General features: G+C 70.1%; 109 protein-coding genes and 1 pseudogene (1 of these 110 running past the window's edge). 57 read left to right on the forward strand and 53 right to left on the reverse strand.

What is annotated here, in order from left to right; all coding sequences use genetic code 11:
• Window positions 1-48 precede the first annotated feature (48 nt).
• Genes ACTOWL_RS00260 through ACTOWL_RS00270 form a run of 3 tightly spaced genes read right to left on the reverse strand, consistent with a single transcriptional unit; the run spans window position 49 to window position 3,051 of the window.
• Window positions 49-939, reverse strand: coding sequence for an Hsp33 family molecular chaperone HslO (locus ACTOWL_RS00260; protein WP_441319176.1), 891 nt, complete (start codon window positions 937-939; stop codon window positions 49-51).
• A gap of 2 nt (window positions 940-941) precedes the next feature.
• Window positions 942-1,868, reverse strand: coding sequence for an ornithine carbamoyltransferase (gene argF / locus ACTOWL_RS00265; protein ID WP_441319177.1), 927 nt, complete (start codon window positions 1,866-1,868; stop codon window positions 942-944).
• The gene (locus ACTOWL_RS00270) at window positions 1,861-3,051 is read right to left on the reverse strand and encodes an aspartate aminotransferase family protein (protein WP_441319178.1); all 1,191 of its coding nucleotides are present in this window, start codon (window positions 3,049-3,051) and stop codon (window positions 1,861-1,863) included. Before ACTOWL_RS00270 ends, argF begins: the two co-directional genes overlap by 8 nt.
• A gap of 199 nt (window positions 3,052-3,250) precedes the next feature.
• On the opposite strand from ACTOWL_RS00270, the gene rpmI reads away from it, so the two are divergent.
• The 4 genes from rpmI (at window position 3,251) to pheT (ending at window position 7,473) form a co-directional block, all read left to right on the forward strand.
• A complete protein-coding gene (rpmI, locus tag ACTOWL_RS00275) occupies window positions 3,251-3,451 on the forward strand; it encodes a 50S ribosomal protein L35 (RefSeq protein ID WP_342241424.1) in 201 nt (66 codons plus the stop codon).
• A gap of 18 nt (window positions 3,452-3,469) precedes the next feature.
• A complete protein-coding gene (gene rplT / locus ACTOWL_RS00280; RefSeq protein WP_309797710.1) occupies window positions 3,470-3,835 on the forward strand; it encodes a 50S ribosomal protein L20 in 366 nt (121 codons plus the stop codon).
• A 117-nt stretch (window positions 3,836-3,952) separates the two neighbouring features.
• The gene (pheS, locus tag ACTOWL_RS00285) at window positions 3,953-5,029 is read left to right on the forward strand and encodes a phenylalanine--tRNA ligase subunit alpha (RefSeq protein WP_441319179.1); all 1,077 of its coding nucleotides are present in this window, start codon (window positions 3,953-3,955) and stop codon (window positions 5,027-5,029) included.
• A 41-nt stretch (window positions 5,030-5,070) separates the two neighbouring features.
• Window positions 5,071-7,473: a phenylalanine--tRNA ligase subunit beta gene (pheT, locus tag ACTOWL_RS00290; protein WP_441319180.1), complete on the forward strand. Its 2,403-nt coding sequence runs from the start codon at window positions 5,071-5,073 to the stop codon at window positions 7,471-7,473.
• A gap of 82 nt (window positions 7,474-7,555) precedes the next feature.
• Here the strand turns inward: pheT and ACTOWL_RS00295 are convergent, their stop codons facing one another.
• Window positions 7,556-8,665 carry a D-alanyl-D-alanine carboxypeptidase family protein gene (locus tag ACTOWL_RS00295; protein WP_441319181.1) on the reverse strand — a complete coding sequence of 370 codons (1,110 nt, stop codon included), beginning with the start codon at window positions 8,663-8,665 and terminating at the stop codon, window positions 7,556-7,558.
• Between the two features lie 339 nt (window positions 8,666-9,004).
• On the opposite strand from ACTOWL_RS00295, the gene ACTOWL_RS00300 reads away from it, so the two are divergent.
• From ACTOWL_RS00300 to ACTOWL_RS00325, 6 genes are all read left to right on the forward strand, one after another.
• The gene (locus ACTOWL_RS00300) at window positions 9,005-9,538 is read left to right on the forward strand and encodes a phasin family protein (protein WP_441319182.1); all 534 of its coding nucleotides are present in this window, start codon (window positions 9,005-9,007) and stop codon (window positions 9,536-9,538) included.
• Window positions 9,539-9,698: 160 nt separating this feature from the next.
• Complete coding sequence (gene clpS, locus ACTOWL_RS00305; RefSeq protein ID WP_186002603.1) at window positions 9,699-10,037, forward strand: ATP-dependent Clp protease adapter ClpS; 339 nt, start codon at window positions 9,699-9,701, stop codon at window positions 10,035-10,037.
• A 39-nt stretch (window positions 10,038-10,076) separates the two neighbouring features.
• Window positions 10,077-12,419, forward strand: a complete 2,343-nt coding sequence (gene clpA / locus ACTOWL_RS00310) for an ATP-dependent Clp protease ATP-binding subunit ClpA (RefSeq protein ID WP_441319183.1) — start codon at window positions 10,077-10,079, stop codon at window positions 12,417-12,419.
• Window positions 12,420-12,801: 382 nt separating this feature from the next.
• Window positions 12,802-13,590 (forward strand): ABC transporter permease, encoded by a 789-nt coding sequence (locus ACTOWL_RS00315; protein ID WP_441319184.1) that lies wholly within the window; start codon window positions 12,802-12,804, stop codon window positions 13,588-13,590.
• Window positions 13,587-14,459: an ABC transporter permease gene (locus ACTOWL_RS00320; protein WP_441319185.1), complete on the forward strand. Its 873-nt coding sequence runs from the start codon at window positions 13,587-13,589 to the stop codon at window positions 14,457-14,459. Before ACTOWL_RS00315 ends, ACTOWL_RS00320 begins: the two co-directional genes overlap by 4 nt.
• A gap of 238 nt (window positions 14,460-14,697) precedes the next feature.
• Window positions 14,698-14,892, forward strand: coding sequence for a hypothetical protein (locus ACTOWL_RS00325; RefSeq protein ID WP_441319186.1), 195 nt, complete (start codon window positions 14,698-14,700; stop codon window positions 14,890-14,892).
• Between the two features lie 37 nt (window positions 14,893-14,929).
• Here ACTOWL_RS00325 and ACTOWL_RS00330 read toward each other — a convergent pair whose 3' ends face one another.
• Together ACTOWL_RS00330 and ACTOWL_RS00335 are read right to left on the reverse strand one after the other, a co-directional pair.
• Window positions 14,930-15,715 (reverse strand): polysaccharide deacetylase family protein, encoded by a 786-nt coding sequence (locus ACTOWL_RS00330; protein ID WP_441319187.1) that lies wholly within the window; start codon window positions 15,713-15,715, stop codon window positions 14,930-14,932.
• The gene (locus tag ACTOWL_RS00335; RefSeq protein WP_441319188.1) at window positions 15,712-16,533 is read right to left on the reverse strand and encodes a polysaccharide deacetylase family protein; all 822 of its coding nucleotides are present in this window, start codon (window positions 16,531-16,533) and stop codon (window positions 15,712-15,714) included. Before ACTOWL_RS00335 ends, ACTOWL_RS00330 begins: the two co-directional genes overlap by 4 nt.
• A gap of 247 nt (window positions 16,534-16,780) precedes the next feature.
• On the opposite strand from ACTOWL_RS00335, the gene ACTOWL_RS00340 reads away from it, so the two are divergent.
• The gene (locus ACTOWL_RS00340) at window positions 16,781-18,004 is read left to right on the forward strand and encodes an aminoglycoside phosphotransferase family protein (RefSeq protein WP_441319189.1); all 1,224 of its coding nucleotides are present in this window, start codon (window positions 16,781-16,783) and stop codon (window positions 18,002-18,004) included.
• A gap of 187 nt (window positions 18,005-18,191) precedes the next feature.
• Here ACTOWL_RS00340 and ACTOWL_RS00345 read toward each other — a convergent pair whose 3' ends face one another.
• Both ACTOWL_RS00345 and ACTOWL_RS00350 read right to left on the reverse strand, forming a co-directional pair.
• A complete protein-coding gene (locus ACTOWL_RS00345) occupies window positions 18,192-18,779 on the reverse strand; it encodes an ActR/PrrA/RegA family redox response regulator transcription factor (RefSeq protein WP_441319190.1) in 588 nt (195 codons plus the stop codon).
• Complete coding sequence (locus tag ACTOWL_RS00350; protein WP_441319191.1) at window positions 18,776-20,155, reverse strand: ActS/PrrB/RegB family redox-sensitive histidine kinase; 1,380 nt, start codon at window positions 20,153-20,155, stop codon at window positions 18,776-18,778. Before ACTOWL_RS00350 ends, ACTOWL_RS00345 begins: the two co-directional genes overlap by 4 nt.
• 9 nt (window positions 20,156-20,164) lie before the next feature.
• On the opposite strand from ACTOWL_RS00350, the gene ACTOWL_RS00355 reads away from it, so the two are divergent.
• Genes ACTOWL_RS00355 through ACTOWL_RS00365 form a run of 3 tightly spaced genes read left to right on the forward strand, consistent with a single transcriptional unit; the run spans window position 20,165 to window position 21,955 of the window.
• Window positions 20,165-20,926 carry an ABC transporter ATP-binding protein gene (locus tag ACTOWL_RS00355; RefSeq protein ID WP_441319192.1) on the forward strand — a complete coding sequence of 254 codons (762 nt, stop codon included), beginning with the start codon at window positions 20,165-20,167 and terminating at the stop codon, window positions 20,924-20,926.
• A gap of 10 nt (window positions 20,927-20,936) precedes the next feature.
• Entirely contained in the window at window positions 20,937-21,767 is an 831-nt protein-coding gene (locus ACTOWL_RS00360) for an ABC transporter permease (protein ID WP_441319193.1), read from the forward strand.
• A gap of 2 nt (window positions 21,768-21,769) precedes the next feature.
• Entirely contained in the window at window positions 21,770-21,955 is a 186-nt protein-coding gene (locus tag ACTOWL_RS00365) for a hypothetical protein (RefSeq protein WP_441319194.1), read from the forward strand.
• A 26-nt stretch (window positions 21,956-21,981) separates the two neighbouring features.
• Here ACTOWL_RS00365 and ACTOWL_RS00370 read toward each other — a convergent pair whose 3' ends face one another.
• The 4 genes from ACTOWL_RS00370 to ACTOWL_RS00385 are packed head-to-tail and all read right to left on the reverse strand — an operon-like array spanning window position 21,982 to window position 23,637.
• Complete coding sequence (locus tag ACTOWL_RS00370; RefSeq protein WP_441319195.1) at window positions 21,982-22,575, reverse strand: exopolysaccharide biosynthesis protein; 594 nt, start codon at window positions 22,573-22,575, stop codon at window positions 21,982-21,984.
• Window positions 22,576-22,625: 50 nt separating this feature from the next.
• A complete protein-coding gene (locus ACTOWL_RS00375; RefSeq protein ID WP_441319196.1) occupies window positions 22,626-23,075 on the reverse strand; it encodes a hypothetical protein in 450 nt (149 codons plus the stop codon).
• On the reverse strand, window positions 23,072-23,371 hold the full coding sequence (locus ACTOWL_RS00380; protein ID WP_441319197.1) for a YkgJ family cysteine cluster protein: 300 nt from the start codon (window positions 23,369-23,371) through the stop codon (window positions 23,072-23,074). Before ACTOWL_RS00380 ends, ACTOWL_RS00375 begins: the two co-directional genes overlap by 4 nt.
• Window positions 23,372-23,391: 20 nt before the next feature.
• Window positions 23,392-23,637: a hypothetical protein gene (locus ACTOWL_RS00385; RefSeq protein ID WP_441319198.1), complete on the reverse strand. Its 246-nt coding sequence runs from the start codon at window positions 23,635-23,637 to the stop codon at window positions 23,392-23,394.
• Window positions 23,638-23,978: 341 nt separating this feature from the next.
• Here ACTOWL_RS00385 and ACTOWL_RS00390 point away from each other — a divergent pair, with 341 nt between their 5' ends.
• Window positions 23,979-24,224 (forward strand): hypothetical protein, encoded by a 246-nt coding sequence (locus ACTOWL_RS00390; protein WP_441319199.1) that lies wholly within the window; start codon window positions 23,979-23,981, stop codon window positions 24,222-24,224.
• Between the two features lie 35 nt (window positions 24,225-24,259).
• Window positions 24,260-24,517, forward strand: a complete 258-nt coding sequence (locus ACTOWL_RS00395; protein ID WP_138887070.1) for a hypothetical protein — start codon at window positions 24,260-24,262, stop codon at window positions 24,515-24,517.
• A 10-nt stretch (window positions 24,518-24,527) separates the two neighbouring features.
• Here ACTOWL_RS00395 and ACTOWL_RS00400 read toward each other — a convergent pair whose 3' ends face one another.
• A complete protein-coding gene (locus ACTOWL_RS00400) occupies window positions 24,528-25,490 on the reverse strand; it encodes a threonine dehydratase (RefSeq protein ID WP_441319200.1) in 963 nt (320 codons plus the stop codon).
• Between the two features lie 86 nt (window positions 25,491-25,576).
• On the opposite strand from ACTOWL_RS00400, the gene ACTOWL_RS00405 reads away from it, so the two are divergent.
• Window positions 25,577-26,986: an aminotransferase-like domain-containing protein gene (locus tag ACTOWL_RS00405; RefSeq protein ID WP_441319201.1), complete on the forward strand. Its 1,410-nt coding sequence runs from the start codon at window positions 25,577-25,579 to the stop codon at window positions 26,984-26,986.
• Here ACTOWL_RS00405 and ACTOWL_RS00410 read toward each other — a convergent pair.
• The gene (locus ACTOWL_RS00410; RefSeq protein WP_441319202.1) at window positions 26,923-27,420 is read right to left on the reverse strand and encodes an LEA type 2 family protein; all 498 of its coding nucleotides are present in this window, start codon (window positions 27,418-27,420) and stop codon (window positions 26,923-26,925) included. The two genes, ACTOWL_RS00405 and ACTOWL_RS00410, sit on opposite strands and share 64 nt — an antisense overlap.
• Window positions 27,421-27,518: 98 nt before the next feature.
• Here ACTOWL_RS00410 and ACTOWL_RS00415 point away from each other — a divergent pair, with 98 nt between their 5' ends.
• Window positions 27,519-28,049, forward strand: coding sequence for a cupin domain-containing protein (locus ACTOWL_RS00415; protein WP_441319203.1), 531 nt, complete (start codon window positions 27,519-27,521; stop codon window positions 28,047-28,049).
• A gap of 361 nt (window positions 28,050-28,410) precedes the next feature.
• Entirely contained in the window at window positions 28,411-29,586 is a 1,176-nt protein-coding gene (locus tag ACTOWL_RS00420) for a calcium-binding protein (protein ID WP_441319204.1), read from the forward strand.
• Between the two features lie 41 nt (window positions 29,587-29,627).
• Here ACTOWL_RS00420 and ACTOWL_RS00425 read toward each other — a convergent pair whose 3' ends face one another.
• The gene (locus ACTOWL_RS00425; protein WP_441319205.1) at window positions 29,628-29,978 is read right to left on the reverse strand and encodes a YciI family protein; all 351 of its coding nucleotides are present in this window, start codon (window positions 29,976-29,978) and stop codon (window positions 29,628-29,630) included.
• A gap of 191 nt (window positions 29,979-30,169) precedes the next feature.
• Between ACTOWL_RS00425 and ACTOWL_RS00430 the strand changes: the two genes are divergently transcribed.
• Window positions 30,170-31,441, forward strand: a complete 1,272-nt coding sequence (locus ACTOWL_RS00430) for an efflux RND transporter periplasmic adaptor subunit (protein ID WP_441319206.1) — start codon at window positions 30,170-30,172, stop codon at window positions 31,439-31,441.
• 8 nt (window positions 31,442-31,449) lie between these two features.
• On the forward strand, window positions 31,450-33,420 hold the full coding sequence (locus ACTOWL_RS00435) for a MacB family efflux pump subunit (RefSeq protein ID WP_441319207.1): 1,971 nt from the start codon (window positions 31,450-31,452) through the stop codon (window positions 33,418-33,420).
• A 7-nt stretch (window positions 33,421-33,427) separates the two neighbouring features.
• Here ACTOWL_RS00435 and ACTOWL_RS00440 read toward each other — a convergent pair whose 3' ends face one another.
• From ACTOWL_RS00440 to ACTOWL_RS00455, 4 genes are all read right to left on the reverse strand, one after another.
• Window positions 33,428-35,176: an adenylate/guanylate cyclase domain-containing protein gene (locus ACTOWL_RS00440; RefSeq protein ID WP_441319208.1), complete on the reverse strand. Its 1,749-nt coding sequence runs from the start codon at window positions 35,174-35,176 to the stop codon at window positions 33,428-33,430.
• A 55-nt stretch (window positions 35,177-35,231) separates the two neighbouring features.
• A complete protein-coding gene (locus ACTOWL_RS00445; RefSeq protein WP_441319209.1) occupies window positions 35,232-35,684 on the reverse strand; it encodes a PaaI family thioesterase in 453 nt (150 codons plus the stop codon).
• 2 nt (window positions 35,685-35,686) lie between these two features.
• Entirely contained in the window at window positions 35,687-36,715 is a 1,029-nt protein-coding gene (gene cobT, locus ACTOWL_RS00450; RefSeq protein WP_441319210.1) for a nicotinate-nucleotide--dimethylbenzimidazole phosphoribosyltransferase, read from the reverse strand.
• An 86-nt stretch (window positions 36,716-36,801) separates the two neighbouring features.
• Complete coding sequence (locus ACTOWL_RS00455; RefSeq protein ID WP_441319211.1) at window positions 36,802-37,254, reverse strand: NUDIX hydrolase; 453 nt, start codon at window positions 37,252-37,254, stop codon at window positions 36,802-36,804.
• A 146-nt stretch (window positions 37,255-37,400) separates the two neighbouring features.
• Between ACTOWL_RS00455 and ACTOWL_RS00460 the strand changes: the two genes are divergently transcribed.
• Together ACTOWL_RS00460 and ACTOWL_RS00465 are read left to right on the forward strand one after the other, a co-directional pair.
• Entirely contained in the window at window positions 37,401-39,065 is a 1,665-nt protein-coding gene (locus tag ACTOWL_RS00460; protein WP_441319212.1) for a Na/Pi cotransporter family protein, read from the forward strand.
• Entirely contained in the window at window positions 39,065-39,904 is an 840-nt protein-coding gene (locus tag ACTOWL_RS00465) for a carbon-nitrogen hydrolase family protein (RefSeq protein ID WP_441319213.1), read from the forward strand. The genes ACTOWL_RS00460 and ACTOWL_RS00465 overlap by 1 nt, the downstream gene beginning before the upstream one ends.
• Here the strand turns inward: ACTOWL_RS00465 and ACTOWL_RS00470 are convergent.
• The 3 genes from ACTOWL_RS00470 to ACTOWL_RS00480 all read right to left on the reverse strand — a co-directional run bounded on the left by ACTOWL_RS00470 (window position 39,850) and on the right by ACTOWL_RS00480 (window position 43,692).
• Window positions 39,850-40,470: a TetR/AcrR family transcriptional regulator gene (locus ACTOWL_RS00470; protein ID WP_441319214.1), complete on the reverse strand. Its 621-nt coding sequence runs from the start codon at window positions 40,468-40,470 to the stop codon at window positions 39,850-39,852. The genes ACTOWL_RS00465 and ACTOWL_RS00470 overlap by 55 nt on opposite strands.
• Before the next feature lie 81 nt (window positions 40,471-40,551).
• On the reverse strand, window positions 40,552-41,268 hold the full coding sequence (locus ACTOWL_RS00475; protein ID WP_441319215.1) for a response regulator transcription factor: 717 nt from the start codon (window positions 41,266-41,268) through the stop codon (window positions 40,552-40,554).
• Between the two features lie 201 nt (window positions 41,269-41,469).
• Window positions 41,470-43,692 (reverse strand): calcium-binding protein, encoded by a 2,223-nt coding sequence (locus ACTOWL_RS00480; RefSeq protein WP_441319216.1) that lies wholly within the window; start codon window positions 43,690-43,692, stop codon window positions 41,470-41,472.
• Between the two features lie 549 nt (window positions 43,693-44,241).
• Here ACTOWL_RS00480 and ACTOWL_RS00485 point away from each other — a divergent pair.
• Genes ACTOWL_RS00485 through ACTOWL_RS00505 form a run of 5 tightly spaced genes read left to right on the forward strand, consistent with a single transcriptional unit; the run spans window position 44,242 to window position 47,950 of the window.
• Window positions 44,242-44,835 (forward strand): DUF2239 family protein, encoded by a 594-nt coding sequence (locus ACTOWL_RS00485; protein WP_441319217.1) that lies wholly within the window; start codon window positions 44,242-44,244, stop codon window positions 44,833-44,835.
• A gap of 12 nt (window positions 44,836-44,847) precedes the next feature.
• Window positions 44,848-46,236 (forward strand): MATE family efflux transporter, encoded by a 1,389-nt coding sequence (locus ACTOWL_RS00490; protein WP_441319218.1) that lies wholly within the window; start codon window positions 44,848-44,850, stop codon window positions 46,234-46,236.
• A 41-nt stretch (window positions 46,237-46,277) separates the two neighbouring features.
• On the forward strand, window positions 46,278-46,574 hold the full coding sequence (locus ACTOWL_RS00495; RefSeq protein ID WP_441319219.1) for an adenosylcobinamide-GDP ribazoletransferase: 297 nt from the start codon (window positions 46,278-46,280) through the stop codon (window positions 46,572-46,574).
• Window positions 46,571-47,200 carry a histidine phosphatase family protein gene (locus ACTOWL_RS00500; protein ID WP_441319220.1) on the forward strand — a complete coding sequence of 210 codons (630 nt, stop codon included), beginning with the start codon at window positions 46,571-46,573 and terminating at the stop codon, window positions 47,198-47,200. Before ACTOWL_RS00495 ends, ACTOWL_RS00500 begins: the two co-directional genes overlap by 4 nt.
• Before the next feature lie 54 nt (window positions 47,201-47,254).
• A complete protein-coding gene (locus ACTOWL_RS00505) occupies window positions 47,255-47,950 on the forward strand; it encodes a lipid-binding SYLF domain-containing protein (RefSeq protein ID WP_441319221.1) in 696 nt (231 codons plus the stop codon).
• A gap of 24 nt (window positions 47,951-47,974) precedes the next feature.
• Here the strand turns inward: ACTOWL_RS00505 and ACTOWL_RS00510 are convergent, their stop codons facing one another.
• Window positions 47,975-48,637: a sulfite oxidase-like oxidoreductase gene (locus ACTOWL_RS00510; protein WP_441319222.1), complete on the reverse strand. Its 663-nt coding sequence runs from the start codon at window positions 48,635-48,637 to the stop codon at window positions 47,975-47,977.
• A 204-nt stretch (window positions 48,638-48,841) separates the two neighbouring features.
• Between ACTOWL_RS00510 and ACTOWL_RS00515 the strand changes: the two genes are divergently transcribed.
• From ACTOWL_RS00515 to ACTOWL_RS00525, 3 genes are all read left to right on the forward strand, one after another.
• Window positions 48,842-49,018 carry a hypothetical protein gene (locus ACTOWL_RS00515; RefSeq protein ID WP_441319223.1) on the forward strand — a complete coding sequence of 59 codons (177 nt, stop codon included), beginning with the start codon at window positions 48,842-48,844 and terminating at the stop codon, window positions 49,016-49,018.
• Between the two features lie 80 nt (window positions 49,019-49,098).
• Window positions 49,099-49,743: a hypothetical protein gene (locus ACTOWL_RS00520; protein WP_441319224.1), complete on the forward strand. Its 645-nt coding sequence runs from the start codon at window positions 49,099-49,101 to the stop codon at window positions 49,741-49,743.
• A 28-nt stretch (window positions 49,744-49,771) separates the two neighbouring features.
• Window positions 49,772-52,006, forward strand: coding sequence for a mechanosensitive ion channel domain-containing protein (locus ACTOWL_RS00525; protein ID WP_441319225.1), 2,235 nt, complete (start codon window positions 49,772-49,774; stop codon window positions 52,004-52,006).
• Here ACTOWL_RS00525 and ACTOWL_RS00530 read toward each other — a convergent pair.
• Window positions 51,982-52,131 carry a hypothetical protein gene (locus ACTOWL_RS00530; protein WP_441319226.1) on the reverse strand — a complete coding sequence of 50 codons (150 nt, stop codon included), beginning with the start codon at window positions 52,129-52,131 and terminating at the stop codon, window positions 51,982-51,984. The genes ACTOWL_RS00525 and ACTOWL_RS00530 overlap by 25 nt on opposite strands.
• Window positions 52,132-52,242: 111 nt before the next feature.
• On the opposite strand from ACTOWL_RS00530, the gene ACTOWL_RS00535 reads away from it, so the two are divergent.
• The 3 genes from ACTOWL_RS00535 (at window position 52,243) to ACTOWL_RS00545 (ending at window position 54,561) form a co-directional block, all read left to right on the forward strand.
• Window positions 52,243-52,644: a Fur family transcriptional regulator gene (locus ACTOWL_RS00535; RefSeq protein WP_138887091.1), complete on the forward strand. Its 402-nt coding sequence runs from the start codon at window positions 52,243-52,245 to the stop codon at window positions 52,642-52,644.
• A gap of 64 nt (window positions 52,645-52,708) precedes the next feature.
• On the forward strand, window positions 52,709-52,867 hold the full coding sequence (locus ACTOWL_RS00540; RefSeq protein ID WP_395674849.1) for a hypothetical protein: 159 nt from the start codon (window positions 52,709-52,711) through the stop codon (window positions 52,865-52,867).
• A 56-nt stretch (window positions 52,868-52,923) separates the two neighbouring features.
• On the forward strand, window positions 52,924-54,561 hold the full coding sequence (locus ACTOWL_RS00545) for an adenylate/guanylate cyclase domain-containing protein (RefSeq protein WP_441319227.1): 1,638 nt from the start codon (window positions 52,924-52,926) through the stop codon (window positions 54,559-54,561).
• Between the two features lie 183 nt (window positions 54,562-54,744).
• Here ACTOWL_RS00545 and ACTOWL_RS00550 read toward each other — a convergent pair whose 3' ends face one another.
• The 4 genes from ACTOWL_RS00550 to ACTOWL_RS00565 all read right to left on the reverse strand — a co-directional run bounded on the left by ACTOWL_RS00550 (window position 54,745) and on the right by ACTOWL_RS00565 (window position 58,522).
• On the reverse strand, window positions 54,745-55,425 hold the full coding sequence (locus ACTOWL_RS00550) for an exopolysaccharide biosynthesis protein (protein ID WP_441319228.1): 681 nt from the start codon (window positions 55,423-55,425) through the stop codon (window positions 54,745-54,747).
• Window positions 55,426-55,513: 88 nt separating this feature from the next.
• The gene (locus ACTOWL_RS00555) at window positions 55,514-56,164 is read right to left on the reverse strand and encodes a ThuA domain-containing protein (RefSeq protein ID WP_441319229.1); all 651 of its coding nucleotides are present in this window, start codon (window positions 56,162-56,164) and stop codon (window positions 55,514-55,516) included.
• 22 nt (window positions 56,165-56,186) lie between these two features.
• Entirely contained in the window at window positions 56,187-57,290 is a 1,104-nt protein-coding gene (locus ACTOWL_RS00560; protein WP_441319230.1) for a Gfo/Idh/MocA family protein, read from the reverse strand.
• 11 nt (window positions 57,291-57,301) lie between these two features.
• Window positions 57,302-58,522, reverse strand: coding sequence for an ROK family protein (locus tag ACTOWL_RS00565; protein WP_441319231.1), 1,221 nt, complete (start codon window positions 58,520-58,522; stop codon window positions 57,302-57,304).
• 230 nt (window positions 58,523-58,752) lie between these two features.
• Between ACTOWL_RS00565 and ACTOWL_RS00570 the strand changes: the two genes are divergently transcribed.
• The 7 genes from ACTOWL_RS00570 to ACTOWL_RS00600 all read left to right on the forward strand — a co-directional run bounded on the left by ACTOWL_RS00570 (window position 58,753) and on the right by ACTOWL_RS00600 (window position 67,039).
• On the forward strand, window positions 58,753-60,024 hold the full coding sequence (locus tag ACTOWL_RS00570) for an ABC transporter substrate-binding protein (RefSeq protein ID WP_441319232.1): 1,272 nt from the start codon (window positions 58,753-58,755) through the stop codon (window positions 60,022-60,024).
• Complete coding sequence (locus ACTOWL_RS00575; protein ID WP_441319233.1) at window positions 60,021-60,953, forward strand: carbohydrate ABC transporter permease; 933 nt, start codon at window positions 60,021-60,023, stop codon at window positions 60,951-60,953. The genes ACTOWL_RS00570 and ACTOWL_RS00575 overlap by 4 nt, the downstream gene beginning before the upstream one ends.
• Complete coding sequence (locus ACTOWL_RS00580; RefSeq protein WP_441319234.1) at window positions 60,953-61,804, forward strand: carbohydrate ABC transporter permease; 852 nt, start codon at window positions 60,953-60,955, stop codon at window positions 61,802-61,804. Before ACTOWL_RS00575 ends, ACTOWL_RS00580 begins: the two co-directional genes overlap by 1 nt.
• Before the next feature lie 29 nt (window positions 61,805-61,833).
• The gene (locus ACTOWL_RS00585) at window positions 61,834-63,822 is read left to right on the forward strand and encodes an aldo/keto reductase (protein WP_441319235.1); all 1,989 of its coding nucleotides are present in this window, start codon (window positions 61,834-61,836) and stop codon (window positions 63,820-63,822) included.
• A gap of 37 nt (window positions 63,823-63,859) precedes the next feature.
• Window positions 63,860-65,119 (forward strand): ABC transporter substrate-binding protein, encoded by a 1,260-nt coding sequence (locus ACTOWL_RS00590; RefSeq protein ID WP_441319236.1) that lies wholly within the window; start codon window positions 63,860-63,862, stop codon window positions 65,117-65,119.
• Between the two features lie 157 nt (window positions 65,120-65,276).
• On the forward strand, window positions 65,277-66,197 hold the full coding sequence (locus tag ACTOWL_RS00595; RefSeq protein ID WP_441319237.1) for a carbohydrate ABC transporter permease: 921 nt from the start codon (window positions 65,277-65,279) through the stop codon (window positions 66,195-66,197).
• Between the two features lie 8 nt (window positions 66,198-66,205).
• Complete coding sequence (locus tag ACTOWL_RS00600) at window positions 66,206-67,039, forward strand: carbohydrate ABC transporter permease (protein ID WP_441319238.1); 834 nt, start codon at window positions 66,206-66,208, stop codon at window positions 67,037-67,039.
• Between the two features lie 33 nt (window positions 67,040-67,072).
• On the opposite strand, the gene tauD is transcribed toward ACTOWL_RS00600, so the two are convergent.
• Genes tauD through tauA form a run of 4 tightly spaced genes read right to left on the reverse strand, consistent with a single transcriptional unit; the run spans window position 67,073 to window position 70,632 of the window.
• Window positions 67,073-67,921, reverse strand: coding sequence for a taurine dioxygenase (gene tauD / locus ACTOWL_RS00605; protein ID WP_441319239.1), 849 nt, complete (start codon window positions 67,919-67,921; stop codon window positions 67,073-67,075).
• A gap of 41 nt (window positions 67,922-67,962) precedes the next feature.
• Window positions 67,963-68,799 carry a taurine ABC transporter permease TauC gene (gene tauC, locus ACTOWL_RS00610; RefSeq protein WP_441319240.1) on the reverse strand — a complete coding sequence of 279 codons (837 nt, stop codon included), beginning with the start codon at window positions 68,797-68,799 and terminating at the stop codon, window positions 67,963-67,965.
• A 13-nt stretch (window positions 68,800-68,812) separates the two neighbouring features.
• Complete coding sequence (gene tauB / locus ACTOWL_RS00615) at window positions 68,813-69,592, reverse strand: taurine ABC transporter ATP-binding subunit (RefSeq protein WP_441319241.1); 780 nt, start codon at window positions 69,590-69,592, stop codon at window positions 68,813-68,815.
• Between the two features lie 20 nt (window positions 69,593-69,612).
• Window positions 69,613-70,632, reverse strand: coding sequence for a taurine ABC transporter substrate-binding protein (tauA, locus tag ACTOWL_RS00620; RefSeq protein ID WP_441319242.1), 1,020 nt, complete (start codon window positions 70,630-70,632; stop codon window positions 69,613-69,615).
• A 573-nt stretch (window positions 70,633-71,205) separates the two neighbouring features.
• Between tauA and ACTOWL_RS00625 the strand changes: the two genes are divergently transcribed.
• The 3 genes from ACTOWL_RS00625 (at window position 71,206) to ACTOWL_RS00635 (ending at window position 75,429) form a co-directional block, all read left to right on the forward strand.
• Window positions 71,206-73,398, forward strand: coding sequence for a beta strand repeat-containing protein (locus ACTOWL_RS00625; protein ID WP_441319243.1), 2,193 nt, complete (start codon window positions 71,206-71,208; stop codon window positions 73,396-73,398).
• A 92-nt stretch (window positions 73,399-73,490) separates the two neighbouring features.
• On the forward strand, window positions 73,491-74,207 hold the full coding sequence (locus ACTOWL_RS00630) for a M48 family metallopeptidase (protein WP_441319244.1): 717 nt from the start codon (window positions 73,491-73,493) through the stop codon (window positions 74,205-74,207).
• Window positions 74,200-75,429: a multidrug effflux MFS transporter gene (locus ACTOWL_RS00635; protein ID WP_441319245.1), complete on the forward strand. Its 1,230-nt coding sequence runs from the start codon at window positions 74,200-74,202 to the stop codon at window positions 75,427-75,429. Before ACTOWL_RS00630 ends, ACTOWL_RS00635 begins: the two co-directional genes overlap by 8 nt.
• Here ACTOWL_RS00635 and ACTOWL_RS00640 read toward each other — a convergent pair.
• Window positions 75,392-75,688 (reverse strand): YciI family protein, encoded by a 297-nt coding sequence (locus tag ACTOWL_RS00640; protein WP_441319246.1) that lies wholly within the window; start codon window positions 75,686-75,688, stop codon window positions 75,392-75,394. The two genes, ACTOWL_RS00635 and ACTOWL_RS00640, sit on opposite strands and share 38 nt — an antisense overlap.
• A gap of 120 nt (window positions 75,689-75,808) precedes the next feature.
• On the opposite strand from ACTOWL_RS00640, the gene ACTOWL_RS00645 reads away from it, so the two are divergent.
• Window positions 75,809-76,585: an SDR family NAD(P)-dependent oxidoreductase gene (locus ACTOWL_RS00645; protein WP_441319247.1), complete on the forward strand. Its 777-nt coding sequence runs from the start codon at window positions 75,809-75,811 to the stop codon at window positions 76,583-76,585.
• Window positions 76,582-77,004: a metallopeptidase family protein gene (locus tag ACTOWL_RS00650; RefSeq protein ID WP_441319248.1), complete on the forward strand. Its 423-nt coding sequence runs from the start codon at window positions 76,582-76,584 to the stop codon at window positions 77,002-77,004. Before ACTOWL_RS00645 ends, ACTOWL_RS00650 begins: the two co-directional genes overlap by 4 nt.
• 16 nt (window positions 77,005-77,020) lie before the next feature.
• Here ACTOWL_RS00650 and ACTOWL_RS00655 read toward each other — a convergent pair.
• The 9 genes and pseudogenes from ACTOWL_RS00655 to ACTOWL_RS00695 all read right to left on the reverse strand — a co-directional run.
• Window positions 77,021-77,326 (reverse strand): annotated as a pseudogene (locus ACTOWL_RS00655) (winged helix-turn-helix domain-containing protein); the annotation flags it as partial.
• Between the two features lie 56 nt (window positions 77,327-77,382).
• Window positions 77,383-78,213, reverse strand: a complete 831-nt coding sequence (gene pstB, locus ACTOWL_RS00660) for a phosphate ABC transporter ATP-binding protein PstB (RefSeq protein ID WP_441319249.1) — start codon at window positions 78,211-78,213, stop codon at window positions 77,383-77,385.
• Window positions 78,210-79,070 (reverse strand): phosphate ABC transporter permease PstA, encoded by an 861-nt coding sequence (gene pstA / locus ACTOWL_RS00665; RefSeq protein ID WP_441319250.1) that lies wholly within the window; start codon window positions 79,068-79,070, stop codon window positions 78,210-78,212. The genes pstB and pstA overlap by 4 nt, the downstream gene beginning before the upstream one ends.
• 5 nt (window positions 79,071-79,075) lie before the next feature.
• Complete coding sequence (gene pstC / locus ACTOWL_RS00670) at window positions 79,076-80,053, reverse strand: phosphate ABC transporter permease subunit PstC (protein WP_441319251.1); 978 nt, start codon at window positions 80,051-80,053, stop codon at window positions 79,076-79,078.
• Window positions 80,054-80,099: 46 nt separating this feature from the next.
• Window positions 80,100-81,125: a phosphate ABC transporter substrate-binding protein PstS gene (gene pstS / locus ACTOWL_RS00675; RefSeq protein ID WP_441319252.1), complete on the reverse strand. Its 1,026-nt coding sequence runs from the start codon at window positions 81,123-81,125 to the stop codon at window positions 80,100-80,102.
• A 430-nt stretch (window positions 81,126-81,555) separates the two neighbouring features.
• Window positions 81,556-82,641 (reverse strand): AI-2E family transporter, encoded by a 1,086-nt coding sequence (locus tag ACTOWL_RS00680; RefSeq protein WP_441319253.1) that lies wholly within the window; start codon window positions 82,639-82,641, stop codon window positions 81,556-81,558.
• Window positions 82,642-82,673: 32 nt separating this feature from the next.
• Window positions 82,674-83,285: a uracil-DNA glycosylase family protein gene (locus ACTOWL_RS00685; protein ID WP_441319254.1), complete on the reverse strand. Its 612-nt coding sequence runs from the start codon at window positions 83,283-83,285 to the stop codon at window positions 82,674-82,676.
• 84 nt (window positions 83,286-83,369) lie between these two features.
• On the reverse strand, window positions 83,370-85,337 hold the full coding sequence (locus tag ACTOWL_RS00690; protein WP_441319255.1) for a PhoX family protein: 1,968 nt from the start codon (window positions 85,335-85,337) through the stop codon (window positions 83,370-83,372).
• Between the two features lie 95 nt (window positions 85,338-85,432).
• Window positions 85,433-86,167, reverse strand: coding sequence for an NAD-dependent deacylase (locus ACTOWL_RS00695; protein WP_441319256.1), 735 nt, complete (start codon window positions 86,165-86,167; stop codon window positions 85,433-85,435).
• 75 nt (window positions 86,168-86,242) lie between these two features.
• Between ACTOWL_RS00695 and ACTOWL_RS00700 the strand changes: the two genes are divergently transcribed.
• Window positions 86,243-87,073 (forward strand): EcsC family protein, encoded by an 831-nt coding sequence (locus ACTOWL_RS00700; RefSeq protein WP_441319257.1) that lies wholly within the window; start codon window positions 86,243-86,245, stop codon window positions 87,071-87,073.
• A 112-nt stretch (window positions 87,074-87,185) separates the two neighbouring features.
• Window positions 87,186-88,217: an isopenicillin N synthase family dioxygenase gene (locus tag ACTOWL_RS00705; protein ID WP_441319258.1), complete on the forward strand. Its 1,032-nt coding sequence runs from the start codon at window positions 87,186-87,188 to the stop codon at window positions 88,215-88,217.
• A gap of 27 nt (window positions 88,218-88,244) precedes the next feature.
• On the opposite strand, the gene ACTOWL_RS00710 is transcribed toward ACTOWL_RS00705, so the two are convergent.
• A complete protein-coding gene (locus ACTOWL_RS00710) occupies window positions 88,245-89,153 on the reverse strand; it encodes a LysR family transcriptional regulator (RefSeq protein ID WP_441319259.1) in 909 nt (302 codons plus the stop codon).
• A 128-nt stretch (window positions 89,154-89,281) separates the two neighbouring features.
• Between ACTOWL_RS00710 and ACTOWL_RS00715 the strand changes: the two genes are divergently transcribed.
• Both ACTOWL_RS00715 and ACTOWL_RS00720 read left to right on the forward strand, forming a co-directional pair.
• Window positions 89,282-90,271, forward strand: a complete 990-nt coding sequence (locus ACTOWL_RS00715) for an aldo/keto reductase (RefSeq protein ID WP_441319260.1) — start codon at window positions 89,282-89,284, stop codon at window positions 90,269-90,271.
• Between the two features lie 47 nt (window positions 90,272-90,318).
• Complete coding sequence (locus tag ACTOWL_RS00720; protein ID WP_441319261.1) at window positions 90,319-90,783, forward strand: low molecular weight protein-tyrosine-phosphatase; 465 nt, start codon at window positions 90,319-90,321, stop codon at window positions 90,781-90,783.
• 9 nt (window positions 90,784-90,792) lie between these two features.
• Here the strand turns inward: ACTOWL_RS00720 and ACTOWL_RS00725 are convergent, their stop codons facing one another.
• Window positions 90,793-91,218: a VOC family protein gene (locus ACTOWL_RS00725; RefSeq protein WP_441319262.1), complete on the reverse strand. Its 426-nt coding sequence runs from the start codon at window positions 91,216-91,218 to the stop codon at window positions 90,793-90,795.
• 69 nt (window positions 91,219-91,287) lie between these two features.
• Here ACTOWL_RS00725 and ACTOWL_RS00730 point away from each other — a divergent pair, with 69 nt between their 5' ends.
• Window positions 91,288-91,923 (forward strand): TetR/AcrR family transcriptional regulator, encoded by a 636-nt coding sequence (locus ACTOWL_RS00730; protein WP_441319263.1) that lies wholly within the window; start codon window positions 91,288-91,290, stop codon window positions 91,921-91,923.
• Here the strand turns inward: ACTOWL_RS00730 and ACTOWL_RS00735 are convergent.
• Entirely contained in the window at window positions 91,865-93,403 is a 1,539-nt protein-coding gene (locus ACTOWL_RS00735) for an MFS transporter (RefSeq protein WP_441319264.1), read from the reverse strand. The two genes, ACTOWL_RS00730 and ACTOWL_RS00735, sit on opposite strands and share 59 nt — an antisense overlap.
• A 180-nt stretch (window positions 93,404-93,583) precedes the next feature.
• Between ACTOWL_RS00735 and ACTOWL_RS00740 the strand changes: the two genes are divergently transcribed.
• Window positions 93,584-94,459, forward strand: coding sequence for a LysR family transcriptional regulator (locus ACTOWL_RS00740; RefSeq protein ID WP_441319265.1), 876 nt, complete (start codon window positions 93,584-93,586; stop codon window positions 94,457-94,459).
• Here ACTOWL_RS00740 and ACTOWL_RS00745 read toward each other — a convergent pair.
• A complete protein-coding gene (locus tag ACTOWL_RS00745) occupies window positions 94,456-95,394 on the reverse strand; it encodes a LysR family transcriptional regulator (RefSeq protein WP_441319266.1) in 939 nt (312 codons plus the stop codon). The two genes, ACTOWL_RS00740 and ACTOWL_RS00745, sit on opposite strands and share 4 nt — an antisense overlap.
• Window positions 95,395-95,497: 103 nt before the next feature.
• Between ACTOWL_RS00745 and ACTOWL_RS00750 the strand changes: the two genes are divergently transcribed.
• A complete protein-coding gene (locus ACTOWL_RS00750; protein WP_441319267.1) occupies window positions 95,498-96,361 on the forward strand; it encodes an NmrA family NAD(P)-binding protein in 864 nt (287 codons plus the stop codon).
• Between the two features lie 88 nt (window positions 96,362-96,449).
• Window positions 96,450-96,791, forward strand: a complete 342-nt coding sequence (locus ACTOWL_RS00755; protein ID WP_441319268.1) for a hypothetical protein — start codon at window positions 96,450-96,452, stop codon at window positions 96,789-96,791.
• A 15-nt stretch (window positions 96,792-96,806) separates the two neighbouring features.
• On the opposite strand, the gene ACTOWL_RS00760 is transcribed toward ACTOWL_RS00755, so the two are convergent.
• The 5 genes from ACTOWL_RS00760 to ACTOWL_RS00780 all read right to left on the reverse strand — a co-directional run bounded on the left by ACTOWL_RS00760 (window position 96,807) and on the right by ACTOWL_RS00780 (window position 102,409).
• On the reverse strand, window positions 96,807-97,682 hold the full coding sequence (locus ACTOWL_RS00760) for a carbohydrate ABC transporter permease (protein WP_441319269.1): 876 nt from the start codon (window positions 97,680-97,682) through the stop codon (window positions 96,807-96,809).
• Window positions 97,679-98,569: a carbohydrate ABC transporter permease gene (locus tag ACTOWL_RS00765; protein WP_441319270.1), complete on the reverse strand. Its 891-nt coding sequence runs from the start codon at window positions 98,567-98,569 to the stop codon at window positions 97,679-97,681. The genes ACTOWL_RS00760 and ACTOWL_RS00765 overlap by 4 nt, the downstream gene beginning before the upstream one ends.
• A gap of 163 nt (window positions 98,570-98,732) precedes the next feature.
• A complete protein-coding gene (locus tag ACTOWL_RS00770) occupies window positions 98,733-99,995 on the reverse strand; it encodes an ABC transporter substrate-binding protein (RefSeq protein ID WP_441319271.1) in 1,263 nt (420 codons plus the stop codon).
• A gap of 96 nt (window positions 99,996-100,091) precedes the next feature.
• Window positions 100,092-101,027: a carbohydrate kinase family protein gene (locus tag ACTOWL_RS00775; protein WP_441319272.1), complete on the reverse strand. Its 936-nt coding sequence runs from the start codon at window positions 101,025-101,027 to the stop codon at window positions 100,092-100,094.
• Window positions 101,024-102,409 carry a family 4 glycosyl hydrolase gene (locus ACTOWL_RS00780; RefSeq protein ID WP_441319273.1) on the reverse strand — a complete coding sequence of 462 codons (1,386 nt, stop codon included), beginning with the start codon at window positions 102,407-102,409 and terminating at the stop codon, window positions 101,024-101,026. The genes ACTOWL_RS00775 and ACTOWL_RS00780 overlap by 4 nt, the downstream gene beginning before the upstream one ends.
• 127 nt (window positions 102,410-102,536) lie before the next feature.
• Here ACTOWL_RS00780 and ACTOWL_RS00785 point away from each other — a divergent pair, with 127 nt between their 5' ends.
• The 3 genes from ACTOWL_RS00785 to ACTOWL_RS00795 all read left to right on the forward strand — a co-directional run bounded on the left by ACTOWL_RS00785 (window position 102,537) and on the right by ACTOWL_RS00795 (window position 105,733).
• Window positions 102,537-103,322: a GntR family transcriptional regulator gene (locus tag ACTOWL_RS00785; protein ID WP_441319274.1), complete on the forward strand. Its 786-nt coding sequence runs from the start codon at window positions 102,537-102,539 to the stop codon at window positions 103,320-103,322.
• A gap of 121 nt (window positions 103,323-103,443) precedes the next feature.
• The gene (locus ACTOWL_RS00790; RefSeq protein ID WP_441319275.1) at window positions 103,444-105,213 is read left to right on the forward strand and encodes a peroxidase family protein; all 1,770 of its coding nucleotides are present in this window, start codon (window positions 103,444-103,446) and stop codon (window positions 105,211-105,213) included.
• Window positions 105,214-105,331: 118 nt separating this feature from the next.
• Window positions 105,332-105,733, forward strand: coding sequence for a hypothetical protein (locus tag ACTOWL_RS00795; RefSeq protein WP_441319276.1), 402 nt, complete (start codon window positions 105,332-105,334; stop codon window positions 105,731-105,733).
• Here ACTOWL_RS00795 and ACTOWL_RS00800 read toward each other — a convergent pair.
• Together ACTOWL_RS00800 and ACTOWL_RS00805 are read right to left on the reverse strand one after the other, a co-directional pair.
• Window positions 105,721-107,790, reverse strand: coding sequence for a BTAD domain-containing putative transcriptional regulator (locus ACTOWL_RS00800; protein WP_441319277.1), 2,070 nt, complete (start codon window positions 107,788-107,790; stop codon window positions 105,721-105,723). The genes ACTOWL_RS00795 and ACTOWL_RS00800 overlap by 13 nt on opposite strands.
• Window positions 107,791-107,837: 47 nt before the next feature.
• Window positions 107,838-109,109, reverse strand: the 3' portion of a protein-coding gene (locus ACTOWL_RS00805; protein WP_441319278.1) for a YcaO-like family protein. It continues 42 nt past the right edge of the window; the window shows 1,272 of its 1,314 coding nt (coding positions 43-1,314); the start codon falls outside the window, past its right edge — the gene reads right to left on this strand; its stop codon occupies window positions 107,838-107,840.

Consider the following 109,109-nt stretch of genomic DNA (forward strand, 5'->3'; position numbering starts at 1 on the left):
ACCGCGAAGACCCTTAACCGGAATCGTTGGCCGAAGTTGGGCAGGGCCTCAGGCGGTGTAGAGCGCCGCGAGCTGGTCCCGGTCGAAATCGTAGCGGGTGTTGCAGAACTCGCAGGCGACCTCGACCCGGCCGTCGACGGCCAGGCTCTCGATCTCCGCCTTCGGCATCGACTTCAGCATCGACGCCACCCGCTCGCGCGAGCAGCGGCAGGAGAAGCGCATCGGCTGGGACGGGAAGACCCGGACGCCGTCCTCATTGTAGAGGCGGAACAGCAGCGCCTCGCCGGACAGCGCCGGCTGCGTCAACTCGTCATCGGTGGCGGAGCCGAGCAGCACCATGGCGCGGCGCCAGTCGTCCTCACGGTCGGTCGGCACCTGCTTGTCGGGATCGGGCAGGCGCTGCAGCATGATGCCGCCGCCGCGCCAGCCGGTCTCACCGTGCCGGACGGCAGAGCGCAGCCCGGCCTGCAACTGCTCGGACTGGCGGAAGTAATGCTGCGCGCATTCCCAAAGCGTCTCGCCGGACAGGTCGACGATGCCCTGGTAGCGCTCGGTGTCCTGGCCCTGGTCGACGGTGAAGGCCAGGTGGCCCTTGCCCAGCAGCGCCGGCACCGTGGTGGCGGTGCCGGTCAGACGGGACTCGTCGAACATGGCATTGGCGCGGACCGCGCCGTCGGCGGTGACGTCCGCCACCACCAGCCGCACCGGCCCGTCGCCCTTGGCCTGCAGGGTGAACACGCCCTCGTATTTCAGGGCGCTGGCCAGCAGCGCCGTCAGCACCACCGTCTCGGCCAGCAGATGGGCGACCGGCTCGGGATAGGCGTGGCGGGCGAGGATGTCGTCGAGCAGCGAGCCGAACCGGACCAGCCGGCCGCGCAGCCCCGACGCCTCGATCTGGAAGGGGAGGACGAGATCGTCCCCCCCAGTCGTCATCGCCATCGTCACTTGGCCTCCAGCGCCCCCAGGCACCACAGCAGGATGCCCTTCTGGGCGTGCAGGCGGTTCTCCGCCTCGTCCCAGACCACCGATTGCGGGCCGTCGATCACCCCGTCCGTCACCTCCTCGCCGCGATGGGCCGGCAGGCAATGCATGAACAGGGCGTCCGGCTTGGCCTGCGCCATCAGCCGCTCATCGACCTGGTAGGGCCGCAGCAGGTTGTGGCGCGACGGCGCGTCCTTGTCGCCCATCGACACCCAGGTGTCGGTGACCACCAGGTCGGCGCCGCGCACCGTGGTCTCCGGATCGGTGCCGACCGAGATGCGGGCGCCTTCGCGATGCGCCCACTGGATCAGGTCGGCCGGCGGCGACAGCTCGTCCGGGCAGGCCAGGCGCAGCTCGAAGTCGAACATGCCGGCGGCGCGGATCCAGGACCGGGCGACGTTGTTGCCGTCGCCGGTCCAGGCGGCGACGCGCCCGGCGATCGGCCCGCGCTTCTCCTCGAAGGTCATCACGTCGGCCATCAGCTGGCACGGATGGGTCTCGTCGGTCAGCCCGTTGATCACCGGCACGGTGGCGTTCTCGGCCATCTCGCGCAGCCGGTCCTCGTCCGAGGTCCGCAGCATGATGATGTCGACATAGCGCGACAGCACCCGGGCGGTGTCGCCGATGGTCTCGCCGCGGCCGAGCTGGATCTCGGTGCCGGTCAGCATCACCACCTCGCCGCCGAGCTGGCGCATGCCGACCTCGAACGAGACGCGGGTGCGGGTCGACGGCTTCTCGAAGATCAGCGCCAGGGTGCGGCCGGCCAGCGGCTTCGACGCGGCGCCGCGCGGATCGGTCTGCTTCAGTTCGATCGACCGGTCGATGATCCGGCGCAGATCGGACTTCGGCAGGTGGTGCAGGTCGGTGAAGTGCCGGATGTCAGCCATTCGCCACCGCCTTCGCCGCCCGCGCGGTGCACACCTTGTCGAAGATGGCGATGGCCTCGGCGATCTCCGCCGCGCCGATGGTCAGCGGCGGCAGGATGCGGACGACGTTCTCGCCGGCGCCGACGGTCAGCAGGCCGGCGGCGCGCAGATCGACGACGATCTCGTCGCTCGGCTGCACGCATTTCAGGCCCAGGATCAGGCCGGTGCCGCGCACCTCCTGCAGCACCGTCGGGTGGCGCTTCACCAGGGCCTCCAGCTCGGCCTTGAAGTGCTGGCCGGTGCGCTCGACCCCGGCGATGAAGCCGTCGGCCAGCACCACGTCCAGCACGGCGTTGCCGACCGCCATGGCCAGCGGGTTGCCGGCATAGGTCGAGCCATGGGTGCCCGGGGTCATGCCGCAGGCCGCCTCCTCGGTCGCCATGAAGGCGCCGAGCGGGAAGCCGCCGCCGATGCCCTTGGCGATGCACATCACATCCGGCGTGATCCCCGCCCATTCATGGGCGAAGAACTTGCCGGTGCGGCCGTAGCCGCACTGGATCTCGTCGAAGAACAGCAGCAGGCCGAACTCGTCGCAGACCCGGCGCAGCTCGCGCAGATATTCCGGGCTGGACACCTTGATGCCGCCCTCGCCGATGATCGGCTCGATGCAGATCGCGGCGGTCTCGTCGGTGATCACCGCGCGCAGCTCGTTCATGTTGCCCCAGGCGACCTGGTCGAAGCCGTCGACCAGCGGGCCGAAGCCCTTGATCAGCTTCTCGCCCTTGGCGGCGGAGATCGCGGCCAGAGTGCGGCCATGGAAGCTGGAGGTGACGGTGATGATCCGCCAGCGCTTCGGGTTGCCGCGGGTGTAGTGGTACTTGCGCACCAGCTTGGTGGCGCCTTCCCAGGCCTCGGCGCCGGAATTGGTGAAGAACACCGTGTCGGCGAAGGTGGCGTCGACCAGCCGCTGGGCCAGGCGCTCGCCGCCCGGAATCCGGTACAGGTTCGAGGTGTGCCACAGCTTGGCCGCCTGGTCCTGCAGCGTTTGCACCAGATGGGGATGGGAATGGCCCAGGGCGCAGACCCCGATCCCGGCGATCAGGTCCATGTATCGTCGCCCGTCGGTCCCGAACAGATACGCCCCTTCGCCCCGCTCGAAGGCGAGGTCGGCACGCGCATAGGTCGGCATCACGGCGGGAATCATGGACAGGCTCGCTGCGAGTGAGTCTCGGTCAGAGTCTCGTGGTTGCGGGAAGGAGGCGACTAAGCCCAGCTTATGCGGCGCTTGTCAACGCGCGCCCGTGCCGTTATAACGCGCGCTTCGCTCGGGTGGCGAGGCCGGGGTCCGATCCCCGGGGCATGCCCAACCACCCATCCATCGTCTTCCTTCGGAAGGACCGAAAATGCCCAAGATGAAGACCCATTCCAGCGCCAAGAAGCGCTTCCGGCTGACCGCCTCCGGCAAGGTCCGCTACAACTCGGCCTATCGCCGCCACCGCCTGCTGACCAAGACCAAGGCGGCCAAGGAGCGGAACCAGGGCACCAAGATCATGTGCGACGCCGACGCGACGAAGGTGAAGCGCTATCTCCTGGTCAACGGCTGAGCAGAGGAGCGCTGAGCAATGGCAAGAGTTTCCCGCGGCGTCACCAGCCACGCCCGCCACAAGAAGATCCTCAAGCTCGCCAAGGGCTATCGGGGCCGCGCTTCGACCAACTATCGCGTCGCGATCGAGAAGGTCGAGAAGGCGCTGCAATACGCCTACCGCGATCGCCGCAACAAGAAGCGCGATTTCCGCGGCCTGTGGATCCAGCGCATCAACGCCGGCGTGCGCGAGCACGGCCTGACCTATTCGAAGTTCATGCACGGCATCAAGCTGGCCGGCATCGACATCGACCGGAAGGTCATGTCCGACATCGCCACGCGCGAGCCGGAGTCGTTTAAGGCCTTGGTCGATCAGGCCCAGGCCGCGCTCAAGAACGCCGCTTGATCCCCTCCCGCCCCGGCGGGACAGGATAAAGCGAAAGGAAGCGGGGGTCGGGCCTGAGGGCTCGGCCCCTTTTTTCATGGCCGGTTGCCGGCCAAAGCCATCGAGGATTGCCAGGCGATGGAACAGGTAGAGACGCTGAAGCGCGACGTGGCCGCGGCGCTGGCCCAGGCCCCGGATCTCGCAGCCCTGGACGCCGTGCGGGTCGCGGCCTTGGGCAAGAAGGGCAGCCTGACCGGCCTGATGGCGGGTCTGCGTGACCTCGACCCCGAGGCGCGCAAGGCCTTCGGTGCCGCGCTGAACGTGGCCAAGAACGAGATCACCGCCCTGCTCGACGCCCGCAAGGCCGAGCTGGAGCGGGCGGCGCTGAACGCCCGGCTGGCGTGCGAGACGGTCGACGTCACCCAACCGGTGCGGCCGGAGCGGACCGGCCGGATCCACCCGATCAGCCAGACCCGCGACGAGATGATCGCGATCTTCGCCGAGATGGGCTTCACCGTCGCCGAAGGCCCGGACATCGAGGATGACTGGCACAACTTCACCGCGCTGAACATCCCGCCGGAGCATCCGGCGCGGCAGATGCACGACACCTTCTATCTGCCGGACCGGCCGGACGGGAAGGCGGCGGTGCTGCGCACCCACACCTCGCCGGTGCAGATCCGCACCATGCTGTCGCAGCAGCCGCCGATCCGCATCGTCGCGCCGGGCCGGACCTTCCGCTCGGACTACGACCAGACCCACACCCCGATGTTCCATCAGATCGAGGGGCTGGTGATCGACGAGGCCATCCATATGGGCCATCTGCGCGGCTGCCTGATCGAGTTCTGCCGCGCCTTCTTCGACGTGCCCGACCTGCCGCTCCGCTTCCGCCCCAGCTTCTTCCCGTTCACCGAGCCGTCGGCCGAGGTCGATATCGGCTGTTCGCGCAAGGGCGGCGAGCTGAAGCTGGGCAATTACGGCGACTGGCTCGAGATCCTCGGCTGCGGCATGGTCCATCCGAAGGTGCTGGAGGCGTGCGGCATCGACTCGACCCGGTATCAGGGCTTCGCCTTCGGCATGGGGATCGAGCGGCCGGCGATGCTGAAATACGGCATCCCCGACCTGCGCACCTTCTTCGAGGCCGATCTGCGCTGGCTGAAGCACTACGGCTTCGTGCCGCTCGACGTGCCTTCGCTGGCCACCGGCCTGACCCGCTAGACCGGCCCCCCTAGACCGCCTGCCGCAGCGAGACCGCGACCATGAAGCTGACCCTGTCCTGGCTCAAGGACCATCTCGACACCACGGCGTCTCTCGGCGAGATCACCGACGCGCTGACCAGCCTCGGCCTCGAGGTCGACGGCGTCGAGGACCCGGCCGCCGCCTTGACCCCCTTCACCATCGCCTATGTCAAATCGGCGGTGCAGCACCCGAACGCCGACCGGCTGCGGGTCTGCATCGTCGACACCGGCCGCGGCGAAGTGCAGGTGGTGTGCGGCGCGCCCAATGCCCGGACCGGCATGAAGGGCGTGTTCGCGCCGGCCGGCTCCTACATCCCCGGCACCAAGGTCGACCTCAAGGCCGGGATGATCCGCGGCGAGGCCTCGAACGGCATGCTGGTGTCGGAGCGCGAGCTCGGCCTGTCGGACGAGCATGACGGCATCATCGACCTGCCGGAGGACGCGCCGCTCGGCGCCGCCTTCGCCGCCTGGCGCGGCCTCGACGACCCTGTGATCGAGATCGGGCTGACCCCGGACCGGGCCGATTGCGCCGGCATCCGCGGCATCGCCCGCGACCTCGCCGCCGCCGGGCTCGGCACGCTGAAGCCGCTGGACGAGACGCCGGTGGCCGGCCGCTTCAGGACCGACCTGACCGTCGGCCTCGACTTCCCGGCCGACGCCGCCTCGGCCTGCCCGATATTCGCCGCCCGGGTATTCCGCGGCGTGAAGAACGGCCCCAGCCCGGCCTGGCTGCAGGCGCGGCTGAAGGCGATCGCGCTGCGGCCGATCTCGCTGCTGGTCGACATCACCAACTACTTCACCTTCGACCGCAACCGGCCGCTGCACGTCTTCGACCAGGGCAAGGTCCGCGGGGGCTTGCGGCTGCGCCTGTCGCAGGGCGGCGAGACGCTGGCGGCGCTGAACGACAAGACCTACACGCTCGGCGCCGGCATCACCGTGATCGAGGACGACAGCGGCCCGCTCAGCCTCGGCGGCATCATGGGCGGGGCGTCGACCGGCGTCTCCGAGCACACCACGGACGTGATCCTCGAGGCGGCGCTGTTCGACCCGTTGCGCACGGCGATGAGCGGCCGGGCGCTCGGCATCAGCAGCGATGCGCGCTACCGCTTCGAGCGCGGCGTCGACCCGGCGGCGGTGGTCGTCGGCATCGAGCAGGCGACCCGGATGATCCTGGAGCTGTGCGGCGGCGAGGCCTCGCAGCTGGTGGTCGCCGGGCGCGAGCCGGATTGGCGCCGGACCCTGACGCTGCGCCCGGCCCGGGTCGAGAGCCTGGGCGGCGTGGTGGTGCCGCGCGACCGGCAGACGGCGATCCTGTCGGCGCTCGGCTTCGGCGTGTCGGACGGTCCGGACGGGCTGATCCAGGCGGCGGTGCCGTCCTGGCGCGGCGACGTCCATGGCGAGGCCGACCTGGTCGAGGAGGTGCTGCGGGTCAACGGCTTCGACGCCATCCCGGCGGTGCCGCTGCCGAAGCTGACGACGCTGACCCAGCCGGCGCTGACCCCGGCGCAGAAGGCGCGCGAGCTGGTGCGCCGGACCCTCGCCGTCCGTGGCCTGGACGAGGCGGTGACCTGGTCCTTCATGGACGGGCGCGACGCCGGCTGGTTCGGCTTCCAGAACAGCGGGCTGAAGCTGCTCAACCCGATCGCGTCGGACCTCGACACGATGCGGCCCTCGGTGCTGCCGAACCTGATCCGGGCGGCCGGTCGCAATGCCGCGCGCGGGTTGCCGGACGCGGCGCTGTTCGAGATCGGCCCGTCCTATCGCGACGCCACCGAGACCGGCCAGGCCATGGTCGCCGCGGCGGTCCGCGCCGGATCGAGCGGCCCGCGCCATTGGGCGGAGCCGCCGCGGCCGGCCGACGTGTTCGACGCCAAGGCCGACGCGATCGCGGCACTGGAGGCGGCGGGCGCGCCGGTCGCCAACCTCGCGGTCTCGACCGACGCGCCGGACTGGTACCACCCGGGCCGCTCCGGCTGCCTGCGGCTGGGGCCGACGGTGCTGGCCCATTTCGGCGAGCTGCACCCGGCGGTGCTGGCGGGGTTGGCGGTCGACGGGCCGATGGTCGGCTGCGAGGTCTTCCTCGACGCCGTGCCGCAGCCGAAGAAGAAGGCCGGCACGGCCAAGCCGCTCTTGAAGCTGGCGGCGTTCCAGCCGGTGCTGCGCGACTTCGCCTTCGTGGTCGACGAGGCGGTGCCGGCCGACCGCATCCTCAAGGCGGCGAAGGGCGCCGACAAGGCGCTGGTCGCCGATGTCGCCCTGTTCGACGTCTATCGCGGCCCGGGCGTGCCGGAAGGCCGCAAGTCGCTGGCGCTGGCGGTGACGCTGCAGCCGGTCGAGGCCACCCTGACCGACGAGGCGATCGAGGCCGTCGGCAAGAAGATCGTCGCCGCGGTCGAGAAGCAGGGCGGCACCCTGCGGGGGTAGGGGCGGCCCGGCTGCCGTTGACAGTCTCTGGATCACCGGGTCAAGCCCGGTGATGACATTGGGGTGGGTGGCTAGGTCAGCCTCAGCGGCGGCGCAGGGGCCGGGGCTTGGGCAGGGGGATGTCGGCCAGGGCGCTCGGCACCGGGTCGTAGGCCACGCGCTGCGCCTTGGGCCGGGCCGCGGCGTGCATCGCGATCATCGCACCGATGCCGTCGGTGCCAGCCGAGTCGTCAGCCTCGGCGTCGCCCTCGCCCTCGGCCGCGGCCAGCAGCGGCTCGTCCAACGTGTCCGGCCGGCGGTCCGGCAGCGGCGGCTGGAACGCCGGGGAAGCGACGCGTGGCGTGGCCGCGGCCGGGGCCTCGGCGACATAGGTGCCGGTGCCCTCATGCGACTCGAAGGCCTCGTCCAGCAGCTCCGCCATCCCGGCGTTGCGGGCGATCGGGCTGGTGCCGCCGAAGATCACACCGATCAGCCGGGTGCGGCCGCGCACGGCCGACGCCACCAGATTGTAGCCCGCGGCCCGGATGTAGCCGGTCTTCATCCCGTCCATGCCGGCATAGGATTGCATCAGCCGGTTGTGGTTCGGGAAATTGCGGCCGCGATAGCGGAAGTTCTTGGTCGCGAAATAGGGGTAGTACTGCGGATAGTCGTTGATCAGCGCCCGGGCCAGCACCGCCATGTCGTGCGCGGTCGAGACGTTGTCCGGGTCCGGCAGGCCGTTGGTCGAGGTGAAGTTGGTGCGGCTCATGCCCAGCGCCCGCGCCTGCTGCGTCATCATCCGCGTGAAGCGGGTCTCGTTGCCGCCGATGGTCTCGGCCAGCACCACCGATGCGTCATTGGCCGACTGGGTCACCAGGCCCAGGACCGCGTCCTCGACCCGGATGCGGGACCCGGTCGTCAGGCCCAGCTTGGTCGGCGACTGGGAGGCGGCGTAGCTCGACACCGGCAGCCGCGTATCCAGCGTCAGCTCGCCCCGGTCCAGGCTGCGGAACGTCAGGTACAGCGTCATCAGCTTGGTCAGCGACGCCGGATACAGCCGCTGATTGGCGTTCTCCTCGTGCAGCACCTCGCCGGTGCGCGCATCGATGACATAGGCGGCATAGCGCGACGCCGCCTCCGCCCGGGCGGGCAGAAGCGCCAGGGCAAGGCAGGCGCACAGAACTGCCGCCGATCGCGCAACGAAACCGACCATGCCGACCCCCCGCTCCACGCCACTTGCGGACCTTGGTTCAGGCGTGATTTCAGAAGTCTAAATTAAGTCGTTGATTTTTGTCCATAAACCAATTGCTGGACTCGACAAAAAGAATGCCGGCCCCCGACGTCCGCCCGGTTGCAGACATCCTGCCAGCATCGCCTGTCGCGAGGCAACGCCCTTGGCGGCATGCTTCCAATTGTCCGGCATGTTGCACTGCACAAAAAACGTTGACAGATCGAATCGATCTGCTCATATATGCGGCATGTTGCAGTGCAACATGACTGGACGGCGCCCGAGCGACGACAGTCGGTTGCGAAGCATGAGGAGCCGTTCGTCATGACCACCGCCAAGAGCCGTGCCGGCGCGAGCAAGCTCGTCGCCGTCGACACCAACACCGACATTGTGAGGGACACCGTGGCAGACACCGTCAAGGCCAGCCAGGCCGCCGTCGAGAAGAATGTTGCCCAGGGCCTCGCCCTGTCCAAGGACCAGTTCGAGAAGGCCGCCCAGGCCGCGACCAAGAACGTCGACGAGCTGGTCGCGTTCGCCAAGGGCAATGTCGACGCCGTGTTCGCGTCGGCCGCCATCTTCGCCCAGGGCACCGAGCAGCTGACCCGCGCCTGGTTCGCCTTGCATCACGGCGCCGCCGAGCAGGCCGCCGAGGCGACCCGCTCGCTGTTCGCCGCCAAGACCCTGCGTGAGGTCGTCGACCTGCAGTCGGCCTTCACCAAGACCGCCTTCGACGGCTTCGTCGCCGAGAGCAGCAAGCTGTCGGAGCTGGGCCTGAAGGTGACCAACGACGCCGTGGCGCCGATCGCCGCCCGCGTCAACGTCGCGGTCGAGACCCTGTCCAAGCCGCTGGCCGCCTGATCCGACCTCCTCCCCCGGATCAGCGACCCCACGGCCCCGGCGACATCTGTCGCCGGGGCCGTTCGCATTTCAGCTTTCCGCATTGCAGGCCTACAACTCCGAGCCCGGCGGCACTATCATCATGGTCGGGTTCAAAACCGGCAGCACGCATCCCATATCCATGAGCGACACCGAACGGAAGGATGATCGAGGAGGCGGCAACGACGCCGGCACGGGGGTTGTCGTTCAGACCAGGACGCGGACGAAGAAGCCGTCCATGTACAAGGTCCTGATGCTGAACGACGATTACACGCCGATGGAGTTCGTCGTCCATGTCCTGGAACGCTTTTTCGCGAAGAGCCGCGAGGAAGCCACCACCATCATGCTCCATGTTCACCGTCGGGGTGTGGGCGTCTGCGGCGTTTTCACCTACGAGGTGGCGGAGACGAAGGTGGCACAGGTGATGGACTTCGCGCGCCGCAATCAGCATCCTCTACAATGTATTCTTGAGAAGGCCTGACCAGAGGTCTGGCAGGCCCTCCCGGCATGGGGACGACCGATGCTCTCGCGGAATCTGGAGCAGACGCTGCACAGGGCCCTCGCTTTCGCCAATGAGCGACGGCACGAATACGCCACGCTCGAGCACCTGCTGCTGGCGCTGTCCGAGGACCAGGATGCCGTCGCAGTGATGCGCGCCTGCGGCGTCAATCTCGAAAAGCTGCGCCGCGACCTCGTCGGCTATATCGACACCGAGCTCGCGACCCTGAAGATCGACGGGATCGAGGACGCGAAGCCGACCGCCGGCTTCCAGCGCGTGCTGCAGCGCGCCGCGATCCACGTCCAGTCCTCGGGGCGGGAGGAGGTGACCGGCGCCAACGTGCTGGTCGCCCTGTTCTCCGAGCGCGAGAGCCATGCGGTGTACTTCCTGCAGGAGCAGGACATGTCCCGCTTCGACGCGGTCAACTACATCAGCCACGGCATCGCCAAGGCCGGCGCCTCGGGCGCGGCGCGGACGGGATCCGGGTCGGGTGAATCAGCGCGTCCGGTCTCGGGCGCCGACGAGGATGCGCAGGCGGAGAAGGTCGTGAAGAAGGGCTCGGAGGCGCTCAGGACCTATTGCGTCAACCTCAACGAGAAGGCGTCGAAGGGCAAGATCGACCCGCTGATCGGCCGCGAGGCCGAGATCGAGCGGACGATCCAGATCCTCTGCCGCCGCTCGAAGAACAACCCGCTCTATGTCGGCGACCCCGGGGTCGGCAAGACCGCGATCGCCGAGGGCCTGGCCCGCCGCATCGTCGACGGCGAGGTGCCGCCGGTCCTGGCCGACGCCACCATCTTCGCCCTCGACATGGGCGCGCTGCTGGCCGGCACCCGCTACCGCGGCGATTTCGAGGAGCGACTGAAGGCGGTGATGTCGGAGCTGGAGAACCTGCCCGGCGCGGTGCTGTTCATCGACGAGATCCACACCGTGATCGGTGCCGGCGCCACCTCCGGCGGGGCGATGGACGCCTCCAACCTCTTGAAGCCGGCCCTGGCCTCGGGCGCGATGAAATGCATCGGCTCGACCACCTACAAGGAATACCGCAACTACTTCGAGAAGGACCGCGCCCTGGTGCGCCGGTTCCAGAAGATCGACGTCAACGAGCCGTCGGTCGAGGACACGGTCAAGATCCTGCAGGGGCTGAAGACCTATTACGAGAAGCACCACCAGGTGCGCTACACCGCGGATGCGATCCGCACCGCGGTGGAACTGTCGGCCCGCTACATCAACGACCGCAAGCTGCCCGACAAGGCGATCGACGTGATCGACGAGGCCGGCGCCGCGCAGATGCTGCTGCCGCCGTCGCGCCGGAAGAAGACCATCGGCATGCGCGACGTCGAGGCGGTGGTGGCGAAGATCGCCCGGATCCCGCCGAAGAGCGTCAGCCGCGACGACAAGACGCTGCTGCAGACCCTGGACCGCGACCTGAAGACCCTGGTGTTCGGCCAGGACCCGGCGATCGACGCCCTGTCGGCGGCGATCAAGCTGGCTCGCGCCGGGCTGCGGGAGCCGGAGAAGCCGATCGGCAACTACCTGTTCTCCGGCCCGACCGGCGTCGGCAAGACCGAGGTGGCGCGGCAGCTGTCGAAGCTGCTCGGCATCGAGCTGGTGCGCTTCGACATGTCGGAATATATGGAGCGGCACTCGATCAGCCGGTTGATCGGCGCCCCGCCGGGCTATGTCGGCTTCGACCAGGGCGGGCTGATGACCGATTCGGTCGACCAGCACCCGCACTGCGTGCTGCTGCTGGACGAGATCGAGAAGGCGCATCCGGACGTCTTCAACATCCTGCTGCAGATCATGGATCACGGGAAGCTGACCGACCACAACGGCAAGTCGGTCGATTTCCGCAACGTCATCCTGATCATGACCACCAATGCCGGCGCCACCGAGCTGACCAAGCAGTCGATCGGCTTCGGCGCCAGCCGCAAGGACGATGCGGGCACGGAGGCGATCAACCGGATGTTCACGCCGGAGTTCCGCAACCGGCTGGACGCCACCATCGCCTTCGGCCATCTGACGCCGGAGATCGTGGCCCAGGTGGTCGACAAGTTCGTGATCCAGCTCGAGATCCAGCTGGCCGACCGGCATGTCACCATCGAGTTGTCCTCGGCGGCCCGGCATTGGCTGGTCAAGCGCGGCTATGACGAGCTCTACGGCGCCCGGCCGATGGCCCGGGTGATCCAGGAGCACATCAAGAAGCCGCTGGCCAACGAGCTCCTGTTCGGCAAGCTGGTCAAGGGCGGCCAGGTCCGGGTCGACGTGGCGGCGGACGGCGAGACTCTGGCGTTCGAGTACATCGAGAACCCGACCGCCCCGGTCTCCTCCGACGACGCGACCAAGGAACCCGAGCTGGCCTGATTGGCGGCTTGGCTCTGACAAAGGGGCGTCCCGATTGGGGCGCCCTTTTTGCTTGGGGGACAGGCGCCGCTCTTTCGCCTTGCCTCTCCCGCTTGCCATGTCGAGCTCGACCGCCTGGCGCAGCGTGTGCAGCGCCCAGCCCGTCCAGTTCATGTCGGGATCGGTCGGCCGGACCTCGTCGGAGTCGGATTGCACCATGTCCATAGAACGTATCATGAACAAAGACGGCCGGTAATACTACTGCGATCGTGTTTTCCGTGGTGGAACAGCGGATTACCGCTCCGACAGGCGGGAAAGGCGACGCGCTTCTGCTCCCCATCGGTCGTTTGCCGGCCGCGGCGGGGCGGGCTATGGTCGCGCGCCCGCCGCCACAAGAACGAACATGCCGCAGCCCCGCCCGATCGGCCGTGTCAACTGGATCGGCCTGTGGACCCTGACCGCCAAGGAGGTCCACCGCTTCCTCAAGGTCGCGACCCAGACCATCGCCGCCCCGGTCGTCACCACGCTGCTGTTCTACGCCATCTTCGCCCTGGCCCTCGGCGGGGCGGACCGGCAGGCCGCGGGGGTGCCGTTCCTGCAGTTCCTGGCGCCGGGGCTGATCATGATGGCGATGGCGCAGAACGCCTTTGCCAACACCTCCTCCTCGCTGATGATCGCCAAGATCCAGGGCAACATCGTCGATGTGCTGATGCCGCCCTTGGCCCCGGCCGAGCTGGCGGCCGGCTACATCGCCGGCGGCGTCGTCCGCGGCATCCTGGTCGGGACGGTGACCTGGGCCGCGATCCGGATCTTCGTGCCGATCGACCCGGTCCATCCGGGCTTCGTGCTGTTCCACGGCCTTGCCGCGTCGATGATGCTGGCGCTGCTCGGCGCCATCGGCGGCATCTGGTCGGAGAAGTTCGACCACATCGCCGCCGTGACCAACTTTGTGGTCACGCCGCTGGCCTTCCTGTCCGGCACCTTCTACTCGCTCGACCGGCTGCCGCCGGCCTGGCACTTCGTGGCCCATCTCAACCCGTTCTTCTACATGATCGACGGCTTCCGCTACGGCTTCATCGGCGTCAGCGACGGCACCCTGGCGATCGGAATCCTGGTCCTGCTCGGCGTCAACGCCGCGCTGCTGGCGCTGCTGCTGCGCATGCTCGCCACCGGCTACAAGCTGAAGGCATGACGGTGCAGCTTCCGGCGGGGGCGGCGCGCTCCGCGGGGCCGGCTCGGCCTGCGGGGGCGGCTCGCCCGGTCCGGCGCTTCGGCGCGGTGCACTGGCTGGGCCTGGCCACGCTGTTCCGGCGCGAGTTCCGGGCCTATCTGAAGGACTGGCCGGAGACGATGGTCGCCCCGACCTTCTCCACCCTGCTCTATGTCGCGGTGTTCGCCGTCGCCTCGGGCGAGGCGACGGGGGACGCGGCCGGAGCGCCCGCCTGGGCCGGACCCGGCGGGTTGCTGCCGTTCCTGGCGCCCGGGCTCGCCGTCTATGTCGTGATCCTGCGGGCGGCCGAGGCCACGGTCTACAGCCTCACCTTCCTCAAGGTCGAACGGCTGGTCGGCGACATCCTGATGCCGCCCCTGGCGCCCTGGGAGGTGGCGGCCGGCTATGCCCTGGCCGGCACCGCCTCGGGCCTCGTCACCGGCCTGCCCTGCCTGGCCGCGCTGCTGCTGGCCGCCGGCACCGGCGTCGCCGACCCGGCGCTGCTGGCCCTGGTGCTGCTGCTCGGCGCCTTCCTGCTGGCGGCCGCCGGCACGCTGGTCGGGCTGTGGGCGGAGAAATGGGACCAGGCCGCCGCCTTCTTCGGCTTCCTGCTGATCCCGGTGACATTCCTGTCCGGCGTCTTCGCGCCGGTCGCGCTGCTGCCCGAGCCGCTCGCCGTCGTGGTGGCGCTGAACCCGGTCTATTACGCGATCGACGCCGCCCGCATCGCCTTCGGCGGCTCAGGCGCCGAGCCGGTCGGCCGCAGCCTCGCGGTGCTGGCCGTGACCGGCGCGGCGCTGTGGGCCTGCGCCGCCCTGCTGATCGCCCGCGGCTGGCGTCTCAAACCATAGCCGGGTAGGCACAGGCCGGACACGATCTTGTCCTGATCTGGCCCCAGTCGTTACGGATATTGTCGTGAATTGTCTGACGACTGGGCTTTGCTCAAAATTGAATCGATTTCAACAAGGCTCTGCGCGGTTTTCCGTTGAAGATTCAACTGGACAGGGAACTTTTTGTGCAGTGCAATGTTGACAGCTTCACCCGCCGGATCGCCAGTTCGGCGTCGGTCTTGCGCAAGGGAGAGGTTCAGTGGGCCAGGCCATACCTTCCACCAGCGACATTGTGATCACCGCCTATGAGGCGCGCCGCGCCGCCGGCGCCGATGAATGGACGGCCTGCGACGCCGCGCTCGAGGCGTTCCGCAGACGTCACCCCGAAGCGTCATCCGACCTGGCCAACACCTTTATCGCCGACGTGCTGCGGGACCATACCGCCCGGCATTAAGGCGGCATTACATCCGACATTTCGCATTGCAGCGAAATCAGGCGGCGCCGGATGCCGCGCCTGATGCGGATCGCCGGCCGGCTGTCGCCGCCACCTCGCGGCACAGCCGGAACTCGCTGCCGCGTTGCCGCGCCCGCTCGAACAGCCGCTCGATCATCGTGATCCGCGCCGCCCGGCCGACGCCGAGATCGGCGCGCGGATGCAGGGTCATGCAGGCGTAGCCGTCGGTGGCGAGCAGCGCGTCCCACGCCTCGATCATGAAGGCCTCGGCCCGCGACTGGGTCAGGCGCTGGCCGAAATGGGTGGCGTCGGTCAGGCCCTGGCTGACCGGCAGCTCGACCATCCCGTCACCGCCGTCCCCATCCAGCGGATAGGGCGCGTCGTCGTCGATGAAGCTGCTGTCATAGCGGTAGCCGAGGCGCCGCAGGATCGGGAGGGTGCGGGTCGACAGCGTCCCGGTGGGGGCGCGGAAGCCGATCGGCGCCGTGCCGCACAGCGCGGTCAGGCGGGCATGCGCCTGCTCCAGCACCGCGTTCTCGCGGTCGCCCAGGCCGATATGGTCCTCGAAGGCCAGGCCGTTCGAGGCCACCTCGTGGCCGTCGGCCAGGCAGCGTTCCAGCAGGGCGCGGCAGCGCTCGGCCTCGAACGCCGGCCAGAAGAAGGTGGCCTTGATCTCCGACCGGTGAAGCGACTCCAGCACCCGGGCCAGGCCGATGCGGTAGGTGTAGCGGCCGAGGCCAAGGCGGCCGAACAGCTCCTCCTCCGGCGCCGTCGCGGCCTCCGGGCCGACGCCGTGGACATTGACCGTGACCAGGGTGTTCATGGGCGCGGGTTCCTCCAGGCGTCGGGATCGGCCAGGCAGTGCTCGGCCAGCGACTTCATGCGCAGGGCCGCGACGCCCGGCCGGGCCAGGGCGTGGCGCAGGAACGCCTCGACCGCCGCGGCGCGGGCCGGCAATCCGGAGCCGCCATTGGCCTCCGGATGGATGATCAGCTGGACATAGCCGTCGCCGGCCTCGATCGCCGCCAGCTCCTGGATCCAGTTCTCCAGCACCTCCGACGCCAGCGCCCGGCCGATGGCGTACATCGGGTGGTCGTCCAGCGAGACGATGTTGTTCGGCAGGATGGCGAAATCCGGCTGCCCGGCCTCGGCCGGCAGCAGATAGGGCAGGTCGTCGTCCTTCTCGCTGGCGTCGTAGCGATAGCCCAGGCGGCGCAGCGTCGGCAGGGTCAGGCGGCTCTTGCGGCCGGAGGGCGAGCACCAGCCGACCGGGGCCTCGCCGACCGTGTCGGCGATGATGCGGTGGGTCTTCTCCAGCAGGGCCGGCTCGGCGTCGCCCAGGTCCCAGCCCTCGTGCTGGTAGCCATGCGCCGCCAGCTCGTGGCCGGCGCGGTGGATGTCGCGGTACAGCTCGGGCCAGGTCTCGACGTCCTGGCCGCAGACGAAGAAGGTGGCGGGGATGCCCAGCCGGTCGAACATGTCGAGATAGCGCCGCACGCCGCGCCGGATGGCGTAGCGGCCGCGGCTGTGGATGCCGAGCGCGTTGAGGCCGCGCCCGGCCTCCTCCGACGGGCCGTCGACATGGACCGTGACGCACAGCGCGGTCCGGGCGCCGCCCGGCCAGCGCGTTGGCGCTGCCATCACTCGTCTCCGATTCTGCTTCCAGTGTGGGACGAGATTGGCATGCCGGCGGGACCAGGATCAACATTATACCGGGACAAAATGCAATCCGGAGCGCCGGATCGGCGGTGTTCCCGGCGGAACAGCCGGCCGGCGGAGTCTGTGGCAAGGAGAGAGGCTGATCGATCGAATGTCGGACCGAGCCGTGTATGTTCGGCCGCTGGCCCGGCCGTGATCGGGTTCGCCACAGGCTGTGCCGGAACGACCGATGCCTTCAGACCTTTCCGAGATCCCGCAGCGGATGGCCCGGCTGGTCCTGGTGACGCCGGACGGCCGCGTCCTCGGCATCCTGCCGCCGGTCGCCGCGGCGACGCCGTGGTGGCAGGAGGCCGGGCCGGTGGTCCGGGCGGTCCGCGACCGCTTCGGCATCGAGGCCACCATCCTGCGGCTGCTGGAGACCGAGCGCGACCGGCCGCATTGCGGCGGGGTGACCTATCTGGCCGAGGCCGCGGGCCTCGCCGAGGATGCACAGCCCGTGCCGGCCGAACCCTGGGCCGGCACGCTCGACGAGCAACCGCTGCGCCTTCCCTATGCCCGGCCCGGCGGCCCGGCCGCGGACCTGGCCTGGGCCCGGCGGGTGCTGGACCGGCACGGCCTGCGGCCCGCGGGCGCGCCGGTGCAGGTCCGCAGCTGGAACCTGTCCAGCATCTGGCGCATTCCGGTCGAGGGGCAGGTGGCCTGGCTGAAGGCGGTGCCGCCCTTCTTCGCGCATGAGGGGCGCCTGCTGGCGCGCCTGGCCGGCGGGCCGGTGCCGCGGCTGCTCGGGCAGGAGGGCGGCCGCGTGCTGCTGGCCGAGATCCCGGGCGAGGACCTGTACGAGGCCGGGCCGGCGCAGCTGCGCGCCATGGTGGCGCTGCTGGTCGGCCTGCAGCGCGCCTGGCAGGGGCGGGCGGAGGAGCTGCTGGCGTTCGGCCTGCCGGACTGGCGCGCGCCGGCGCTGGAAGCGGCGATCGCCGCGGTGGTGGAGCGGACGGCGGATGAGCTCGCGGCGGCCGACCGGGCGGTCCTGGCCGGCTTCCTGCGCAGCCTGCCGTGCCGCTTCGCCGATATCGCCGCCTGCGGCCTCGACGACACGCTGGTGCATGGCGACTTCCACCCCGGCAATTGCCGCGGCGAGGGCACGGCGATCACCCTGCTCGACTGGGGCGACAGCGGCGTCGGCCATCCGCTGCTCGACCAGCCGGCCTTCCTGACCCGGATCCCGGGCGACGCGGTCGGGCCGGTCCGAACCCATTGGCACGAACGCTGGCGCGACGCGGCGCCGGGCGCCGATCCCGACCGGGCCGCGGCACTGCTCGCCCCGATCGCCGCCGCCCGGCAGGCGGTGATCTACCGCCGCTTCCTCGACGGCATCGAGCCGGCGGAGCGGGTCTACCACCGCACCGACCCCGCCGACTGGCTGGGCCGGACCGCGGCGATCCTGCGCGGGTAGATCGATCGGCGAGGGAGGCGGCGGGCGCAGGAGTGCGTAGCCTCTCCCGCTTGCGAGACCCTTCCGGAACTCTGCTGTTTGCGCGGATCATCGTCTTCCACTCTCCCCCTCCCGCAAGGGGAAGGGAGAGATCACAAATTCATTGTGGAAGAGGCTCCGGGGCCTGGTACCAACCGCCCGGCGCCGGTCAGCCGCGCGGGGCGTGCTTGTTCAGGATGCGCTGCAGGGTGCGGCGGTGCATCTTCAGCCGGCGCGCCGTCTCCGACACGTTGCGGTCGCACTGCTCGAACACGCGCTGGATGTGCTCCCACCGCACCCGGTCGGCCGACATCGGGTTCTCCGGCGGCGGCGGCAGCTTCTCGTCCGGGTTCAGCAGCGCCGCCTCGATCTGGTCGGCATCGGTCGGCTTGGCCAGATAGTCGACCGCGCCGGCCTTCACCGCGGCCACCGCCGTGGCGATGTTGCCGTAGCCGGTCAGCATGATCACCCGGCTGTCCGGCCGCGCCTCATGCAGCACCGGCACGATGTCCAGGCCGTTGCCGTCGCCCAGCCGCAGGTCCAGCACGGCGAAGGCGGGGGCGACGCGGCGGGCCAGGTCGATGCCGGTGGCGAGGCCGTCGGCGGTCACCACCTCGAAGCCCCGTTTCTCCATGGCGCGGGCCAGGCGGGTGCGGAAGGCGACGTCGTCGTCGACGATCAGGAGACTCTTGGCGGCGTCGCGCGCCGGCAGCGGCGCCGGCTGTTCGGGGGTCAGGATGGCAGGAGAGATGGTCATACCCAGGTCCTTTCTTTCCTCTCAAATTTGTGTCGCGGCCACGCAACTGCAATGACCGCGCCCCCTTGCAGGCCATTTGAGAAGGATAATTGGGCCCCGCTGTGCTCGAGCAGCGTGGCCGCGATGAAGATGCCGAGACCCATATGGTCGCTGTCCTCGCCGCGGCCAGAGACATAGGGCTCGCCCAGCCGGCCGAGCAGCGCCAGCGGGAAGCCCGGGCCGTCGTCGATGATCTTCAGCACCACGGTCTTCGGTCCATATTCGGCGCCGATCTCGACCCGGTTTCGCGCGAATTGCAGCGCGTTCTGGATCAAATTGCCCAAACCATGGATCAATTCCGGCGTCCGCCGCAGCAGCAGCGCCTGGCCCGGCGGGCCGTCGGCGGCGGTGATGAACAGGCGGCGATTCTCGGCATGCAGGTAGCTTTCGGCCGCCGCCCCGGCCAGCGCCGGCAGGGTCATCAGCCGGAACGGGTCGCCGTCATCCGGCTCCGGCCGCCGCGCCAGCTCGGTCAGAATGTCGCGGCAGCGGCCGACCTCCTGCTCCAGCAGGGCGATGTCCTCGGCCATCGGGTGGTCGGCCGGCACGTCGCGCCGCATCTCCCGCGCGATCAGGGTGATGGTGCCGAGCGGCGTGCCCAGCTGATGCGCCGCCGCCGCGGCCAGGCCGCCCAAGAGCGAGATCCGCTGCTCGCGCTCCAGCGCCATCTGGGTGGCGGCCAGGGCATCCGACACCTGCCGGGCGTCGGCCGCGACCTGCCAGACATAATGCGAGACGAAGATGATCGAGATGCCCATCGCCAGCCCGACGCCGAGATGGTAGGGCGACCCGCTGGAGGGCATGCCGCCCGGCAGCGGATAGTGCCAGAAGGCCAGCAGCACGACGCCGGCGATGGCCAGGCCGGTCAGCGTCATCGTGCTGCGGTAGCTGAGCAGCGTGGCCGACACCGTCAGCGGCGCCAGCATCAGCACCACGAAGGGGTTCAGCAAGCCGCCGGTGAGGAACAGCAGCGCCACCAACTGGCACATGTCGTAGCCGAGATACAGCGCCGCGTCCCGCTCCACCAGGCGCAGCCGCCACTTACCCTGGACGAAGGCGGCGACGTTCAGCGCCACCGAGATGGCGACGATCGCCAGCGCCGGCCACAGCGGCAGGCCGTAGTCCAGCCAGTAATGCACGAACAGGAGGGTGGCGGCCTGGCCGGCGACGGCGACCCAGCGGATCTTGATCAGGGTGATCTGGCTGATCCGCGCCCGCATCCGCCGGCCCGGACTCACCTCGGGCGCCTCGGCCAGCGGCCGCAGCGCGGGGTCGCGCCCGGCCTCCGCCGCCGGATCCATCCCGGCCCCCTGGTCATTTTCGACCTGTCCGTCCATTCTCGCTCCATGCTCTCCGACGGCGTCATCATAGCGGAGCGCCTGTCCAAGCGCTTCCATCCCGGCGCCGCGCCCGCGGTCGACGGCATTTCCTTCGTGGTGCCGCGCGGGTCCACCGTCGCGCTGCTGGGCGGCAACGGGGCCGGCAAGACCACCACGATCTCGATGCTGCTCGGCCTGCTGCTGCCGTCGGACGGCCGCATCACCGTGCTCGGCCATGACATGGCGCGGGACCGCTTTGCCGTCCTGCCCCGGATGAACTTCTCGAGTCCCTATGTCGATCTGCCGCACCGGCTGACGGTGCGCGAGAACCTGGCGGTCTATGCCCGGCTGTACGGCGTGCGCGACCGCCGCAGCCGCATCGCCGAGCTGGCCGAGCTGCTGGACCTGACCGGATTCCTCGACCGGCCGTCCGGTAAATTGTCGGCCGGCCAGAAGACCCGGGTGGCGCTGGCCAAGGCGCTGGTCAACGCGCCGGAGCTGCTGCTGCTCGACGAGCCGACCGCCTCGCTCGACCCCGACACCGGCGACTGGGTGCGCGGCATGCTGGAGCGCTATCGGGCCGAGCGCGGCGCCACCATTCTGCTGGCCAGCCACAACATGGACGAGGTCGAGCGGCTGAGCGACCAGGTGCTGATGCTGAAGGCCGGCAAGATCGTCGACCAGGGCTCGCCGGACCAGCTGATCGCCAACTACGGCCGCACCGACCTGGAGGAGGTGTTCCTCGACATCGCCCGCAGCCGCGGCGCGCTGGGGCAAGCGGCGCAATGAGGCCGGCGCCATGAGCGGGACCCTCGCCTCGCCGACCGCCCTGCGCGGCTCGTCCTCGGGCCGCATCCTGGCGGTGATGCTGCGCCACCTCTACATCCTGCGCGGCTCGATGCCGCGGCTGGTCGAGCTGATGTACTGGCCGACGGTGCAGATGGTGGTCTGGGGCCTGATCACCGAAAGCCTGGCGCCGGCGATGAACTGGCAGGCCCAGGCGGCCGGCGTGCTGATCTCGGCGGTGCTGCTGTGGGACCTGCTGTTCCGGGCCCAGCTCGGCATGTCGATCTCCTTCCTCGAGGAGATGTGGAGCCGCAATCTCGGCCACCTCTTCGTCAGCCCGTTGCGGCCCTGGGAATGGGTGGCGTCGCTGATGGCGATGAGCCTGATCCGCACCCTGGTCGGGGTGGTGCCGGCGGCCGTGCTGGCGATCCTGCTGTACCATTGGAACATCTTCTCGCTCGGCCTGCCGCTGCTGGCCTTCTTCGTCAACCTGATCGTCACCGGCTGGGCCGTGGCGCTGGTGGTGCTGGCGCTGATCCTGCGCTACGGCATGGGGGCGGAGGGGCTGGCCTGGGCGATTGTCTTCGCCATCTCGCCGATCAGCGCGATCTACTACCCGGTCTCGGTGCTGCCCGGCTGGCTGCAGGGCGTGGCCCTGGCGCTGCCGCCGGCCCATGTGTTCGAGGGCATGCGCGGCCTCTTGCACGGCCAGGACTTCGACACCGGCCATTTCTTCGCCGCGGTCGGCCTGAACGTGATCTGGCTCGGCCTCGGCAGCGCCGCCTTCCTCAGGGGCTTCCATACCGCCCGCAACCGCGGCTCGCTGCTGCAGCAGGGGGAGTAGGCATGTCGCGCGACTTCATTCGGCAAAGGCGAGATGCCGCCGAGCAGGACGCTCGGTTTCGTCGCGAGGTGCAAATCGGCCTCGATGCCGCCGCTGCCGGTGATCTGGTATCCGCCGAGGACGTCGAAGCCGAAGCAATGGCATGGAGGGCTGAAATCCGGCGAAAGCTGACTGACCCAGCATCGTGAGATTGGTCGCCGGATTCCTCGATACCTCAGAAGAACCCCCGCACCCAGCCCAGCTCGCCCATCGTCTGCCAGACGGCGCCGGCGGCGATGGCGAGCAGCAGGGCCGAGGCAGAGAGGGCGATGCAGAGCAGGATGCCGTCCTCCTCCAGATAGGCGATGGCGAGTAGGGCGATCGCCAAGGCCGGCGGGACGTTGCTCAAGGGGATCGGCGCCAGCAGCAGCAGGCCGAGCAGCAGCACCACCGGGCCGACCACCCGCTTGGTCACCGCGAACGGCATCGGCCAGCGCGGATGGATGAAGCCCTCGATGGCGCGCAGCACCGGCACGGCGCGGCCGAGGGTGCGCGCCAGCCCCTCGGTCCGCACGCTGCGCTCGGCGACGCGGCGGGGGAAGGCCGGGCCGGCATGGCCCAGCATCATCTGCACCGCCAGGATGGCCAGCAGCGGGGCGACGATGGCGGACGCGCCCGGCATCGCCCCGAGCAGCGCCAGCAGCAGCATCACCAGGCCGAAGGAGCGGTCGCCCAGCCTGTCGACCAGCCAGCGCAAGGTCACGCGCTCGGCATCGGCGTTGCGCAGCAGGCCGTCGAGCAGGGCGGAGGTCGGAATCCGGGTCGTCATTTCGCCGGCAGGATACCCGAAGGCTCTCTCGCCGGGAGTCAATCCTGGCGTCAGGGGCGGGATCCCAGCGTCGCCGCCAGGCGGTTCGCCAGGCCGCAGGCCTTGGTCCGGCGGCCGGGGCTGAGCCGGGCGGCCAGGGTGCGGTAACCGGCCTGGGCCGCGGCGCGCTCGGCGCCGGTCGCCCGCGCCGCGGCCACCAGGAACCAGGCGCCGGCCCGGACCTGGTCGCCCGACAGCGGTGGGCTGTCGGCGTAGAGCTCGGCCAGCCGCAGCTGGGCGCGCGGCAGGCCGTTGCCGGCGGCCAGCAGCAGCCAGCGCAGCGCCTCGGCCCGGTCGCCGGGGATGGTGTAGCCGTTGTCGTCGAGGCGGCTGTCGCTGATCACGCCGAGATTGTATTGCGCCGCCGCGTCGCCGGCCTCCGCGGCGCGCCGCAGTGCCCTCTGATCGGAGGTCGCCGGGGCCAGGCGGGGCAGTGCTGCCGGATCGGCCGGGGCGCTCACGCCGCCAGCCCCCGTGCGGCCCGCGCGATCCGGCAGGCATCGTCGCCCGGCACGCAGTCGCGGCAGACCACCGGCCGGTCGGCATAGACCACGCAGCGGGTGGACCGGCCGATCTCGCCTTCCAGGGCGGAGCAGCGGTCGCCGTCGCAGCGCATCCGCGCATCGTCCCGATAGCGGCTGGGAACGCGCTCGATCTCCGCGTCGCTCTCGGTCCAGAACCGCGGCCAGTCGCGGGAGAAGGCGCAGCAGGCGCCGCAGGCCTGGCAGTCGAGCGCCGCGGCCTCGGCGCGGGACATCTCGCCCATCTCAGCCCCGGTCAGGCGCTGCGCTGCTTGCGCGGGGTGCGCTCCACGGCGTCGGCGCTGCGCGGCACCTCGGAGAGATCGGCCTCAGGCACCATGCGCTCCTCCATCCCGACGACGGCGCGGACCCGGTAGAGCCGGCCGGAGGATTCGCTCGGGTAATGCGCCACCACCTTATAGGCGCCGGCGATCGCGGAGCTGGGGCTGGGCCGCCGCCAGATGTAGACGGTGCTGCCCACGGCATATCGGATGTTGGTCATTCCTGCATTTCTGCGCCCGGCGGAGAGCGCGGTGTAAGGGAACGGCCCGTCCATCGCGTCGCGGTCATGGACCGGCGGGGCGTGTGTGACCGCAGGTGCATCCCGTCGCCACGGGCACTCTGCGCATCGGGCCCTCAATAAATCCTGAGATAATATAGCCTAGAACGAATCCAGAAGCGTGTCTGCAAAAATCGTCTGATCCGGTGTCTTCAGGTATATCTCAAGACACCGTTAGTGGTTGTCGTGATTTGATTTTTCGCCACGCCCTGGAAATTTGCAACCTGTGGGACCATGGCTGGTCATTTCGAAATATTATCTGGCCAAGTTGGAGCGAGAGGGCCATGCTGACGGGCAAACAACAAGGATATCTCGACATGACGGCAGGTGAAATCCGCCTCCCGGCGTATGGCAAGGATCCGGGAACCGCGAAGGCGGCGGAGCGCCAGGCCCGCGAGGCGCGCCAGGATGCCGAGCGCTATGCCCGACGCGGCAACATGACCATGCATGCGATCTCGCTGCAGGCGGCCCGTGAGCTCGAGGAGGCGGCTGCCGCCCATCGCGGCCCGGCGCCGAAGGAACGCCGTTGACGGACAGCAAGGGATTGCCGAGCCGGAAGCGACCGATGGCGTTCTACAAGCTGTATCCGCGCGACTGGAACGACGAGAGCTGGCGCGGCGAGACCCGGTCGGTGCTGATCGTCCGGGCCGGGAGCGAGATGGAGGCGCGGGCCACGGCCAGCGCCTGGGACATGCCCTCCGACCACGCCGAGCAGGCCCGGTGGTCGCAGCGCTGGACCTCGCCCGAGGTGACCCGCTGCCGGGAATTGGCCGGCGATGGCGAGCCGGAGGTCCTCCTGGCCGGGCGGCGACGCCGGCCGTAGCCTCGCGTCCCTAACCCTCCGCCAGCACCCTTCGCGCCACCGCCAGATCGATGTTGCCGCCGGTCAGGATCAGGCCGACGCGCTTGCCCTGCATCCGCCCGCGCTCCTGCAGCAGCGCCGCCAGGGCCGCCGCGCCGGCGCCCTCGGCCAGGTTGTGGGTGTCGGTCCAATAGGCGCGCAAGGCCACGGCGACCTCGCCGTCGGTCACCCGCACAATCCGCTCGGCGCCGGCCCGGATGATGGCGAAGGCCTCCGGGTCCGGCACCCGGCAGGCCATGCCGTCGGCGAAGGTCTGCGCGGTCTCGGTCGTCACCACCCGCCCGGCCTCGAGCGACAGCGCCATTGCCGGCGCCTCGGTCGAGACCACGCCGACGATCCGGGTCTTCAGGCCCAAGAGGTCGCGGGTGCGGATCAGGCCGGAGATGCCCGACCCCATGCCGATCGGCACATAGACGGCGTCGAGATCGGCCACCGCCCGGAACAGCTCCAGCGCATAGGTGGCGGCGCCGCGCATCAGGTCGGGATGGAAGGCCGGCGCCATCTCCAGCCCGCGCTCCCCGGCCAGGTGCCGGGCATGGGCATAGGCCTCGTCGAAGTCGCGGCCGTGCTCCACCAGCTCCGCCCCGAAGGCGCGCATGGCGGCGTTCTTCTCGATCGAATTGCCGTGCGGCACCACCACGGTGACGGCCAGAGCCTGCCCTTCGCCGCGCGCGGCGAAGGGCAGGCTCTGGCCGTGATTGCCGCGCGTCGCCGTGACGATGCCGCGGATCTCCGGCCGGCGGCGGCGCAGCGCATCGATGAAGACCAGGCCGTTGCGCGCCTTGTAGGCGCCGATCGGGGTGTGGTTCTCGTGCTTGACCCAGACCTCGCAGCCGGTGCGCGCGGCCAGCTGCGGCCAGGCGAATTGCGGCGTCGGCGGCATGGTCGCGTGCACCAGCCGGGCGGCATCCTCGAGGGCGGTCAGGTCGAACATGGGTCGGCGCTCCGATGTCGGGATTGACCCCAGCATCGGCGGAGCGGATTGTGTGGGTCAACGAAGACATTGTCTGGCAGACAAGAATGTGGGTCCCGAGCCTGGAGGGGCGCAGCCCGGTCCGCTACCTGGCCATCGTCGAAGCGCTGGCCGACGCCATCGCCGCGGGCGACCTGCGGCCCGGCGAACGGCTGCCGACCCATCGCGACCTGGCCTGGAAGCTCGGGCTGAACGTCAGCACCGTGACCCAGGCCTATCGCGAGGCGGCGCGGCGGCACCTGGTCTCGGGCGAGGTCGGGCGCGGCACCTATGTCCTGGCAGCCAGCCGCGAGGCGGCGCTGTTCGGCCTCAAGGCAGCGGTGTCAAACGGTGCCGCCGCGCCGATCGACCTGTCGACCACTGTCCCGGCGGTCGACCCGGACAGCGCCGACCTCGCCGCCGCCTTGGCCGCGGTCGCCGCCGAGGGGCGGATCGACGCCGCCCTGGCCTACCATTCGCCGGCGCTGCTGCGGCGGGCCGGGATCGCCGGCGCCGCCTGGCTGGCCACGCGGGGCCTGCACCTCAGGCCGGCCGATGTGGTGCCCTGCGCCGGGGCGCAGGCGGCGCTGACCGCGGTGCTGCTGCAGCTCTGCGCCCCCGGCGACCCGGTGCTGGTCGAAGACCTCGCCTTCCCCGGCCTGAAGGCGGCGGCGCGCTGGCTGCGGCTGCCGCTGCACGGCGTCGCCATGGATGGCGAGGGCGTGCTGCCCGAGGCGCTGGACCGTGCCGCCCGCGCCACCGGCGCCAAAGTCGCGGTGCTGGTGCCGAACCTGCAGAACCCGACCGGCGCGGTGATGGGCCCGGCGCGGCAGGCCGAGATCGCCGCGGTCGCCCGCCGCCACGGGCTGTGGCTGGTCGAGGACGACGCCTATGGCGCGCTGACCGACCGGCCGCCGCTGGTGGCGCTGGCGCCGGAGCGCGGCGTGCTGGTCACCAGCCTGTCCAAGACCGTGGCGGCCGGGCTGCGCTTCGGCCTGGTCGCCGGCGCCTGCGCCCCGGTGCGCGACCTGGCCGGGCAGATCCACGCCACCAGCTGGCCGCTGGCGCCGCTGCTGGGCGAGGTCGCCTGCCGCTGGATCGAGGACGGCACCGCCGCCCGGCGCCTGGCCTGGCAGCGGGCGGAGATCGCGGCCCGGCACGCCCAGGCCCGCCGCGCGCTGCCCGGGCTGGCCGCGCCCGACCTCGTGCCCGGCCCGCATCTCTGGCTGCCTTTGGCCGCCGATGCCGGCGCCGCCGCGGCCCGCTGCCTCGCCGCCGGTGTCGAGGTGGTGGCCGCCGATGTCTTCGCGGTGACGCGCGAGGCGCCGCAGGGCCTGCGCCTCAGCCTCGCCGCCGCCAGCAGCCGGGCCGAGTTGGCCGAGGCGCTGGCCCGGCTGCGCGGGGTATTGGGCGTTCAGAACGGCAGCAGCGAGTCCCTCAGCGTATCCCGCAGCGAGAACACCGTGCCCTCGTCCTGATACGGGATCTGGCGGCCGGCGCTGACGAACACGCCCTCGATCCGCCATTTCAGCTCGCCGCGGCGGCCGATCGTGGCCAGCTGGTCGACCAGGCCGAGGCCGGAGCCGCGCATCGGCACCGACACCTGGCGCTCGCCGCGGGCCGGCAGCAGGAAGGGCCGGTCGGTCCGGCCGCTGCCGAACTCGCGCCCGTTCATCTCGATCGCCGCGGTCATGGCGTCGACCGAGAGGCCGGTGCCGGCCTGCTCCTCGACCCGCAGCAGCGCCTCCCAGCGCTGCTCGAACATGGTGGCGTCCAGGGGTCGCAGGTCGATGATGCCGACCCGGGGTGGCGGCGGCCCGGCGAAGGGCGCGGCGCAGGCGGCGAGGGCGCCGGCGGGCAAGAAGGCGAGAAGGCGGCGGCGGTCGATCGGTCGGCGTGTCGGTCGGTTCATGGTCCCCGAGGCTCGGTGGCGAATCTGTCAGCGACATGGCATCGGCGGCGGCGCTCGGCTAGCCTCGGCCATCGCCGCGGCACCCGGGGGAATTTCGCATGGCACCGACCGACCGTCCGTCCTGCATCGCGCATTGGACCGAGATCGAGGGGCCGGACGACCACCATTACCGCGGCGACGACGAGCTGATGAGCATCGGCGCGCCCCTCGCCCGGCATTTCGGCCTGACCCGGATCGGCATCCATCACGAGCGGTTGCCGCCCGGCCGCCGCACCTCCTACCCCCATGCCGAGAGCCATGAGGAGGAGTTCGTCACCGTCCTCGAAGGCACGCCCGACGCCTGGCTCGACGGCGTGCTGCACCGGCTCAAGCCCGGCGACGCGGTGGGCTTCCCGGCCGGCACCGGCCAGTGCCACACCTTCATCAACAACACCGAGGCCGAGGTCCGGCTGCTGGTCGTCGGCGAGACGCCGAAGCCGGAGAACCGGATCAACTACCCGCGCAACCCCGAGCAGAAGCCGAAACGCCCCGACTGGTGGCACGACGCGCCGCAGCGCCCGATGGGCGACCATGACGGCCTGCCCGACAAGGTCCGGGCGGCGCGCGGTCGAGTCAAAGACTCGAAATAATATTAGCATCTTGTCTCCAAAGCATTCGCATGGTATTATAATGCTGCAATAATACTATATGCACAGTTCTGTCATTCCGCTGCGCAGCCTGAAACCTGCGCCTTGCCGAAGCAGATCTGATGCGGCCGCGAAGCGCGATCCTCCAGACTTGCGGGTCTGTTGCCGATACAGTTGCTGCGCGGGACTGAGGCGGGCTGACCGCCGCTGTGGAGCAATCACGACTGCTGGAGGGCGCGCTTTGCCCTTGCGTCTGCGCGGATGCGTCCGCGCGGGACCGTTTCGCCCGGCCGGCGAAGCGGGCGGTCGGGGGTCTGTCCGGTATCCGCGTTCGACGCTCAGACACTTCATCAAGGAGGAAACCATGGTCGCGATTTTCGGGACGCTCTTGAACGACGTCCTGTTCGGGTCGGCGGTCGCCGACATCATCTGGGGACGCGGCGGCAACGACTCGCTCTTCGGCCTCGCGGGCAACGATGTGCTGATCGGCGGGGCCGGCAACGACGTCCTGAATGGAGGGCTCGGCGCCGACACGCTGATCGGCGGCGACGGCAACGACATTTATGTCGTCGACAACGGCGCCGACAATGTCAACGAGGGCGGGACCGGGATCGACACGGTCAGCGCCTCGGTCTCGTTCAGCATCGCGGCCGACGCCCTGGTCGAGAACCTGACCCTGACCGGCGCCGCGGTGGTGGGCATCGGCAACGCCCTCAACAACCTGATCCAGGGCAATGGCGTGGCCAATGGGCTGAGCGGCCTGGACGGCAACGACACACTCCTCGGCTTCGGCGGCAATGACAGCCTGAGCGGTGGCGAGGGCGCCGACCGGCTCGACGGCGGCATCGGCGCCGATCTGATGAGCGGCGGCAACGGCAACGACACCTATGTCGTCGACAACGCCGGCGACAATGTCAACGAGGCCGGCACCGGCATCGACCTGGTCCTGAGCTCGGTGACCTGGAGCCTGCTTCCGGACCCGCTGGTCGAGAATCTGACCCTGACCGGCGCCGGCGCGATCAGCGGCTTCGGCAACAATCTGAACAACACCATCATCGGCAACCTCGCCGACAACGTGCTCTCGGGCGGCTTCGGCAACGACGTCCTGTCGGGAAGCGGCGGCGACGACGACCTGCTGGGCGGGGCCGGGAATGACAGCCTGTTCGGTGGGACCGGGGTCGACGTGCTCACCGGCGGCCTCGGGGTCGATCTCCTGATCGGCGGGGGGGACCCCGACAACTTCGTGTTCACCAGCGTGGCGGACTCGCCGGCCGCCACACCCGACGTGATCGGTGATTTCGTCGAGGCCGGCAACACCGACTTCATCGACCTGTCGGCGATCGACGCCAACACCCTCGTCGCCGGCATCCAGGACTTCACCTTCGTCGGCCTGGCCTTCCCGAATGATCCGGGCGAGCTCGGCTTCATCCAGGTGGCCGGCAACACCTTCGTGCGCGCCAACGTGAATGGCGGCGCCGTGGATCTGCTGATCCAGTTGAACGGCCTGCACGCCCTGACGGCTGCGGATTTCATCCTGTAGCCGTTGCGCTTCGGGGAGGCCGGCCGGCCTCCCCGAAGTCGTCACCCCATCGGCGGCTGCTCGCGCACCTCGATGCTGCCCATCGCCGTCATCGGCGATTTCGCGGCGATCGCGACCGCCTCGTCCATGTCGCGGGCCTCGATCAGGATGAAGCCGCCGAGATGCTCCTTGGTCTCGGCATAGGGGCCGTCGGTGACCGCGGTCCTGTCGCCGCGGCGCCGCACGATCCGGCCGGTCTCCGGCTCGGCCAGCGGGCCGCAGGCGATGATATGGCCGCTGCGGCGGTGCTCGTCGTCATAGGTCCTGCAGCGGCGCGTCAGGTCGCGACCCTCCTCGGGCGACAGCCGGCCGGTCAGGGCGGGGTCGACATGGACGATCAGCAGATAGCGCATCCCTGGCCTCCTTTGGTTCCGTCCCTGGTCGCCCGGCCGGCACGGTTATCGACATCGCCGGACTGGAAGCCGAAGCAGGATATGCTCGGCCACAAGAATTCTCACTGCGGCAACGCTGGGACATACGCCGGCATATAATCCCGGCTATAAGGGCCCGCCCACCGCCCGGCCTGCACGGGCCTTTCATCCGGATGCGGAGCGGACCCATCGTCACCAGCACCACCACGTCCCCGGCCCGTCCCCGCCGCAGACGAGGGCGGTTCGTCGCCATCGCCGCGGTCCTGGCCCTGCTCGCCGCCGGCGGCTTGGCGGCGTGGCACTGGCTGTCGCCGCCCGCCGCCGCGCCGCAGATGACCGCGGCGGCGGCGATCGGCGATGTCGAGGAATCGGTCCTGGCCACCGGCACGCTGAAGCCGGCGCGGCTGGTCGCGGTCGGCGCCCAGGCGTCCGGCCGCATCACCTCGGTCAAGGTCGCGCTGGGCCAGACGGTGGCGAAGGGCGACCTGGTGGCCGAGATCGACAGCGTGACCCAGCAGAACGCGCTGCGCACCGCCCAGGCGTCGCTGGCCAACCTGCGGGCGCAGCGGACCGAGAGGGAGGCGACGCTGACGCTGAACCGGCTGACCCTGGCCCGGCAGAAGGCGATGACGGCGCAGCGCGCCTCGTCGCAGGCCGAACTGGAATCGGCGCAGGCCGGCGTCGATGTCACCGAGGCCCAGATCGAGCAGCTCGATGCCCAAATCGTCGAAGGCCAGGTGGCGATCGAGACGGCGCAGGTCGACCTCGGATACACCCGCATCACCGCCCCGTCGGACGGCACCGTGCTGGCGATCGTCAGCCAGGAAGGGCAGACGGTGAACGCCAGCCAGTCGACCCCGACCATCGTCGTCCTCGGCGACCTCGACACCATGATCGTGCGGGCGGAGATCTCGGAGGCCGACGTCGTCGCCGTGCGGCCCGGCCAGCCGGTCTACTTCACCATCCTGGGCGACCGGGAGCAACGCTACGAGGCGGCGCTGATGTCGATCGAGCCGGCGCCCGAATCGATCCGCAACGATTCCAGCTTCAGCACCACCACCTCCTCCTCCAGCTCCAGCAGCTCGTCGTCCTCGACCTCCTCGGCGATCTACTACATCGGCACCTTCGACGTGCCGAATGCCGACGGCCATCTGCGGACGTACATGACCGCCGAGGTGCACATCGTGCTGGGCCAGGCCCGCGGCGTGGTGACCATTCCCTCCGCCGCCCTGGGGGCCCGCGCGGCTGACGGCAGCCACACCGTCCAGGTCGTCGGCGCCGACGGCACCGCGCAGCCGCGCCGGGTCCGGATCGGCCTGAACGACAAGACCGTCGCCGAGGTGCGGTCGGGGCTGAGCGCCGGCGAGCGGGTGGTGACCGGCGGGCTGGCGGAGCAGGCCGCCGCCGCCGGCTCGTCCGGTCCTCCCGGCCCACCGCCGCCGTGACCGCGGCCATGACGACCGGGGGCGAACCTCTGCTCGTGCTGCGCGGCCTGCGGCGCGAATTCCCGTCGGGCGAAGGCACGATCGCGGCGCTGCACGACATCGACCTGACCATCGAGGCGGGCGAGATGGTGGCGATCGTCGGCGCCTCGGGCTCCGGCAAGTCCACCCTGATGAACATCCTCGGCTGCCTCGACCGGCCCACTGCCGGCAGCTACCGCATCCGCGGGCGGGAGACTGCGGCGCTGGAGCCGGACGAGCTGGCGGCGCTGCGGCGCGAGCATTTCGGCTTCATCTTCCAGCGCTACCACCTGCTGGGCGAGCTGACCGCGCTGGGCAATGTCGAGATCCCCGCGGTCTATGCCGGCAGCCGGGCGGAGGAGCGCCACACGCGGGCGGCCGCCCTGCTGGGCCGGCTGGGCATGGCGGACCGCATCGGCCACCGGCCGGGCCAGCTGTCGGGCGGGCAGCAGCAGCGCGTGTCGATCGCCCGGGCGCTGATGAACGGCGCCGACGTGGTGCTGGCGGACGAGCCTACGGGCGCGCTGGACCGGCACAGCGGCGAGGAGGTGCTGCGCATCCTGGCCGAGCTGCAGGCCGAGGGGCGGACGGTGATCATCGTCACCCACGACATGGCGGTGGCCAGCCGGGCCCAGCGCATCATCGAGATCAGCGACGGGGCCATCGTCGCCGACCGCCGGACGCCGCCGGCCGGGGACGGCGCCGCCGCGGCGCCCCGGCTGCGGCCGCAGGGCGCGCCGCTGCGCCCGTGGCTGGCCTTCCTGAACCGCCTGCGCGAGGCCTTCCGCATGGCGCTGCTGGCGATGAACGCGCATCGCCTGCGCACGGTGCTGACCATGCTCGGCATCATCATCGGCATCGCCTCGGTGGTCTGCATGGTGGCGCTGGGCCAGGGCACGCAGCAGCGGGTGCTGGCCGAGATCGCCGGTCTCGGCACCAACACGCTGGAGGTCTTCGCCGGCAAGGATTTCGGCGACGTCCGGTCGGCCAAGGTGACGACGCTGGTGGTGGCCGATGCCGACCAGTTGGCCCGCCAGCCCTATGTCGCCGGGGTGACGCCGACGGTGTCGACCACCAGCACCGTGCGCTACGGCGCGCGGGAGTCCAGCGCCCTGGTCAACGGCGTCGGCGGCCAGTACTTCACGGTGCGGGGCACCAAGCTGCTGCGCGGCCGGCTGTTCGACGCCGACGGCGCGCGGTCGCTGTCGCAGGACGTCGTGATCGACGAGGAGACGGCCAAGACGATGTTCCCGGACCCGGGCGAGGACCCGATCGGCCAGGTCCTGCTGGTCGGCAAGGTGCCGTGCCGGGTGGTCGGCGTGGTCGAGACCCAGCAGGGCGGCTTCGGCGGCGCCCAGAACCTGTCGCTGTACCTGCCCTACACCACGGTCCAGGCCCGCTTCATGGGCAACACCTCGCTGCGCAGCATCACGGTGCGCGTCGCCGACGACACCAGCACCGACCTGGCGGAGGCGGCGGTGACCCGGTTCCTGACCCAGCGGCACGGCACACGGGACTTCTTCATCCTCAACACCGACGACATCCGCCGGACCATCAGCAACGCCACCCAGCTGCTGACGCTGCTGATCGCCGGCATCGCCGTGATCTCGCTGATGGTCGGCGGCATCGGGGTGATGAACATCATGCTGGTGTCGGTGTCGGAGCGGGTGTCCGAGATCGGCGTGCGCATGGCGGTGGGCGCCCGGCAGGGGGACATCCTGCAGCAGTTCCTGATCGAGGCCGTGCTGGTGTGCCTGATCGGCGGCGTGCTGGGCATCGGCCTCGCCCTGGGCCTGGGCGCGCTGGTCGGCGCCGTCGTCCCGGTGATCGGGCTGATCTACTCTCCCGCCTCGATCGTCGCCGCCTTCCTGTGCTCCAGCCTGATCGGCGTCGTCTTCGGCTACCTGCCGGCCCGCAACGCCTCGCGCCTCGATCCGGTGGTGGCGCTGTCGCGCGACTAGCGGCCGCCTATTCCGGCAGGCCTGCCCGGCGCAGGGCGTCGAGGTAGCGGTCCATCGTCGCCGGGTCCTTCCACGGCACGCCGGCGCGGGTGTTGGCGATGGTGGCGCCGGGCGCCACGGCCAGCAGGCCGGCCAGCGCCGTCTTTGCCTTGTCGGCCCGGCCCGCCGCCGACAGGGCGGCGGTCAGCAGCCGGTGGGCCACCGGGAAGGCCGGGTACAGATGGATGGCCCGGCGCGCCGCCTCTGCCGCCGCCGCGTCGTCGCCCTCGGCGAAGGCGGCGAGGCCGAGGAAGGCGTGGCACCAGTGGTTGGCGGGGTCGCGCGGGCTCAGCCGCAGCGCCGTGCCCAGCGACTGCCGCGCCTGCTCGGCCTGGCCCGACAGGGCGTAGTGGCCGCCGCCCAGCATATGGGCGAAGGCCAGGTTGGGGTTGATCGCCAGCGCCGTCTCCAGCCGCCGCTCGGCCTCGTCGAAGCGGCGCAGGAACAGGGCGACCATGCCCAGCACGGTCTGCGCCTCGGCGTCGCGCGGGTCGAGGTCGACCGCCTGGCGCGCCATCATGTCGGCCGCCATCAGCGACCGGCCGGGGTCGGGGCTGCGCCCGAACAGCACGTCCCAGACGTCGCACATGGCGTGGACGACGCGGGCGCGGGCCAGGCCGGGATCGAGGGCGATCGCCTGGGCGGCGAAGGTGCGGGCCTGGGCGCCGTCTTCCGGCGTCAGGCGCCAGGCGTGCCAGCCGGCGCGCATGACGCAGTCCCAGGCGTCCATGCCGGCCGGGTCCAGCCGCCGGGCGCGGCGCATCTCGGCGCCGATCAGCTCGGGCGCCACCACGCCGACGATGCTGTCGGTGATCTCGTCCTGCACCGCGAAGATGTCGTCCATCTCGCGATCGTAGCGCTCGGCCCAGACATGGGCGCCGGTGGCGGCGTCGATCAGCTGGGCGGTGATGCGCATGCGGCTGCCGCCCTTGCGCACGCTGCCCTCCAGCACGTAGCGGACGCCAAGCTCGCCTGCCACCAGCTTCACGTCGACCGGCCCGCCCTTGTAGGTGAAGGAGGAGTTGCGGGCGATCACCAGGAAGCCGGCATGGCGCGACAGGCCGGTGATGATGTCCTCGGCGATGCCGTCGGCGAAGTATTCGTGGTCGCGGCCGGCGCTCATGTCCTGGAACGCCAGCACCGCGATCGACGGCTTGGCCGGGGCGCCGCCGCCCGGCGAAGCGCCGTCCATGGGGGCCGCCAGCTCCAGCCGCACCCGGTACACCCGCACCGGCTTCTGGATGTTCTTGAGCTGCTGCTGGCCGAGATCGTCGAAGGCCAGATCCAGCTTGCCGATCACCTGGTCGAACACGCTGGCGGTGACCGAGATGCCGCCCGGCTCGGCCATGCCCTCGAGGCGGGCGGCGATGTTGACGCCGTCGCCCAGGATGTCGTCGCCGTCGATGACGATGTCGCCCAGGTTGATCCCGGCGCGGTACTGGATGCGTCGGTCGGGCGACTGCCCGGCCTCGGCCTCGGCCACCGCGCGCTGGATCCGCACCGCGGCGTCCAGCGCGTCGACCACGCTGCCGAACTCGACCAGCATGCCGTCGCCGGTGGTCTTGACCACGCGGCCGCCATGGCCGTGCAGCGCCGGCTCGACCAGCTCGCGCCGATGCGCCCTGTGCCGGGCGATGGTGCCGGCCTCGTCGGCCTCGACATGCCGGGAATACCCGACCATGTCGATCGCCAGGATCGCGGCAAGCCTGCGGGTCACGCGGTCGGTGCTCAAAGGGGATCCAGCCTGATGCGCGTCGCCGACACTTTATACCTTAATCCGTCACCCCTCGGCCTTCGATCGTCATCAGCGTGGCGGTCAGCAGCGCGACCAGCCGCTCCTTCCCGTCAGCCTCGGCGAAGACCTCCGTCTGCGCCAGGGTCAGGGTGCGCCCCGCCTTGACGACGCGCCCCCGCGCCAGGATGCGCTCGCCGATGGCGGGGGCCAGGAGGTTGATCTTGAACTCGGTGGTCAGTACCCCGGCCCCGGCAGGCATCAGGCTGAGCGCGGCATAGCCGGCGGCGGTGTCGGCGATCGCAGATACGGCGCCGGCATGGACGAAGCCGTGCTGCTGCGACACCGCCGGGCCTGGCGCCAGCGCGATCTCGACTGCCCCCGGCTCGATTCGCAGGATCGAGGCGCCGAGCGTGCGCATCAGCCCCTGCTTGTCGAAGCTGGCCTGGACGCGGTCCCGGTAGGCCGGGTCTTTCGGGGTCGGAGGGGTCACGGTCAGTCCTTGTCGCTGACCCCGGCCTGGCCGAAGGTGGCCATGCCCTCATGGCAGGCCAGGGCGCCGCGCACCAGGCCGATCGCCAGGGCCGCGCCGGAGCCCTCGCCGAGCCGCATGCCGAGATCCAGCAGCGCGCTGCGGCCCAGCTTCTCCAGCAGCCGGCGGTGCCCCGGCTCGGCCGAGACATGGGCGACCTGGCAATGGTCCAGCGCGTGGCGGTCCACAGCCCACAGCACCGCGGCGGCGGTGGTGCAGGTGTAGCCGTCCAGCAGCACCGGGATGCGGGCCATCCGCGCCGCCAGCACCGCGCCGGCGATCGCCGCCAGCTCCAGCCCGCCGAGATGGCGCAGCACCTCGAGCGGGTCGGTCAGCGCGGCCCGATGGGCGGCGATGCCCTTGGCCACCACCTCGGCCTTGTGCCGGACCCCGGCGGCGTCGACGCCGGTGCCGGGGCCGACCCAGTCGGCCGCCTCGCCGCCGAACAGCGCCGTCGCCAGCGCCGCGCCGGCGGTGGTGTTGCCGATCCCCATCTCGCCGAGGCACAAGAGATCGAGGCCCGGCTCCACCGCCATCATGCCGTAGGCCATGGCGCGGACGCATTCGGTCTCGGTCATCGCCGGGGCGATGGTGAAGTCGGCGGTCGGATGCTCCAGGTCCAGCTCATAGACCCGCAGGTCGCTGTCGGCGGCCTGGCACAGCTGGTTCACCGCGGCGCCGCCGGCGACGAAGTTCTTCACCATCTGCGCCGTCACCGCCACCGGATAGGCCGAGACGCCCTGGGCCACGGCGACGCCGTGGTTGCCGGCGAACACCGCGACCCGGGGGCGGCGCAGCTGCGGCGGGTGCTTGCCCTGCCACACCGCCATCCACTCCGCCAGATCCTCCAGCCGGCCCAGCGACCCGGGCGGCTTGGTCAGCTGCCGGTCGCGCTCGCGCACCGCCGTGCCGGCCTCGAGGTCGGGGCCCGGCAGGTGGCGCAGCAGGGCGCGGATCTCGTCGAGGGTGTCGGGCAGGGGTGTCGCGGGCATGGCAGGGGCGTCCGGTTGCGGAAGCGCGGACCCTGCCACCAAAGCGGTGCGCCGTCAAAACCGGCGCGGCGCCGTCCGGACGGCCCCTACTCCGCCGCCTTGCGCGCCTCCAGCCGGGCGACGAACCCGGCAACCAGGTCGCGCAGCCCGGTATCGTCCAGCAGGTCCAGCGCCTCCTCGGGGCCGCACCACCGGGTCTCGCGTTCATGTGCCTCGGGCCAGGTCTTGTGCTGCCGCTCGACCTTCAGCGGGAAGACGCCGACCTCGCAGGGCACGCTCACCCCCTCCTCCAGCCACTTGTCATAGACGAAGTTGCCGATCGGCTTCGACCCGACGGCGCCGCGCACCCCGGCCTCCTCATAGGCCTCGCGCGCCGCCGATTTCGACGGCTTCAGCCCCTTGATCGGCCAGCCCTTCGGGATGATCCAGCGCCGCGTCTCCCGCGAGGTGACCAGCAGGATCTCGACCGCGCCGTCCGGCCCGATCCGGTAGGGCAGGGCGCCGTGCTGCACCCGGATGGCCTTGGTCTTGCCCGGCATCCCCATCCTCCACCGTGCCCGGCCTTGATCGGCCCGGGCAAATCAGGAACCATCGCGCGGTTCCCGCCGTTCCGATCACCCGGCCCGTCCGACACAAAGCCTATGTGAAGACAAGAGCGGAGGCGATTGCCTTTCGAGGCCCGAGGATGAGCTTCCCCGTCACCCTGATCGACCTGGCCGGCACCATCGCCCTGCTGCTGTGGGGCACGCATATGGTGCAGACCGGGATCCAGCGCACCTTCGGCCCGAAGCTGCACTCGATCCTCGGTAGCGCGCTGAAGAATCGGTTCCGCGCCTTCCTCGCCGGCATCGGCGTCACCGCGGTGCTGCAGAGTAGCACGGCCACCGGGCTGATGGTGGCGGGCTTCGCCGCCGGCGGGCTGGTCGAGCTGGTGCCGGCCCTGGCGGTGATGCTGGGCGCCAATGTCGGCACCACGCTGATCGTGCAGGTGCTGTCCTTCGACGTCGCCGCCGCGGCACCGGTGCTGATCCTGATCGGCTTCCTGCTGTTCCGGCGCGACACCAGCACCCCGACGCATGATCTCGGCCGGGTCTTCATCGGGCTCGGCCTGATGCTGATGGCGCTGCACCAGCTGCTGTCGCTGATGACGCCCTATGAGGACGCGCCCAGCCTGCGCCTGCTGCTCGGCTCGATCTCGACCGAGCCGATCCTCGACGTGCTGCTGGCCGCAATCTTCACCTGGGCGGTGCATTCCAGCGTCGCCGTGGTGCTGCTGGTGATGTCGCTGGCCGCCAACGGCGTGGTGCCGCCGGAGGCCGCCTTCGCCCTGGTGCTGGGGGCCAATCTCGGCACCGCGATCAACCCGGTGATCGAAGGCGTGTCCAGCGACGACCCCGCCGCCAAGCGGCTGCCGATCGGCAACCTGGCCAACCGGGTGCTCGGGGTGATCGTGGCGCTGATCCTGCTGCGGTGGATCGGGCCGCTGATGGTGACGGTCGAGCCCGACAACGCCCGCGCCGTGGCCGATTTCCACACCCTGTTCAACCTGGCGCTGGCGGTCATCTTCCTGCCGCTGCTGACGCCCTATTCGAAGCTGCTGCAGCGCCTGCTGCCGCGCCGGGTCGACCCGGCCGACCCGTCACGGCCGCTCTATCTCGACGCCGCGGCGCGGGAGACGCCGATCGTCGCGCTGGGCGGCGCCGCGCGCGAGGCGATGCGCCTGGCCGACGTGCTGGAGACGATGCTGCACGGCGCCCGCGACGCGCTGCACAAGGGCGACCGCAAGCTGATCGCCGAGACCAAGCGGCTGGACGACGTGCTCGACCATCTCAACACCGCCATCAAGACCTACCTGACCTCGCTCGACCCCGACTCGCTCAGCGAGTCCGACCACCGCCGGCTGGGCGAGACCCTGAACTTCGCCATGAACATGGAGCAGGCGGGCGACGTGATCGACGGCAACCTGCTGCCGCACTGCGCCAAGCGGCTCAAGCGCGGCCTCGAATTCTCGAAGGAGGGCGAGGCCGAGCTGCTGGCGATGATGGACCGGCTGGTCACCAACCTGCGCACCGCCGCCTCGCTGTTCATGACCGACGATCGCCGCGCCGCCCGCCTCCTGGTCGACGAGAAGGTGGCGTTCCGCGACCTCGAGGCGGCGGCGACGCAGTCGCATTTCGAGCGGCTGCGCGCCGGCCGCCGCGACACGGCGGAGACCAGCGCCCTGCATCTCGACCTGCTGCGCGACATGAAGCGGGTCAACGGCCACATCGTGGCGGCCGCGGCCTATCCGGTGCTGGAACGCTCGGGCGAGCTGCTGCCCAGCCGGGTCACCGACGGCGAGGGGCCGTGATGGCCGGCCCGCTGCGCATCGCCGTCGCCCAGAGCCGGATCGACCGCGACGTCCGAGCCAACGGCCGGGAGATCCGCGGCCTGATGCGCCGCGCCGCGGCGGGCGGGGCGCGGCTGGTCCAGTTCCCGGAAGGCGTCGCGTCCGGCTATTGCAAATCCGAGATCGCCTCCTGGGACGAGGTCAACTGGCCGGCGCTGCGCGAGGAGCTGGAGGAGACGGCGGCCCTGGCCGGCAGCCTGGGCCTGTGGCTGGTGCTCGGCAGCGCCCATCCGCTGACCGCGCCGCACCGGCCGCACAACAGCCTCTACGTCATCGCCGACACCGGCGTGCTGGCCGGGCGCTACGACAAGCGGCGCTGCTCGCACACCGAGATCACCGACTGGTTCTCGCCCGGGGAGACGCCGCTGACCTTCGCGGTGGACGGCTTCACCTTCGGCTGCGCCATCTGCATCGAGACCGTGTTCCCCGAGCTCTTCGCCGAATACGAGGCGCTGGGCGTCGACGCGGTGCTGGTCTCGGCCTATGCCCCTCACTCGGCCTTCAGCACGCTGGCCCGGGGCCATGCGGCGGCGACCTGCCTGTGGATCGGGCTCGCGAACCCGGCGCAGTGCAGCCGGGATCTTCCCGCCAGCCTGATCGGGCCGAACGGCGCCGTGCTGGTCGAGGGCGGCCGGGACGGCGGATCCGGCCTCGTCTTCGGCACGCTCGACCGGTCCGATCCGGCCTTCGCCATCGCGCTGGAAAAGGCGCGGCCCTGGCGCCGGACGGCGCGGCTGGGCGAGATCTACGAATCACGCCGGGTCGACGATCCGCGCAGCCGCGACCGGCTGGGGTTCTGATCGGCCGGGGTGGCGACGGTCCGGCAGAACGCCTCCAGCTCGGCGGCCACCGCCTCCGGCAGCGACCGGCCGCGCTCGAAGCCCCACCACAGCACGGCGCCCTGCCATTGCGCCGCCATCAGCCGGCCGAGATCGGGCCGCGGGCCGGCGGCGTCGGCCAGACGCCGGCCCAGCGCCGCGGCCAGCACCCGGCCCCAGGCGGCGCCGCGGCGGCGCAGCACCGGGTCGCGCAGATCCTCGCGCAGCACCAAGAGGCCCTCGGCATAGTCGTCCTCGGCGCCGTAGTCGCCGGACAGCGAGACCAGCAGATCGATGGCGCCCGCCGCGGTTGGCGCTGCCGCGGCGTCGGCCGCCGCGGTGCGGGCGTCCAGCAGGTCCCAGGCGCGCAGCAGCGCCGCCTGGACCAGCGCCGCCTTGCCGCCGAAGCGCTGCACCAGGGTCGCCGCCGACAGGCCGGTCTCGGCCGCCACCGCGGCGAAGGTCATGCCCTCCGGCCCGGCTCGGCGCAGCACCGCCAGGGCGCCGTCGAGCAGGGCTTCGTCCGGGATGGTGCGGGGGCGGGGCATTGGACTCGGTTTGTAAGCAAATGATTATTTATATAGCGGGCGCGGGCTCACTCAACCGGAGAGTCGATGATCCGGGAAGGCTCAGCCATTGAGCAGGCCGAGGGCCAGCGCGGTGGCGACGGCGCCGGTACGGCTGGTCGCCTGCAGCTTGCGGATCGCCGATTTGATATGGCCTTCGACCGTGTAGATCGACAGGCCGAGGCGGCGCGCGGCCTCCTTGTTCGAGGCGCCTCGGGCGACCAGGAGCAGGCAGTCCCGCTCGCGCTGGGTCAGAGCCGGAGGTGCCAGCGGCAGGGCGCCGGCGGCCCGGTGCGCCGCGGCCAGCCGGCGTTCGATGGCGAGGGCGCAGTCGAGATGCGGCGCGAGACAGCGCAGGACCAGGAGCTGCTCCTCGCTCCAGCCGGAGCCGTGCGGCGGCCGCCAGAGGGTCAGGGCGGCAGCGGATCTGTGCGGGTCGAAGCTGAGCCAGTACAGGCCGCTGAGCAGGCCCCACGGCTTCAGCACCTCATGGTAGAACCCGATGCCTGCGCCAGGCGTCCCCGGCACCGGCATGCCACCGAGGAAGACCGATCCGATCGGCAGCTGGGGCGGCGGCGGCCGGGAGCGGTCGGCGGCCGGCGTCGGCAGGAGACGGAGCCCGGTCTCGGGCCGCCCGCGCGGCGCGCAGAATCGGTGGAACGTCGTTCTCCTGCCGCCGAGGATCTCGGACAGGTGGTCGAACGCCGTCGCCCAGGCCTCGTTCCCGATGGAGGCCCGATAGATCCGACCGATCAGATCGAAAGGAATCGCTTCAGCCAAAACGAGGACTCAAATGATGCAGAGATCGTCCGCCGGCGGAAAACCAGCGGACGATCCTAGGATTATTGTAACTGTTTATGGTGTTTCGGTGGCGACAACCTGATTTCGTTGCCGCTATCCTATATTATGACTGACCCGGGATGAGGATGGGAAAGTCATGGGGCGCCCTCCCATCCTCAAGGGAATCCGGGATGTCAGCCACTACAGCACGAAGTCGGCCGCCGCCAGGGCGATGTTGCCGGAGAGCACGATGCTGAAGTCGGCGGTGCCGTCACCGTTGACGTCGCCGGTGATCAGCGTGTCGAACCCGCTGAAGACGAAGTGCAGCCCGCCGGCGCCTGCGCCGCCGAAGACGAACGCCTGGTTGCCGGCCACGCCGGTGTTGGCATCGATGGCCGAGAGGTCGATCCGGTCGGCCTGGGCGTGGCTGAAGTCGGTGATCCGATCCGCCCCGGCTCCGACCGGGCTCTGCGCCAGAGTCTCGTAGACGAAACGGTCGGCGCCGGCACCGCCCACGAGCGTGTCCTGCCCGGCGGCCCCGATGAGAGTGTCGCCGCCGTTGCCGCCGGAAAGATAGTCGTTGCCGTCGCCACCGGAGAGATAGTCGTTGCCGTCCTGGCCGTAGAGGCCGTCGTTGCCGCCGTAGCCGTAGAGCGAATTGTTGACGGCCGAGCCGATCAGGGTGTCGCCGTAGCTGGCGCTGCCGTAGACGGTCTCGATGTCGTACAGGCGGTCGCCGGCGGCATCGCCGTAGTAGCCGTAGGTGGTGCCCAGATCGATCCAGACCCCGGCGGTGCTGGCGTAGTAGTCGGCGGTATCGTTGTCGGTGCCGCCGTAGAGCGTGTCCGCCCCGGTGCCACCCTGGAGGTAGTCATTGCCGGCGCCGCCGGAGAGGGTGTCGTCGCCGGCATTGCCGTAGAGACGGTCGGCGCCGCCATAGCCGTAGAGCGAGTCGTTGGCAGCCGAGCCGATCAGGGTGTCGCCGTAGCTGGCGCTGCCGTAGACGGTCTCGATGTCGTACAGCCGGTCGCCGGCGGCGTCGCCGTAGTAGCCGTAGCCCGTGCTGAGATCGACCCAGACGCCGACGGTGCTGTCGTAGTAGTCGGCGGCGTCGACGCCGGTGCCGCCATAGAGCATGTCCGCCCCGGCGCCGCCCTCGAGATAATCGTTGCTATCGCCACCTGACAGCGTGTCATTGCCGGCACTGCCGTAGAGATAGTCGTAGCCGCCATAGCCGTAGAGCGAGTTGTCGGCGGCGGAACCGATCAGCGTGTCGCTGTAGCTGGCGGTGCCGTAGACGGTCTCGACGTCGTACAAGCGGTCGCCGGCGGCCTCACCATAATAGCCATAGGTGGTGCTCAGATCGATCCAGACCCCGGTGGTGCCGCTGTAGTATTCGGCGGAATCGACGCCGGCGCCGCCGTAGAGAGCGTCCGCTCCGGCGCCACCGTAGAGGTAGTCGTTGCCGTCGGCGCCCGAGAGAAGGTCGTTGCCGTCATAGCCGTAGAGATAGTCGCTGCCGCCATAGCCGTAGAGCGAATTGTTGGCGGCCGAGCCGATCAGGGTGTCGCCGTAGCTGGCGCTGCCGTAGAGGTTCTCGATGTCGTACAGCCGGTCGCCGGCGGCATCGCCGTAGTAGCCGTAGCCGCTGGTGAGGCTGACCCAGACCCCGGCGGTGCTGTCGTAGTAGTCGGCGGAATCGATGTCGCTGCCGCCGTAGAGCGTGTCCGCTCCGGCGCCGCCTTCGAGGTAGTCGTTGCCGCCATAGCCGGAGAGCACGTTGGCGACGGCCGAGCCGATCAGCGTGTCGCTGTAGCTGGCGGTGCCGTAGACGTTCTCGATGTTGAACAGGCGGTCGCCGGCCGCTTGGCCAAAGTAGCCGTAGGTGGTGCTCAGATCGATCCAGACCCCGGCCGTGCCGTAGTAGTACTCCGCGGAATCGATGCCGGAGCCGCCGTCCAGCCAGTCGGCGCCGTTGCCGCCATGGAGATAGTCGTTGCCGTCCATCCCGTACAGGGTATCGTTGCCGTCATTGCCGATAAGGGAGTCGTTGCCGCCATAGCCGGACAGCACGTTGGCGACGGCCGAGCCGATCAGGGTGTCGCCGTAGCCGGTCGTGCCCTGAACGTTCTCGATGTTGAACAGCCGGTCGCCTGCCGCCTCACCATAGTAGCCGTAGCCGGTGGCCAGGTTGACGTAGACTCCGGCGGCGCCGTTGTAGTCGGCGGTGTCGATGCCGGCGCCGCCGTCCAGCCAGTCGGCGCCGGCGCCGCCCTGAAGGAAGTCGTTGCCGTCCATCCCATACAGCACGTCATCGCCGGCATAGCCGTAGAGGCGGTCGTTGCCGGCGTAGCCGTACATGACATCGGCACTGGCCGTGCCGCCAATCGAATCATTGCCGTTGGTGCCATAATAATAGGGCATCGAGATCTCCTGAGTGAGGGCGAACGGCCATATCGGCACTGGCGCGGGGCGCCGTCGTCCGTCCATTGCATGAAGGGAAACTGTGCTGGGGCAAGGCTTGCCGTCGAGTGATGCCGCTTCGCACGGCGGCAAAGATCACCGCGGGCCGACCATTAACCTAAGCTGGTTTTGTCAATGTGGTCCTCTGTGGTGGCGAGATCGGGCCATCGCTCCGGATGAGCAGGCCGGCGACGTCCCGCGTCTGGTCGTCGACCGCCAAGCTCTTGTCTTTGTCCGGCCGGGCTTGCGCCTGCCGATCCCACGGCCTGCGACGGTGAACAACTCCGTCGCGGCGTGTGCCTTGTCGCGGCGCGCTCCCCCACAAGGGGCCTGTCGCCGCCAGGAGCGATGCTCCGGACGGAAGCGCCATTGACTGACAGTGTCCGGAATCAGGGGAATGGCCTCAACCCCCCAGGATCGGGGGGGACGGAATTTTGCCCGGGTGAATTGACGAGTTTTTACCCGGGCATTATAAGATATGAGTCCGATCGCGCCGCAGGTAGGGATGCCATGACCGTCGAGTCCGCCCGCGAGCCCGTTCCAGCCTGCACCGCCTTCGAAGGTGCTCGCCGCATCGCCTCCGGCCCGTTGGCAGAGGTCGCCCTGGCGGCGAAGCGGGCCGTCGAGCGTGGCGCGGGAGTGCTGGTCTTCGACGATGCCACCAGCTTGCCGATCGAGCTCGACCTGCGCGGCAGCGAGGCCGAGGTGCTGGCCCGGCTGTCGCCGCCGGCGGAGCCTGAAGCGCCGCGCGGCCCCGGCCGGCCGAAGCTCGGTGTCGTCGCCCGCGAGGTGACGCTGCTGCCGCGGCACTGGGACTGGCTGGCCGGCCAGCCCGGCGGCGCCTCGGTGACCTTGCGTCGCCTGGTCGAGGAGGTGCGGCGCGCCGGCGAGGGGCGGGACCGGCTGCGCCAAGCGCAGGAGGCGGCCTACCGCTTCATGGCGGCGATGGCCGGCGACCGGCCCGGCTTCGAGGAGGCGGCGCGCGCCCTGTTCGCGCCGGATCGTGACCGCTTCGCCGCGCTGACCGAGGCCTGGCCGGCCGATATCCGCGACCATGCCCGGCGCCTGGCCGCCGCCGCGTTCGACGCGCCGCATTCGGCCTGAAGGGGGACCATCATGTCGAACGCGATCGAGCGCGGCGCGGCCGCCGCTCCGGCCTCCGTGCCCCCCGTCCTGTGGAAGGCGTTCCTGCTGTTCCTCGGGCCGATGATGCTGAGCAACGTGCTGCAGGGGCTGTCCGGCACGGTCAACAACATCTATCTCGGCCAGATGATCGGGGTCGGCGCGCTCGCCGCCGTCTCGGCGTTCGTTCCGATCCTGTTCTTCTTCATCTCCTTCATCATCGGCCTCGGCGCCGGCGCCTCGGTGCTGATCGGCCAGGCCTGGGGCGCGCGGGACCCGGACAAGGTCAAGGCGATCGCCGGCACCGCCCTGGCGGTCACCATCCTGGCCGGGCTCGTGGTGGCGCTGTTCGGCGGCGCCTTCACCGGGCCGCTGCTGGCCGCGGTCGGCACCCCGGCCGACATCCTGGCCGATTCCACCGCCTATGCCCGGATCATGCTGATCGCCATGCCGGGCCTGTTCGTCTTCCTGCTGATGAGCTCGATGATGCGCGGCACCGGCGACACCATGACGCCGCTGCTGGCCCTGGCGCTGCAGACCGTGATCGGCCTCATTCTGACCCCGGCGCTGATCCGCGGCTGGGCCGGGCTGCCGCAGCTCGGCGTGCTCAGCGGCGCCTATGCCGCGATCGTCTCCTTCCTCGTCGCCCTGGCCTGGCTGGCCGTCCATCTGCGCCGCCGCGGCCACGCTTTGGCGCCGGACGCCGTGCTGCTGCGCCATCTCTGGATCGACCCGCAGATCCTGCGGGCGGTGCTGCGCATCGGCCTGCCCTCGGGCGTGCAGCTGGTGCTGGTGTCGCTGGCCGAGGTCGCGGTGCTGTCCTTCGTCAACGGCTTCGGCTCCGACGCCACCGCCGCCTATGGCGCGGTCAACCAGGTGGTCAGCTACGTCCAGTTCCCGGCGATCTCGATCGCCATCACCGCCTCGATCTTCGGCGCCCAGGCGATCGGCGCGGGCCATGCCGACCGGCTCGGCGCCATCACCCGCACCGGCATCCTGCTGAACCTGATCGTCACCGGCGGGCTGGTGGCGGTCTTCTACCTGTTCTCGCGCACGCTGATGGGCCTGTTCCTGACCAGCCCGCCGGTGATCGATCTGGCGCAGGACCTGCTGCACATCACGCTGTGGAGCTACATCGTGTTCGGCCTGGCCGGCGTGGTCGCCGCGGTGATGCGGGCCAGCGGCACGGTGCTGGCGCCGATGGCGATCTCGCTCTTCGCCATCCTCGGCGTCGAGGTGCCGGTGGCCTGGGCGCTCGGCCGCAGCATCGGCATCGACGGCATCTGGATCGCCTATCCGGTCGCCTTCATCGTCATGGCGCTGGGCCAGATCGCCTATTACCGGCTGGTGTGGCGCAAGCGGGCGATCCGGCGGATCATTTGAGCGGCTTGCCGCGACGGGCCGGACCGGCTAACCCGGGGGCCATGGACGACCTGCTGCGCGATCTGCGCGTCGCCGCCTGCTTCCTGACCCGGCTGCCGGTCCGCTGGCCGGCGGACGCGCCGGCCGATGCGCTGGCCCGGTCGATGCGGCTGTTCCCGCTGGCCGGGGCCGGCATCGGCGCGGCCGCCGGGCTGGTCTGGGCGCTGGCGCTCTGGCTCGGCGCCTGGGTCCTGGCCGGGCTGGCGCGGCGCCGCATCGGCGGCCAGACCGGCGACGTGCTCGGCGCCGCCCAGCAACTGGCGGAGGTCGCGGTGCTGTGCGCCGCGGGGGCGGCATGAGCACGACCCGCTGGTGGTGGGTGCGCCACGCCCCCGTGCTCAATCCGGACAAGCTGCTCTACGGCCGGCTCGACCTTGAAGCCGACACCGGCGACGTGGCGGCGATCGCCGCCCTCGCCGCCCGGCTGCCGCGCCGGGCGGTGTGGCTGCAGTCGCCGTTGCGCCGCACCGCCGAGACCGCGGCGGTGCTGCTGGCGGCGATGGGCGAGGCGGCCGTGCCGGCGGTCGAGCCGGCGCTGATCGAGCAGGATTTCGGCGCCTGGCAGGGCCGGCCGAGCCGCGAGGTCTACGGGGCGCTGCCGCGGCATGATCCGTTCTGGTCGCACCCCTCCGCCCATGCCGCGCCCGGCGGCGAGAGCTTCGAGGCCATGCTGCGCCGGGTGCAGCCCGCGATCCTGACCCTGTCGGACGCCCATGCCGGCTGCGACATCATCGCCGTCGCCCATGCCGGAACCATCCGCGCCGCGGCGGCGTTGGCGCTGGACCTGGATGGCGAGCACGCGCTGCGACTCGCGGTCGACACGCTGTCGCTGAGCCGGATCGACCGCATCCGGTCGTCCTCCGGCGCTGAAAGCTGGCGAATCATCGCCCTGAATCTGCCATTTGGAACGGAAAAGATGTATTGATTGTTTAGCGGTATGCCACGAATCTTCATGTGGAGTCTGAGGAGAGCCCCGACCATGATCGACCGCCGCATGTTCCTCCGCCTGACGGGGGTGTCGACCGTTGGGCTGGCGCTGCCGGGCATGCTCGCCGGCTGCGGCTCGGCCACCTCGACGCCGAGCGACGCGCAGCTGCTGGTCGACGAAAGCCGCGGCGCGCTGCAGGCGCTGCTGTCCGCGCAGGAGCTGTCGGCGCTGCCGCGCTACATCCGCGGCGCCAAGGCGGTGCTGATCGCGCCGGAGCTGCTCCGCGGCGGCTTCATCTTCGGCGGCCGCGGCGGCAATGCGGTGATGGTGGTCCGGATGTCGGACGGCAACTGGAGCTACCCAGCCTTCTACGGCGTCGGCGGCGGCACCTTCGGGCTGCAGATCGGCGGCCAGGTCTCGCAGCTGGTGCTGACGATCATGACCGACAAGGGTCTGCGGGCCGTGGAGCAGAGCAGCTTCACCGTCGGCGCCGACCTGTCGGGGTCGCTGTTCACCCTCGGCGCCGGCATCGGCGCCTCGACCGGGCTGAACACCAATGCCGACATGTACGCCTTCTCGCAGAACAGGGGGCTGTTCGCCGGCGGCACGCTGGACGGCACGGTGATCAGCGAGGACCAGGGCAAGAACGACGCCTATTATGGCTTCGGCACCGCGGCGCGGGTCATCTTCCAGGGGCAGAGGAGCAACCCGGGCGCGGACCAGCTGCGCAACCTGCTGCCGAGGTAAGGGGCCAGCCGACCCCGCGCTCCATCAGCTGTAACGCTGCTCCTGCCAGGGGTCGCCCTCGTTGTGGTAGCCGCGCTCCTCCCAGAAGCCCGGGCGGTCGGCGGCGACGAACTCGATCCGCTTCACCCATTTGGCGCTCTTCCAGAAGTGCCAGCGGGGCATGATCACGCGCAGCGGCCCGCCATGCTCGACCGCGATCGGCTCGCCGTCGTGATGGGTCGCCAGCAGCACATCCTCCTCGGCGAAGGCGTCGAGCGCGACGTTGGTGGTGTAGGTGTCGTAGCTGTGGAACACGACGTGCCGGGCCTCGGGCTTCGGCCGCACCAGCGACAGCAGGTGCCGGGCCGAGACGCCGCGCCAGCGGTTGTCGAAGCGCGACCAGGCAGTGACACAGTGGATGTCGGAGACGTCCTCGAACTCCGGCTGGGCCAGGATGTCGGCCCAGCGCCACACCGTCGGGGCCTCGACCAGCCCGTCGATGGTCAGCCGCCATTTGTCGAGCGGGATCTCCGGCTGCACGCCGAGATCGAGCACCGGCCAGGTCTCGACCAGGCGCTGGCCCGGCGGCAGCCGATCGCGTTCGGGATCCGAGGTGGCTCCGGTCAGCAGCCGGCCCTCGCGCGCCCAGCGCTTCTTGCTCTCGACCAGCTTCGGCCGGACCGAGCCGAGATCGCCGTCATCCGCCATGGCCATGCTTCCTTGCTGGGGCACGACAATATGGCCGAGCTCCACACCAACAGATAGCGTCGCCAAGCCGGCCGATCCAGGGCTGCCCATTCCCGGGCGAATGAACCATGCCTATCTGTCCGGGCAGTGGCGCGGCGTCCCAAGTTGCCGGCAACTGGGCGCTATGCGATCCTTGATGCACCAAAGCGAAGCGAGGTCAGTGCTATGGCGAAAAACACCGGACAGTCGAGTCGCATCGGCCCGGTGAAGGAGCGGGCGCAGGTGAAAAACCCGGTTACGGGTCGATACGTGAAGATCGACACCAGCACGGGCCGGATCGTCGATCAAAAGAAGTCACCTGGTCCGTACAAGGGCATCAAGGACGTGACGCGGCATCCATAGTAGCGCTGGCTTTCTCGCCACTGACGGAGGACGTTCTCGATTCGCCTCCAAGTAGCCTGCTGCCGAGGCACGCCTTCATCATGCGGCAACTCGGCAATCCGCCCGAAGTCGACCTGACGATGACCCGAATCGTCACCGAGGTGTTCGCCGAACATGGCATCTCAATCAAGGATGCCGACGCGACCACGGGCGGGAAGGATTTCTTGGAACGCATCCTCGGCCTGATCCGATCGACGGGCTTTACCGTTGCGATATTTTCCGATGAGACCCGGGCCAGCGCGATGGCGAATATCGCCCTCGAACTCGGTTTTGCCGCGATGTGTGGGAAGCCGCTCGTCATCGTCAAATCGAAACAGGCGACAGCACCTTCCGATCTCACGAGGACCGATTGGATCGTCTACGAGGCTGGCCAGGAGCAAAGATTTCGCCGCAAGCTCGGGCAAGCGATCGGTGAGATCCGGCGCCTGGCAGACTACGAGCACGATTTGCTGCAGGTTGCTTTTAAGGCCAGATCGATGGATTGCGGCGTTGCCTTCGAGCGCGCAAACAAAGGGTTCCTTCTTTCCGGCGAAAAGCGCTTCATCGACGCTGCCGCGATCATCCTGCGACGACTCCAGGGAGTTGCCGGCGATGATGGGATCGGAGACTTGGAACGTCTGCGAACCGAGATCGGTATGTTTCTTCGTCAGGCGCGTAGTGTGATGATCGCGGACCAGAGCGCTTGAAGTCTCTCTTCGCAACCTGACTGAGCCGATGAGTCGTCTTCTCTATCTCCTATTCATCGCTGGCTTTCTGCTCGCGCCCGGCCTTGCCGCCGGCCAGGTGCCGGGAACATCCGCGCCGGCCCCACCGGCCGCGTCCGACCAGCCGGCCGACCCCGAGCGGGTCAAGGCGCTGATCGCCACGCTGCAGGACGACAAGGCGCGGGCCGAGCTGGTGGCCCGGCTGCAGCTGCTGCTGCAGACCCAGGCGCAGCAGCAGGAGGAGCGCAGCGCGCTGGAGACGGTCGGCAGCCAAGCCCTGGTCGTGGTCTCGGACAAGGTGCGCGACGTCACCGGCGCGGTCGCCGAGATCGGCGCCACCCTGGCGCGGCTGCCGGAGCTGGCGACCTGGACCCGGGACCAACTGTCCGACCCGGCCGCCCGGGAGCGCTGGGGCGTGGTGTTCCTCAACGTGGTCGGCGTCGTCCTCGCCGGCATCGCCGCCGGCTGGCTGGTCCGGCTGCTGCTGCGCCGGCCCTTCGCGGCGCTGAACGGCAAGGCTCCGGCCACGCTCTGGGGCAAGATCCCGCTGCTGCTGGCCCAGGCGGTGCTCGACTTCCTGCCGCTGATCGCCTTCGTGCTCGGCGCCTATGCCATGGCGGTGGTGCTGGACCCGCCCTGGTTCGTCCGCACCGTGGTGCTGGCGCTGGTCAACGCCGCGATCATCAGCGGCGTGGCCCTGATGCTGATCCGCCTGGTGCTGACGCCGGAACATCCGCATCTGCGGCTGCTGCAGGTCGGCGACGAGACCGCCGGCTACCTCTATGTCTGGGCCAAGCGGCTGATCTACCTGCTGGTGTTCGGCTACCTCGCGGTCTCCACCGCCATCGTGCTCGGGCTGCCCGCCGGCAGCCTGACCGCGCTGAAATACCTGATCGGCCTGGCCGTCGCGGCGATGCTGGTGGTGCTGATCCTGCAGAACCGGCAGCCGGTCGCCGACTGGCTGCGCGGCCGCCGGCGCCACGCCGCGGAGGGCGAGGAGGCCGGCGTGACACGCGCGGTCGGTTCCGCCCGCCGGCGCTTCGCCGATGTCTGGCACCTCGTCGCCATCGCCTATGTCGTCGTCACCTTCGCGATCTGGGCGCTCGGCATCAATGGCGGCTTCGTCTTCGTCCTGCGGGCCACGCTGCTGACCGTGCTGGTCCTGGTGCTGGCGCGGCTGGTCTCCGCCTACGGGCCGCGGCTGATCCACCGCGCCTTCTCGATCGGGCCGGAGCTGAAGGCCCGCTTCCCCGGCCTCGAGCACCGCGCCAACCGCTATCTGCCGGTGCTCGACACCGGGCTGAAGGTCGTCGTCCTCGTGGTCAGCGTCCTGGTGCTGCTCGAGGTCTGGCAGCTCGGCGGCATCGCCTGGATGGAGACCGACACCGGCCGCGCCATGCTGGCCAGCGGCGGCGCCATCCTGCTGGTGATCGTGGCGGCACTGGTGGCGTGGGAGGTGGTCAGCCAGCTGATCGAATACCACCTGAACCGGCACGATTCCTCGGGCAACCTGGTGCAGCGCAGCGCCCGCGCCCGCACGCTGCTGCCGCTGCTGCGCAACGCCTTCCTGGTGCTGCTGATCACCGTCGTGACGCTGATGGTGCTGTCGGAGGTCGGGCTGAACATCGCGCCGCTGCTGGCCGGCGCCGGCGTGGTCGGCCTCGCCATCGGCTTCGGCGCCCAGACCCTGGTCAAGGACGTCATCACCGGCGTCTTCATCCTGTTCGAGGACACGCTGTCGGTCGGCGACGTGGTCCAGATCGGCTCGGACAGCGGCGTGGTCGAGAGCATCACCATCCGCACCATCCGGCTGCGCGACGAGACCGGGGCGGTGCACACGCTGCCGTTCAGCTCCGTCACCTCCATCATCAACATGACGAAGGATTTTTCCTTCGCCGTGTTCAATGTCGGCATCGGCTACGACCAGGATGTCGACCGCGTGATCGAGGTGCTGCGCGACCTCGGCCGCGAGTTGCAGCTCGACCCCGCCTGGGCGCCGGCGATCCTGGCGCCGATCGAGATCATCGGCCTCGACAAGTTCGGCGACAGCGCCGTGACCATCAAGGCGCGGATCAAGACGCCGCCGAGCAAGCAATGGGGCGTGATGCGGGAGTTCAACCGCCGGATGAAGCGGCGCTTCGACGAGCTCGGCATCGACATCCCGTTCCCGCACCGGATGGTGCTGACCCGCAGCCTGGACCGGCCGGAGGACGCCGCCGCTCAGGGAGCATCGTCGGGATCGTAGTGGGAGTCGTGCTTCTTGCGGGCCAGGTGCATCAGCCCGAGATTCAGGGCGATGATGCCGACCACGGCGATGCCGAGCGCAATCCAGCCGTGGATGCTCATGTCCAGCCTGAACAGGTCGCCCATCGCTGGTCCTCCCGGTCCCCTGCGGCGCATTTTCGGGTGCCAAGCGCCGCTGCGATCTGTAATCTCTCTAAAAACCGCCAGCAGTTCCGCGGCAAGAGAGGGTTTTGAGCCATGACGCTCGAGGAGAGGTGTGTCTCCGCCGGCCTGAAGATGACCGATCAGCGTCGTGTCATTCTACAGGTGTTGACCGAATCTCTCGACCATCCATCGGTCGAGACCGTCTATCACCGGGCCCGCGAGATCGATCCGTCGATCAGCATCGCGACCGTATACCGCACCCTGCACCTGCTCGATGAGCTGAACCTGGTGCAGCGGCACGACTTCAACGAGAACTACTCCCGCTTCGAGGTCAACCTCGAGCATCACCACCACCTGATCGACCTTGAAACCGGTGAGGTCATCGAGTTCAAGGACCAGGAGCTGGAGGTGCTGAAGGAGAAGATCGCCAAGCGCCTCGGCTTCGAACTGGTCGATCACAGGCTCGAACTCTATGGCCGGAAAAAGAAGTCCTGAGGGCTGCGGCTTCGGTGCCGAGCCCTTCCCCGAGGGCTCGGCGGATTGCCGTTGCCAGCAGGCCGTGACCCGCGCCTACAGCGAGATGGTGGCCCGCGGCGCCCCGCGTTCGGTGGCGATGGACGCGGCGATCCGCGTCTTCGTCTACCATCATCCCGAAGTCCCGGCGTTCCGCGCCCATGACACGGTGGAGACCTGGGTCTTTTCCGGTCCGCTGAACTGAGCGACCTCCACGCCGCTGGCATCCGGGGCACCCGGGCCGGGGCGTGGCTGCGGAGGTTGCGGCTGCCCAGCGGCCTCATCCTCCTCACCTTCCTCGCGAGCCATCTGATCAACCATTCGATCGGGCTGGTGTCGCTGGATGCGATGGAGGGCGGGCTCAAGCTGTTCATCCTGGTGTGGGAGAAGCAGCCCGGCCTGACCGTCCTCTCCGCCGCCTTCCTGGTCCACATCGCCAACGCGTTGGTGTCGATCTGGCAGCGCCACAACTTTCGGCTGAAGCCCTGGCAGGCCGTGCAGCTCGGGCTCGGCCTCGCCATTCCGCTGCTGCTGGCCGTCCATGTCTTCGCCACCGTCGTCGCCTTCGAGGTGTACGGCGTCGGCACGCCCTATCGCCTCATCCTGTCGCTGATGTGGGGCGGCGATGGCGGCGGGGCGCTGCAGCAGACGGTGCTGGTGCTGATCGCCTGGGGGCATGGCTGCATCGGCGTGCATTACTGGCTGCGGCTCAAGCCCTGGTATCCGAAGGCGCTGCCCTTCCTCTACGCGGTCGCCCTGCTGCTTCCGGCGCTCGGCCTGGCCGGCTTCGTCTCGGCCGGGCTGCAGGTCCGGGCGCTGGCGGCCCAGCCGGGCTGGCTGGAGGATTTGTACCGCACGATGAAGCTGACGCCGGAGGCGCAGGCCTTCGCCGCCGAAGGGGCGCTGTGGACCCGGATCGCCATCCTGGCGCTGATCCTCGCCGCCTTCGCCGGGCCGGTGCTGCGGGCCCTCAAGGCCCGCCATGGCGGGCCGAAGCTGTATTACCGCGACACCAAGGTGCTCGACATCATCCCCGGCGCCACGGCGCTGGAGATCATCCGCGCCGCCGGCATCCCGCAGGCCATGGTCTGCGGCGGCCGCGGCCGCTGCTCGACCTGCCGGGTGAGGGTCGGGCTGGGCGCCGAGCACCTGCCGCCGCCGGCGGCGGACGAGGCCCGCGTGCTGCAGCGGATCGGGGCGCCCGAGGGGGTGCGGCTGGCCTGCCAGATCCGGCCGGTCAAGGACCTCGAGGTCACGCCGCTGCTGCCGCCGAATGCAACCGCCCGCGACGGCTTCCAGGGCCCCGGCCACCGCCATGGCCAGGAGCGCGAGATCGCGGTGATGTTCGCCGATCTGCGCGGCTTCACCCGCCTGTCGGAGCATCGCCTGCCCTATGACGTGGTGTTCCTGCTGAACCGCTACTTCGCCGCCATGGGCCAGGCGATCGAGGCGGCGGGCGGCCAGGTCGACAAGTTCATCGGCGACGGGGTGATGGCGCTGTTCGGGGTCGAGGCCGGGCGCGAGGCGGCCAGCCGCCAGGCGCTCGACGCCGCCCGGCGGATGGCGGTGCGGCTGGTCGAGCTGAACGAGGCCCTGGCCTCGGACCTGAAGGAGCCGCTGCGCATGGGCATCGGCCTGCATGCCGGCCCGGCCATCGTCGGCGAGATGGGCTATGGCGGGGTCAAGGGCCTGACCGCGGTCGGCGACACGGTCAACATCGCCAGCCGGCTGGAAGGGCTGTGCAAGGGCTATGGCGCGGAGCTGGTGGTCTCGCAGGATCTGCTCGACCATGCCGGCGCCGACCTGTCGGTCTTCCGCGCCGAGCAGGTGGCGATCCGCGGCCGGCGCGACCAGCTGCGCATCCGGGTCGTCAGCCGGATCGCCGATCTACGGGGGTGACGGGCAGTTCGCTGGCGGCGGTCCTACGATACCACCGGCCTTTGAGTTTGACGTTCCAGGCTCTTCTTCGTCATGGCGAGGCGCGTAGCGCCGTGGCCATCCAGGGGGCCGGTGCGAGCGGCCCTGGATGGCCACGCCCCTGCGGGGCTCGCCATGACGGGTCAAAGTCCTGCGCCTTCGTATTCAAATCGACACCCCCAGCAGCGTGTCCAGGAAGGCGCGCAGGGCGGCCCAGAGGGCGGCGGAGACGGCAACGAGGATCGCCAGCGCGCCGGCGCTGACCGCCCAGCCGACCGAGACGGCGATGCCGTCGCGCTCGACCAGGCCGATGGCGAAGGCCGAAATCGCCAGCGCCGGCACGATGTTGCCGAGCGGGATCGGCATGAACAGGATGACGGCCAGCAGCAGGCAGGCGGCGCCGATGAAGCGGTCCGGCACCGGGCCGATCAGGATCGACAGGCGCGGCCGCAGCAGCCGCTCGGCCTTGACCAGCCACGGCACCATGCGGTCGACCAGCCGGGCGAAGTCGGCCCGCGCCACCGACCGCTGGGTGATCATCCGCGGCAGCCACAACACCGGGCGGCCGAGCATCAGCTGCGTGGTGATGAACAAGAGCGGCGCGCCGAGGACGGAGGAGGTGCCGGGCGGCGTCGGCAGGATGTTCGGCGCGGCGAAGACCAGCATCAGCGCGCCGAAGGCCCGGTCGCCGAAGGCGGTCAGGATGTCGGCGATGGCGATGCGCTCGCCGCCCTCCGCGGCCAGATCCTGCAGCACCTCCGAGAAGCGCCGACGGCGCTTCGGCCCGGCGGGCACGGCCGCGCCGGGGTCGTCGTGCTGGATCTCGGTCTGGTGGGCGTCGGGCAAGCGGCTGGTCCGGCATGATGGGTCCAGCCTCTGGTGTTACCGAGTCCGCCGTGACGGACGCAAGCGCGCGGTTGTCTCAGCCCCTCGGTCATGCCTCCCGCGCAGCCCACAAGAGGCCGCGATGCAGGATGGTCTTCATCGACCGGTTCTCGAACTCCTCCACCCGGTGGCCGAGCGCGCTGTAGAACACCCGGCCGGCGCCGTGGCGGCGCTTCCACACCACCGGCATGGCGTGGCCGGCGATCCAGGGCGCGTGCTCGCCGGTGAAAATGGTCTCGGCCAGCACCTCGTTGTTCGGGTCGACATGCATGTAGTACTGCTCGGACCGGTAGGCGAAATCCTCGATCCCCTGCATCACCGGGTCGTCCGGCCGGGTCACCCGCACCCGGTAGTCGATGATGTTGCCGGGATGGGCCACCCACTGGCCGCCGGTCATGAACTGGTAGGCCACCTCGTTGCGGAAGGCGTCGCACATGCCGCCGTGGAAGCCGGCCAGGCCGACGCCGCTCTCGACCGCGGCGGTCAGGTTGGTGACCTCCTCCTTCTCCATGGTCGACATGGTGTAGATCGGCACGATCAGGTGCATGTCCTTCAAGGCCGGGTCGGCGAAGGCCTCGGTGGTGTCCTCGATGAACACCTCGAAGCCGTCACCGCGCAGCATCCCGGCCACCTCATCCGCGCATTCCTTGGGGGTGTGGCCGTTCCAGCCGCCCCAGACGATCAGCGCCTGCCTGGTCATTGTTCCGTCTCCCTTTCGCAACTCAGGCGGCCCGGCCGAAGGCGGGCTCCACCGGCATCGGTTCCGGCCGCGCGCAGCGGCTTTCGATCTCGATCGGACGGCCCTCGCGGCCGGATCGCTCCACCGCCTCCATCACCTCCAGCACATGGAAGGCCAGCTCGGCGTTGGCGCGGTGCGGGCGGCCGGTGCGGATGGCCTGGGCCAGGTCGGCGACGCCGATGATCCGGTAGTTGCCGTCGCCATAGGCATGGCCGGTCGCCTCGGCCTTCCACTCGGTACGGTCGACCGACACCAGCACGTCGCCGCCGAAGGTGTTCGGGTCCGGCACGCTCAGCGACGCCGTCTCGCCATAGATCTCGATCGGGGCGTGGCGGTGGGCCGGGATGTCGAAGCTCATCACCATGGTCACCACGGCGCCGGAGGCGAAGGCCAGCGTGCCGGTGATGTGGGTCGGGGTGCCGACCGGCACCACCTGGCCGGTGCGCGGGCCGCTGGCGATGCGGCGCTCGGTGTAGGCGGCGGCGACCGTCCCGGTCACCCGCGCCACCGGGCCCAGCATGTTGACCAGCGTGGTCAGATAGTAGGGGCCCATGTCGAACAGCGGGCCGCCGCCCTTGGCATAGTAGAAATCCGGGTTCGGGTGCCAGCGCTCATGCCCCGGCACCATCATGAAGGCGGTGCCGGCGACCGGCCGGCCGATCCGCCCGGCATCGATCAGCGCGCGCGCCGTCTGCTGCCCGGCGCCGAGGAAGGTGTCGGGGGCGCTGCCGACGCGCACGCCCCTGGCCCTGGCGGCCTCCAGCAGGGTGCGGCCCTCGGCGACGCTGACCGCCAGCGGCTTCTCCGCATGCACATGCTTGCCGGCGGCGATCGCCTGCAGCCCGACCGGCACATGCGCCTGCGGCGTGGTCAGGTTCAGCACGATCTCGATCTCGGGATCGGCCAGCAGCTGCTCGATGCTCAGCGCCGCGATGCCGAACTCGGCCGCCTTGGCCTGGGCCGCCTCCAGGTTAAGGTCGGCGCAGGCGCGGACCTGCAGGATCGGGAAGTTGGGTGCCGCCTTCAGATAGGCGCCGCTGATCACGCCGCAGCCGATGATGCCGACGCCGACGGGTCTCTCGCTCATGGTCCACTCCGCTATCGGGGCATGCCCTGGCCGTTCCAGGGCGCTTCGTAGAGCTGCCGCAGCACCAGGCTGGCCGCGCCGCGGGCCCAGGCGTCGTCGCTCCATTCATGCAGGATGATCTCGGTGCCGCGCCGGATCGGCACCGGCACGACGCGGTCGATGGTGGCCAGCAGGGCCGGCTCCATCAGGTCGCGGGCCTGGATGGCGCTGCCGGCCACGATCACCTTGGGCGGGCTGTGCAGCGTGATCAGGTTGCCGACGGCGAAGCCCAGGATGGCGCCGGCCTCCTCGAACAGGGCGCGGATCTCGGCCCGGCCAGCCCGCGCCATGTCGCGCAGGCGGCCGATGGCGCGCGGATCCTCCGGCGCGATCGGCCCGGCCTCCGCCCCCAGCAGGGCGCGGGCGCGGGTGACGATGCCGTGGTCCGAGACATAGGCGTCGATGCAGCCGCGCTGGCCGCAGCGGCAGGGCAGCCCGTCCAGGGCCATCTTGGTGTGGCCGAACTCCGTCCCCATCCCGGCGGCGCCGCGATGCACGTCGCCGTTCAGGAACAGGCCGAGCCCGACCGAATCCTCGACCGCCACCACGGCGAAGCTGTCGCTGTCGCGGCCATGACCGAACCAGTGCTCGGCCAGGGTGACCAGATGGACGTCGTTCTCGACCGTGGTGGGCACGCCGAGCCTGTCGCGGACCATCGCCGCCAGCGGCACGTCCGGCGCGCCCAGGATCGGGGTCCAGACGCAGGTGCCGCTGCGGCCGTCGATGAAGCCGGGCAGGCCGATGCCGATGCCGCCCAGCCGGTCCAGCGCCAGATCGGCGTCGCCGACGCAACGGCGGATGCCATCTTCCAGGATGTCGGCCACCACCTCCGGCGCCTGGCGGGCGACGCGGATCGGCAGCGACAGGGTCTTCACCACATCGGCCTTGTAGTCGGTGACGGCGATGCTGATCTGATGCGGCGCCAGCTTGACGCCGCAGACGAAGGCGGCCTCGCGGTTCAGCTCCAGCATCACCCGCGGCCGGCCGCGTGCGGCGGTGCCGACGCCTTCGACCGCCCGGGCCAGGATCAGGTTCTCCTCGATCAGCCCGCCGGTGATGGCCGAGATGGTGGCCGGCGCCAGCTCGGTGCGCTGCACGATCTCGACCCGCGAGATCGGGCCGTAGCGCCGCACCACATCCAGCACATGGAAGCGGTTGATCGCCCGCATCAGCTCCGGATCGGCGGTCTTCATTCCGTCATGATCCGAATTTTATGGTGCGGCGCACCATGCCGGGAAGGCCGATGCGGCTTGGGGCGAACGGCTTCGCCTGGTCTCGATTCAGCGCTTCCATCCCATCCGTCGGGCCATATTGTTTCGAATTCTCGGCAATCGTCCGATTTTTTCGATCTTGACAGGGCTCACCCTAGCCGGTCTGATAAATTCGTAAAACGAAAAAATTAAACCGGCGAGGGAGAAGACGCATGGACCTGTCGCGCTCCATCATCCGCAGCGACCGCCGCAGCCTCCTGAAGTCGATGGCGGCGGGGGCGGGCGCCCTGGCCGCCGGCCCGCTGCTGGCGCGGCCCGCCATCGCCCAGGCGCGCGAGATCACGATGATCAGCGACGCCAGCAACAACCGCCCGGTCGTCGAACGCATCGCCGCCGATTTCGAGCGCGACACCGGGGTCAAGGTCACGATCAACGGCATCGACCATGAGTCGAACAAGACCGCGATCCGCAACTACCTGGTCACCAGCCCGCCCGACGTCTGCTTCTGGTTCAGCGGCAACCGCATGCGCGCCTTCGTCAAGCGCGGGCTGTTCGACGACATCACCGACCTGTTCCAGCGCGAGAAGTTCTACGACGTGCTCGGGGTGATGACCCAGACGGTCAGCGTCGACGACCGGCAATACGGCCTGCCGACCGGCGGCTCGATGTGGGGGATGCTGTACCGCAAGGACGTCTTCGCCCAGCACGGGCTGACGCCGCCGAAGACCTGGGACGAGATGATCGCCACCTGCGACAAGGCTGCGGCGGCCGGGCTGGTGCCGCTCGGCATCGGCACCAAGGAGCTGTGGCCGGCCGCCGGCTGGTTCGACTATCTGAACCTGCGGATCAACGGCCTCGACTACCACATGCGGCTGATGGACGGGCAGGCGACCTATCTGGATCCGGAGCTGACCGCCGTGTTCGACCGGTGGGAGGACCTGATCAAGCGCAACTACTTCCTGCCGAACCACACCTCCTATTCCTGGCAGCAGGCGGCCGCCTTCCTGGTGCAGGGCAAGGCGGCGATGTTCTTCCTCGGCAACTTCGCGCGCCGGGTGTTCCCGGACGACCAGGTGGAGCAGCTGGCCTTCATCCCGTTCCCGCAGATCCAGCCGGGGATCGGGCCGTTCGAGGAGTTCTCGGTCAACTCGATCCACATCCCGGCGCGGGCCAAGAACAAGGAGCTGGCGCGCGACTTCCTGGCCTATTTCTACCGGCCGGAGAATCTCGGCGCCTATCTGCAGCCGGACGGCAACATCCCGGCGCGCAAGGACGTCAAGATGCAGGTCGACCCGCTGATGCAGTCGGTGGTCGACACGCTGCAGGCGGCCAAGGGCACCTCGCAGTTCTACGACCGCGACACTGACCCGGACATGGCCCAGGCCGGGCTGAACGCGTTCCAGGAGTTCATGGTCGCGCCGGACCGGCGGCAGGCGATCCTCCAGCGGCTCGAGACCACCCGCAAGCGGGTGTTCAAGGCATGAGCCTGGCCGCGCCGATCGCCACGCGGAACGCGAGCGGCGCCGGGTTGCGGCAGCGCTGGCGGCGCCATCTCGACTGGGCCTGGCCGGTGCTGTTCCTGCTGCCGGGCGGCGTGCTGTTCGGGATGGTGATCGTGCAGTCCACGGTCGAAAGCCTGTGGATCAGCCTGCATGACTGGGACGGGATGGGCGACAAGGTCTGGATCGGCCTGGCCAATTACTATGAGCTGGCCGACGACCCGCAATTCTACGTGTCGCTGCAGAACAACCTGATCTGGCTGGTGCTGTTCCTGCTGGCGCCGGCCGCGGGGCTGGGCCTCGCCATCCTGCTGAACCAGAAGCTCCGGGGCATGCGGCTGGTCAAGTCGCTGTTCTTCGTGCCGCTGGTGCTGGCGCCGGTCACGGTCGGCGTGGTCTTCACCTGGTTCTACGACCCGACCTTCGGCCTGCTGGCCATGATCTTCCAGGCGGTGGGGGCGGCGGCGCCGGCCCTGCTGTCGGACGAGCGCTTCGTCACCTTCGCCGTGGTCGCCGCGGCGCTGTGGCCGCAGATCACCTTCTGCATGGTGCTGTTCCTGGCCGGGCTGAACAACCTGGACGACGACATCCTCGGCGCCGGCCGGGTCGACGGCGCCCGCGGCTGGCCGATGTTCTGGAACGTGGTGCTGCCGCAGCTGCGCCAGGTCTCGTTCATCGCCATCGCGGTCACCGTGATCGGCGCGCTGCGCAGCTTCGACCTGGTGGCGGTGATGACCCAGGGTGGGCCGTTCGGCTCCTCCTCCGTCCTCGCCTACCAGATGTACGAGCAGGCGATCTTCAGCTACCGCTTCGGCTACGGCGCGGCCATCGCCTCGGTGCTGTTCCTGGTCATGTCGGTGTTCATCGCCTGGTATCTGCGCCGGATGGTGCGGGTCGAGGCGGGGGGCGGCTGATGTATCCGCTGCCGATCGACCGCGCCGGCCCCGGCGCCCGCATCGCCTATCGCGGCTCCATCGGCGTGGTGCTGCTGCTGTGGCTGCTGCCGCTGCTGGCGATCCTGCTGACCTCGGTGCGCAGCCTGGACGACCTGTCGGTCGGCAACTACTGGGGCTGGCCCAGCCGGATCGAGCTGATCGAGAACTACCGCGCGGTGTTCGCCGACACGCCGATCCTGCGCTTCATGCTGAACAGCCTGATCATCACCGTGCCCTCTGTGGTCGGCGTGCTGGTGCTCAGCACCTTCGCCGGCTACGTGCTGTCCAAGCACCGCTTTCCCGGCCACATGCTGGTCTTCGCGGTCTTCGTCGGTGGCAATTTCGTGCCGCACCAGATCCTGATGATCCCGGTGCGCGACCTGATGGTGCAGCTGGGCCTGTACGACACCTTCGCCGCGCTGATCCTGTTCCACATCGCCTTCCAGACCGGCTTCGCCACCCTGTTCATGCGCAACTTCATCGCCCGGCTGCCGAACGAGCTGTTCGAGGCGGCGCGGGCCGAGGGCGCGTCGCCGGCGCAGATCCTGGGCCTGGTGGTGGTGCCGCTGCTGCGCCCGGCCCTGGCGGCACTGGCGATCCTGACCTTCACCTTCGTCTGGAACGACTATTTCTGGGCGCTGGTGCTGACCCAGAGCGACGCGGTCAAGCCGGTCACCTTCGGCCTCGCCACGCTGCGCGGCCAATACGTTTCGGTCTGGAATCTGATTTCGGCGGCGACGGTGGTTGTGGCGATCCCCCCGGTGGTGATGTTCTTCCTGATGCAGCGCCACTTCATCGCCGGCCTGACCATGGGGGCGGTGAAGGGCTGATGACACTCTCGACAGACGGAAAGACAGGCATGGCTACGGAAGCGAAGCTGCGTTGGGGCATTCTCGGGCCGGGCCGGATCGCCCGGGACTTCGCCGGCGGCGTGGCCCGGTCGCGCACCGGCAAGCTGGTGGCGATCGGCACGCGTGATGCGGCCAGGCCGGGGCTGGCCGAGGCTTTCCCCGGCGCCAGGATCCATGCCGGCTACGAGGCGCTGCTGGCCGACCCCGAGGTCGACGCCGTCTACATCGCCACGCCGCATCCGGGCCATGTGCATTGGGGCATCCGCGCCGCCGAGGCCGGTAAGCACGTGCTGTGCGAGAAGCCGATCGCCGTCAACGCCTATGATGCCATGGCGCTGGTGGATGCAGCACGGCGCGCCGGCGTGTTCCTGGCCGAGGCCTTCATGTACCGCGCCCATCCGCAGACCAGGCGGCTGGCCGAGCTGGTGGCGGCCGGCACGATCGGCGAGGTGCGGATGATCCAGGCCAGCTTCGGCTTCGCCGCCAAGTTCAACGCCGAGCATCGCCTATTCGCCAACGACCTGGCCGGCGGCGGCATCCTTGATGTCGGCGGCTATCCGGTGTCGATCGCACGGCTGATCGCCGGCGCCGCCTCGGGCAAGCCCTTCCTCGACCCGGTGAAGGTGACCGGCGCCGGCCATCTCGGCCGCAGCGGCGTCGATGAATGGACCGCGGCGGTGCTGGAGTTCCCCGGCGGCATCGTCGCCCAGGTGGCGACCGGCGTGTCGCTGGCGCTGGAGAACACGGTGCGGATCTTCGGCACCGAGGGCCGGATCGAGGTCGCCTCGCCCTGGTTCTGCAGCGGCAAGGAGGGCGGCAGCAGCGCCATCGTCATCACCCGTCCGGACGGCAAGACCGAGACCGTGGCGATCGAGGAGGCCGGCTGGCTCTACAGCTTCGAGGCCGATGCGGTCGGCGACGCGGTGGCGGCCGGCCAGCACGAGGCCGCCTTCATGACCCCGGCCGACAGCCTCGGCAACCTGAAGACGATGGACGCCTGGCGCGCCGCCATCGGCCTGGAATATGCGCTGGAGACGCCGGCGCGGCGCACCGGCCCGGTCGACGGCCGGCCGCTCAAGGCGGGCGCCATGCGCCGGATCGACCTGCCCGGCGCCGCCCGCCCGGCCTCGGCCCTCGCCCTCGGCGCCGTGGGGGTGGAGAATATCAGCCAGGCCGGGATGCTGTTCGACCGCTTCTTCGAGCGCGGCGGCAACACCTTCGACACCGCCTGGGTCTACCGCGCCGGCGGCTCCGACCGGGTGCTCGGCCAGTGGCTGGCCGGCCGCGGCGTGCGCGACGAGGTGGTGCTGATCGGCAAGGGCGCCCATGCGCCGCTGTGCTACCCCGACGTGATCCCGCGCCAGCTGACGGAATCGCTCGACCGGCTGCACACCGGCCGGCTCGACCTCTATCTGATGCACCGCGACAACCCGGACATCCCGGTCGGCGAGTTCGTCGACGTGCTCGATGCCGAGATCCGGGCCGGCCGCATCGGCTCCTGGGGCGGGTCGAACTGGACCCAGGAGAGACTGGACGAGGCCATTGCCTACGCCCGGGCCAACGGCAAGCACGGGCCCGCCACGGTCAGCAACAATTTCAGCCTGGCGGAGATGATCGAGCCGGTCTGGCCCGGCTGCATCGCCGCGGCGGATGCGGAATGGAAGGCTTGGCTGCTGCAGCGGCGGATGCCGCTCCTGGCCTGGTCCAGCCAGGCCCGCGGCTTCTTCACCGACCGCGCCGGCCGCGACCGGCACCAGGACCCGGAGCTGGAGCGCTGCTGGTACGGCGAGGGGAATTTCCGCCGCCGCGACCGTGCGGCCGAGCTCGGCGCCAGGCAAGGCCGCTCGGCGAACCAGGTGGCCCTGGCCTATTGCCTGCACCAGGACTTCACGGTGCTGCCGCTGATCGGCCCGCTGACGCTGGAGGAGCTGGAGGATTCGCTGCAGGCGCTCGACATCGCGCTGACGCCCGAGGAGGTGCGCTGGCTCGAAGGCTGATCACCGGCGCAGGAACCAGAACAGGGAGGAGACAACCATGAACAGAATGCTGTCGGGCCTCGCGGCCCTCGCCACCGCCGGGCTTCTGTCCGGCGGCGCCATGGCCGACGCCACGGTCAAATGGCTGCATATCGAGAACACGCCGGACACCGTGGCCTGGATGGAAAGCGTCGCCCGCGCCTATGAGGCGGCGCATCCCGGCGTCACCATCCAGATGCAGTATCTCGAGAACGAGGCCTACAAGGCCAAGCTGCCGACCACGCTGCAATCGCCGGACCGGCCGAACATCATCTACAGCTGGGGCGGCGGCGTGCTGCGCGACCAGATCAAGGCCGGGGTGATCGAGGATCTGAGCGATGCGGTGAAGGGCGAATGGGCCGACCGGATCAGCCCGGCCGCGCTCGACGCCTTCACCGTCGACGGCCATGTCTGGGGCGTGCCGGTGCTGGCCTCGCAGGTCGGCTTCTGGTTCAACAAGCCGCTGCTGGCCAAGGCCGGGGTCAAGGCCGAGGACATCAAGAGCTGGGACGACCTGCTGTCGGCGGTGAAGACGATCAAGGCCGCCGGCATCGTGCCGCTGGCGACCGGCGGCGCCGACAAATGGCCGATCCATTTCTACTGGACCCTGCTGGCCATGCGGATCGGCGGCAAGGACGCGTTCCAGGCCGCCTACGACCAGTCCGGCGACGGCTTCGACGGGCCGGTCTACGTCAAGGCCGGCGAGGACCTGAAGGCCCTGGCGGCGCTGGAGCCGTTCGAGCCCGGCTATCTTGGCCTGACCAACCCGCAGGCCGCCGGCTATTTCGGCGACGGCAAGGCCGCGATGCATCTGATGGGCAACTGGGACTATCTGAACGCCAAGAAGAACAGCGCCTCCGGCAAGGGCATCCCGGATGCCGAGCTCGGCTGGTTCGCGTTCCCGACGATGGCCGGCGGCGCCGGCCAGCCGACCGATGTGCTCGGCGGCGTCAATGGCTGGCTGGTGACCAAGGGGTCGCCGCCCGAGGCGGTCGATTTCCTGAAGTTCCTGACCAACAAGGAGAACCAGGAGAAGGCGGCGGAGCTCGGCGTCTACATCCCGGTGAACAAGGGCACGGCCGAGAAGCTGAAGAACCCGTATTTCCGGCAGATGGCGGAGAACATCGCCAAGTCCGGCTACTTCCAGGTGTTCTACGACCAGATGCTGGGCGCCAATGTCGGCCGGGTGGTGAACGACGTCACCACCGACATCGCCTCCGGCGCGACCGACCCGAAGGACGCCGCCGGCCAGGTCCAGGAAGCCTGGGAGATGCGGTGAGCCGGATGGAGAGGTCTTCCCCCTCACCCGAAATCGCGATGCGATTTCGACCTCTCCCCGGGGGAGAGGTGACCCTCTCCTCGGGGAGACGGAGGGGCCCGTTGCGTCAGCAACGGGAGGGTGAGGGGGTGGCTCCGGCCGATGGGGTGGTCTCACCATGACGGCCGCAACCCTGGCTCATGATCATGTCGCCGTCCGTCGGCGCCGCCGCGAGGCGCTGCGGTCGCAGGTGGCGCCGGTGGTGCTGATGCTGGTGCCGGCCCTCGCTTTGTTCACGATCTTCGTGATCCTGCCGATGGGCGAGGCCGGCTTCTACAGCCTGTTCAAATGGAACGGCTATGGCAGCCCGCAGGATTTCGTCGGGCTGCGGAACTTCGAGCAGCTGCTGCGCAACCGCACCTTCTGGTCGGCGCTGACCAACACCGGGCTGATCATCGCGGTGTCGCTGGCGATCCAGCTGCCGCTCGCGCTGGCCATGGCGCTGCTGCTGGCCGAGAAGCTGCGCGGCCGGGTGGCGTTCCGGATGGTGTTCTTCCTGCCCTACATCCTGGCCGAGGTCGCGACCGGGCTGATCTGGCAGTTCCTCTATGACGGCCAGTACGGCGCGGTGGCGCTGATCTGGGGCTGGTTCGGGGCCCAGGCACCCTTCGTCCTGGCCGACCGCACCCTGGCGATGGGGGCGGTGCTGCTGCTGGTGGTGTGGAAGTATTTCGGCTTCCACATGATGATCTACATCGCCGGCCTGCAGAGCATCCCGTCCGAGATCATCGACGCGGCCCGGATCGACGGCGCCACGCCCTGGCAGATCGCGCGCCGGATCAAGATCCCGATGCTGTTCCCGACCATCCGGCTGTCGGTGTTCTTCGCCGTGGTCGGGGCGCTGCAGCTGTTCGACATGGTGATGGCGCTGACCCGCGGCGGCCCGTCCAACGCCACCCATTCGCTGGTGACCTATCTCTACACCTTCGGCCAGATGCGGATGGAGATCGGCTTCGGCAGCGCCGTCGGCGTGGTGCTGTTCCTGATCTGCGTCGCCTTCTCGCTCGTCTATCGCCGCACCCTGATGCGCGGGGATTAGGAAGGCCCATGGCTGCGCCCACGCTCCGCCCCTCCCTCCTGCCGCAATATTTGGTGCTGCTCGCGGTCGCCGGAATCGTGCTGGTGCCGCTGATCGCGGCGGCGCTGGGCGGGTTCAAGACGCTGGGCGAGCTGCGGGTCAACCCGCTGGGCCTGCCGGCCAGCTGGGACGGCCCGGTCTATTGGGAGATCCTGGGCTCGGCGCGGCTGTGGCGCATGCTGTTCAACTCCGCCGTCATCGCCGGCCTCACCGTCGGGCTGGTGCTGATCGTCGGGTCGATGGCGGCCTTCATCTTCGCCCATGTCGTGTTCTTCGGCAGCCGCATGCTGCTGAACTATCTGCTGCTGGGGCTGATGTTCCCGGCGGCGACGGCGATGCTGCCGCTGTTCATCCGGGTCCGCGACCTCGGCCTGCTCGACACCTATTGGGGCGTGGTGCTGCCGCAGGTCGCCTTCGGCCTGGGCATGGCGATCCTGATGCTGCGCGGCTTCTTCCGCCAGCTGCCGCACGAGCTGTGGGAGGCGGCGCGGGTCGACGGCTGCGGCTATTTCCAGTTCTACCTGCGCATCACCCTGCCGCTGTCGCGTCCGATCCTGGCGACCGTGGCGGTCTTCTCCCTGGTCGCCAGCTGGAACAGCTACCTGCTGCCGCTGATCATGTTCAACACGCCGGAGATGTATCCCTGGCCGCTCGGGATCATGAACTACCAGGGCGAGTATTCCACCGAGTGGAACAAGATCCTGGCCTTCGTCACCCTGACCCTGGCGCCGGCGATCGTGTTCTTCCTGCTGGCCCAGCGCCACATCGTCGCCGGCCTGGCCAAGGGCGCGGTGAAGGGGTAGGGCGGACGACGAGCACGCCCCACTCCCGCACGGTCAGACCGGCCGGTCGCCCAGGATCGTGGCGCGGTGCATCACCCGCCGGTTCGGCAGGTAGTCGGCCAGGGCGTAGTGCTGGGTGCAGCGATTGTCCCAGAAGGCGACGTCGCCCGCCTTCCAGCGCCAGCGCACGGTGAATTCCGGCTTGGCCACATGGTCGAACAGGAAGCGCAGCACCGCGTCGCTCTCCTTGGCCGAGAAGCCGAGGATGCGGGTGGTGAAGCCCTCATTGACGAACAGGCCCTTGCGGCCGGTCGCCGGATGGGTGCGCACCACCGGGTGGATCACCGGCGGGTTCTTGTCGCGTGCGATCTGCCAGCGCTCGCGCTCCTCCGGCGCGGTGAACCGCTCCGGCGGGAAGGATTTGGCGAAGTCGTGCAGCGCCGTCAGGCCGGTGAGGAAGCCCTGCCAGGGCGCCGCCAGCGCCTCGAAGGCGGCGATGCTGCTGGACCAACTGGTATCGCCGCCGAAGGGCGGCAGCTGCTTCGCCGCCAGCACGGCGCCCAGCGGCGGGGTCTCGATGAAGGTGACGTCGGTGTGCCAGTTGTCGTTGTCCGGCTGGTTGTCAGGATGGGTGTCGAGGATGATGATCTCCGGCACCTCCTTCACATGCGGATAGACCGGGTGGACATGCAGCGCCCCGAAGCGGGCGGCGAAGTCGCGCTGCGCCGCCGGGTTCAGCTCCTGGTCCTCGAAGAACAGGACATGGTGTTGCAGCAGGGCGCGGTTGATCGCGGCGATGGTGGCGTCGCCCAGCGGCTGCGCCAGGTTGATGCCGCGCACCACGGCACCGATGGCGGGATTCAAGGGTTGGACGGAGAGGAGGGTCGACAGGCTGTCGGGCATGGCGGGCCTCTCTGTTTGCGGTTGGTCTTCGGTCGGTGGTGTCAGCCGCGCCCGTGCCAGGGCGTCAGCCGGCGCTGCAGCAGGCGCAGCAGATATTCCAGCAGGAAGGCGACCACGGCGATCACCAGGATGCCCAGCACCACCACGTCGGTGACCAGGAACTGGGCCGCGCTCTGGATCATGAAGCCGAGGCCGCTGGTGGCGGCGACCAGCTCGGCCGCGACCAGGGTCGACCAGCCGACGCCGAGGCCGATGCGCACCCCGGTCAGGATCTCCGGCAGCGCGTTCGGCAGGATCACATGGCGCAGCAGCTGGGCCCGGGTGGCGCCCAGCGAGCGGGCGGCGCGCAGCCGGTCGGGCGGCACGGCGCGCACCCCGGCCGCGGTCGAGATCGCGATCGGGGCGAAGATGGCGAGGAAGATCACCAGGACCTTCGAGGTCTCGCCGATGCCGAACCAGATCACGATCAGCGGCAGATAGGCCAGCGGCGGGATCGGCCGGTAGAACTCGATCAGCGGGTCGAGGATGCCGTGCGCCACCCGGCTGGTGCCGATAGCGATGCCGACCGGCACCGCGATCACCAGCGCCAGCGCCAAAGCGGCGAAGACGCGGCCCAGGCTGGCGGCGAGGTGCTGCAGCAGCGTCGCATCGGCAAAGCCGGTGGCGGCCGTGGTGACGAGCTTGCCGAGCACCGCCTGCGGCGTCGGCAGGAACAGGGGCGGGACGAGGCCGAGATTGGCGACGATCCCCCACAGCAGGAGGAGGCCCGCCACGGTGGCGAGGCTGATCAGCTTCGTCCCGCGGCCCTTGGCGTTTCCGGGGCGCCGCTGCGGGATCGGCCCCCTGCGGACAGGGGACGGCACCGGTTTCTGGAGCACGATGTCCGCCAATTCAGGCTGCCTCGCGCTCGAAGATCACATCCATCACCCGCTCGCGCAAGGCGATGAAGCCGGGGTCGGACTTGATCCGACGCGCCGGCTCGCCGGAACAGTACCGCCGGCCGAAATCCAGCCGCAGATCCTCGACGATGCGGCCGGGTTGCGGCGACATCACCACCAGCCGGGTCGCCAGGAACAACGCTTCCTCGATGCTGTGGGTGATCAGGAACAGGCTCTTGCCGGTGCGGTGCCACAGGTCCAGCAGCAGCTCCTGCATCCGCTCCCGCGTCAGCGCGTCGAGCGCGCCCAGCGGCTCGTCCAGCAGCAGCACCTCGGGGTCGGCGGCCAGTGCCCGGGCCAGGCCGACCCGCTGCTTCATGCCGCCCGACAGCTCCCACAGCCGCTGCCGCTCGAAGCCCTCCAGCCCGACCAGCCGCAGAATGCGCCGGGCCCGGTCGTCGCGCTCGGCCGGGGGGATCCCGCGCAGCCGCAGCGCAAAGCCGACATTGCCCAGCACGTCAAGCCAGGGGAACAGGGCGTCGTCCTGGAAGACGACGCCCCGCTCCACCCCAGGTCCGGTCACACGAACGCCGCCGAGTGTGACCGTCCCTGCCTCGGGGGCCAGGAAGCCCGCCATCAGGTTCAACAGCGTGGTCTTGCCGCATCCCGACCGGCCGAGGGCGACGACGAACTCGCCCGGCTCGATCGCGAGGGTAATCCGGTCCAGCGCGCGGATGTCGCCATCCGCCGCAGGATAGGTCACCGAAACGGCATTCACCGCCAGAACCGACATGGGCCTCTCCTGCGCCCGGTTCAGTTCGTCGTCCCCACCTGCGTACTGCCGGCCGCGGCGACGAAACGGGCGTCGACGTAAGGCGCGTAATCCTCCAGCGCCTGGTCGATCTTACCCTGCTCCTTCAAAAAAGCTGCAGTGGCGGCGATCGCCTTGGCCGTCCCGCCGCCCAGCAGGGCGGGGCCGGCCTGCTCCGCCTTCACCGGGAAGACGCTGCCCTGTAGCAGGGCCGGGATCTCCTCCGGCTTCGCCCCGGTCAGCCTGGCGATCTTGGCGACCTGCTCCGATTCCGCGCTCCACGCCTTCGGGTCGGCGCGGTAGGCCGCGTATTGCGTCAGGGTGACGTCGGCGAAGGCCTGCACCGCCTTGGGATCCGCCGCGATCAGGTCGGCCCGGGCGATCCAGGCGTCGAAGGTCGGCGCGCCCCAGCCGGCGACCTCGGTCGAGGTGACCAGGATCGTGCCGCTTTCCTTGATCTTGCCCAGCGCCGGGTCCCAGACATAGGCGGCGTCGATGTCGCCGCGCTGCCAGGCCGCCGCGATCTCCGGCGGCCGCAGGTTCACGATCCGGACCGAGGTCGGGGCGATGCCCCAGTGCTTCAGCGCCGCCAACAGGCTGTAATGGGTGGTCGAGACGAAGGGCACGGCCACGGTCTTGCCGGCCAGGTCCGCCGGCTTGTCGATGCCGGCGCCGTTGCGCACCACCAGCGCCTCGGCGGTGCCGATCTCGATCGCAACCAGGATGGTGCGGACCGGCAGCTCGCGGCTGGCCGCGGCGGCCAGCGGGCTGGACCCGACATAGCCGATCTGGACCCAGCCCGAGGCGATGGCGGCGATGACGTCGGCGCCGCTGTCGAATTTGCGCCATTCGACCGGGCGGCCGATGGCCTTCTCGTACAGGCCGTCGGCCTGCGCCACCTTCGCCGGCTCGACCGTGCTCTGGTAGCCGATGGTCAGCGGCTCCTCGGCCCGGGCGTAGTTGCCGATGACCACGGCGGCCGCACCGGCCAGCAGGGACCATCGCAGGATCTGGACGAGCATTCGGGACAATCCTCGAACGAACAGGCGCACACGCAAGGCCGGTCGCGCATCGAACCCGATCAGGGAGCGCGGATCAGTCGGCCGGGGCGCCGTTATGGAAGGGGTGAAGGGGTGCGGCTCAGGCCTGGCCGCAACAGCCGGGATCGCAGATGAGAGACATGGGCTTCGACTCCTCGAGACCACGAACCCGGTCGTGGCGCTTAGCGTTTGGTGACGCGGCGCAAGCTTCACCGAAAATTGCCGCGGCGCGATCCCGGACAGGACCGACAGGACACAGGCTTTCACAGTCGCCCGGATCAAGTCAACAGGATTCAACAACAGCACTTCATGGCTGTTGAATAAACTACATGTTCTACATGGTATATTCTGCAAGGACTGCCCTCCTGGCCTTGTGACCGGATGGGCCGCAACCGGTCATTCCGGATGCAAAATATTTTAGACAAATCCACGCATACCATGGTGTTCAGGCGTATGATGGCACCATGGCGCAGTCGAGCCCATCCCTTTCAGACCGAGGGGCCGCGAGCAGTTTCGACGGCATCGGCGGGCCGCTGGCCGTGGGGAGGTTTTTTAATGGCAATCATCAATGGCACCGCCGGCGCCGACAATTTGGTCGGGACCAGCGCCGCGGATACGATCAACGGCCTGGCCGGTAACGACACCATCAACGCCGGGTCCCGGCCGACGGTCGCCGGCTCCGGCGTCGACGTGGTGGATGGCGGAACGGGCTTCGACACGCTGGTCGTCAACTGCTCCGGCGAGACCCAGTCGGTGCAGTTGTTCACCGGCGGGTCGCCGACCTTCCAGGTGCGGTCGACCACCGGCAATTTCTACGTCGACGCCTACAACATGGAGGCGGTGAACTTCACCGGCGGCTCCGGCAACGACTCGATCGACACCGGCGAGCGGTCCGGGGCGGTGAATGGCGGCGCCGGCACCGACCATTGGTTCGCCAATCTGGGCGGGCTGTTCACCGGCGTGACCTTCACCCTGGGGACCACGACATCGATCGCCGCCGCGGGGCTGAGCTCGATCCTGAGCGTCGAGCGCATCAGCCTGACCACCGGCGCCGGCAACGACACGATCACCGGCGGGTCCCAGGCCGACAGCATCAACACCGGTGACGGCAACGACACCATCGACGCCAGGACGCGGCCGACCGCGTCGGGGGTCGATGTGGTCGATGGCGGGCTCGACAGCGACACCCTGATCGTCAACGCCGCGGGCGAGACCCAGTCGGTGCAGCTGTTCACCGGCGGGTCGCCGACCTTCCAGGTGCGGTCGAACTCCGGCAATTTCTACGTCGACGCCTACAGTATGGAGGTGATCAAGTTCACCGGCGGCTCCGGCGCGGACTTCATCCAGACCGGCACCCGCGGCGGCACGGTGAACGGCGGCGGCGGCATCGATCACTGGGAGGCCGATCTCAGTGGCCTGATCTCGGGCGTGGCGTTCCAGCTGGGAACCACGACCTCGATCGCGGCGGCGGGGCTGACCTCGATCCTCAACCTCGAACGCCTCACGCTGTTCACTGGCAGCGGCAACGACAACATCATCGGCGGCAGCCAGGCCGACGACATCCGCACCGGCGCCGGCAACGACACCATCAACGCCAGGTTGCGGCCGACGACGGCGGGGGCCGGGACCGATTACGTCGACGGCGGCGCCGGCAGCGACACGCTGGTGGTCTATTGCGCGACCGAGACCCTGGGGGTGCAACTGTTCACCGGCGGGTCGCCGACCTTCCAGGTGCGGTCGAACTCCGGCAATTTCTACGTCGATGCCTACAACATGGAGGCGGTGCAGTTCACCGGCGGCGCTGGCGCCGACTTCATTCAGACCGGCACCCGCGGCGGGACGGTGAATGGCGGCGCGGGAATCGACCATTGGCAGGCCGATCTCAGCGGGCTGGTCTCGGGCGTGGCCTTCACGCTGGGGACCACGACGTCGATCGCGGCGGCGGGCCTGACCTCGATCCTCGGCCTCGAGCGCATCACGCTGACCACCGGCGCCGGCAATGACGTGATCACGGGCGGCAGCCAAGCCGACGACATCAGGACAGGGGCCGGCAACGACACCGTCAATGCCAAGACCCGGCCGACCGCGGCGGGGTCCGGGGTCGACTTCGTCGATGGCGAGGCCGGCACCGATGCCCTGGTGGTCGACGCCTCGGCCGAGACCCAGTCGGTGCAGCTCTTCGCCGGCGGGTCGCCGACCTTCCAGGTCCGGTCGACCAGCGGCAACTTCTATGTCGACGCCTACAACCTGGAGACGGTGACGTTCCACGGCAGCAGCGCCGGCGACACCATCAGCGGCAACACCGGCGCCGACACGCTGAACGGCCGCGCCGGCGTCGATTCGATCGATGGCGGGCAGGGCGACGACAAGATCGACGCCGGCACCGAGGCCGATTCGATCCGCGGCGGGCGCGGGGCCGATACCATCACCGCCGGCGCCGGCAACGACACGATACGGTACGGCACGGTGCTCGATTCCTGGGTGGCCGGCGCCAAGATCGACAGCGTCGCCGACTTCGTCAGCGGCTTCGACAAGTTCGACCTGTCGGAAATCGACGCCAACAACATCGGGGCGGACGGCAACCAGGCCTTTACCTTCATCGGCGGGGCTGGCTTCACCTTCGTCCGCGGTCAGCTGCGCTCGACCGCCGGGGTGGTCGAGGCCGATGTGAACGGCGACGGCGTGGCCGATTTCCGCGTCGTGCTGGCCAATGGCGCGGCGGCCGCCGCGGCCGATTTCGTGCTGTAGGGCGCGGCGCCGGGCCGGGAACGGCGGATCGGGGGAAGCCGGCATCGCACAGCCGGATTCCCCTTCCGGCCCGGTCCGGTTATGGTCCGGCCATGCCCAGCCGGACCCGTCCCGAGGCGTCGCCCGCCCTTCTCGCCATCACCGGCCTCGACCGGCCGGTGGCGCTGCGCCGCAATGCCCGGGCGCGGCGCCTGTCGCTCAAGCTCGACCCCGCGTCGGGCGAGGTCGTGGTGGTGGCGCCACCGCGGGTGCCGGCGCAGGTGATCGCGGATTTCGTCACCCGCCATGCCGAGTGGGTGCGCCGCCGCCGCGCCGCCATGCCGGGCCGGACCCCGTTCCTGCCGGGCGCCGAGGTCCCGATCCTCGGCGTGCCGCACCGGATCGCGCACGACCCTGCGGCGGGCCGGGGCGTCCGCTGGGCCGATGGCGAGCTCAGGATCGGCGGCCCGGTCGAGCATCTCGGCGCCCGGCTGGCCGCCTGGCTGCGGGCGGAGGCGCGGCGCCAGCTCCTGGTCCGCAGCCGGGCGGCGGCGGTGAGGCTCGGCGTCACCGTCGCCGCGGTGACGGTGCGCGACACCCGCAGCCGCTGGGGCAGCTGCGCCTCCAGCGGGCGGATCAGCTATTCCTGGCGCCTGCTGCTGGCGCCCGAATCGGTGCTCGACTACGTGGTGGCGCATGAGGTCGCGCATCTGGTCGAGATGAACCATTCCGCGCGCTTCTGGGCGGTGGTCGACCGGCTGCACCCGGAGTCCGGCCGCTGCCGCGCCTGGCTGAAGGCCAAGGGACAGGACCTGCATCTCTATGGCTGACCGGGTTGCCGGAACCGGGGGCCTGCAGCCCTCGGCCATCATCGCCATCGTCCTGACCCTGCTGACCGGCTTCGGGCCGATGTCGACCGACCTGTACCTGCCGTCGCTGCCGGCGCTGGTCACGGCGTTCGACAGCGACATCGCCACGGTGCAGCTGACGCTCAGCGTCTTCCTGGTCGGCTTCGCCGTGGCGCAGCTGGTCTACGGCCCGGTCTCCGACCGCTTCGGCCGGCGCCCGGCGATCCTGGCCGGGGTGACGATCTTCACCGCCGCCAGCATCGCCTGCGCGCTCGCCACCTCGATCGAGATGCTGATCCTGTGCCGGTTCCTGCAGGCGCTCGGCGCCTGCTGCGGCCCGGTGCTGGGCCGCGCCGTGGTGCGCGACCTGTACGGGCCCGAACGCTCGGCCCGCATCCTCGCCTACATGTCGATGTCGATGGCGCTGGCGCCGGCGATCGGGCCGATCATCGGCGGCGTGCTGCAGCAGGCCTTCGGCTGGCAGGCGACCTTCTGGCTGCTGGTCGGCTTCGGCGTGCTGATGCTGGCCGCGGTGCTCGGGCTGCTCGGCGAAAGCAACCGGCACCGTGATCCCCTCGCCACCAGCCCGACCCGGCTGGTCCGCAACTATGCCAGCCTGCTGCGCCACCGCCGCTACATCGGCTATGTGGCGATCGTCGCCTGCAGCTACAGTGCGATCTTCACCTTCATCTCCGGCTCGTCCTTCGTGCTGTCGGGCATGCTCGGCCTGTCGCCGCCGGTCTACGGCGCCTGTTTCGGCATCGTCTGCATCGGCTTTATCTGCGGCAGCTTCGGCTCCGGCCGGCTGACGCTCAGGCTCGGCATCGACCGGATGATCGCGGCGGGGACGCTGGTGATGCTGGCCGGCGCCGCGGCGATGGCGGCGTTGGCGGCGGCCGGCGTGTTCACCGTCTGGGCCGTGGTCGGCCCGTTCTTCGTGGTGATGATCGGCGTCGGCCTGACCCTGCCCAACGCCATCGCCGGGGCGATCGCGCCGTTCCCGGCCATGGCCGGCACCGCCTCGGCGCTGATGGGCTTCCTGCAGATGACGCTGGCGGCCCTGGTCGGCATCGCCATCGGCCACGCCACCGGCAGCGACGGCCTGCCGATGGCGCTGGCCGCGCTGCTGACGACGCTCGGCGCCCTGGCGGCGTTCCGGCTCCTTGTCAACCCTTCGACCGCACGGCCAGCCGGAACGGCCTGATGTCGATCAGCTGCCACACCCCGCCGGTGACATAGGGGTCGGCGGCGATGATGGCGTCGAGAGTGGCCCGGTCCGGCACCTCGTAGATCACGCTGGAGCCGATCATCCGGCCCTCATCGTCCAGGATCGCGCCGCCGGCGATGATCACGCCCTCCTCGGCGTAGCGGCGGGCGCCGACCAGATGCTGCTCGCGCGCCGCCAGGCGCCGGGCCGGGGCCTCGGCGTCGTCGCCGTCCTTCGCGGTCACCAGGAACTGCATGGCTGTCCTCCCTCGTCGATCCGGCGAGCATAGCGGCGTTCGGCCCGGTCGCAACCCGCCCGGCGATCTGCTACCCAGGGGGCAGGATATCCGGGTGCCAAATTCTGGTGGAGAGACGGCATGAAGGTCGAGGGTCTGGCGGCGGTGGTCACCGGGGCGGGGTCGGGCATGGGGGCGGCGACCGCCCGGGCCTTGGCCGCGGCGGGCGCAAAGGTGGCGCTGCTCGATCTCAACCGCGACGCGGCCGAGGCGGTGGCGGGCGAGATCGGCGGCCTGGCCGTGGCCTGCGACGTCGGCGACGGCGAGTCGGTGGCGGCGGCGCTGGATCAGGCCCGGGCGGCGCATGGCACGGCGCGGATCGCCGTGGCCTGCGCCGGCATCGCCCCGGGCGCCCGGCTGGTCGGCCGCGACGGGCCGCACGACCCGGCGCTGTTCGAGCGGGTGATCCGGGTCAACCTGCTCGGCACCTTCCACCTGCTGCGCCTGACCGCCGCGGCGATGGCGGCGGAGGAGCCGCTGCCGGCGGCGGCCAGCGCCTCGGGCGAGCGCGGCCTGTTCGTCGCCACCGCCTCGGTCGCGGCCTATGAGGGCCAGGTCGGCCAGGTCGCCTATTCCGCCTCCAAGGGCGGGGTGGTCGGGCTGACCCTGCCGGCGGCGCGCGACCTGGCCAAGAGCGGCATCCGGGTGATGACCGTGGCGCCGGGGCTGATCGGCACGCCGATGATCGAGGCGATGCCGCAGCAGGTGCAGGACAGCCTGATCGCCACCACCCTGTTCCCGCAGCGCCTGGGCCGGCCGGAGGAGTTCGCCCAGCTGGTCCTGCACATCGCCGCCAACGAGATGCTGAACGGGTCGGTGATCCGGCTCGACGGCGCCGTGCGTCTGGCGCCGCGATGAGCAGCGTCCAGAAGCCGGGCTTCACCGAGCCGCCGTCGACCGACGACCTGATCGAGCTGGCGGAGGAGGGGTTCGAGCGGATTCCGGCGCGGCTGCGCGCCATGGTCCGCGGCGTCGCCATCCAGGTGGTGGACTTCCCGGATGACGAGACGCTGGACGAGATGGACATGGAAAGCCCGTTCGACCTGCTCGGCCTCTACACCGGCACGCCGTTCGGGCAGAAGACCTTCGCGATCGCGACCCGGCCGGACATGATCTTCCTCTACCGCCGGCCGATCCTCGACTACTGGTGCGAGACCGGCGAGGATCTCGGCCATGTCGTCCGCCACGTGCTGATCCACGAGATCGGCCACCATTTCGGCTTCTCCGACGACGACATGGAGACGCTGGAGCGGGAGGCGGACGAAGGGCAGATGTGAGGTTCGGCCGGGCGGATCACCCGGCCAGCCGGACCAGCATGTAGCCGGCGGAGCGGACGGTGCGGATCGGGTCGATTCCGCCATCGCCGTTCAGGGCCCGGCGCAGGCGGCCGATGTGGACGTCGATCGTGCGCGGCTCGACATCGGTGTCATGGCCCCAGATGTCGCGGCGAAGCTGCTCGCGGCTGAACACGCGCCCGGGATGCTGCATGAACAGGCGCAGCAGCCGGAACTCGGTCGGTCCCAAATGCACGTCCCGGCTGTTGCGGCGGACGCGGTGGCCGGCGAGATCCATCACCAGGTCGGAACAGACCAGCACTTCCTCGACCACCGGGATCATCTGCTGCATGCCGCTCTCCTTCCAACCGAGATGATGCGTCAGCCGAAGCGGCCGGTGACGTAGGCCTGGGTCCGGTCGTTGCGGGGGGTGGTGAACAGCTCCGCCGTGGCGCCGAACTCGACCAGCTCGCCGAGATACATGAAGGCGGTGAAGTCGGCGGCGCGGGCGGCCTGCTGCATGTTGTGGGTGACGATCGCGATGGTGTGGTCGGCCTTCAGCTCGTCGATCAGCTCCTCGATCTTGGCGGTCGAGATCGGGTCGAGCGCCGAGGTCGGCTCGTCGAGCAGCAGCACGTCCGGCCGCATCGCCACGGCGCGGGCGATGCACAGGCGCTGCTGCTGGCCGCCGGACAGGCTGGTGCCGCTCCGCCTCAGCTTGTCCTTGACCTCGTCCCACAGGGCGGCGCGGCGCAGCGCCGCCTCGACCCGGTCCGCCATCTCGGCAGCCGGCAGGCGCTCGTGCAGCCTGATGCCGAAGGCGATGTTGTCGTGGATCGACATCGGAAAGGGTGTCGGCTTCTGGAACACCATGCCGACCCGGGCGCGCAGCTGGTTCGGGTCCTGCTGCGGCGACAGGATGTTGCGGCCGTCCAGCAGCACCTCGCCCTCCGCCCGCTGCTTCGGATAGAGGTCGTACATGCGGTTGAGGACCCGCAGCAAGGTCGACTTGCCGCAGCCGGACGGGCCGATGAACGCCGTCACATGCCGCTCGTAGAGCGGCAACGAGACCCGCTTCAGCGCCTCGTGCCCCTGGTAGAAGAAGGAGAGGTTCCGGATCGCGATCTTCTCGTGGAGATCCGGCCCCGGCGCCGGCCGGCGGATGCCGCCGGCGAGGTCGAGCGCCACCCGGGTCGCGCCGTTCCCTGTCATGATCGGTCCCTGCCGCCCAGCGCCGACAGCGTCCGGGCGATGATGTTGAGGAGGAGGATGGTCACGGTGATCAGCAGTGCGCCGCCCCAGGCCAGAGTCTGCCAGCCGTCATAAGGGCTGAGGGCGAACTGGAAGATGACGACCGGCAGATTCGCCATCGGCGCGTTCATGTCGGTGCTCCAGAACTGGTTGTTGAGTGCGGTGAACAGGAGCGGCGCGGTCTCGCCACTGATCCGCGCCACCGCCAGCAGGACGCCGGTGACGATGCCGTTGCGGGCCGCGCGGTAGGAGATCAGGGTCACCACCTTCCAGCGCGGGGCGCCGAGCGCCGCGGCCGCCTCGCGCAGGCTGTCGGGCACCAGCCTCAGCATGTCCTCGGTGGTGCGGATCACGACCGGGACGGCGATGATCGCCAGTGCGACCGACCCGGCCCAGGCCGAGAAATGACCCATCCGCGCGACCATGATCTCGTAGACGAACAGGCCGATGACGATCGACGGCGCGCTGAGCAGGATGTCATTGACGAAGCGGACGGCCTCGGCCAGGCGGCCGGACTTGCCGTACTCGGCCAGATAGGTGCCGGCCAGGATGCCGACCGGCGTCCCGATCAAGGTGCCGACGCCGGTCATCACCAGGCTGCCATAGATCGCGTTCAGCAGCCCGCCGCCATCGCCCGGCGGCGGCGGAGTCGAGTCCGCGAACAGGCCGGGGCCGATGGCGCCGAGCTCGTTGCGCAGCAGGGTGACGAGGATCCAGGCCAGCCACAGCAGGCCGAACAGGGCGGCGGCGGTGGAGATGCCGAGGCAGATCGCATTGGTGGCCCGGCGGCGGGCGTAGAGCGCGGACGAGGCGGCCATGGACCTCAGCCCCCCGCCTTGCGCCGCAGCCGCGCGAGCTGGAGCTTCGCCAGGGCCAGCACGACGAAGGTGATGACGAAGAGGATCAGGCCGAGCGCGATCAGCGACGAGGTGTAGAGGTCGCCGACCGCCTCGGTGAACTCGTTGGCGATCGAGGCGGAGATCGTCGTCCCGGGGGCCAGGATCGAGGCCGCGACGCGGTGGGCGTTGCCGATGACGAAGGTCACCGCCATGGTCTCGCCGAGCGCGCGGCCGAGGCCGAGCATCACCCCGCCGGCGACGCCGGTGCGGCTGTGGGACAGCACCACCTTGGACACCACCTCCCAGGTCGTCGCGCCGAGGCCATAGGCCGATTCCTTGAGCATCGGCGGCACCGTCTCGAACACGTCGCGCATCACCGAGGCGATGAAGGGCAGGACCATGATCGCGAGGATCAGCCCGGCGGTCAGGAGGCCGATGCCGTAGGGCGGGCCGGCGAACAGCGCGCCGATCAGGGGCAGCCGCCCCAGCGTGCCGATCAGGAAGGGCTGCACCGTATGCTGCAGGATCGGCGCCAGCACGAAGAAGCCCCAGATGCCGTAGATGATGCTGGGGACGCCGGCCAGGAGCTCGATGGCGATGCCGACCGGCCGCCGCAGCACTGGCGGACACAGCTCGGTCAGGAAGACGGCGATGCCGAAGCTGACCGGAACGCCGATCAGCAACGCGATCAGCGACGTTGCCAGGGTGCCGTACAGCGGGGCCAGCGCGCCGAACCGTTCGGTGACCGGGTTCCAGACATCGGCGAAGACGAAGCCGAATCCGAAGCGGTGCAGCGCCGGCAGGGCGCCGGCGATCAGCGACAGGATCACCCCGCCGAGGATCGCCAGCACCAGGAGGGAGAAGGCCTGCGTGGTCAGGCGGAAGCCGGCATCCGCCGCGCGCTGGTGGCGCGCGGCGCGGCCGCCGGTCTGCGATCCGACCTCGGGAGTGACGGCACTCACCATTGATCACCCTTGTCCGAAGGCGCGCGCGCGGCCGGGTGTGCGGTCAGTGCGTGGCGGGCCACAGAGCGTGGCCGTCCGCGCCCTTGATGCTGCCGCTCCAGGTCTTCTCGACCATGGCGACGACGCTGTCCGGCATCGGCACGTAGTCGAGCTCGGTGGCCAGCGTGTCGCCCTTGTCGTAGGCCCAGCCGAAGAACTTCAGCGCGGTCGCCGCCGCGGCCGGATCCTGCGGCTGCTTGTACATCAGGATGAAGCTGGCGCCGGTGATCGGCCAGCTGTCGGCGCCGGGCTCGTTGGTCAGAACCACCTGGTAGTCCTTGGCATGGGCCCAGTCGGCACTGGCCGCCGCGGCCTGGAAGGTCTTGACGGTCGGCGAGACCGTCTTGCCGTCGTGGTTCACCAGCCGGGCGTAGCTGAGCTTGTTCTGCACCGCATAGGCGTATTCGACATAACCGATCGCGCCTTCCGTCTGCTTGGTCATGCCGGCGACGCCCTCGTTGCCCTTGGCGCCGATACCGGTCGGCCACTGCACCGAGGTGCTGGCGCCGACGGTGTCCTTGAACTTGGCGCTGGCCGAGGAGAGATAGGTGGTGAACAGGAAGTTGGTGCCCGATCCGTCGGACCGGTAGGCCGGCGCGATGGCAGTGTCCGGCAGGTCGAGACCCGGATTCAGCGCCTTGATCTTCGGGTCGTTCCAGCTGGTGATGTCGCCGAGATAGATCCCGGCAATCACCTCGCCGTCGAGCACCAGTTTGCCGGGCTCGATCCCCGGCAGGTTCACGACCGGGACCGCGCCGCCGACGATCATCGGGAACTGCACCAGGCCGGCCGTTTCCAGCTCCTCGGGCGCCAGCGGCATGTCGGAGGCGCCGAAGGTGACCGTCTTCTCCTTGATCTGCTTGATGCCGCCGCCGGAGCCGATCGACTGGTAGTTCAGCCCGGTGCCGGTCGCCTTCTTGTAGGCGTCCGCCCATTTGGCGTAGACCGGATAGGGAAAGGTCGCGCCCGCGCCGGAGATGTCGGCAGCCTGGGCCGCCCCGGCCAGCAGGGCGACGGCCGCCCCCAGCATCGCGCTCCGAACGAGCCGTCCTGACATGTTCTTCACATTGACCTCCTGTTCCTGTCGCGCCGCGGCGCGATCGGTCTGATCCGACCCCGGCGGTGTTACGGCTCGGATGTGACATTTATCTTTCGGATTTCGGACGGGCCGCTGAACCACCGCCGCCGACAGGCCGGCGGGGACTTCTGTCGCTTCGCGCCAAGTATTTGATAACGCTTGGATATCCAGGCTTCCGGGGGCGGATATAGCACTGCCGTGTGGCCGGTGGCATTAAAAATTATTAATGGCCAGGTGAGATCTTCTTCATCGAAGGATGAATTCGACTTGGTGTCGTCTATCCGTGCAAGATGGCGGTCGAGGATCGCACATCGACTCGAAGTCGAGTCCAAATGCGCGGATCCAGGTCGATTGAGAACGGATTGCCCGCGTCGGGCGCGCGTCAACCCTCCAGCAGGTGGCCGAGGGCGCGCAGGGGGCGCAGGCGGTCGCAGACGATCTTGGTGATGGCCAGCATCGGCACCGCCAGGATGGCGCCGGGGACGCCCCACATCCAGTACCAGAAGATCAGGGCCAGGATCACCGCCACCGGGTTGATGGTGAAGCGCCGGGCCAGCACCATCGGCGTGATCCATTCGCCCTCGGCGACATGGATGCCGAGATACAGCGCGGCGGGCAGGGCCGCGATCCAGGTCGGGCCGTCGGCCACCAGCCCGACCGCCAGGAACAGCGCGACGCCGAAGAACGGGCCCAGGATCGGCACGAAGTTCAGGCAGAAGGCGACCGCGCCCCACAGCACCGGCGCCGGGATGCCGCAGGCCCACATCATCAGCGTGGTGGCGACGCCGACAAGGGCGTTGATCACGGTGACGGTCAGGAGATAGGCAGAGAGGTCGCGCTCGATCTGCAGCGAGATCGACACCGCCTCGCGCTTCTCCATGAAGTTGGGCAGGATCTCGACGAAGCGGCGCAGGAAGATGTCGCCGAACACCAGCAGGTAGAACAGGATCAGCAGCGTCTCGAACAGGTGCGAGGCCACGGTGCTGGTGCCGGCGAAGACCGCGGTGACGATGTCGGTCGGGTGCTCCAGCAGCGTGCCGACGCCGCCGAAATGCACCCCCATCTGCTCCAGACGTTCCTGAAGCTGGTGCAGGGGGTCGACGATGACGGCGAACTTGGCCTGCAGCGCCGACCATTCATTCGACAGATTGCCGGCCCATTCGGCCGCCGGGCTGGTCAGCAGCGCGCCGATGCCGGCGAAGATCGCCAGCAGCAGCAGAATGGCAGCGATGGCGCCGATCGCACGCGGGATCCGCGCCTTCTCCAGCAGCCGGACCAGCGGCTGCAGCAGCAGCTTCAGCACCACGGCCAGCACGATCGGCAGGACGATGTCCCGCGCGACATACAGCGCGACCGTCAGCGCCAGCAGGCAGAGGATGCCGAGGAAGACCGTCTTCGGGTCCTGCGGCAGCGGCATTTCCGGGAAATGGCCGTTGCCGTTGCGCCCGTGGGCGGGGTCGACAGGCATGGGCTGGTCCTGCGGCGACGGGGACGGAGCGGTCATCGGGCGTCGCCCGCCAGCGCGGCAGCGGTCCTGACGCGCAGCATCGGCAGAAGGTCTGCCTCGAACCACGGGTTGCGCTTCAGCCAGCCGGTGTTGCGCCAGCTCGGATGCGGCAGGGGGATGAAGTCGGGCAGGTGGTCGCGCCAGGCGGCGACCGTCTGCGCCACGCTCGGCTGCCGTCTCGGGCCGAGGTAGTAGGCCTGGGCCAGGCTGCCCACCAGCAGGGTCAGCCGGATGCCGGGCAGCAGCGGCCGCAGCCGGGGATGCCAGGTCTCGGCGCAGATCCGCGGCGGCGGATAGTCGCCGCCCTTGGGGTTGGTGCCCGGGAAGCACAGCCCCATCGACACCAGCGCCACCCGATCCTCGTCGTAGAAGGCGTCGCGGTCGAGGCCCAGCCATTGCCGCAGCCGGTCGCCGCTGGCGTCGGTCCAGGACAGGCCGGAGGCCTGCACTCGCGCACCCGGGGCCTGGCCGACGATCAGGAGCCGGGCGGTCGTGGTCGCGCGCAGCACCGGGCGCGGCGCATGCGGCCACCGGCCGGCGCAGATCCGGCAGGCCCGCGCCGCCGCCACCACCGCCGCCAGATCATCCGTCGCCGCCGTCGCCATGCATCCGGTCTAGGCCGTTCGCGGGCCGCGGCCAAGCGCCGGCGATGTCCGGTCACGGATGCGCCAACCGCGGGGCGGGCCGCCTCAGGTGCCGATCGGGCCGCCATCCGTGCGGCGGATCACGATCACCGAGGGCCGGGGCGGCACGCCGTCGCGGAAATCCGGCCAGCGCGTGGTCACGGCGTCGAGCGTCTCGGAATCCTCGCCCGGATGCTGCACCGACAGGAACATCGTGCGGCCGTCCGGGGTGAAGCAGGGGCTGCTGCATTCCGACCCGCGCGGCGGCGAATAGAACAGCTTCGGCAGCGCCCGGCCCGGCCCCTCGGTGTCGAGGACGTAGAGCGCGTCGTTGAAGCCGGCGTCCGGCGGGCCGTCGGTGCAGACATACATCCGCCCGGCCGGGTCGAAGGCGATGTTGTCGGGGTCGGTGAACCAGCCATTGGCCGAGGTGTCCGGGTGGTAGCGCGCCTGGGCCTCGGGCTTCGCCGGGTCGCCGCACAGGATGAAGATGTCCCAGCCGTAGCGCGCGGCGGCATGGTCGATCCGGCCGTCCGCGGACGGCGGCGTCAGTTCCAGCAGGTGGCCCTCCGGGTTCGGGGCCCGCGGATTGGCGGCGTTGATCTGGCCGGGCTCGATGTCCTCGTTCTCGGTCAGGGCGACATAGACCCGGCCGGTCACGGGGTTGACCGAGAAGCCCTCGGGATTGTCCATGGGCGTGGCGCCGACCAGATCGGCGGCCAATCGGGTCTTGATCGCGACATCGCCGGGCGCGGCGAAGCCGTTCTCGGCGGTCAGCCTGCCTTCGCCCTGCACCAACGGCAGCCAGTCCAGCGTGTGGTCGGGGTTGAACCGGGCGACATACAGCGTGCCCTCGTCCAGCAGGTCGCGGTTGGCGGCGCGGTCCTGCGGGTTCCATGGCTTCGTGGTGACGAATTTGTACAGGTAGTCGAAGTCGTGATCGTCGGCCATGTAGACCACCACTCGGCCGTCCGGGGCGACGATGCAGGTCGCATTCTCGTGGGTGAAGCGCCCGAGGGTGGTGCGCTTCACCGGCTGCGCCTCGGGGTCGTAGGGGTCGATCTCGACCACCCAGTCGAAGCGGTGCGCCTCGTTCGGCTCGCGCTCGTAGTGGAAGCGGTCGTGGAACCGGCCCCAGCCATAGCCGTCCTCGGCCTCGTCGGCGCCATAGCGGGCCAGCAGCGCAGCGTGCTGGGACTTGGCCGGGTCGCCGCCGAACCAGCCGTCGAAGCCCTCCTCGCAGGACAGCACGGTGCCCCAGGGCGTCATGCCGCCGTTGCAGTTGTCGAAGGTGCCGAGCACGGTGCGCCCCTCCGGATCCGCGGCGGTGCGCATCAGCGGGTGGCCCGCGGCGGGGCCGGAGATCCGGATCGGCGTCGCCGGCGTGATCCGGCGGGCGTAGCGGCTGCCGGGCACCACCTGCCAGCCCGTGCCGTCGTCCCGCACCTCGATCACCGAGCAGCCGATGGCGGCCATGGTGACCGCCACCTGGGCCTCGGTCAGCTTTTCGCCGGCGTCGTCCTCGGTCAGGCCGGGCCACATCAGCTGCGGGTTCGGATACTCGTGGTTCACGAACAGCAGCCCGTGGTCGGACCCGCCCGACCCGATCGGCAGCGGCAGGTAGACCAGCAGGTCGTTGTTGATGCCGAACTGCCGCTCGGCCGCCGCCGCGGTCATCGCGGCGGGGTCGAACTCCGGCGCGTCCGTCAGCACCTTGTCGCCCCAGCGGATCAGCACCCGGCGGTCGTAGCCGGCGGCGATGTGGTCGCGCTCGTCCATCACCCGCGCCAGTTCGGCGAAGCTTGCGCTGCTCTCGGCCGCCTCGGCGCGCCCGCCGGGCAGGGCCAGGGCGGCAACGGTAGCGGCGGAACCGAGCAACAGGCCGCGGCGCGACAGGCTGGCCCGCACCAGGGCGGACAGCGGCGGCGCCTCGACCGCGGCGGTGCGCCGGACCACCCGGCCCTTGTCGGTGGTGGCATAGCGGCCGGCGGGCAGGCCGGCGAGGCGGCGCCGGGCGCGGAGGCGCTTGGTCATGGTGGATCCTGGCTGGAGCGGACGCGGGATCCTCCGCCGGCTCGGCGATGGCCGGGTGACGGCGCGGTGAAGTTTTGATGACGGCGCGGTGTCCGTCAGCGCTCCGGGAATTCGCCCGCCAGCAGCGCCTCGACCAGCTCCGGCACCAGGTTTGTCGCGGGGCCCTGGCGGCGGATGTGGAACAGGCCGGAGGCCTGGCCCGGCTCCAGGTTCAACTCGACCGTCAGGGCCCGGGCGTCCAGCGCCTGGTGGACGAAGGCGGCGGCCGGGTAGACGGTGCCGGAGGTGCCGATCGACACGAACAGGCGGCAGCCGGCCAGCGCCGCCTCGATCTCGGCCATCGCCAGCGGCATCTCGCCGAACCAAACCACGTCGGGCCGCATCCCGCCGGCCTCGCCGCAGCCGGGGCAGGGGGTGTCGACCGACAGGTCGCCGGCCCAGGCGCGGCTGGCGCCGCAGGACAGGCAACGGGCGTGGTTCAGCTGCCCGTGCATGTGGATCAGCCGGCGGCTGCCGCCGCGCTCATGCAGATCGTCGACATTCTGGGTGACCAGCAGCACCGGGCCCGGCCAGTCGCGCTCGAGCCGCGCCAGCGCCGCATGTGCCGCGTTGGGCTGCACCGCGGGGTCGGCCAAAGTGCGGCGGCGGGCGTTGTAGAAGCCGTGCACCCGGTCCGGATCGCGCTCGAAGGCCTCGGGCGTGGCCACATCCTCCAGCCGCACGCGGGTCCACACCCCGCCGGCGTCGCGGAAGGTGTCGAGGCCGCTCTCCTTCGAGATGCCGGCCCCGGTCAGGATCACGATCGGATCGCCGGGTTCGATTCGTCTCATCCGTCGATGATGATGGCGCCGGGGCCGCGGCTCAACGGCCCTTGTCGACGCGCCGCGGCCCCCAATCTGTTGCGTATGACCGACGCGGCCCTTCCCGTCCCGCTGTCCCTGTCGCCCGATGCCATGGCCGATCTGGCCGCGGCCAAGGCGGTGCTCGACCAGGATTCGCTGGTGGCGCGGCTGTCGGCCCTGGCCGGGACACCGGTCGAGGCGCTGAAGCGCAACCTGCCGGCCGGGGTGCAGGCCGCCCTCGACAGCGCCGTCCGCCGCGCCCTGACCGCGGCGCTGAAGGCGGCGCTGCGCAGCGGCCCCGGCCGCCGGATGCCGCGCGGGCCCGAGGCCTGGCTGCATCGCGGCCTGGCTGCGGCCAGCGGTGCCGCCGGCGGCGGCTTCGGCCTGCCCGGCACGCTGCTGGAGCTGCCGGTCTCCACCGGCCTGCTGCTGCGCCAGATCGCGGCCGAGGCCGCGGCGGCGGGCGAGGACCCGGCCAGCCCCGAGACCGCGATCGAATGCCTGAAGGTCTTCGCCATGGGCCGGCCCGACCCGTCCGACGATTCGGTCGAGACCGGCTATCTCGCCACCCGGATCGCGCTGGCCCGGGTGGTGCCGAACGCGACCGCCACGGTGATGCCGCGGCTGGTCTCGATGGTCGCCGCCCGGTTCAGCGGCCCGGTGCAGCTGAAGCTGTCGGCCCAGGCCGCCCCGGTGCTGGGCGCCGCCGCCGGCGCCATGGTCAACCTCGCCTTCCTGGAGCATTTCCGGCGCCTGGCGCGGGCCCATTTCACCGTGCGGCGGCTGGAGCGGACCCACGGCGCCGCGGCGGTGCGACTGGCCTATGAGACCCTGCGGCCGACCCTGCCGCCGCCGGACCTGACGGCGCTGCCGAAGAGGCGCGGCCGTGCTTGACCCGGCAGGCATAATTATCAGATAAAAATTGTTATATAAGTCTACATGACATAGGGATATGTAAATTAGCAGATCGCGCGACCGCGCGCCGTTCTGACTGCCCGAGGCTGCCATGACCACCGACACGCTCGCCTTGCCGCTGCTCGACCTGTCCCGGCTCGATGCCGGCCCGGCGGCGCGCCAGGCCTTCCTGGATCAGCTGCGCGCGGCGGCGCGGGATGTCGGCTTCTTCTATCTCCGCGGCCATGGCGTGCCGGAGGCGCTGGTGGCGCAGGTGAAGGCCGAGGCGCGCCGCTTCTTCGCGCTGTCGGAGGCCGACAAGCTGGCGATCGAGATGGTGCATTCGCCGCATTTCCGCGGCTACACCCGCGCCGCTTGGGAGCGGACGCGCGGCGAGCCTGACTGGCGCGAGCAGTTCGACATCGGGGCGGAGCGGACGGCGATTCCGCAGGGGCCGGGCGTGCCGCCGTGGCTGCGGCTGCAGGGCCCGAACCAGTGGCCGGCGGCGCAGCCGGAGCTGAAGACCGCGCTGCTGCGCTGGCAGGCGGAGCTGACCCGGGTGGCGATCCGCCTGCTCGAGGCCTTCGCCGCAGCGCTGGGCCAGGGCGAGGACGCGCTGGCGCCGATCTATGGCGACACGCCGAACCAGCACATCAAGATCATCCGCTACCCGGGCCGCGAGGCCACCGGCAGCAGCCAGGGCGTCGGCGCGCACAAGGATTCCGGCTTCCTCACGCTGCTGCTGCAGGACACCCAGCGCGGCCTGCAGGTCGAGGGCGAGGACGGGCGCTGGATCGACGCCGAGCCGGTGCCGGGCACCTTCGTGGTCAATATCGGCGAGCTGCTGGAGCTGGCGACCAACGGCTATCTCCGCGCCACGGTGCACCGGGTGATCACGCCGCCGGCCGGCACCGACCGGCTGTCGGTCGCCTTCTTCCTCGGTGCCCGGCTCGACGCCACCGTGCCGCTGCTCGACCTGCCGCCGACCCTGGCGGCGGAGGCGCGCGGCCCGGCCAGCGACCCGCAGAACCCGCTGTTCCACGATGTCGGCCCGAACTACCTGAAGGGCCGGCTGCGCTCGCACCCCGACGTGGCGCAGCGCCACTACGCCGACATCCTGGCGGGGCAAGCCGCCGCCACCTGAACGCGCCGAAACGCGACGTCTCAGCCGTCAGCCGCGACTGGCGGCCAGGTTGTCGGCGCGGATGAAGTCGATGAAGGCGCGCAGCGCCGCCGGCATCTGGCGCTGGCGCGGATAGTACAGGAAGAAGCCCGGGAAGGGCGGCGTCCAGTCCTGCAGCAGCGGGACCAGCCGTCCCTCCACCAACTCCGCCGCGACCATACCCTCGAACACGAAGGCCAGGCCGGCGCCGTCCAGCGCCGACCGGATGATCAGCCACTGCTCGTCGACGATCAGCGGCCCGGCGGGCGGAACCGTCAGCTCCCGCCCGTCCTGCTCGAACTCCCAGGCATAGACCGCGCCACTGGGGAAGCGGTAGCCGATGCAGCGGTGCTCGGCCAGGTCGCGCGGCGTCTGCGGCGGCGGCCGACCGGCGAGATAGGCCGGGGCGGCGACCACGATCATCCGCTGCTCGCCGCCGAAGCGCACGGCCACCATGTCGCGCTCCAGCTGCTCGCCCAGGCGGATGCCGGCGTCGAAGCCGCTGGCGACGACGTCGACCAGCGCGCTGTCGACCGCGATCTCCAGCCGGATGTCGGGATAGGCGGCCAGGAAGCGCGCCACCATCGGCGCCAGCACCAGCGCCGCCGCCGGGATCGACGCGTTGATCTTCAGCGTGCCGGCCGGGCTGTGGCGAAACTGGTTCACCTCCTCCACCGCGTCGGCGATGTCGCGGAAGGCGGGCTGCAGCCGCGCCAGCAGCCGCTCCCCGGCCTCGGACGGGTTGACGCTGCGGGTGGTGCGGTTCAACAGCCGCACGCCCAGCCGCTCCTCCAGCCCGCGGATCGCATGGCTGACGGCGGAGGCGGAGACGCCCAACTCGATCGCCGCGCGGCGGAAGCTGCGATGCCGGGCCACGACGGCGAAGGCGGCCAGCTCGGGCAGGTCGGGGCGGGCCATTGCTGAACCTCGTTCATCGGCTCATGCGCATGTCTACGGATTATCGCATGATCGTCCAACTCCCATTCTCCTGTCGTGCCGCATCGGTCCAGCGCGACCGAGCGGCCTCGAAAGGCAAGGAGAACACCATGGACAGACGCTCTCTCGGCCAGGACGGCACCACCGTCTCCGCCATCGGCCTCGGCTGCATGGGCATGTCCGAATTCTACGGCCCGCGCGACGACGTGCAGTCGCTCGACACCCTCGCCGCGGCGTTGGAGCACGGCGTCGACCTCCTCGACACCGCCGACATGTACGGGGCGGGTCACAATGAGGAGCTGATCGGCCGCTTCCTGAAAGGCCGGCGCGACCAGGTGGTGCTGGCCACCAAGTTCGGCATCGTGCGCGAGCCTGGCGTCGCCGGGCGGCGGGTCGACAACTCCCCGGCCTATATCCGGGCCGCGGCCGAGGCCTCGCTGCGGCGCCTCGGCACCGAAATCATCGACCTCTACTACATGCACCGCCGCAACCCGCAGGTGCCGATCGAGGAGACGGTCGGCGCCATGGCCGAGTTGGTGTCGGCGGGCAAGGTGCGGCAGATCGGCCTGTCCGAGATCTCGGTCGACACGCTGCGCCGGGCCCATGCGGTGCATCCGATCGCAGCGGTGCAGAGCGAGTATTCGCTGTGGACCCGCGATCCGGAGCGGAACGGGGTGCTCGAGGCCTGCCGCGACCTGGGAACCACCTTCGTCGCCTATTCGCCGCTCGGCCGCGCCTTCCTGGCCGGCGCGGTGACCGACACCTCGTCCCTGGCCGCGGATGACTTCCGCCGGGTCAATCCGCGCTTCGCCGGGGACGCGCTGGTGCAGAACCGGCGCCTGGCCGAGGCGCTGACGGATTTCGCCTTCGATCTGGGCGCCAAGCCGGCCCAGGTGGCGCTGGCCTGGCTGTTGGCCAGGCAGGACAACGTCGTGCCGATCCCGGGCACCAAGCGCCGCGCCTATCTGGCGGAAAACGCCGCGGCCGCGTCGATCCGGCTGACGGCGGAGCAGGTGGCGGCGCTGGATGCCCTGTTCGCGCCCGATGCCATCGCCGGCGCCCGCTACAGCGAAGAGGGCATGAAAGGCGTCGGGCTGTAACCTTTGGTCGCCTTGCCGCCTGGGTGTGTCCCGACTATCCAGGCGGCATGAGCATCCTGTTCGTCTGCACCGGCAACATCTGCCGCTCGCCGACCGCCGAGGCGGTGATGCGGGCCAGGCTCGCCGCCGCCCACCTGGACCATGCGGTCGCCAGCGCCGGCACCCAGGGCTTCCATGCCGGCGAGCCGCCGCACGCCCCGGCGATCCGGGCGGCGGCGGCCCGCGGCTACGACCTGCTGCCGCTGCGCGCCCGCAAGCTGGAGCGGGCGGATTTCCGCCGCTTCGACCTGCTGCTGGCGATGGACCGCGGCCATCTCGACCGGATGCGCCGCCTGGCCGTCGCCGGCCCCGGCCGGATCGGCCTGTTCCTCGATCACGCGCCGGGGCTGGAGGGGCGGGACGTGCCCGACCCCTATTACGGCGGCAGCGCCGATTTCGAGCTTGTTCTGGACCTGGTCGAGGCCGGCTGCGACGGGCTGGTCGCGGCGCTGCGCGAAGGGCGGCTGGGTTAGGTGCCTCTTTCAGCTCGGCACGTTGCCCGGGGCGTACTGCGCCGCGAATTCCGCTGTCGGGGCGATCGGCTTGATGACGTCGATCAGCACGCCGTTCGGATCCCGGGTGATGAAGTGGCGCTGGCCGAAATCCTCGTCGCGCAGCTCCAGCAGGATCGGCAGCCCGGCCGCCTTCAGCCGCTCGTACTCCGTGTCGACATCCTCCACTTCGAAGTTCAGCAGCAGCCCGGAGACCCGGCCGCGGCCGACCGCGGGGATGGTGTCATGGCTGCCGTCGATGACGGCCAGGTTGACCTGAGCATCCTCGGCCGACTGCAGATGGACGTACCAATCGACCTCGAACAGCGGCCGGAACCCGAAGTGCCGGACATAGAAGGCGGCGGTCGCCGCGACGTCCGACGTCATGATCACGGGATTGTAGCCGGTGGTCTTCATGGACTTTTCCTCCAGAGCAGATAAGCATACAGGCTGCATGTTTTTCTAATTAACATACAGGCTGCATGTATGCAACAGACGGATCGGCGGACCAATCGGGACCGGTCGGACCGCACCCAGGCCGCGCTGATCGCGGCGGCGCGCGGGCTGTTCATCGAGCGCGGCTATGCCGAGACGGGAACGCCGGAGCTGGTGGCCGCAGCCGGCGTCACCCGCGGGGCGCTGTACCATCACTTCGCCGACAAGCAGGCGCTGTTCCAGGCCGTGATCGAGGCGGAGGCCGCGGCGGTGGCCGAGGAGATCGAGCGCGCCACCCCGGCCGATCTGCCGCCGCTCGAGGCGCTGATGGAGGGCGGCGACGCCTTCCTCCAGGCCATGGCGGTGCCGGGGCGCACCCGGCTGCTGCTGGTCGAAGCTCCGGCCGTGCTGGGCCGCGAGAGGCTGGACGAGATCGACGCCCGGCACGGCGGCCGGACGCTGCGCGAAGGGCTGGCGGCGGCGATGGCGGCGGGGGCGCTGCGCCCCCTGCCGCTGGATGCCGCCGCCTGGCTGCTGGGTGCCGCCTATGACCGCGCGGCGCTCGCCATCGTCGGCGGGGCCGACCCGGCGGAGTGCCGCGCGGTGCTGGCGGCGCTGGTCGACGGCCTCACGCCTCCGCCGTCTGCGCCCGGCGCGACCGGCCCGGGCCGAAGATCGCGAAGCTGACCACGGCCAGCACCCAGGCGCCGATGCCGCCATACAGCATCACCCAGCCGAAGCCCTCGACCAGCGCCCCATGCACGGCGGCGCCCGACGGGTCCAGCGCCGCCAGCGCCGGATAGGCTTGCGGCAGCGCGCCGAGATTGCCCGCGGCGACGGAGGCGGCCAGCGCCTGCTGCTGCGCCGCGTCGAGCGCGCCCGTGACGGCGGCGGGCAGGGACCAGCGGATCCCTTCCACCAGGATCAGCCCCATCATGGCGATGTTGATGGCCAGCGTGATCAGCCGGGCGCTGATGTCGATGCCGGAAGCCATGCCCGCCCGGTTGGCGGGGACCGAGCCGGTGGTGGTGTTGGTCACCGACGTGTTGGTCAGGCCGAGCCCGATCCCGGCCAGAAGGGTGCCGGGCAGCACGGTCAGCCAGCCGGCCTGCGCGACGCCGCTGCCGAACCACATCAGCAGGAAGCCCGTGCCCATCGCGGCCATGCCGAGCGGGATCACCAGGCGCGGGCCGCCGCGCTGCAGCAGGCGGTCGGCCAGCGGCGGCATCACCAGGAACGGGATGGTGTAGGCCAGCAGCAGGAAGCCCACCGCCCGGCTGTCCAGGCCCAGCCCGCCCTGGAAGTAGATCGGCAGGTAGATCATGAACGGCCAGTAGCACCAGTTCATGCCGATGCAGCCGATGATCGCGCCGCTGAAGCGGCGGATCCGGAACACCGAGAAATCGAACATCGGGTGCGAGCTGATCCGCTCCGCCACCACGAAGCCGGCGAAGGCGGCGACGGTCAGGACGGCCAGGCCGATCGCCATGGCGCGGTCCAGCTCCATCCCCTGGGTGATCAGGAAGGCCAGACCGAACACCGCCAGCGTCAGGGTGACGATGCCGGCGACATCCAGCTTCTGCGCATGCGGGTCGCGCGATTCGCGGATGCCGATCAGGGCCGGGATCAGGGCCAGCACGGTCAGCGGCACATGGATCAGGAACACCCAGTGCCAGCTCGACCAGCTGGCGATCAGCCCGCCGATGATCGGGCCGAAGCCGAGGCCGATGCCGCTGATCACGCCCCAGGCGGTGAAGGCGCGGCCGCGCTCGCGCTCGTCCTGGAACTGGTGCGAGATGATCGCGATCACGCAGGTGAGCATGGCGCCGCCGGCCAGGCCCTGCAGGAAGCGGGCGGCGATCAGCAGCGACACATTGTCGGCCAGGCCGCACATCAGCGAGGTGGCGCCGAAGGCGACGGTGGTGATGGTGAAGACGCGCTTACGGCCGTAGCGGTCGGCCAGGGTGCCGGTCGCCATCAGCACCGTGGTGCAGGCGATGGTGTAGGCGTTCATGATCCATTGCAGCCCGCGGAAATCGGCGGACAGCGCAGTCTCCAGCGTCGGCAGGATCACCGGCACGCTGGAGATCTCGAGGCCGAACATCAGTGCAGCCAGGCAGACGCCGACCAGCGCCGCCATGTTCCGGGCAGAGGGTGAAAGAGCCATGATCCTCTCTCGAAGCGACAAGCCGCGCCGTCGCGCAAAGGGCTTGCGCGGACCGGTTTCGGCGCTGGGGTGTCGGTGGGGGTGCCCGATCGGGCCTGGATCCGACTCTGGCCAATCTGCTTTCATGATGGAAATGAATTAATTTTGTGGCGTCCATTTTCCGCCATCATATATTAGGGCATGGATTTCGACCCCGCCCTGCTGCGCGCCTTCGTTGCCGTCCACGACACCGGCGGGTTCACCCGCGCGGCGGAACGGCTGCACCTGACCCAGTCGGCGGTCAGCCACCAGATCCGGCGGCTGGAGGAGCAGGTCGGCCGGCCGCTGCTGCACCGGACCACGCGCAAGCTGCTGCTGACCGAAGACGGCCAGGAGTTCCTGCGCCATGCCGAGCAGATCCTGCAGGCGCAGGACACCCTGACCCGGCGCTTCCTGCCATCATCGGTCTCCGGCGTCGTCCGCTTCGGCGTGCCGGAGAACTTCATGGGCGACCGGCTGCCGCTGCTGCTGCGCCGCTTCGCCCGCGGCTTTCCCCAGGTCCGGCTCGAGGTGTCGGTCAGCGTCTGCCTCGACCTCCGCGCCAAGGTCGAGGCCGGCGAGCTGGACCTCGCCGTGGTGATGTCGCGGCCGGGCGAGACCGGCGGCACCGTGCTGAAGCGGACGCAGTTCGTCTGGGCCGCGGCCGAGACCTTCGACTGGACGCCGGGCGAGTCGTTGCCGCTCGCCCTCGCCCCGCCACCCTGCCCGTGCCGCGCCATCGCCGTCGACGCCATCACCGCTTCGGGCGTCGAATGGCATACCGGCTTCACTTCGGCCAACCAGCACGGGCTGCGGGCGGCGGTGCTGGCGGGACTGGCCGCCTCGATGATCGCCCGCGACGAGATCGAGCCGGGGATGAAGATCCTCGACGGCCGCCACGGCCTGCCGCCGCTGCCGGAGGTGGAGTTCGCCCTGATCTGGCGGCCCGGCACCACCTTGCCCTGCGCCCGTGAGCTCGGCCGGCTGATCGTGGAATCGGCGGAGGCTGCGCCGGCGCTCCTCGCCCGGGCCGTCTAGGCGGCGGCCTCCCGCGCTTCGGCCGTGCCGCTCGATCCCAGGCGCGACTGCACGAAGTCGATGAAGGCGCGCACCTTGGCCGGTGGCAGATGGCGCGACGGGATCAGCGCGTGCAGCGGGAAGCTCTCGCCGGTCCAGTCCGGCAGCAGCTCGACCAGCTCGCCGCGGTCGATCAGCCGCTGCACCCCGATCGCCTTGACCCGGGCGATGCCGACACCCTCCAGGCAGGCGCCGAGCATGGTGCCGAACTCCGCCACCATCAGCCGCCCGGTCGCCCGTACCTCCACAACCTCGCCGCCGCGCCGGAACGCCCAAGCGTCGATCGGCTGGCCGGAGGCGGAATCCCGCACCTGGATGCAGGCGTGGCCGGCCAGATCGGGCGGGGCCGTCGGCCGGCCATGCGCCGCGACATAGGCCGGCGAGGCCACGGTGATCGTCCGCGTCTCCAGCAGCTTGCGCGACACCAGCGAGGAGTCGGGCGGGTGGCCGAAGCGCACGGCGATGTCGAAGCCCTCGCCCACCAGGTCGCCGAGCTGGTCCTTGGCCACCAGCTCGAGCGTGAGGTCGGGGTACAGCGACAGGAACTCCGGGATGTGCGGCGCGAACAGCAGGCGCGAGAAGAAGGCGTCGACATTCACCCGCAGCCGGCCGCGCACCGCGACCGCGGAGCCGGAGGTGAGGGTCACGGCGTCCTCGATCCCGGTCAACAGCGGCGCGACCTCGGAATAGAGCCGGCGGCCCTCGTCGGTCAGGGCGACGGCGCGGGTGGTGCGATCCAGCAGCCGGACCCCGACCCGCGCCTCCAGCCGTGCCACGGCCCGGCTGACGCCGGAGCGGGACAGGCCCAGCGCCTCGGCCGCGCGGGCGAAGCTGCCGCCTTCGACCACGGCGGCCAGCACGCTGATCGTCGAGATCACCCGTCCGTCGAGGGCCATCGCGCCCTCCGTTGATTCCGAGTCACCAGTCTTATGACTCAATGGCGCTCACGGCAACATCCCGGCGCACCTAGATCTTCGGCATCCGCTGAAGGAGATCAGGATGCACGCGATCACGGGAATCACCGGCCAGGTGGGCGGCGCGCTCGCCCGGCAGCTGCTGGCCGTTGGGGAGAAGGTACGCGCCGTCCTGCGCGATGCGCGCAAGGGCGAGGATTGGGCGGCGCAAGGCTGCGAGGTCGCCGTCGCCGAAATGGAGGATGCCGCGGCCCTGGCCAAGGCGTTCGCCGGGGCGACGGCGGTCTTCATCCTGCCGCCGCCGGAGTTCGACCCGGAGCCTGGCTATCCCGAGGCGCGCCGGGTGATCGAGGCGGTGGCGGACGCGCTGAGGACCGCCCGGCCGGGGCGGGTGCTGGCCCTCTCGACCATCGGCGCCGATGCCATCGAGGACAACCTGCTGTCGCAGCGCACGCTGCTGGAGGCGGCGCTGCGCGACCTGCCGCTGCCGCTGACGATCCTGCGGCCGGCCTGGTTCGTCGAGAACGCGGCCTGGGACGTGGCGTCGGCGCGCGAGACGGGCGTCGTCCACAGCTTCCTGGCGCCGACCGGCCGGCCGGTGCCGATGGTCGCGACCCGGGACATCGGGCGCGTGGCGGCCGACCTGATCCGCGAGGACTGGACCGGCCAGCGCGTGGTCGAGCTGGAGGGGCCGCGCCGGGTCTCGCCGGACGACCTCGCCGCCGCCTTCGCCGCCGCCCTCGGCCGGCCGGTGCGGGCCGTGCCGGTGCCGCGCGAGACCTGGGAGGCGCTGTTCCGCTCGCAGGGCATGAAGAACCCCGGCCCCCGGATCCGCATGCTCGACGGCTTCAACGAGGGCTGGATCGAGTTCCGCGACGGCGGCCGCCACGCGCTGAAGGGCCGGATCGAGGCTGCGGAGGTGATCGCCGGTCTGGTCGCCCGCGGCTGAGCGGCAGGCCGGACCTTCGACGGGCTGTGCTATCGTCGGCGGGACTCGCGGATTCCGGATCGAGATGCATCTTCTGCGCACATGCTTGGTGCTCGCCCTCAGCCTGTCCAGCCCTGCGCTCTGGGCGGACGAGTGGCCGCCGCTGCCGAAGCAGGGGTTCATCTCCGGCCGGGCCGCGCAGGTCGCCGACGTCGAAAGCGGCGATGCCGTCTTCGTCGCAGCCGTCGACGGCCAGGTCATCGGCCGGCCGATGGCGGTCCGGATCCCGCAATATGTCACCGTGAAGGGACCGCCCCGGGTCAAGGGCGTCCTCGTCCAGGCCGAGGAGGCCCAGGGCGTGGCGATGTACGGCATCCTGACCTCCGACGGGCAGTCGCTGGTCGCCCTGTCCTCGGATGTCGAGCTGCTGGGGACGCGGCGCCCCAAGTGAACCGGTCACGCGTCGCTACCCCTTGATCGCCCCCGCGGTCAGGCCGGCGACGATCTTGCGCTGGAACACCAGCACCAGGGCGATCAGCGGCAGGGTGACCACCACCGAGGCCGCCATGATCGGGCCGAACGGATATTCGTAGCGGCTGCCGCCGGAGATGGTGGCGATCGCCACCGGCACCGTGCGGTTCTCGTCCGACAGGATGAAGGTCAGGGCGAACAGGAACTCGTTCCAGGCCTGGATGAAGGCCAGCAGGCCGGTCGAGGCCAGGGCTGGGCCCATCAGCGGCAGCAGCACGCTGACCAGCACCCGGCCGCGGCTGGCGCCATCCATCAGCGCCGCCTCCTCCAGCTCGCGCGGGATGTCCTGGATGAAGCCGGTCAGCACCCAGACGGTGAAGGGCAGGGTGAAGATCAGATAGGCGAAGGTCAGCGACCCGACCCGGTTGTACAGGCCGAACCAGCGCACCAGCTCGAACATGCCGGACAGCACCACGATCTGCGGGAAGATCGAGATCATCAGGATCACCAGCAGCACCGTCCGCCGCAGCGGAAAGTCCAGCCGGCCGAGCGCGTAGGCGGCGCCGATGGCGAGCAGCAGCGAGATCCCGGTGGTCGAGCCGGCGACGATCAGCGAGTTGACGATCGAGCCGAGGAACACCGGGTCCTGCAGCAGCGCCTTGTAGTAGATCAGGTCGAAGGCCGGCAGCAGCGTCGCCTCGAACAGCGACGCCCCGGTCTTCAGCGAGGACACGATCGCCCAGTAATAGGGGAACAGGGTGTAGACCAGCACCAGGACGACGGCGACGCCCAGCCCGACGGTCTTCAGCAGCCGGCGCCGGCGGTACCGCGCGGCGGTCCGGGCCAGGGTGGGGGCGGCCTCAGCGGTCATCGGATGCTCGTCCGGTCCAGCCGGATCGCGCCGATGATGACGATGGCGATCAGGGCGATCAGCAGGAACACCCAGGTCGACGCGGCGGAGCCATAGCCCAGCTCCTGGAAGCTGACCAGCTGGTTGCGGGCGTAGATCGTCATGGTCATGGTCGGGTCGCCATTGCCGCCGAGGACGTAGCTGAGGTCGAACATGCGCAGCGCGTCGAGGGTGCGGAACAGCACGGCGACGCCGATCGGCACCCGCAGCATCGGCAGGGTGATCGAGGTCAGCCGCTTCCACCACGACACGCCGTCGACCCGCGCCGCCTCATGGATCTCGCCCGGGATCAGCTGCAGCCCGGCCAGGATCAGCAGCACCATGAAGGGCGTGGTGATCCAGACATCGACGAAGATGACGACGCCCAGCGCCAGCGACGGGTCGGCGGTCCAGGCCACGCCCTTGTCGATCAGATGCAGGTCGATCAGCAGGCGGTTGATGATGCCGAACTGGTCGTGCAGCAGCCATTCCCAGATCTTGGCCGAAACCACGACCGGGATCGACCACGGCACCAGGATGGCGGCGCGCAGCACGCCGCGGCCGGGGATCGCCCCGTTCAGCAGCAGGGCGATGGCGAGGCCGAGCAGCGTCTCCAGCGCCACCGAGACGATGGTGAAGACCAGCGTGTTCTCGACCGCCCGCCACCATTGCGGGTCGCGGGCGACGTCGATGAAGTTGTCGAGCCAGACGAAGCCGTAATGGGTCGGGTCGTCCAGGGTGGCGTCAGTGATCGAGAAGAACAGCGTGCGCAGCAGCGGCCACAGCGCCACCAGCGCCAGCGCCGCCAGCGTCGGCGCCAGGAACAGCCACCCGGCCCGCCGATGCGATCGGGCGACGCGGCCGGTCATGGGGCCGCCCTTCTCATAAGGGCCCCTTTCCCCCTCTTGTCATTGCCGGGCTCGACCCGGCAATCCAGGGCCACGAAGAACCGCTCCGGCGGCCCCTGGATGCCCGGGTCGAGCCCGGGCATGACAAGAAGAGGAAAGCGGGCATGGGCTTAGAGGCGGCCTGTCACCATTTCGCCCGCTGGCGCAGGCGCTCCAGCTCCTTGGCCAGGGCGGCCATTGCGGCGTCGGGCTGTTCGTCGCCGGTCAGCACCGCGTGCACCGATTTCGAGAAGGCCTGCGACACGCGGTTGTAGTTCGACCCGGTGGCGGCCGACGGCCGGGCGATGCTGTCGGCGAAGGCAGCTTGCGTGTCCTTCAGGAAGGGCAGCTTGGCCAGCACCTCCGGGTCCTCGTACAGGGCCGAGACGGTCGGGTTGTAGGCGCCTTGGATCGCCCGGCGCTTCTGGTCGGCGGCGCCGGTCATGTAGCGGATCAGGCTGACCGCCGCGTCCTTGTTCTCGGAGTATTTCGACACGCCGAGATAGGCGGGGCCCAGGCAGCCGCTCGACTTCTCGCCCGCGGCGCCGATCGGCAGCGCCGCCACCCCGACCTTGCCGACCAGGGCGCCGCCCGCCGTCTGCGAGGTGCCCCAGACATAGGGCCAGTTGCGCAGGAACACGGCCTTGCCGCTCTCGAACACGGCGCGGGAGCTCTCCTCGTCGTAGCCCAGCACGCCCTGCGGGCTGATCGTGTCGATCCAGCTGTGCGCCAGGGCCAGCGCCTGGGCCGCCTTCGGGTTGTCGATGGTGACGTCGCCCTTGGCGTCGATGACGGTGCCGCCCCCGGTGCTGGCGACCCATTCGATGGCGTCGCAGGTCAGCCCCTCATAGGATTTGCCCTGCCAGACGAAGCCCCACATGTCGGCGTCGCCGGCCTTGCGCTCGCCGTCCTGCACCGCCTTGGCGGTCTCGGTCAGCTCGGCCCAGGTCTTCGGCACCGCCTTGCCGTACTTCTCCAGCAGGTCCTTGCGGTAGAAGATCAGGCCGGTGTCCATGTACCAGGGCAGGGCCAGCAGCTGGCCGTCGATGGTCGCGGCGTCGATCGTGGTCGGGAAATGCGCCGCCACCTCCTCCTTCGGCACCATGGTGCCGAGGTCGAGCAGATGGTTCTTCAGCATGCCCATCCAGATCACGTCGATGACCAGCACGTCGACATCGGTCGACTTGGCCGCCAGCATCTGCTGGTACAGCGGCACGGCGTCGTCCCAGGACGCCGGCATCTTGTTGATCGAGACGGCGTTGCCGCTCTGCTTGGCCCAGGCCTCGGCGGCGCTGCTGCACAGGTCGTAGTCGGTGGCGCCGCAGAACAGCTTCACCGTCGCGGCCTCGGCGCCGCCGGCGGCGAAAACGGCCAGCGCGGCGGTCAGGGATAGGGTGGCAATCTTCACGGGTCCCTCCGTTCAAGCCCCTGTTTGAGAAATGTTGTTATCGGGCGGGTTGGTCCCGCCGCCCCCCGGTCCGGCCACTGCCGGACCGGTCTTAGACTAGACCGTGGAGGCCGGGGCCTCTTGTCGGATCATGGCCAGCAGCTCGGCCTCGCGCGGCAGCGCCCGGCCGCCGTAATCGGTGGTGGCCAGCGCGCCGCAGCCCGCAGCCAGGGCCAGGCTGTCGCGGAAGTCGAAGCCGCGCAGCCGGCCGTAGAGGAAGCCGGCGTTGAAGCTGTCGCCGGCGCCGGTGGTGTCGACCACCGTCACTTCCGGGGCCGGCACGGCGCAGCGCTCGCCCCGGCTGACGCCGATGGCGCCGGCGGCCCCGCGCTTGACCAGCACGGTCGGCACCATCGCCGACAGCCGCTCCAGGGCCGTGCTGACGTCCGGCGCGCCGGTGAAGGCCAGGGCCTCGGATTCGTTCGGCGCGAAGATGTCGATCTCGCGGAACAGCTCGGCCACGCCGGGCGAGTCGATCCGGTGTGGCACGTGCTGGCAGTCGAGATAGACCAGGATGCCCTGCCGCTTCGCCGCCCGCGCCAGGGCCAGCAGCTCCGGCTGCAGCCGGAAGCTCTGCAGCAGCAGCGCCTTGGGCGCGGCCGCCGCCAGCGCCTCCGGCGTCGGCGGCAGGTCGTCGCGCACGGCATAGCTGACGAAGCCGCGGTCATGGGCGAAGGAGAAGGCGGTGCTGACTCGTTCCAGCTTCTGGTCCAGCCGGCGGAACAGCCGGTCGTCCAGCCCCTCCTTCCGGGCCGCGTCCAGCGCCAGCTGGCTGAACAGGTCGGTGCCGAAATCGGCGGCCCAGGCGGTGCGCAGCCCCAGCCGGTGCAGCGCCGTGGCGGTGGTGAAGCTGGCGCCGGGCAGGGTGGCGAAGTCGCGGGCGAACAGGTCGACACCCAGCCGTGGCACCTCCGGCAGGCCGGTGAAGATCAGGTCCCAGTAGTATTCGCCGACCACGACGACGTCGCAGCCGCTGGGGCCGGTGCCGGTCATGGCCAGTTGCCGACATAGGGGGCATGGGCGGCGAGGTATTCGTCGACCAGCGCCTCGGCCCGGGAATAGGACAGCACCAGCGGATGCGCCACCAGCGCCTCGACCGCCAGGTCGCGGTCGCGCTCGCGGATCGCTTGCACCGCCAGCCGTTCATAGCGCTTGATGTCGTGTACCAGTTGGGCCTGCGCCTCCGGCATCGGGCCGATCGGCAGCGGCCGCACCCCGTCGCGGTCGACGACGCAGCTGACCTCGACCACATCCTCGTCGCGCAGCCCCTCGATGGCGCCCTGGTTCGGCACGTTTAGCCCGCTGTACAGCGGCTTGCCGGTCTCCAGCGCGTCCACAAGGTCCAGGGCGACGCCGGCATAGCCCTCGCCCTCGTCGCCCAGCAGCGCATGGGCGCCGGCGGCCAGCGCCCGGTCGGCCTCCTCCATGCTCGGCGCCCCTTCCTGGGCGTAGTGCATGTAGGTGGCGTTGCGGCGGTGGGCATAGGCGTAATAGGCCTCCAGCGCCTTCTCCGGGTTGCGGCGCCAGTCCAGCGCCGTCAGCTGCTCGATCAGCCCGTGGTTCAGGTCGCGCACCTCTTCGCCCCGCGTGCGGACGTCCGACCGGATCGCCTCCACCGCCTTCTCGGCATAGTAGAAGTAATACAGGTACTCGTTGATCCACATCCCGTGGCGGCGGACCACGCGCGGGCTGAACACCTTCTGGGCCGAGGCGGCCAGGAAGGCGTCGTCGGCCAGCAGGCGCGGCAGCACGTCCTCGCCGCCGATCTCGGCGCGGCGGGTGAAGGACAGGTGGTTCAGGCCGAACACCTCGGTGCGCACCGCCTTCTCCGGCACATCGAACCAGCGCGCCACGGCCGACTGGGCGGCGTTGGCGCCGTCGCAGATGCCGATGGTCCGGTCGTGGCCGGCGTCGCGCAGCGCCTGGGTCACCAGGCCGGCCGGATTGGTGAAGTTGAACAGCCAGGCGTCCGGGCTGACCCGCTGCAGCAGGTCGGCATAGCCCAGGATCGTCGGGATGCTGCGCAGCGCCATGGCGAAGCCGCCGGGCCCGGTCGTCTCCTGCCCCAGCACGCCATGCGCCAGGGCGATCCGCTCATCCTTGATCCGGCCTTCCTCCAGCCCCGGCCGGACCGTGGTCACGACATAGGCGGCGCCGTCCAGGGCGCGCTCGGGGTCCAGGCTGGTGGTGATCTTCACGGGGGACCTCTCGCGCCGGGCGATCTCCGCCCCCAGCCCGCCGAACAGCTCCAGCCGCGGCCCGTCGATGTCGAGCAGGCACAGCTCGGTCAGGTTGCTCCACTCCGCCCGGCGCAGCGCCGATTCGATGAACAGAGGGGCGCGGACGCCGCCGCCGCCGACCAGGGTCAGTTTCATGGTGCCTCCCGCGAACCGGCAAAGTTATGACTGGTTATAACCAGTCATGTCAATTGTGGCCGGAGCCCCGATTTGCGTGTATGCAGCAGGTGATGCCCGCCCCCTCCGAGAGGCCTTCCGCCCCGCCATGATCGACGGCCCCCTGAGCGACAATTCAGCCGGCGACGGACCTGCCGGCGACGGGTTGCGGCGCGACGATCCGCAGCCCCTCTACCGCCAGATCAAGCAGCGGCTGCGCGGGCAGATCGAGCGCGGCGAGCTCGGCACCGATGCCAAGCTGGCGTCGGAGCGCGCGCTGGAGAAGCAGTACGGCGTCAGCCGCATCACCGTGCGCCAGGCGGTGCGCGAGCTGGTGCAGGAGGGCTGGCTGCACAGCCATCCCGGCCGCGGCTTCTTCGTGGCGCGGCGCGAGGAGACCTATGAGCTGCACCTGCTGCGCAGCTTCACCGCCATCGCCGAGGCGCATGGCCGGACGCCGACCAGCCGGCTGATCGAGGGCTATGTCTGCCGGGCGCCGGCGGAGGTGGCGCGGCCGCTGTTCCTGCCGCCCGGCGCCGATGTGGTGATGCTGAAGCGGCTGCGCTGCCTGGACCGCCAGCCGGTGGTGCTGACCCAGGACTGGTTCGCCGCCCGGCTGGTGCCGGGGATCCTCGACCTTGACTGGTCGACCGGTAACCGCTCGCTCTATGCCGAGGTGCGCGACCGCTACCGGCTGCGCCCCGACCGCGGCCGCACCACGATGAGCGCCCGGCTGGCCAATGCGGAGGAGGCGGAGCTGCTGGAGCTGACGCCGCCCGCCGCGGTGCTGACGATCGAGCAGATCGCCTACGACCCGCAGGGGCGGCCGGTGAACATGACCTTCTCCACCCATCACCCGCTGCGCTATCCGCTCAGCCTCGACCAGCGGGGCTGAGCCGGGCGGCGGCCGGCCTCGGAAATGCCACATTGGGAATCACGATCCGATCACGGTCCGGCTCCTAAATGCTGCGGCGACAAAGACGGATCGCGGTGCATCGAGCAGGGAGGAAACGATCGTGCATGGCTCAGGTTTCGCAGGGGCCGGCCAGCGTAGCGCCGCACTGACGCAGGGGATCGAGCGGGCCGAGACCTATTTCGAGGGCAGCCCGCCGCCGCCCGACGGCATCTTCGGCTGGCGCCTGGCGCAGGAGGCCGCCCGGCTGGGCCAGCATCCGCAGGCCCTGGTCATGGACGCGCTGCAGCGCCTGGCCCGCAAGATGTATCTGGACGGGCTCGTCGCCGGGCCGGAGACGCTCAATCCGGACGTCCCCGCCGGCTACACCTATCTCGGCCAGCTGATCGCGCATGACCTGACCTTCACCGATCTCGGCACGCTCTCGCGCTCGGCGGTGGCGGGGCCGCTCTGGGCCAGCCCGGCCCTCGATCTCGACTGCCTCTATCGCGGCGGGCCGTTCCGGTCGCCGATGCTGTACCAGCAGCGCACCGGCGGCCCCGATGCGCTGCGGCTGAAGCTGCGGGTCGGCTATACCGGCGGCCGGACCTGGGACGAGGCGGCCCCGGAGGTGCCCGGCGATCCGGTGTCGGCCAAGGCGCCGCAGCCGCGCGACTTGGCGATGATCGCCTGCATCGACGCGGCCTCGAACGCGACCGACGTCCATCCGGTGGCGCAGGACGTGCCGCGGCAATGCCCGGTCGAACCGCTGATCGGCGACGTCCGCAACGACAACAACCTGATCCTGTCGCAGATCACGGTCCTGTTCCATCGCTTCCACAACCGCATCGTCGACGCGATCCTGGCGTCGCCGCACTGCCCGTCGGACCACGAGGTCTTCGAGATCGCCCGCGCCCTCGTGATCGCGACCTACCGGTCCGTGGTGCGGCACGACTATCTCGGGCACCTGCTCGATCCCGGGATCTGGCAGCGCTATGTCCGGTCCGACGGAATGCAGGCCCTGGGCGGCTTCGGCCGGCGCCTCGCCGCCGATGCGGATACGCCGCTGCCGGCCGAGTTCATCATGGCCGCCTTCCGCTTCGGCCACGCCATGATCCGGCCGGCCTACCGGCTCAACCGGGCGCTGCTGCTGGACGAGACCAGCCTGAAGGGGCTGATGACGTTCCGCCGCGGCGCCCTTGTCGCCCGCGGCAAGGTCCCGGGCTGCCCGATCCCGAACGACTGGATTCTCGGCTGGGATCTGTTCTTCCCGGAAACGACGGGGGGCGACGAGAACAAGTCGCACCTGATCGGCCCCTGGGTGACCGCGCAGCTCTACACGATGTCGGCCATGGCGCATGACGACATGCGCCGTATGGTCGGCGGCGACCCGATCTATGAGGAAGGCTATGGCGGGCTGCCGTTCCGGGATCTGGCGCGCGCCTATCTGTCCAGCATGCCGAGCGGCCAGTATCTCGCGGGCCAGGTCGGGGTCGAGATCTTGACGCGGGAGGAGCTGCTGGGCGGCGACGATGGCGGCCTTGCCGGCATGAATGCCCGCACCCGGCGCAATCCTCTCGCCGAAGCCCCGGACGGCGTGATCGGGGCCCTGGCCGAGGATACGCCGCTGTTCTACTACATCATGCGCGAGGCGGAGGTCCGCCATCAGGGGCGGCGTCTGGGGCCCCTGGGGTCGGCGATCGTCGGCCAGGTGATCCTGGCCGCTTCGATGGTCACGTCGACGCTGGTCGAGCCCGGCGTGATCCGGCGCTGGAGCCGCGTCCTGTTCAAGGGCGGCGCGGTGCCGGACAGCATGCGCGACATCATCGGCTTCGTCGACTCGCCGCCGGCTCCGGCGGTGGCGTCGCGGCCGATCTCCCAGGCCAGCGTCTGATGGCGGGGTTGCGATAAGGTGATGCCCTCCGCATCGGGTGCCGATGCGGGGGTGGGGGGCGTCGGCCGCCCGCACGGGCTGCCGATGCAATGGAAGAGCAAGATAAGGAGGACAAGCCGTGACAGACAACAACGATGAATCGACCATCCTGCCGATCGAGATGGAGATGGCCGACCGCGAAGCCGCCGGCCGGCTGATCGTCGGCATGGCGATCGGCGAGATTCCGCGGCCGAATACGACCGCGGAAGCGCTGCAGCTGCTGAAGGACCATGGCATCGAGCTGAAGGACTTCCCGGCGTCCGGGAAGGAGATCCGCTTCGTCAGCCGCGACGACGCGGTCTATGTCGTGCTGCCGCCGGCCGATCTGATGCGCCAGCGCATCGCGGAATACTCCAAGGCTCCCCGCTACACGCTGCCGGGCGAGTACAAGCTGCAGGTGGAGAACGACCCGAACGCGCTGAAGGCGCTCGGCATGTTCTACTTCCGGGTCGGCGACTACAGCTTCGGTCAGTGCCGGTGAGGCCAGTACAGCTGCTCCTCGCCGATGTCGGTCGCGGGAAGGCCGGCCAGGATCAGGCCTTCCCGTAGCTCGCGCCAGCGCCCGACATTGCGGATCGGGAAGCTGCTGAGGAACCACTCGACGATGGCGGCGTCGGTGCATTCGGCGTCGCCATGCCAGGCGTCGCGGGCGTTGCGCAGGAAGAGGCGCGCCTCCTCCTGCGCCCGCCGGATGTCGCCGAGCTGGCCGAGGGCGGCGGCCTTCCAGGCCGGGATGTTGAAGATCGACTGCCCGGCCCGGTCGGCGGCCTCGACGCAGCCGGTGACGTCGCCGTGCAGGAAGCGGATGCCGGCGAGATAGGCCCAGTGATGGGGCGGGATCAGCGGGTTCAGCTCGAAGGCATTGGCCACGAGATCGAGCGCGATGTCGGTCCGGTCGACGAAGGCGAAGCCCTGCGCCGCCGACATCAGCACCGACGGGTTGCTCGGGTTCAGGTCGCGCGCCAGCTCCAGATGCAGGTCGGCCTGCGGGTAGCGGGTCGTCATCATGTAGGACCAGGCCAGGGTCAGATGGCCGCGCGCATCCAGGGGGTCGAGCTCCGCCGCCCGCCGGGCCAGGGCCAGCGCGTCGTCGGCCATGGCGCGGTCGCGGCGCACGCCCGGCAGGATGATGTGCCGGGAGTTGTAGATGTTCGCGAGGCCGCTATAGGCCGGGGCGAAGCTGGGCCAGTCCCGGATCACGTCCTTGAACAACGCCTCGGCCTCGAACTCCGCCTGCGGCTCCCAGAAGTTCAGCAGATACTGGCCGCGCAGCCAGCGGATATAGGGCCCGTGCGCGAAGTCGCGATCGCCGATCTGCCGCGACAGGGCGTTCGCCGAAATGTGGATGTCGAGCGTCGCCGACACGCGGCGGGCGATCTGGCGCTGCTGGTCCATCCAGGATTGCAGCGCCAGCGAGAAGGTCTCCGACCACAGCGACCGCTTGCGGGTCAGCTCGGTCAGCGAGACGACGATCAGCAGATCGTCGTCCTTGTGCCGGAAATCGGTGGACAGGCGGTAGTCGGCCTGCTGCGGCGCCCCGGCCGCGGGAGCCGCTTCCGGCGGCTCGACCACGATCCATTCCCGGAACCGCACCAGATTGGCGATCAGCTCGCTGCGGAAGCCGTGGACGACATAGTCGTCGATGCCCTCGGGCAGGCCGGGACTCAGGCGGTCCACCTCGATGATCGGCAGCCGGGACTGCTCCTCGGCCGGCGCCGAAGCCGCCTGGGCGGTGTCGTCGAACGAGCCCTTCTTGATGTCGACGATCAGACGCTGCGTCTCGTCCGACGGCTCCATGTCGTAGTCGTTCTGCAGCAGGTCCCACAGCGTGCTGTACAGCTTCAGCGCCGCCGCGATGTTGCCGCGCAGCGCCTGCTGCAGGATCAGGACGCGATAGGCCTCCTCATGCGTCGGGTCGATGTCGAGCAGCGAATGGGCCGCCTCGGCGGCGATCTTCTCGCCCGAGGCCGGATCGCGCAGGATCCGCTCGAGGCCGCCGATGAAGGTCTTGCGCCATTGCTGCCGGCAGACGGTGAGCCAGGAGGCGAACTCCCGGTCGAGATCCTCGAACCCGGTCAGGATGCGGTCCGGATTGGCCAGGCCGAGCGCCAGGATCGACGACAGGACGCCCTTCGCCAGGTCGGCGGCAACCAGTTCGAGATCGATCTCGATGGATTCGCGCCGGATGCGGATGTCCTGGCGCCCGATCTCGACGATGCCCGGCCGGACGGCGTCGAGATTGTCGCGCAGCTGCTTCAGGCACTGCCGCAGCGAGCCGCGGGCGTGATCGCCGTCGCTCTCGCTCCAGAACACCCCGGCGACGCGCTCGCGGCTCTCGATCGCCATGCCGCTCAGCGCGACGAAGGCGAAGATCGCCTGGGACTTGCGGCTGCCGAGCTCGATCCGCTCCCCGTTGCCGAGGCGGAGATCGAAACCGTTGCCCAGCGACAGCCGCAGACGCTCTACACCAGCTTTCTCCGGCGCGGGTACATCTTCCCGATCCGGAGTCCTCACGCTCCGTAGTGCCGGAACCGCCATCCGCGGTCTCCCTTCCCCCAACCAATTGAAACCGCAGCGGACTGGGCTCACAAACTATTAAATATCGCCGGGCGCTCGATCAAACTATTCAGCGGACGCCCGAAGTGTGAGGCCGTCTGGCGCAGCCCCTCCGTCACCGCGGCGGACGAGGAGGACTGTAGCTTCGGCGATAGCAGCTTCACGACGGAAATCCCAGCCCTCCCGGTCAGATCGACCCGGAAAATCGCCATGCCCTGCTGGGCCAAGGCGGCCAGGAGACCGGGCAGGGAGTCCGGTCCGTCGGTGCCGTTGTCCGTCGCGTCGCCATTTGCCGTGGCCAGCAGCGCCTCGGGTCGCAGCGCGTGCTTCGCGGCGAGCCGCTCCTGGTCCGCCGGGTCCGGCACCGGCCCGGCGCGGCGCAGCCGGAGGAACAGCAGGTCGTTGGCGATCTCGGACTGGATCATCTCCAGGACGGCCGCCTCCAGCGCGGCGGCCCGGCCGGGCCGGGCGGCGAAGCCCAGGGCGACCAGGCCGTGGATGGGGCTGACGGAGGCCGCGGCGATGACGGCGAGCGGCAGGCCGCCGGCGTCGAGTTCGAGCGCGAAGCCCTGGCGCGGCCATGGCGTCTCGGCCCCGGGGCGCAGCCGGTCGATCGCGGCGGCCATCAGCGCCGGCGGCAACCGGCGGGCGGGCCGGCCGCCATGCCACCAATGCGCGACCACATGCCGCTCGACCAGCTCGAACAGGGCCGATCGGGCGGCGGCGTCGGGGGTCGGGCCGGCGGCACACCCTTCGCTGACCGGGACCGCGGCCCGCAGCCCGCTTGACCGCCCGAAGACCAGCGGCCGCGGCACCAGCACGGGACGGCCGGTCGCCAGCTCCACCCCGGCGACGGCCGGGGCAGCCGCGAGCGCCGCTTCCGATGCCACGCCGGTCCGCGCCTCGACCTGGCCGGCGAAGCGGGCGGCGATGGTCTCGGCCGCGCCGTCCGGGGCGGCGTCGCCGATCTCGGGCGCGGCCAGGGCCAGGGTCTCCGCCGCCTCGCCGATGCATTTCTGGAAGGCCCGCCACGGGCTCGGGTCGCATCCGATCACGCCGTCCACGGCGATCGCCGCGCCGTCGCCGGCGGGCCGGCGCAGCCGGGCGCCGAGGACAGTCAGGCCGGGATAATCCATCGCCGGCACCACGAAGCTGGCCTCCAGCGTCGCGGCCAGCCGGAACAGCCGGGCGGTCCGCGCGTCCTCGTCGCTGCCGTCCGGCGCCACCCCGAAGGCCGCCAGGAGCCGCCGGGCCTCTTCCACGGCCTGGCCGGCTGCGCCAGAATCGGGGGCTTGCTCGAA

Origin of the sequence: Inquilinus sp. CA228, assembly GCF_052078665.1 — a bacterium.
Lineage (GTDB): Bacteria > Pseudomonadota > Alphaproteobacteria > DSM-16000 > Inquilinaceae > Inquilinus.

Bases quoted from the DNA above. Each gene is read 5' to 3' on its own strand.
- ACTOWL_RS00530 (WP_441319226.1), bottom strand. From the start codon at position 52,131: ATGGGCGACCTGTTCAGGCTGGACATGAGCATCCACGGCTGGATTGCG.
- ACTOWL_RS00700 (WP_441319257.1), top strand. From the start codon at position 86,243: ATGACCGACGCGGCCCTTCCCGTCCCGCTGTCCCTGTCGCCCGATGCC.
- ACTOWL_RS00625 (WP_441319243.1), top strand. From the start codon at position 71,206: ATGGCAATCATCAATGGCACCGCCGGCGCCGACAATTTGGTCGGGACC.
- ACTOWL_RS00425 (WP_441319205.1), bottom strand. From the start codon at position 29,978: ATGCGCTATCTGCTGATCGTCCATGTCGACCCCGCCCTGACCGGCCGG.
- ACTOWL_RS00595 (WP_441319237.1), top strand. From the start codon at position 65,277: ATGACGGCCGCAACCCTGGCTCATGATCATGTCGCCGTCCGTCGGCGC.
- ACTOWL_RS00480 (WP_441319216.1), bottom strand. From the start codon at position 43,692: ATGCCCTATTATTATGGCACCAACGGCAATGATTCGATTGGCGGCACG.
- ACTOWL_RS00555 (WP_441319229.1), bottom strand. From the start codon at position 56,164: ATGACCAGGCAGGCGCTGATCGTCTGGGGCGGCTGGAACGGCCACACC.
- ACTOWL_RS00355 (WP_441319192.1), top strand. From the start codon at position 20,165: ATGCTCTCCGACGGCGTCATCATAGCGGAGCGCCTGTCCAAGCGCTTC.
- argF (WP_441319177.1), bottom strand. From the start codon at position 1,868: ATGGCTGACATCCGGCACTTCACCGACCTGCACCACCTGCCGAAGTCC.
- tauB (WP_441319241.1), bottom strand. From the start codon at position 69,592: ATGTCGGTTCTGGCGGTGAATGCCGTTTCGGTGACCTATCCTGCGGCG.
- cobT (WP_441319210.1), bottom strand. From the start codon at position 36,715: ATGCCCGCGACACCCCTGCCCGACACCCTCGACGAGATCCGCGCCCTG.
- ACTOWL_RS00330 (WP_441319187.1), bottom strand. From the start codon at position 15,715: ATGAACACCCTGGTCACGGTCAATGTCCACGGCGTCGGCCCGGAGGCC.
- ACTOWL_RS00580 (WP_441319234.1), top strand. From the start codon at position 60,953: ATGTATCCGCTGCCGATCGACCGCGCCGGCCCCGGCGCCCGCATCGCC.
- ACTOWL_RS00565 (WP_441319231.1), bottom strand. From the start codon at position 58,522: ATGAAGACCGCCGATCCGGAGCTGATGCGGGCGATCAACCGCTTCCAT.
- ACTOWL_RS00525 (WP_441319225.1), top strand. From the start codon at position 49,772: ATGAGTCGTCTTCTCTATCTCCTATTCATCGCTGGCTTTCTGCTCGCG.
- ACTOWL_RS00725 (WP_441319262.1), bottom strand. From the start codon at position 91,218: ATGAAGACCACCGGCTACAATCCCGTGATCATGACGTCGGACGTCGCG.
- ACTOWL_RS00650 (WP_441319248.1), top strand. From the start codon at position 76,582: ATGAGCAGCGTCCAGAAGCCGGGCTTCACCGAGCCGCCGTCGACCGAC.
- rpmI (WP_342241424.1), top strand. From the start codon at position 3,251: ATGCCCAAGATGAAGACCCATTCCAGCGCCAAGAAGCGCTTCCGGCTG.
- ACTOWL_RS00785 (WP_441319274.1), top strand. From the start codon at position 102,537: ATGATCGACGGCCCCCTGAGCGACAATTCAGCCGGCGACGGACCTGCC.
- ACTOWL_RS00705 (WP_441319258.1), top strand. From the start codon at position 87,186: ATGACCACCGACACGCTCGCCTTGCCGCTGCTCGACCTGTCCCGGCTC.
- ACTOWL_RS00455 (WP_441319211.1), bottom strand. From the start codon at position 37,254: ATGCCGGGCAAGACCAAGGCCATCCGGGTGCAGCACGGCGCCCTGCCC.
- ACTOWL_RS00710 (WP_441319259.1), bottom strand. From the start codon at position 89,153: ATGGCCCGCCCCGACCTGCCCGAGCTGGCCGCCTTCGCCGTCGTGGCC.
- ACTOWL_RS00575 (WP_441319233.1), top strand. From the start codon at position 60,021: ATGAGCCTGGCCGCGCCGATCGCCACGCGGAACGCGAGCGGCGCCGGG.
- ACTOWL_RS00695 (WP_441319256.1), bottom strand. From the start codon at position 86,167: ATGAGACGAATCGAACCCGGCGATCCGATCGTGATCCTGACCGGGGCC.
- ACTOWL_RS00340 (WP_441319189.1), top strand. From the start codon at position 16,781: ATGCCTTCAGACCTTTCCGAGATCCCGCAGCGGATGGCCCGGCTGGTC.
- clpA (WP_441319183.1), top strand. From the start codon at position 10,077: ATGCTCTCGCGGAATCTGGAGCAGACGCTGCACAGGGCCCTCGCTTTC.
- pstA (WP_441319250.1), bottom strand. From the start codon at position 79,070: ATGGCCGCCTCGTCCGCGCTCTACGCCCGCCGCCGGGCCACCAATGCG.
- ACTOWL_RS00335 (WP_441319188.1), bottom strand. From the start codon at position 16,533: ATGGCAGCGCCAACGCGCTGGCCGGGCGGCGCCCGGACCGCGCTGTGC.
- ACTOWL_RS00400 (WP_441319200.1), bottom strand. From the start codon at position 25,490: ATGTTCGACCTGACCGCCCTCGAGGATGCCGCCCGGCTGGTGCACGCG.
- ACTOWL_RS00500 (WP_441319220.1), top strand. From the start codon at position 46,571: ATGAGCACGACCCGCTGGTGGTGGGTGCGCCACGCCCCCGTGCTCAAT.
- ACTOWL_RS00390 (WP_441319199.1), top strand. From the start codon at position 23,979: ATGCTGACGGGCAAACAACAAGGATATCTCGACATGACGGCAGGTGAA.
- ACTOWL_RS00690 (WP_441319255.1), bottom strand. From the start codon at position 85,337: ATGACCAAGCGCCTCCGCGCCCGGCGCCGCCTCGCCGGCCTGCCCGCC.
- ACTOWL_RS00415 (WP_441319203.1), top strand. From the start codon at position 27,519: ATGGCACCGACCGACCGTCCGTCCTGCATCGCGCATTGGACCGAGATC.
- ACTOWL_RS00420 (WP_441319204.1), top strand. From the start codon at position 28,411: ATGGTCGCGATTTTCGGGACGCTCTTGAACGACGTCCTGTTCGGGTCG.
- ACTOWL_RS00735 (WP_441319264.1), bottom strand. From the start codon at position 93,403: ATGGCTCTTTCACCCTCTGCCCGGAACATGGCGGCGCTGGTCGGCGTC.
- ACTOWL_RS00800 (WP_441319277.1), bottom strand. From the start codon at position 107,790: ATGGCGGTTCCGGCACTACGGAGCGTGAGGACTCCGGATCGGGAAGAT.
- ACTOWL_RS00395 (WP_138887070.1), top strand. From the start codon at position 24,260: ATGGCGTTCTACAAGCTGTATCCGCGCGACTGGAACGACGAGAGCTGG.
- ACTOWL_RS00535 (WP_138887091.1), top strand. From the start codon at position 52,243: ATGACGCTCGAGGAGAGGTGTGTCTCCGCCGGCCTGAAGATGACCGAT.
- ACTOWL_RS00270 (WP_441319178.1), bottom strand. From the start codon at position 3,051: ATGATTCCCGCCGTGATGCCGACCTATGCGCGTGCCGACCTCGCCTTC.
- ACTOWL_RS00585 (WP_441319235.1), top strand. From the start codon at position 61,834: ATGGCTACGGAAGCGAAGCTGCGTTGGGGCATTCTCGGGCCGGGCCGG.
- ACTOWL_RS00405 (WP_441319201.1), top strand. From the start codon at position 25,577: ATGTGGGTCCCGAGCCTGGAGGGGCGCAGCCCGGTCCGCTACCTGGCC.
- ACTOWL_RS00260 (WP_441319176.1), bottom strand. From the start codon at position 939: ATGGCGATGACGACTGGGGGGGACGATCTCGTCCTCCCCTTCCAGATC.
- rplT (WP_309797710.1), top strand. From the start codon at position 3,470: ATGGCAAGAGTTTCCCGCGGCGTCACCAGCCACGCCCGCCACAAGAAG.
- ACTOWL_RS00435 (WP_441319207.1), top strand. From the start codon at position 31,450: ATGACGACCGGGGGCGAACCTCTGCTCGTGCTGCGCGGCCTGCGGCGC.
- ACTOWL_RS00370 (WP_441319195.1), bottom strand. From the start codon at position 22,575: ATGACGACCCGGATTCCGACCTCCGCCCTGCTCGACGGCCTGCTGCGC.
- ACTOWL_RS00300 (WP_441319182.1), top strand. From the start codon at position 9,005: ATGACCACCGCCAAGAGCCGTGCCGGCGCGAGCAAGCTCGTCGCCGTC.
- ACTOWL_RS00780 (WP_441319273.1), bottom strand. From the start codon at position 102,409: ATGAAACTGACCCTGGTCGGCGGCGGCGGCGTCCGCGCCCCTCTGTTC.
- ACTOWL_RS00515 (WP_441319223.1), top strand. From the start codon at position 48,842: ATGGCGAAAAACACCGGACAGTCGAGTCGCATCGGCCCGGTGAAGGAG.
- ACTOWL_RS00750 (WP_441319267.1), top strand. From the start codon at position 95,498: ATGCACGCGATCACGGGAATCACCGGCCAGGTGGGCGGCGCGCTCGCC.
- ACTOWL_RS00495 (WP_441319219.1), top strand. From the start codon at position 46,278: ATGGACGACCTGCTGCGCGATCTGCGCGTCGCCGCCTGCTTCCTGACC.
- ACTOWL_RS00685 (WP_441319254.1), bottom strand. From the start codon at position 83,285: ATGGCGACGGCGGCGACGGATGATCTGGCGGCGGTGGTGGCGGCGGCG.
- ACTOWL_RS00560 (WP_441319230.1), bottom strand. From the start codon at position 57,290: ATGAGCGAGAGACCCGTCGGCGTCGGCATCATCGGCTGCGGCGTGATC.
- ACTOWL_RS00745 (WP_441319266.1), bottom strand. From the start codon at position 95,394: ATGGCCCTCGACGGACGGGTGATCTCGACGATCAGCGTGCTGGCCGCC.
- tauA (WP_441319242.1), bottom strand. From the start codon at position 70,632: ATGCTCGTCCAGATCCTGCGATGGTCCCTGCTGGCCGGTGCGGCCGCC.
- ACTOWL_RS00760 (WP_441319269.1), bottom strand. From the start codon at position 97,682: ATGACCGCTGAGGCCGCCCCCACCCTGGCCCGGACCGCCGCGCGGTAC.
- pstS (WP_441319252.1), bottom strand. From the start codon at position 81,125: ATGCTGGGGGCGGCCGTCGCCCTGCTGGCCGGGGCGGCCCAGGCTGCC.
- ACTOWL_RS00345 (WP_441319190.1), bottom strand. From the start codon at position 18,779: ATGACCATCTCTCCTGCCATCCTGACCCCCGAACAGCCGGCGCCGCTG.
- ACTOWL_RS00520 (WP_441319224.1), top strand. From the start codon at position 49,099: ATGCGGCAACTCGGCAATCCGCCCGAAGTCGACCTGACGATGACCCGA.
- ACTOWL_RS00600 (WP_441319238.1), top strand. From the start codon at position 66,206: ATGGCTGCGCCCACGCTCCGCCCCTCCCTCCTGCCGCAATATTTGGTG.
- ACTOWL_RS00465 (WP_441319213.1), top strand. From the start codon at position 39,065: ATGGCCGGCCCGCTGCGCATCGCCGTCGCCCAGAGCCGGATCGACCGC.
- clpS (WP_186002603.1), top strand. From the start codon at position 9,699: ATGAGCGACACCGAACGGAAGGATGATCGAGGAGGCGGCAACGACGCC.
- ACTOWL_RS00715 (WP_441319260.1), top strand. From the start codon at position 89,282: ATGGACAGACGCTCTCTCGGCCAGGACGGCACCACCGTCTCCGCCATC.
- pstB (WP_441319249.1), bottom strand. From the start codon at position 78,213: ATGACAGGGAACGGCGCGACCCGGGTGGCGCTCGACCTCGCCGGCGGC.
- ACTOWL_RS00570 (WP_441319232.1), top strand. From the start codon at position 58,753: ATGGACCTGTCGCGCTCCATCATCCGCAGCGACCGCCGCAGCCTCCTG.
- ACTOWL_RS00380 (WP_441319197.1), bottom strand. From the start codon at position 23,371: ATGTCCCGCGCCGAGGCCGCGGCGCTCGACTGCCAGGCCTGCGGCGCC.
- ACTOWL_RS00365 (WP_441319194.1), top strand. From the start codon at position 21,770: ATGTCGCGCGACTTCATTCGGCAAAGGCGAGATGCCGCCGAGCAGGAC.
- ACTOWL_RS00645 (WP_441319247.1), top strand. From the start codon at position 75,809: ATGAAGGTCGAGGGTCTGGCGGCGGTGGTCACCGGGGCGGGGTCGGGC.
- ACTOWL_RS00360 (WP_441319193.1), top strand. From the start codon at position 20,937: ATGAGCGGGACCCTCGCCTCGCCGACCGCCCTGCGCGGCTCGTCCTCG.
- ACTOWL_RS00485 (WP_441319217.1), top strand. From the start codon at position 44,242: ATGACCGTCGAGTCCGCCCGCGAGCCCGTTCCAGCCTGCACCGCCTTC.
- ACTOWL_RS00730 (WP_441319263.1), top strand. From the start codon at position 91,288: ATGCAACAGACGGATCGGCGGACCAATCGGGACCGGTCGGACCGCACC.
- ACTOWL_RS00295 (WP_441319181.1), bottom strand. From the start codon at position 8,665: ATGGTCGGTTTCGTTGCGCGATCGGCGGCAGTTCTGTGCGCCTGCCTT.
- ACTOWL_RS00470 (WP_441319214.1), bottom strand. From the start codon at position 40,470: ATGCCCCGCCCCCGCACCATCCCGGACGAAGCCCTGCTCGACGGCGCC.
- ACTOWL_RS00350 (WP_441319191.1), bottom strand. From the start codon at position 20,155: ATGGACGGACAGGTCGAAAATGACCAGGGGGCCGGGATGGATCCGGCG.
- ACTOWL_RS00430 (WP_441319206.1), top strand. From the start codon at position 30,170: ATGCGGAGCGGACCCATCGTCACCAGCACCACCACGTCCCCGGCCCGT.
- ACTOWL_RS00775 (WP_441319272.1), bottom strand. From the start codon at position 101,027: ATGACCGGCACCGGCCCCAGCGGCTGCGACGTCGTCGTGGTCGGCGAA.
- ACTOWL_RS00410 (WP_441319202.1), bottom strand. From the start codon at position 27,420: ATGAACCGACCGACACGCCGACCGATCGACCGCCGCCGCCTTCTCGCC.
- ACTOWL_RS00720 (WP_441319261.1), top strand. From the start codon at position 90,319: ATGAGCATCCTGTTCGTCTGCACCGGCAACATCTGCCGCTCGCCGACC.
- ACTOWL_RS00505 (WP_441319221.1), top strand. From the start codon at position 47,255: ATGATCGACCGCCGCATGTTCCTCCGCCTGACGGGGGTGTCGACCGTT.
- ACTOWL_RS00590 (WP_441319236.1), top strand. From the start codon at position 63,860: ATGAACAGAATGCTGTCGGGCCTCGCGGCCCTCGCCACCGCCGGGCTT.
- ACTOWL_RS00740 (WP_441319265.1), top strand. From the start codon at position 93,584: ATGGATTTCGACCCCGCCCTGCTGCGCGCCTTCGTTGCCGTCCACGAC.
- ACTOWL_RS00510 (WP_441319222.1), bottom strand. From the start codon at position 48,637: ATGGCGGATGACGGCGATCTCGGCTCGGTCCGGCCGAAGCTGGTCGAG.
- pheT (WP_441319180.1), top strand. From the start codon at position 5,071: ATGAAGCTGACCCTGTCCTGGCTCAAGGACCATCTCGACACCACGGCG.
- ACTOWL_RS00765 (WP_441319270.1), bottom strand. From the start codon at position 98,569: ATGACCGGCCGCGTCGCCCGATCGCATCGGCGGGCCGGGTGGCTGTTC.
- pheS (WP_441319179.1), top strand. From the start codon at position 3,953: ATGGAACAGGTAGAGACGCTGAAGCGCGACGTGGCCGCGGCGCTGGCC.
- ACTOWL_RS00640 (WP_441319246.1), bottom strand. From the start codon at position 75,688: ATGCAGTTCCTGGTGACCGCGAAGGACGGCGACGACGCCGAGGCCCCG.
- ACTOWL_RS00385 (WP_441319198.1), bottom strand. From the start codon at position 23,637: ATGACCAACATCCGATATGCCGTGGGCAGCACCGTCTACATCTGGCGG.
- tauD (WP_441319239.1), bottom strand. From the start codon at position 67,921: ATGCCCGACAGCCTGTCGACCCTCCTCTCCGTCCAACCCTTGAATCCC.
- ACTOWL_RS00490 (WP_441319218.1), top strand. From the start codon at position 44,848: ATGTCGAACGCGATCGAGCGCGGCGCGGCCGCCGCTCCGGCCTCCGTG.
- ACTOWL_RS00630 (WP_441319244.1), top strand. From the start codon at position 73,491: ATGCCCAGCCGGACCCGTCCCGAGGCGTCGCCCGCCCTTCTCGCCATC.
- ACTOWL_RS00680 (WP_441319253.1), bottom strand. From the start codon at position 82,641: ATGCCTGTCGACCCCGCCCACGGGCGCAACGGCAACGGCCATTTCCCG.
- ACTOWL_RS00460 (WP_441319212.1), top strand. From the start codon at position 37,401: ATGAGCTTCCCCGTCACCCTGATCGACCTGGCCGGCACCATCGCCCTG.
- ACTOWL_RS00635 (WP_441319245.1), top strand. From the start codon at position 74,200: ATGGCTGACCGGGTTGCCGGAACCGGGGGCCTGCAGCCCTCGGCCATC.
- ACTOWL_RS00320 (WP_441319185.1), top strand. From the start codon at position 13,587: ATGACGGTGCAGCTTCCGGCGGGGGCGGCGCGCTCCGCGGGGCCGGCT.
- ACTOWL_RS00315 (WP_441319184.1), top strand. From the start codon at position 12,802: ATGCCGCAGCCCCGCCCGATCGGCCGTGTCAACTGGATCGGCCTGTGG.